The sequence below is a fragment of the Mesorhizobium sp. L103C105A0 genome (assembly GCF_000502215.1).
Classification (GTDB): domain Bacteria; phylum Pseudomonadota; class Alphaproteobacteria; order Rhizobiales; family Rhizobiaceae; genus Mesorhizobium.
In genome coordinates this window covers 283,497-372,296 of record NZ_AYXF01000005.1, presented here as the reverse complement: position 1 = coordinate 372,296, position 88,800 = coordinate 283,497, and the positions used below count along the sequence as shown (strand labels likewise).

At 64.6% G+C, this 88,800-nt stretch carries 80 protein-coding genes and 1 pseudogene (1 of these 81 cut by a window edge); 40 read left to right on the top strand and 41 right to left on the bottom strand.

The window, feature by feature from the left end; genetic code table 11:
• On the bottom strand, positions 1-1,007 hold a 1,007-nt coding region (locus X727_RS147380; protein ID WP_155923584.1), incomplete at its 3' end, for a transposase.
• 388 nt (positions 1,008-1,395) lie between these two features.
• Here X727_RS147380 and X727_RS147385 point away from each other — a divergent pair.
• Entirely contained in the window at positions 1,396-1,749 is a 354-nt protein-coding gene (locus X727_RS147385) for a cupin domain-containing protein (protein ID WP_023834521.1), read from the top strand.
• Positions 1,750-2,512: 763 nt separating this feature from the next.
• On the opposite strand, the gene X727_RS147390 is transcribed toward X727_RS147385, so the two are convergent.
• The 3 genes from X727_RS147390 to X727_RS147400 all read right to left on the bottom strand — a co-directional run bounded on the left by X727_RS147390 (position 2,513) and on the right by X727_RS147400 (position 6,360).
• Positions 2,513-3,340, bottom strand: a complete 828-nt coding sequence (locus X727_RS147390) for a metal ABC transporter permease (RefSeq protein WP_023685454.1) — start codon at positions 3,338-3,340, stop codon at positions 2,513-2,515.
• Positions 3,324-4,118 carry an ABC transporter ATP-binding protein gene (locus tag X727_RS147395; RefSeq protein WP_023685455.1) on the bottom strand — a complete coding sequence of 265 codons (795 nt, stop codon included), beginning with the start codon at positions 4,116-4,118 and terminating at the stop codon, positions 3,324-3,326. The genes X727_RS147390 and X727_RS147395 overlap by 17 nt, the downstream gene beginning before the upstream one ends.
• A 1,180-nt stretch (positions 4,119-5,298) precedes the next feature.
• Positions 5,299-6,360, bottom strand: coding sequence for a maleylacetate reductase (locus X727_RS147400; RefSeq protein WP_023834520.1), 1,062 nt, complete (start codon positions 6,358-6,360; stop codon positions 5,299-5,301).
• A 309-nt stretch (positions 6,361-6,669) separates the two neighbouring features.
• Here X727_RS147400 and X727_RS147405 point away from each other — a divergent pair, with 309 nt between their 5' ends.
• The 6 genes from X727_RS147405 to X727_RS147430 all read left to right on the top strand — a co-directional run bounded on the left by X727_RS147405 (position 6,670) and on the right by X727_RS147430 (position 13,542).
• Positions 6,670-7,554 (top strand): AraC family transcriptional regulator, encoded by an 885-nt coding sequence (locus tag X727_RS147405; protein WP_023672497.1) that lies wholly within the window; start codon positions 6,670-6,672, stop codon positions 7,552-7,554.
• Positions 7,555-7,782: 228 nt separating this feature from the next.
• The gene (locus X727_RS147410) at positions 7,783-8,847 is read left to right on the top strand and encodes a sugar ABC transporter substrate-binding protein (RefSeq protein ID WP_023672498.1); all 1,065 of its coding nucleotides are present in this window, start codon (positions 7,783-7,785) and stop codon (positions 8,845-8,847) included.
• A 152-nt stretch (positions 8,848-8,999) separates the two neighbouring features.
• Positions 9,000-9,824, top strand: coding sequence for an ATP-binding cassette domain-containing protein (locus X727_RS147415; RefSeq protein ID WP_023715131.1), 825 nt, complete (start codon positions 9,000-9,002; stop codon positions 9,822-9,824).
• On the top strand, positions 9,821-11,080 hold the full coding sequence (locus tag X727_RS147420; protein WP_023672500.1) for an ABC transporter permease: 1,260 nt from the start codon (positions 9,821-9,823) through the stop codon (positions 11,078-11,080). The genes X727_RS147415 and X727_RS147420 overlap by 4 nt, the downstream gene beginning before the upstream one ends.
• Positions 11,081-11,108: 28 nt before the next feature.
• Positions 11,109-11,837 (top strand): SDR family oxidoreductase, encoded by a 729-nt coding sequence (locus tag X727_RS147425; protein WP_023735452.1) that lies wholly within the window; start codon positions 11,109-11,111, stop codon positions 11,835-11,837.
• A gap of 97 nt (positions 11,838-11,934) precedes the next feature.
• Positions 11,935-13,542, top strand: coding sequence for an FGGY-family carbohydrate kinase (locus X727_RS147430; protein ID WP_023735451.1), 1,608 nt, complete (start codon positions 11,935-11,937; stop codon positions 13,540-13,542).
• Between the two features lie 10 nt (positions 13,543-13,552).
• Here X727_RS147430 and X727_RS147435 read toward each other — a convergent pair whose 3' ends face one another.
• Genes X727_RS147435 through X727_RS147460 form a run of 6 tightly spaced genes read right to left on the bottom strand, consistent with a single transcriptional unit; the run spans position 13,553 to position 19,403 of the window.
• Entirely contained in the window at positions 13,553-14,482 is a 930-nt protein-coding gene (locus X727_RS147435) for a phosphatidate cytidylyltransferase (RefSeq protein ID WP_031201228.1), read from the bottom strand.
• Between the two features lie 39 nt (positions 14,483-14,521).
• Positions 14,522-15,190: a lysophospholipid acyltransferase family protein gene (locus tag X727_RS147440; protein WP_023672504.1), complete on the bottom strand. Its 669-nt coding sequence runs from the start codon at positions 15,188-15,190 to the stop codon at positions 14,522-14,524.
• 3 nt (positions 15,191-15,193) lie between these two features.
• Positions 15,194-15,628 carry a hypothetical protein gene (locus tag X727_RS147445; protein WP_023834519.1) on the bottom strand — a complete coding sequence of 145 codons (435 nt, stop codon included), beginning with the start codon at positions 15,626-15,628 and terminating at the stop codon, positions 15,194-15,196.
• 10 nt (positions 15,629-15,638) lie between these two features.
• Positions 15,639-16,949: a phosphatase PAP2/dual specificity phosphatase family protein gene (locus tag X727_RS147450; RefSeq protein ID WP_245274178.1), complete on the bottom strand. Its 1,311-nt coding sequence runs from the start codon at positions 16,947-16,949 to the stop codon at positions 15,639-15,641.
• A gap of 28 nt (positions 16,950-16,977) precedes the next feature.
• Complete coding sequence (locus tag X727_RS147455) at positions 16,978-18,762, bottom strand: bifunctional alpha/beta hydrolase/class I SAM-dependent methyltransferase (RefSeq protein ID WP_023834517.1); 1,785 nt, start codon at positions 18,760-18,762, stop codon at positions 16,978-16,980.
• A gap of 38 nt (positions 18,763-18,800) precedes the next feature.
• Complete coding sequence (locus tag X727_RS147460; RefSeq protein ID WP_023688982.1) at positions 18,801-19,403, bottom strand: CDP-alcohol phosphatidyltransferase family protein; 603 nt, start codon at positions 19,401-19,403, stop codon at positions 18,801-18,803.
• Between the two features lie 238 nt (positions 19,404-19,641).
• Between X727_RS147460 and X727_RS147465 the strand changes: the two genes are divergently transcribed.
• From X727_RS147465 to X727_RS147475, 3 genes are read left to right on the top strand one after another with little or no spacing between them, the layout of a single operon-like run.
• A complete protein-coding gene (locus X727_RS147465) occupies positions 19,642-20,643 on the top strand; it encodes a sugar phosphate isomerase/epimerase family protein (protein WP_023672509.1) in 1,002 nt (333 codons plus the stop codon).
• Positions 20,640-21,515: a MurR/RpiR family transcriptional regulator gene (locus X727_RS147470; protein WP_023672510.1), complete on the top strand. Its 876-nt coding sequence runs from the start codon at positions 20,640-20,642 to the stop codon at positions 21,513-21,515. Before X727_RS147465 ends, X727_RS147470 begins: the two co-directional genes overlap by 4 nt.
• Positions 21,512-22,402, top strand: a complete 891-nt coding sequence (locus X727_RS147475) for a ribokinase (RefSeq protein WP_023834516.1) — start codon at positions 21,512-21,514, stop codon at positions 22,400-22,402. The genes X727_RS147470 and X727_RS147475 overlap by 4 nt, the downstream gene beginning before the upstream one ends.
• A gap of 140 nt (positions 22,403-22,542) precedes the next feature.
• Here the strand turns inward: X727_RS147475 and X727_RS147480 are convergent, their stop codons facing one another.
• Positions 22,543-23,043 carry a hypothetical protein gene (locus X727_RS147480; protein WP_023713519.1) on the bottom strand — a complete coding sequence of 167 codons (501 nt, stop codon included), beginning with the start codon at positions 23,041-23,043 and terminating at the stop codon, positions 22,543-22,545.
• Between the two features lie 95 nt (positions 23,044-23,138).
• Positions 23,139-24,086 carry a LysR family transcriptional regulator gene (locus X727_RS147485; protein WP_023743889.1) on the bottom strand — a complete coding sequence of 316 codons (948 nt, stop codon included), beginning with the start codon at positions 24,084-24,086 and terminating at the stop codon, positions 23,139-23,141.
• Positions 24,087-24,192: 106 nt separating this feature from the next.
• Here X727_RS147485 and X727_RS147490 point away from each other — a divergent pair, with 106 nt between their 5' ends.
• On the top strand, positions 24,193-25,203 hold the full coding sequence (locus tag X727_RS147490; RefSeq protein ID WP_023834515.1) for an NAD(P)-dependent alcohol dehydrogenase: 1,011 nt from the start codon (positions 24,193-24,195) through the stop codon (positions 25,201-25,203).
• Positions 25,204-25,390: 187 nt separating this feature from the next.
• Here the strand turns inward: X727_RS147490 and X727_RS147495 are convergent, their stop codons facing one another.
• Genes X727_RS147495 through X727_RS147505 form a run of 3 tightly spaced genes read right to left on the bottom strand, consistent with a single transcriptional unit; the run spans position 25,391 to position 29,162 of the window.
• Entirely contained in the window at positions 25,391-27,691 is a 2,301-nt protein-coding gene (locus X727_RS147495) for a xanthine dehydrogenase family protein molybdopterin-binding subunit (RefSeq protein WP_023834514.1), read from the bottom strand.
• Positions 27,688-28,671: a xanthine dehydrogenase family protein subunit M gene (locus X727_RS147500; protein ID WP_023834513.1), complete on the bottom strand. Its 984-nt coding sequence runs from the start codon at positions 28,669-28,671 to the stop codon at positions 27,688-27,690. The genes X727_RS147495 and X727_RS147500 overlap by 4 nt, the downstream gene beginning before the upstream one ends.
• Positions 28,668-29,162 carry a (2Fe-2S)-binding protein gene (locus tag X727_RS147505; protein WP_023705138.1) on the bottom strand — a complete coding sequence of 165 codons (495 nt, stop codon included), beginning with the start codon at positions 29,160-29,162 and terminating at the stop codon, positions 28,668-28,670. The genes X727_RS147500 and X727_RS147505 overlap by 4 nt, the downstream gene beginning before the upstream one ends.
• 459 nt (positions 29,163-29,621) lie before the next feature.
• On the opposite strand from X727_RS147505, the gene X727_RS147510 reads away from it, so the two are divergent.
• On the top strand, positions 29,622-30,239 hold the full coding sequence (locus X727_RS147510; RefSeq protein ID WP_023709407.1) for a TetR/AcrR family transcriptional regulator: 618 nt from the start codon (positions 29,622-29,624) through the stop codon (positions 30,237-30,239).
• 9 nt (positions 30,240-30,248) lie between these two features.
• Here the strand turns inward: X727_RS147510 and X727_RS1000000166615 are convergent, their stop codons facing one another.
• Positions 30,249-32,345 carry an alpha/beta fold hydrolase gene (locus tag X727_RS1000000166615; protein ID WP_023705137.1) on the bottom strand — a complete coding sequence of 699 codons (2,097 nt, stop codon included), beginning with the start codon at positions 32,343-32,345 and terminating at the stop codon, positions 30,249-30,251.
• Positions 32,346-32,479: 134 nt separating this feature from the next.
• Here X727_RS1000000166615 and X727_RS147520 point away from each other — a divergent pair, with 134 nt between their 5' ends.
• The gene (locus X727_RS147520) at positions 32,480-32,842 is read left to right on the top strand and encodes a hypothetical protein (protein WP_023834512.1); all 363 of its coding nucleotides are present in this window, start codon (positions 32,480-32,482) and stop codon (positions 32,840-32,842) included.
• A gap of 24 nt (positions 32,843-32,866) precedes the next feature.
• On the opposite strand, the gene X727_RS147525 is transcribed toward X727_RS147520, so the two are convergent.
• The 3 genes from X727_RS147525 to X727_RS147535 form a co-directional block, all read right to left on the bottom strand.
• Positions 32,867-33,175: a hypothetical protein gene (locus X727_RS147525; RefSeq protein WP_023685481.1), complete on the bottom strand. Its 309-nt coding sequence runs from the start codon at positions 33,173-33,175 to the stop codon at positions 32,867-32,869.
• Positions 33,176-33,189: 14 nt separating this feature from the next.
• Complete coding sequence (locus X727_RS147530) at positions 33,190-35,739, bottom strand: caspase family protein (RefSeq protein WP_023685482.1); 2,550 nt, start codon at positions 35,737-35,739, stop codon at positions 33,190-33,192.
• 244 nt (positions 35,740-35,983) lie between these two features.
• Entirely contained in the window at positions 35,984-37,219 is a 1,236-nt protein-coding gene (locus tag X727_RS147535) for an ROK family protein (RefSeq protein ID WP_023685483.1), read from the bottom strand.
• A gap of 166 nt (positions 37,220-37,385) precedes the next feature.
• Between X727_RS147535 and X727_RS147540 the strand changes: the two genes are divergently transcribed.
• The 3 genes from X727_RS147540 to X727_RS1000000165645 all read left to right on the top strand — a co-directional run bounded on the left by X727_RS147540 (position 37,386) and on the right by X727_RS1000000165645 (position 41,280).
• Positions 37,386-38,042, top strand: coding sequence for an SGNH/GDSL hydrolase family protein (locus tag X727_RS147540; RefSeq protein WP_023715137.1), 657 nt, complete (start codon positions 37,386-37,388; stop codon positions 38,040-38,042).
• A gap of 158 nt (positions 38,043-38,200) precedes the next feature.
• Positions 38,201-39,346 (top strand): sugar ABC transporter substrate-binding protein, encoded by a 1,146-nt coding sequence (locus tag X727_RS147545; protein WP_032886623.1) that lies wholly within the window; start codon positions 38,201-38,203, stop codon positions 39,344-39,346.
• Positions 39,347-39,417: 71 nt separating this feature from the next.
• Positions 39,418-41,280 (top strand): ATP-binding cassette domain-containing protein, encoded by a 1,863-nt coding sequence (locus tag X727_RS1000000165645; RefSeq protein WP_081726142.1) that lies wholly within the window; start codon positions 39,418-39,420, stop codon positions 41,278-41,280.
• A gap of 18 nt (positions 41,281-41,298) precedes the next feature.
• Here the strand turns inward: X727_RS1000000165645 and X727_RS147550 are convergent, their stop codons facing one another.
• The 3 genes from X727_RS147550 to X727_RS147560 form a co-directional block, all read right to left on the bottom strand.
• Positions 41,299-42,303 carry an NAD(P)-dependent alcohol dehydrogenase gene (locus X727_RS147550; RefSeq protein ID WP_023672529.1) on the bottom strand — a complete coding sequence of 335 codons (1,005 nt, stop codon included), beginning with the start codon at positions 42,301-42,303 and terminating at the stop codon, positions 41,299-41,301.
• Positions 42,304-42,351: 48 nt separating this feature from the next.
• A complete protein-coding gene (locus X727_RS147555; RefSeq protein ID WP_023672530.1) occupies positions 42,352-42,624 on the bottom strand; it encodes a hypothetical protein in 273 nt (90 codons plus the stop codon).
• An 86-nt stretch (positions 42,625-42,710) separates the two neighbouring features.
• A complete protein-coding gene (locus X727_RS147560) occupies positions 42,711-43,463 on the bottom strand; it encodes a thioredoxin family protein (RefSeq protein WP_023685489.1) in 753 nt (250 codons plus the stop codon).
• A 390-nt stretch (positions 43,464-43,853) separates the two neighbouring features.
• Between X727_RS147560 and X727_RS147565 the strand changes: the two genes are divergently transcribed.
• Entirely contained in the window at positions 43,854-45,074 is a 1,221-nt protein-coding gene (locus X727_RS147565) for a hypothetical protein (protein ID WP_023834511.1), read from the top strand.
• A gap of 29 nt (positions 45,075-45,103) precedes the next feature.
• On the top strand, positions 45,104-45,736 hold the full coding sequence (locus tag X727_RS147570) for a PQQ-binding-like beta-propeller repeat protein (RefSeq protein WP_023834510.1): 633 nt from the start codon (positions 45,104-45,106) through the stop codon (positions 45,734-45,736).
• Between the two features lie 52 nt (positions 45,737-45,788).
• Here X727_RS147570 and X727_RS147575 read toward each other — a convergent pair whose 3' ends face one another.
• On the bottom strand, positions 45,789-46,094 hold the full coding sequence (locus X727_RS147575) for a hypothetical protein (RefSeq protein ID WP_023689804.1): 306 nt from the start codon (positions 46,092-46,094) through the stop codon (positions 45,789-45,791).
• An 85-nt stretch (positions 46,095-46,179) separates the two neighbouring features.
• A pseudogene (locus X727_RS1000000169055) lies at positions 46,180-46,272 on the bottom strand (oxidoreductase); the annotation flags it as partial.
• A 106-nt stretch (positions 46,273-46,378) separates the two neighbouring features.
• Here X727_RS1000000169055 and X727_RS147580 point away from each other — a divergent pair.
• The gene (locus X727_RS147580) at positions 46,379-46,723 is read left to right on the top strand and encodes a PQ-loop domain-containing transporter (RefSeq protein WP_023685493.1); all 345 of its coding nucleotides are present in this window, start codon (positions 46,379-46,381) and stop codon (positions 46,721-46,723) included.
• A gap of 37 nt (positions 46,724-46,760) precedes the next feature.
• Here the strand turns inward: X727_RS147580 and X727_RS147585 are convergent, their stop codons facing one another.
• Entirely contained in the window at positions 46,761-47,492 is a 732-nt protein-coding gene (locus X727_RS147585) for a DUF2270 domain-containing protein (RefSeq protein ID WP_023673885.1), read from the bottom strand.
• Positions 47,493-47,731: 239 nt separating this feature from the next.
• Here X727_RS147585 and X727_RS147590 point away from each other — a divergent pair, with 239 nt between their 5' ends.
• Positions 47,732-50,026: a cation:proton antiporter gene (locus X727_RS147590; protein ID WP_023834509.1), complete on the top strand. Its 2,295-nt coding sequence runs from the start codon at positions 47,732-47,734 to the stop codon at positions 50,024-50,026.
• Positions 50,027-50,056: 30 nt separating this feature from the next.
• On the opposite strand, the gene X727_RS147595 is transcribed toward X727_RS147590, so the two are convergent.
• Positions 50,057-51,265, bottom strand: a complete 1,209-nt coding sequence (locus X727_RS147595) for an MFS transporter (RefSeq protein ID WP_023735437.1) — start codon at positions 51,263-51,265, stop codon at positions 50,057-50,059.
• Between the two features lie 247 nt (positions 51,266-51,512).
• On the opposite strand from X727_RS147595, the gene X727_RS147600 reads away from it, so the two are divergent.
• The gene (locus tag X727_RS147600; RefSeq protein WP_155922514.1) at positions 51,513-51,941 is read left to right on the top strand and encodes a VOC family protein; all 429 of its coding nucleotides are present in this window, start codon (positions 51,513-51,515) and stop codon (positions 51,939-51,941) included.
• Between the two features lie 95 nt (positions 51,942-52,036).
• Here the strand turns inward: X727_RS147600 and X727_RS147605 are convergent, their stop codons facing one another.
• Positions 52,037-52,624 carry a dihydrofolate reductase family protein gene (locus X727_RS147605; protein ID WP_023834508.1) on the bottom strand — a complete coding sequence of 196 codons (588 nt, stop codon included), beginning with the start codon at positions 52,622-52,624 and terminating at the stop codon, positions 52,037-52,039.
• Positions 52,625-52,756: 132 nt separating this feature from the next.
• Here X727_RS147605 and X727_RS147610 point away from each other — a divergent pair, with 132 nt between their 5' ends.
• Positions 52,757-53,173: a helix-turn-helix domain-containing protein gene (locus X727_RS147610; RefSeq protein WP_023727056.1), complete on the top strand. Its 417-nt coding sequence runs from the start codon at positions 52,757-52,759 to the stop codon at positions 53,171-53,173.
• Between the two features lie 108 nt (positions 53,174-53,281).
• A complete protein-coding gene (locus tag X727_RS147615) occupies positions 53,282-54,385 on the top strand; it encodes an NAD(P)/FAD-dependent oxidoreductase (RefSeq protein ID WP_023673466.1) in 1,104 nt (367 codons plus the stop codon).
• Positions 54,386-54,443: 58 nt separating this feature from the next.
• Here the strand turns inward: X727_RS147615 and gcvA are convergent, their stop codons facing one another.
• Complete coding sequence (gene gcvA, locus X727_RS147620; protein ID WP_023743899.1) at positions 54,444-55,343, bottom strand: transcriptional regulator GcvA; 900 nt, start codon at positions 55,341-55,343, stop codon at positions 54,444-54,446.
• A 117-nt stretch (positions 55,344-55,460) separates the two neighbouring features.
• Between gcvA and X727_RS147625 the strand changes: the two genes are divergently transcribed.
• Positions 55,461-56,165 carry an SDR family oxidoreductase gene (locus X727_RS147625; RefSeq protein ID WP_023715144.1) on the top strand — a complete coding sequence of 235 codons (705 nt, stop codon included), beginning with the start codon at positions 55,461-55,463 and terminating at the stop codon, positions 56,163-56,165.
• A 31-nt stretch (positions 56,166-56,196) separates the two neighbouring features.
• Here X727_RS147625 and X727_RS147630 read toward each other — a convergent pair whose 3' ends face one another.
• The 7 genes from X727_RS147630 to X727_RS147660 form a co-directional block, all read right to left on the bottom strand.
• Positions 56,197-57,099 (bottom strand): carbohydrate ABC transporter permease, encoded by a 903-nt coding sequence (locus tag X727_RS147630; protein ID WP_023673469.1) that lies wholly within the window; start codon positions 57,097-57,099, stop codon positions 56,197-56,199.
• A 1-nt stretch (position 57,100) separates the two neighbouring features.
• Positions 57,101-58,039: a sugar ABC transporter permease gene (locus X727_RS147635; protein WP_023693797.1), complete on the bottom strand. Its 939-nt coding sequence runs from the start codon at positions 58,037-58,039 to the stop codon at positions 57,101-57,103.
• 102 nt (positions 58,040-58,141) lie between these two features.
• The gene (locus X727_RS147640) at positions 58,142-59,467 is read right to left on the bottom strand and encodes an ABC transporter substrate-binding protein (protein WP_023693796.1); all 1,326 of its coding nucleotides are present in this window, start codon (positions 59,465-59,467) and stop codon (positions 58,142-58,144) included.
• Between the two features lie 39 nt (positions 59,468-59,506).
• Complete coding sequence (ugpC, locus tag X727_RS147645; RefSeq protein WP_023689809.1) at positions 59,507-60,592, bottom strand: sn-glycerol-3-phosphate ABC transporter ATP-binding protein UgpC; 1,086 nt, start codon at positions 60,590-60,592, stop codon at positions 59,507-59,509.
• Between the two features lie 195 nt (positions 60,593-60,787).
• A complete protein-coding gene (locus X727_RS147650) occupies positions 60,788-61,366 on the bottom strand; it encodes a DUF922 domain-containing protein (RefSeq protein ID WP_348524529.1) in 579 nt (192 codons plus the stop codon).
• A 65-nt stretch (positions 61,367-61,431) separates the two neighbouring features.
• On the bottom strand, positions 61,432-62,709 hold the full coding sequence (locus X727_RS147655) for a D-tagatose-bisphosphate aldolase, class II, non-catalytic subunit (RefSeq protein WP_023834507.1): 1,278 nt from the start codon (positions 62,707-62,709) through the stop codon (positions 61,432-61,434).
• Positions 62,706-63,692, bottom strand: a complete 987-nt coding sequence (locus X727_RS147660; RefSeq protein WP_023834506.1) for a sugar kinase — start codon at positions 63,690-63,692, stop codon at positions 62,706-62,708. Before X727_RS147660 ends, X727_RS147655 begins: the two co-directional genes overlap by 4 nt.
• Before the next feature lie 210 nt (positions 63,693-63,902).
• On the opposite strand from X727_RS147660, the gene X727_RS147665 reads away from it, so the two are divergent.
• Both X727_RS147665 and X727_RS147670 read left to right on the top strand, forming a co-directional pair.
• The gene (locus X727_RS147665) at positions 63,903-64,532 is read left to right on the top strand and encodes a glutathione S-transferase family protein (RefSeq protein WP_023834505.1); all 630 of its coding nucleotides are present in this window, start codon (positions 63,903-63,905) and stop codon (positions 64,530-64,532) included.
• 149 nt (positions 64,533-64,681) lie between these two features.
• Positions 64,682-64,915, top strand: coding sequence for a hypothetical protein (locus tag X727_RS147670; protein ID WP_081726147.1), 234 nt, complete (start codon positions 64,682-64,684; stop codon positions 64,913-64,915).
• A gap of 67 nt (positions 64,916-64,982) precedes the next feature.
• Here X727_RS147670 and X727_RS147675 read toward each other — a convergent pair whose 3' ends face one another.
• From X727_RS147675 to X727_RS1000000167990, 6 genes are all read right to left on the bottom strand, one after another.
• A complete protein-coding gene (locus X727_RS147675; RefSeq protein WP_023685888.1) occupies positions 64,983-65,480 on the bottom strand; it encodes an N-acetyltransferase in 498 nt (165 codons plus the stop codon).
• A gap of 11 nt (positions 65,481-65,491) precedes the next feature.
• Positions 65,492-66,508: an ABC transporter permease gene (locus X727_RS147680; RefSeq protein ID WP_023693787.1), complete on the bottom strand. Its 1,017-nt coding sequence runs from the start codon at positions 66,506-66,508 to the stop codon at positions 65,492-65,494.
• Positions 66,505-68,076 carry a sugar ABC transporter ATP-binding protein gene (locus tag X727_RS147685; protein ID WP_031204360.1) on the bottom strand — a complete coding sequence of 524 codons (1,572 nt, stop codon included), beginning with the start codon at positions 68,074-68,076 and terminating at the stop codon, positions 66,505-66,507. Before X727_RS147685 ends, X727_RS147680 begins: the two co-directional genes overlap by 4 nt.
• A 448-nt stretch (positions 68,077-68,524) precedes the next feature.
• Positions 68,525-69,472: a substrate-binding domain-containing protein gene (locus X727_RS147690; RefSeq protein ID WP_023834503.1), complete on the bottom strand. Its 948-nt coding sequence runs from the start codon at positions 69,470-69,472 to the stop codon at positions 68,525-68,527.
• Between the two features lie 406 nt (positions 69,473-69,878).
• Entirely contained in the window at positions 69,879-70,886 is a 1,008-nt protein-coding gene (locus tag X727_RS147695) for an aldo/keto reductase (protein ID WP_023699153.1), read from the bottom strand.
• Positions 70,883-71,239: a hypothetical protein gene (locus tag X727_RS1000000167990; RefSeq protein WP_155923583.1), complete on the bottom strand. Its 357-nt coding sequence runs from the start codon at positions 71,237-71,239 to the stop codon at positions 70,883-70,885. The genes X727_RS147695 and X727_RS1000000167990 overlap by 4 nt, the downstream gene beginning before the upstream one ends.
• Before the next feature lie 45 nt (positions 71,240-71,284).
• Between X727_RS1000000167990 and X727_RS147700 the strand changes: the two genes are divergently transcribed.
• The 14 genes from X727_RS147700 to X727_RS147765 form a co-directional block, all read left to right on the top strand.
• Entirely contained in the window at positions 71,285-71,509 is a 225-nt protein-coding gene (locus X727_RS147700; RefSeq protein ID WP_023673483.1) for a hypothetical protein, read from the top strand.
• Positions 71,510-71,626: 117 nt separating this feature from the next.
• Positions 71,627-74,113, top strand: coding sequence for a DNA ligase D (ligD, locus tag X727_RS147705; protein ID WP_023673484.1), 2,487 nt, complete (start codon positions 71,627-71,629; stop codon positions 74,111-74,113).
• A 273-nt stretch (positions 74,114-74,386) separates the two neighbouring features.
• The gene (locus X727_RS147710; protein WP_023673485.1) at positions 74,387-75,292 is read left to right on the top strand and encodes a Ku protein; all 906 of its coding nucleotides are present in this window, start codon (positions 74,387-74,389) and stop codon (positions 75,290-75,292) included.
• The gene (locus tag X727_RS147715) at positions 75,289-76,416 is read left to right on the top strand and encodes a tetratricopeptide repeat protein (protein ID WP_023834502.1); all 1,128 of its coding nucleotides are present in this window, start codon (positions 75,289-75,291) and stop codon (positions 76,414-76,416) included. The genes X727_RS147710 and X727_RS147715 overlap by 4 nt, the downstream gene beginning before the upstream one ends.
• 206 nt (positions 76,417-76,622) lie before the next feature.
• Positions 76,623-77,267, top strand: coding sequence for an alpha/beta family hydrolase (locus X727_RS147720; RefSeq protein WP_023834501.1), 645 nt, complete (start codon positions 76,623-76,625; stop codon positions 77,265-77,267).
• Positions 77,268-77,274: 7 nt separating this feature from the next.
• The gene (locus X727_RS147725; protein ID WP_023727066.1) at positions 77,275-78,045 is read left to right on the top strand and encodes an exodeoxyribonuclease III; all 771 of its coding nucleotides are present in this window, start codon (positions 77,275-77,277) and stop codon (positions 78,043-78,045) included.
• A 106-nt stretch (positions 78,046-78,151) separates the two neighbouring features.
• On the top strand, positions 78,152-79,723 hold the full coding sequence (locus X727_RS1000000169625; protein ID WP_023834500.1) for a WD40 repeat domain-containing protein: 1,572 nt from the start codon (positions 78,152-78,154) through the stop codon (positions 79,721-79,723).
• 80 nt (positions 79,724-79,803) lie between these two features.
• A complete protein-coding gene (locus tag X727_RS147735) occupies positions 79,804-81,834 on the top strand; it encodes an SEL1-like repeat protein (RefSeq protein ID WP_155923582.1) in 2,031 nt (676 codons plus the stop codon).
• A gap of 99 nt (positions 81,835-81,933) precedes the next feature.
• Positions 81,934-83,943, top strand: a complete 2,010-nt coding sequence (locus X727_RS147740; protein ID WP_023834498.1) for an amidase — start codon at positions 81,934-81,936, stop codon at positions 83,941-83,943.
• 79 nt (positions 83,944-84,022) lie between these two features.
• Positions 84,023-84,559, top strand: a complete 537-nt coding sequence (locus tag X727_RS147745) for a cysteine hydrolase family protein (RefSeq protein WP_023747809.1) — start codon at positions 84,023-84,025, stop codon at positions 84,557-84,559.
• 31 nt (positions 84,560-84,590) lie between these two features.
• Positions 84,591-85,055 carry a GFA family protein gene (locus X727_RS147750; RefSeq protein ID WP_023834497.1) on the top strand — a complete coding sequence of 155 codons (465 nt, stop codon included), beginning with the start codon at positions 84,591-84,593 and terminating at the stop codon, positions 85,053-85,055.
• A gap of 267 nt (positions 85,056-85,322) precedes the next feature.
• A complete protein-coding gene (locus X727_RS147755) occupies positions 85,323-86,336 on the top strand; it encodes a LacI family DNA-binding transcriptional regulator (RefSeq protein WP_023834496.1) in 1,014 nt (337 codons plus the stop codon).
• Positions 86,333-87,850, top strand: coding sequence for a sugar ABC transporter ATP-binding protein (locus tag X727_RS147760; protein WP_023693773.1), 1,518 nt, complete (start codon positions 86,333-86,335; stop codon positions 87,848-87,850). The genes X727_RS147755 and X727_RS147760 overlap by 4 nt, the downstream gene beginning before the upstream one ends.
• Positions 87,850-88,800 carry the 5' portion of an ABC transporter permease gene (locus tag X727_RS147765; protein ID WP_023671400.1) on the top strand. It continues 102 nt past the right edge of the window, so only the first 951 of its 1,053 coding nucleotides appear in the window; its start codon is at positions 87,850-87,852; the stop codon falls past the right edge of the window. Before X727_RS147760 ends, X727_RS147765 begins: the two co-directional genes overlap by 1 nt.

Genomic DNA, 88,800 nt, shown 5'->3' with positions numbered 1-88,800 from the left:
CGCTTGAAGGCGAGTTCGATGCGCCAGCGCATGCGGTAGAGCTTGAGGACCGTATCGGCGGGAAACTCCTCCCGGTCAAGCGAGGTCACAAGCAGGACGAAGCCGGCCGCAATCAGCGTCTGCGGTTGAACCTTGTTGCCCTTGGCCCTGGCTTCCTTGTTGATTTTGCGCCGCGCTTCTTGTGCCGCGGCCTCGGATTTGCGCAAGGCGATCAGGCGCATCTTCACAGGCTCGCCCTTCTTGAGTGCCAGCCGGGCAGGCGTTTCGCAGACTTCCTCCCGGCAGTTCTCCAGGTGGCTGATGAGATCGAACGCCTCGCCGTTGGCGTCGAGCCATCGCGCGTTTTTCCACGACGCGCGCACAACAACATCGCCGCCTTGCGCCATCACCTTGGCGATCCGCTCGGCCTGCAGATAGGCGCGGTCACCGATACGGATCTCGCCCGGCACCACCGGCACGCGGTCGATCAACTCGGCCTCGCTCTGATCGGTGATCTCGATGAAGTCGAACTGCTCGCGCTCAAGCTCGAAGGCGCAGTGCATGCGCCAAAGACCATTGTTCTTCTTCTCATACGCACCGGCCTTGGCAACCGCTGTCGCATCGAGGATGCGGATCAGCCGGCCTTTGGCCAAACCTGCATCCTCGCGCTTCAAAAGGTGCCCAATCAACTGCTGCAGCCATGGTCCTGCATTGCGCAGCCGGCCGAGCAACGCCACGTCCGAAATGTCGGCTANGTGCATGCGCCAAAGACCATTGTTCTTCTTCTCATACGCACCGGCCTTGGCAACCGCTGTCGCATCGAGGATGCGAACCAGTCGGCCTTTGGCCAAACCTGCATCCTCGCGCTTCAAAAGGTGCCCAATCAACTGCTGCAGCCATGGTCCTGCATTGCGCAGCCGGCCGAGCAACGCCACGTCCGAAATGTCGGCTATCCCGCTCGCCGCCGCCCAGGCCACGACGCCCCGCAGGCCAACCTTGCCAAGGCAGTAAGCCAGTGTCAGGCGCAACAGGTCGCTCGCCGACCTGACGCCGCGCGGGCGCAGGAACGCCTTCGTCTCGCGGGCNCAAGCGATTCGTGTGTCATCGCAGTGTAGAATCACACCCGATTCCGCAGGGCAATACCTATCTTAGCGCCTATGCCCTTGAGGGGGAGATGGCCGGCAGGCCAGAGGGGGTCGGTTCGACCGGACTCGGCCCAATCCTGCAAGTGAAGGCAGGCGCTCCACGCGCGGCGACCCCCTCTGTCGCCTTCGGCGACATCTCCCCCTCGATGGGGGAGATTAGGTCCCCGCCTCCTTCGCCAAATCTCCGACATCCGGGGTCGGCCCTTGCGTTGCCCCCGTCACACGCATCGGCTATCCAACCGGCAGCCATGCAATTCAAACGGAGCCTCCCATGACCAACACCACCATTTTCAAATTCGGCGCTGTCGAGCATGCCGAGGGCGGCGACTTACCGGGCTGGATCGTTGTCGCGGGCCGGCCGACCATGCAGACCGCCGTGCAGCACACCACCGCCGACGGCAAGGTGCTGTCGGGCACCTGGCGGGCCTCGCCCGGCACTTATCACGCCACCTACACCGACTATGAGTTCGTGCACATGATCGCCGGCCGCATCATCATCACGCCCGATGGCGGCACGCCTGTCGAGGTCGGTGCGGGCGATGCGTTCGTGGTCGAAGCCGATTTCAAGGGCACCTGGCAGATCCTCGAGCCGGTAACCAAGCACTTCGTCGTCAAGCTTGCTTGATCGACGTAGTCAAGCTTGCTTGATCGACGTCGCCAGGGTCGCCTGATCGGCTCGTCGTCAGGCTTGCTTGATCGCGTCGTCAGGAGTGCCTGATCGGTGCCGATACACGTCGGCCGGCGCGGTTCATCGCCAGCGTCCCCCTCGCCCAGCAGGGGGAGGGGGACGTAGCGAAGCGAATATCGGTTAAGAGGGCGTCACCTCGTTCGCTTCGAACCGATGCGGATCGAAAAGCTGAGACGATGGCGTTCTGCGGAGCCTGGTCGAGATAACGCAGGCCAGGACTGCTGCCGGGTCGCCGGCGCGTCAGCCAAGAGCGAGCGGCGCACTTCGAGAGTGCATGCCGCCCGTCCGGCGCCGGGCCGTCAATGCTGTTGTTACGAAACCCCCCAGCCCCGTCTCAACCGCCACGGCCATGGCGTGACCCATGGCTTGCTATACGCATGCAGCACCGCGGTCTGTCAACGCCGCCCGCGATGGCCGCGGGGGGTCGCCTTTGCACCTCCCGGCCAGCTTCCAACCGGCCGCGCGGACGCCATTCGCCGCTACAAAATGCGCTTGAAATGGCGGTTTTCCGGGTGTTCCGGCCGCTCCGGAGCGGCCCTTTGGCGCGACAGAGGTCGCGATCTAGGCGATTGGATGAATTTGTCTTTCGCGGCTGAAACGTTTCAGGAGCCGATTTGTAAACCTGACTTTTTTTGGGTGTATTTCCCTCACGTCAGTTTTGCACTCCAGCCGGCCCGATCGACCCGCCGGAGGGCAAGCCTCAGGGGCCGGCGTCGGCGCTCTGAGTCTCTCGGACCGACGGGCGCCGGACCATGCCGCTGACGACATAGGCCGCCGCGCCCAGCGCCGTGATCCAGAAGCTCGTCGGCCAGTCGGTCAGGAAGGCGAGCGTCAGGCTGATCCAGGCGATGATCACGGCAAGCGCGATGGACGTCAGCACGCCGGCTCCGACGCCGCTGGTAAGCCTGAGCGCGGTGGCTGCAGGCGCCACCATCAGCGCGAAGACGAGCAGCACGCCGACGATCTGCACCGCCTCGGACGTGGCGACGGCGACCAGCACCATGAACAGGGTCGAGACAAGAGTGAGCGGCACGCCGCGCGCTTCGGCGAGTTCCGGCTGCAGGCTGGCGAACAGCAGCGGCCGCGCGATCAGCAAAAGCGCGACAAGGATCGCCACCGCCAGCACCGCAAGCACGATAACGGTGCGCAGGCTGATGCCCAGCACATTGCCGAACAGCACGTTGGTCGCCTGCGAGGCGAAGGCGGTGTAGAAATGCAGAAACAGCAAGCCCAAGCCGAGCGACAGCGTCAAAACGATGCCGATGGCGACGTCGCGATGCGCGCGTTCGCCGAGCAGGCCGATGCCGATGCCGGCGGCGACGGTAAACACGGTGAGGCCGAGAAACGGCGACAGCCCGATCAGGCCGGCGCCGGTGGCGCCGGGAAAGCCGACATGGGAGAGCGCATGACCGGCGAAGGTCTGGCCCCGGAGCACGAGGAAATAGCCGACCGCGCCCGAAACGATGCCGACGATGGTGCAGGCATAGAAGGCGTTGCGCATGAATTCATAGTCAAAGATCGTGGACATGCGCCCCGCTCTCCAGTTCGACATCGTCGGCCATGACGAAGATGCGGCCGGCAACCCGCACCACATTGATATGCGTGCCATAGAGTTTCGACAGCACCGGACCGCTGATGACCTCGTCGACGGAACCGATCGCCGCCTTGCGGTTGCCGAGATAGAGCACGCGGTCGACGGCGCGCAGCAGCGGGTTGATCTCGTGCGAGCAGAACAGCACGGCAATGCCGAGCCGCTCGCCGATCTGATGCACCAGGTCGATGATCGCGCGCTGATGGCCTGCATCGAGGCTGATCAGCGGCTCGTCGAGCAGCAGCAGTTGCGGATTGCCGATCAAGGATTGCGCGATCAGGATGCGCTGGCGCTCGCCTCCGGAAAGCTCGCCCAGCGGCCGCCGCGCAAGGTCGCCGGCGCCCACCTCTTCAAGAGCCTTCCACGCCGCCTCCTTCTCGGCAGCCGATGCGACGGGCCAGCCCCAGCGATGCCCGCCGGCGGCACTCAGCACGAAGTCGAGGCCGCTGACGCCGACATCGCCAAGCGCGCGCCGCGCCTGCGGCATATAGCCGATGTCGGCGTTGCCGCGCGTCGGCGATTTGCCAAGCACCGAAATGGCGCCGCCGGCCGGTTTGATCAGGCCGAGAATGGCGCGCAGCATCGTCGTCTTGCCGGCGCCATTGGCGCCGAGCAGGCCGACAAAGGCGCCTTGCGGTAGAGAAAAGGAGACGTCGGATAAAACCCGGCGTCCCCCATAGGTCAGCGTGACCTTGTCGAATTCGATTGCGTTCATTTAGTCACATTCATTCGCAGTCACATTCATTGTGTGCGGGCGGCGAGCGCCTTCTGGACCGCGTCGATCTGGCCGCCGAACCAGGTCTGGATCGTCTGGCCCGCCGGTTCCGTCTCGGTGACGCCGATGACCGTGACCTTGTTCTGCCTGGCGATGTCGAGCAGCCTTGTCGTTGCCTCGTCGGTCACCTGCGAATTGTAGAACAGGATCTTGGCCGAGCCGTCCTTCAGGCTGTTTTCGAACGCCGCCACCTGCGTGGCGCTCGGCTCCGCATCGTTCATAGATCGGAAGAGCACACGTCTGAACTCCNGCCGAAGACCGGCTCGGTAGCCGTCACCTCGGTGCCGGCATAGGTGTTCTTGACGTCGGTGATTTCCTTGTCAATGGCCTCGAGCGAGGTCTGGAATGCCTTCAGGTTCGTCTCATAATACACGGCATTGGCCGGATCGCGCTTGGCAAGGTCGGCGCTCAGCGCCTTGGCGATGGCCGGCAGCGTCGCCGGGTCGTACCACAGATGCGGGTTGTCGCCCGACTTCTTGCCGATCAGGTCGGCGGCGACGATGGTCGTGCGATCCTTGGCTGTCGAGGCCGACAGCAGCTTGTCCATCCACGGATCGTAGTCGGCGCCGTTATAGATGACGATCTTGGCGTCGGCGATGGTGCGCGCCGTCGACGGGCTGGTCTCGAACAGATGCGGATCGTCATCGGGATTGGCCAGGATGCTGGTGACGGTGACGTTGCTGCCGCCGATCTGGCGGGCAAGGTCGCCATAGAAATTCTCGGCCGCCACGATGGTCAGCTTGTCTTCGGCGCGGGCAGCCGTGCCGGTCAAAAGCGGCACCGCGACGAGCAGCGCGGCGAGAAAGGGAATGCGACGCATCCGTGGTCTCCTTGCAGTCTGAAATGTATGTCGCCGGAGAGGCGGGCTGTGTAACTGTATAACAGTAACAATATAACGTTTGCGTCGAAAATACGGCTGATGTCAATGGGCTTTTCGAGCCGCGCAGTTTTTCACGCGCACAAACCGTGAGCGGCCTGCGCCGATCAGGCGGAGCCACTCATGCGTGTCGGCTATATGCGAAAGGGCAGGCGATCGCCGGCACCGCGAGGCCGCCGCGAGCACACCGTCGTGGCGGTATCCTGATGAATTCGCGGCGGGTAAGTTCCTTGCTTGTTGCCGTCAGTTTTGCGGACGCCTTCCCTCCCACGCGTCCTGCAACAGGGCGCGGATTGCGGCGCGGTCGAAAGGCCGCGGATTCCAGTATGGGTTCCTGGTCGCGATCTCAGCGGCGCGGTCGAGATCGGCCTGCATGAGGCCGAGTTCTTTCAATGTAAGGGGCGCGCCGACCGCCTTGGCGAAATCGTGGAGACCGCCGCCCGCGCTGCCGCCAAACAAGTCGGCGACCGGCTTCAACAAGTCGGGCACCGCGACGGCGTTGAAGCCGATCGTGTGCGGCAACATCACCGCATGCGTCTCGGCATGCGGCATGTCGAAAGAGCCGCCGAGCGTATGACAGATCTTGTGATGCAGCGCCATGCCGACGGCGCCGAGCACCGTACCGCACAGCCAGGCGCCGTAAAGCGCATCGCCGCGTGCATCGATGTTTCCAGGCTCCTTGGTCAACACCGGCAGCGCCGCCGTCATGGCGTGCAATCCTTCTTTCGCCATCAGGGTGGAAATCGGATTGCGATCCTGCGCGTAAAGCGCTTCGGCCGCGTGCGCCATGGCGTTGAGTCCTGACGCGACGCTCATCGCTATCGGCAGGCCGACGGTCAGCTCTGGATCGTAGATCACCACTTCCGGCAGGATCCTTGCGTCACGCATTGTGGTTTTTTCGCCGTTCTCGGTCTGACCGAGGATCGGCGTCACCTCCGAGCCGGCATAGGTGGTCGGGATGACGATCTGCGGCAGGTCGGTGCGCCAGGCGATCGCCTTGCCGAGACCGGTGGTCGAGCCGCCGCCAAGCGCGACAACGCAGTCAGCCTTGACCTCGGTTGCCTTGGCCATTGCCGTTTGGGTTACCTCGACCGGCGTGTGCATGGCGGCGCCCGAAAAGGTGCCGGCCGCCAGCGCGCCGAGGGACTTGGCAAGCGCCTCGCCGTCGGCAGCCCGATGCGGCGTCGACAGCACCAGCGCGCGATTGCAGCCGAGTTTTTCGATCCAGGTGCCCACCTCGGACGACGCGCCATTGCCGAAGACAATATGCGCAGGGCTGCCGGAGTAGGTGAACGTCCTTGTCATGCCGATCCGCTCCCTTTGCATATTGTCACTGTGACGGAGCCGAAATCGAGCGACCAGCTCTCGCCGCCGGCGACATCGTTTGCGTCGTCACCGTCTCGCAAGCGGGGCCTGATCTCTCCCGCGTACTCGCATACGTATCGCCTTGACCACAAAAACGTCAAAAAAGTATCAGTGAGGTGGACACACCGTGGTGGCGGCTGCATGAATTGCCGCCTAAGCTTCGATCACTGCAGAGAGCGGCAAACGCGGCCTGCGGGAGATGGCACTGCAACTGGTCGCATGACCGGACCGGCGCCGGGAGGAACTGACATGAATCCGGACTTGGAAGTCGTCCAGATCAGACGCGGCGAGTCGTTCAAGGCCTGGGCCCACGGCTACCCCTTCCACACGGTGCGCTGGCACTTCCACCCCGAATACGAAATCCATCACGTCGTCGCCACCACGGGCCATTATTTCGTCGGTGACTTCATCGGCGAGTTCGAGCCCGGCAATCTCGTGCTCACCGGCCCGAACCTGCCGCACAACTGGGTCAGCGACGTGCCGGCAGGCGCCAGCGTGCCGCTGCGCGGCCGCGTCGTGCAGTTCTCGCAAGAGTTCATTGCCGACGCCACCGCCGCGTTGCCGGAACTTGCCGGTTGTGAAAACATTCTCGAGCTCAGCCGCCGCGGCGCGCTGTTCTCCACCGCTACCGCCAAGCTCGCCGCACCTGTGCTGGCCGAACTGGTCGAGGCGCAAGGCGTTCGCCGCATCGCTTTGTTCATGGAGCTCATCGACATTCTGAGCCGCGCCGCCGATGTGCGGACGCTGACCAGCGCCAGCTATCTGCCGGATCCCTCAGGCTTCATGTCGGCCGGCGTCAACAAGGCGCTTGCCTATATCAACGCCAACCTGACCGAGCCGTTCAGCGAAAGCGATCTGGCGGCGATCGCCGGCCGCAGCCCGAGCGCGTTTTCGCGCAGCTTCCGCCGCCATACCGGCATGGCGCTGGTGCAGTATGTCAACCGGCTGCGCATCAACCTTGCCTGCCAGTTGCTGATGAGCGAGGCCGACATGCCGATCACCGAGATCTGCTATGCCGCCGGCTACAACAACATCTCGAATTTCAACCGCCAGTTCCTGACCCAGAAAGGCATGTCGCCTTCGCGCTTCAGGGCCCTGCTGGCGGAAAACATCAGCGCGGAGATTGCCGCCTAACAGGGAGGACCGGGAGGAGCCTAGACGTTTACTGAGGTAAGAACGCGGGGTGCGTTGGAGGCGCCCCGTGCTGGAGATCGCTTGTCCCGAAATCCAGGGATATCAAGGGGATGCGCAGCACGGATCAAGTGCTCCGTTGTTCCTCGCAACAGCCGACTGCAGTCAAGGCCCGGCGCCATGTGGTGTCCAGGGCTTCATGAAACCATTCCTTGAAACGGAGCTATCAAAATGACCAGATTTGCCTGGAAATCGACGGGAGCCATTGCGCTCACTCTGTCTCTTCTTGGCGGCACCGCTGCCTTTGCCGCCCCGGTTACCGACGCCACGGTCGCCTTCTTGATGCCCGACCAGGCCTCGACGCGCTACGAGCAGCACGACTATCCCGGCTTCGTCGCCGAGATGAAAAAACTCTGCCCCGGCTGCAAGGTGATCTACCAGAACGCCGATGCCGACGCCTCGCGCCAGCAGCAGCAGTTCAACTCGGTAATCTCGCAGGGCGCCAAGGCGATCGTGCTTGACCCTGTCGACTCGACCGCCGCCGCCTCGCTGGTCAAGCTGGCGCAGAGCCAGGGCGTCAAGGTCATCGCCTATGATCGCCCGATCCCGACTGCACCTGCCGACTTCTACGTCTCGTTCAACAATGAAGGCATCGGCAAGGCCATTGCCGACTCGCTCGTCGAACACCTCAAGGCGCTGAAGGTCGACCCGGCCAGCGGCGGCCTGCTGCAGATCAACGGATCGCCGACCGACGCGGCCGCAGGGCTGATCAAGAAGGGCATCCATTCCAGCCTCGACAACAGCGGCTACAAGATCCTTGCCGAATACGACACGCCGGAATGGGCGCCGCCGAAGGCGCAGCAATGGGCAAGCGGCCAGATCACCCGCTTCTCCACGCAGATCGTCGGCGTCGTTGCGGCCAATGACGGCACCGGTGGTGGCGCCATCGCCGCTTTCAAGGCCGCCGGTGTCGATCCGGTGCCGCCGGTGACCGGCAACGACGCGACGATCGCCGCACTGCAGCTGATCATCGCCGGCGATCAGTACAACACCATCTCCAAGCCGAGCGAGATCGTTGCGGCGGCTGCCGCCAACGTCGCCGTCCAGCTTCTGTCGGGCGAGACGCCGAAGGCCGAAATGACCCTCTACGACACTCCTTCGCAGCTGTTCACGCCGGCGGTGGTGACGCAGGAAAACCTAAAGGCCGAGATCATCGACAAGAAGATCAACACCGCCGAAGAGCTTTGCGTCGACCGCTACGCCGAAGGTTGCAAGAAGCTCGGCATTACAAAGTGACAATGCAGGTCGCCCAAAAGTGCGCAGCGGTTTTGGGATAACGACATGCATAAAAGGATGACCTAGAATCCTGATCCTGCTTTCCGGCCGCCCTTGCGGTGGCCGGAAGTTCGCAGTCACTCTTGACCGCCCATCCGGAAAGGTTTGCCACCATGTCTGACATCTCTGACGGACCGGTTTCGGCAGGCGAGCTGGTGCTCAGCCTGCGCGGCATCTCGAAGAATTTCGGCGCCGTTTCGGCGCTCACCGATATCGATCTCGATGTCCATGCCGGCGAGGTGGTGGCGCTGGTCGGCGACAATGGCGCCGGCAAGTCGACGCTGGTCAAGATTCTGGCCGGCGTCCACCAGCCGAGCTCGGGCACCATCAATTTCCGCGGCAGGCAAGTGACGATGCCCGACCCGAGCGCCGCGCTGACGCTCGGCATCGCCACCGTCTTCCAGGATCTCGCACTGTGCGAAAACCTCGACGTCGTCGCCAACATCTTTCTCGGCAAGGAGATCAACCCGCTGCGGCTGGACGAGGTGGCGATGGAAATTCGCGCCTGGACGCTGCTCAACGAATTGTCGGCGCGTATTCCAAGCGTCCGCGAGGCGGTCGCCTCGCTGTCCGGCGGCCAGCGCCAGACCGTGGCGATCGCCCGCTCGCTGCTGCTCGACCCCAAGGTCATCCTGCTCGACGAGCCGACCGCCGCTCTTGGCGTCGCCCAGACGGCGGAAGTGCTGAACCTCATCGACCGGGTGCGCGAGCGTGGGCTCGGCGTGCTGATGATTAGTCACAATATGGAGGACGTGCGCGCCGTCGCCGACCGCATAGTCGTGCTCAGGCTCGGCCGCAACAACGGCGTCTTCGAACCCGACGCCTCGAACCAGGAACTGGTCAGCGCCATCACCGGCGCCGCCAACAATGCAGTGTCGCGCCGCGCCGAACGGCGCAAGGCCGCCGAACAAGCGAACAATCAGGAGCAGCGGCCATGAGCGCGGAGCCCAAGCAGGACACCTCCTCGTCGACGGCCCTCGACCGCAGCGACGTGCGCGTCAAGCACCAGGCCGGCGTTGGTGGCGCCATCAGCGCCTTCTTCGACCGCGTCCGCTCCGGCGACCTCGGCTCGTTGCCGGTCATCGTCGGCCTGGTCATCATCTGGAGCGTGTTCACCGCCCTCAATCCGGTCTTCGTCTCGTCGAGCAATCTGGTCAATCTCCTGTTCGACTGCTCGACCGTCGGCGTCATCGCGCTCGGCATCGTCTGTGTGCTGATGGTCGGTGAGATCGACCTGTCGGTCGGCTCGATCAGCGGCTTTGCCTCGGCCATGGTAGGCACGCTGTGGGTCAACCAGGGCTGGCCGGTGGCGCTCGCCATCCTCGCCGCAATTGCCGTCGGCGGTTTCATCGGCGCGCTCTATGCCTTGCTGTTCAACCGGCTCGGCATGCCAAGCTTCGTCTCGACGCTCGCCGGCCTGCTCGCCGTGCTCGGCCTGCAGCTGTATATTCTGGGCTCCACCGGCTCGATCAATCTGCCCTATGGCTCGAACCTGGTGAATTTCGGCCAGTTGCTGGTCATGCCGGACTGGCTGTCCTATGCACTGGCGGCATTGCCCGGCATCGTCATGCTGATCAGCGGCCTGCGCACCGTCAGCCGCCGCCGGGCCGTCAATTTGTCGGCGCCGTCTGTCGGCGGCCTCATCGTGCGCGTCGCCGCCCTGACCATCCTGCTCGAACTGATCGTCGGCTATCTCAACCAGGCGCGCGGCATACCGTGGATGTTCGGCCTGTTCGTCGGCCTGGTGGTGGCGATGAACTATGCGCTGACCCGCACCCAATGGGGCCGCTCGATGACCGCCGTCGGCGGCAACCGCGAAGCGGCGCGCCGCGCCGGCATCAAGGTGCGCTCGATCTACCTCAGCGCCTTCGTCATGTGCTCGATGTTCGCCGCCCTTGGCGGCGTGCTGTCGGCGGCGCGGCTGGCCTCTGCCAGCCAGCAGGCCGGCACCGGCGACGTCAACCTCAACGCCATTGCGGCGGCGGTCATAGGCGGCACCAGCCTGTTTGGCGGCCGTGGCAGCGCCTATTCCGCGCTGCTCGGGATCATCGTCATCCAGTCGATCGCCAGCGGGCTGACCTTGCTCGATCTGTCATCGTCGCTTCGCTACATGATCACCGGCGCCGTTCTGGCAATTGCGGTCATCGTCGACTCCCTGGCACGCCGCTCGCGGGTTTCCCACGGCCGCGCCTGAACGCAACCGCAATCGATACGAGGATAGAATGGCTCAGGATTTGAGTGGAAAGGTCGCGGCGATCACCGGCGCCGCGTCGGGCATAGGCCTGGAATGCGCGAGAGCGCTGATTGCCGCCGGCGTTCGCGTTGTGCTCGTCGACCGCGCCGCCGACGCGCTGAAAAGCGTCTGCACCGAACTCGGTCCCAACGCGATCCCGCTGGTGATCGATCTGATGGAGCCGGCCAGCGTCGCGACGATGATGCCGCAAATCCTGGACAAGGCCGGCCAGCTCGATATCTTCCACGCCAATGCCGGCGCCTATGTCGGAGGCCCGGTGCTCGAAGGCGACCCCGATGTGTGGGACCGCATGCTGAACCTCAACATCAACGCGGTGTTCCGTTCCATACACGCCGTGCTTCCGCATATGGTCGAACGAAAGACCGGCGACATCATCGTGACGTCCTCGATCGCCGGACTGGTGCCGGTGGTCTGGGAGCCGATCTACACCGCCTCCAAGCATGCCGTGCAGGCCTTCGTCCACACGGTGCGCCGGCAGGTCGCCCCGCACGGCCTGCGCCTCGGCGCGGTGCAGCCGGGGCCGGTGGTGACAGCGCTGATCAGCGACTGGCCGAAGGACAAGCTTGAGGATGAACTGGCCAAGGGCGGCCTGATTCAACCGGTCGAGGTCGCCGAAGCCGTGCTGTTCATGCTGACTAGGCCGAGAAATGTCACTATCCGGGATCTGGTGATCCTGCCGCAGAGCAATGATTTGTGAGGCAGTAGGCATTAGGCAGTAGGGAATGGGGAGAGGCTCTTGCAACTGGCCGTTCACTGCTGACCATCTCGCCTACTGCCTAACTTCTGAGGTTCCCATGTCCCACTTCCTCGGCATCGATGTCGGCACTGGCAGTGCCAGGGCGGGGGTATTCGACAGCAAGGGCACCATGCTTGCCTCGGCGAAGCGCGACATCGCTCTGTTCATCGAGCCCGGCGAAATCGCCGAACAGTCGAGCGAGGACATCTGGCGTGCGGTTTGCGCCAGCGTGCGCGAGGCGGTGACCAAGTCGGGGCTCGCTGGGCGCGACATTGCTGGCATCGGCTTCGACGCCACCTGTTCGCTGGTCGTGGTCGGCAAGGACGGCGCGCCGTTGCAGGTCGGCAGTTCCGGCGACAGTCAGCGCAACATCATCGTCTGGATGGATCACCGCGCGCTCGACCAGGCGCAGCGCATCAATGCCGGCAAGCACGCCGTGCTCGACTATGTCGGCGGCACCATCTCGCCGGAAATGGAAACGCCGAAGCTGCTGTGGCTGCGCGAGAACCTGCCCGCCACCTTCGATGCGGCCGAGCATTTCTTCGACCTGACGGACTATCTGACCTGGCGCTCAACCGGCAGCCTGGCGCGCTCGATCTGCACGCTGACCTGCAAATGGACCTATCTCGGTCATGAGCGGCGCTGGGACGATGCCTATTTCCGTGCCATCGGCCTCGGCGCGCTCGCCGATGAAGGCTTTGCCCGCATCGGCACCGAAATCGTCGAAGGCGGCACGGCACTTGCCCAAGGCCTGACTGAGGCCGCCGCGGCCGATCTCGGCCTGCTGCCGGGAACGCCGGTTGCGGCCGGCCTGATCGATGCCCATGCCGGCGGCGTCGGCACGGTTGGCGGGCAGGGCTCGGTCGGCACCTTGCAGTCGCGCATGGCCTATGTGTTCGGCACTTCGGCCTGCACCATGGCCAGCACCAGCGAGCCGGCCTTCGTGCCCGGCGTCTGGGGCCCGTATTTTTCCTCGATGGTGCCGGGGCTTTGGCTCAATGAAGGCGGGCAATCGGCGGCGGGTGCTGCAATCGACCACCTCGTCGCTTTCCATCCGGCCACGGCTGAGGCATCCGCAAAAGCCAAGGCGGAAGGTCTCGGCCTGACCGCTTGGCTTGGTCAGCAGGCGGCGAAGCAGTCCGCCGACCTGTCCGCCGTAGCGCACCTGGCCGATGGACTGCATGTCGTGCCGGAATTCCTCGGCAACCGCTCGCCCTTCGCCGATCCCGAGTCCAAGGCCTTGATCGCCGGGCTTGGCATGGACACGTCCCTCGACAGTCTGGTCGCGCTCTATGTCGCCGGCCTGCTGGGCATCGGCTACGGCGTGCGCCAGATCCTTGCGGCGATGGCCAACAAAGGCATTGCCATCGACACCATCGTCGTCAGCGGCGGTGCCGCGCAAAGCGCGCTGGTACGTCAGCTTTTGGCCGACACCACAGGCCTGACCGTCGCCGGTTCGACCTCGCCCGAACCGGTGCTGCTCGGCTCGTCCATATTGGCGGCGGTGGCGGCGCAAAAATATCCCGATGTGATCGCGGCGATGACCGGCATGTCGCGCATCGGCGACATCTATCGCCCGGCCGGTGGCGACCTCGTGCCCTGGCACGACAAGCGCTTCGCCGCCTTCGAATTGCTGCAGCAGGCAGGCCGCGCCATCCGCGATTGAACGGCTTAGCTCACGTCCAGAAATAGCGGACGATGTGGAAGAACACCGGTGCGGCGAAGACCAGGCTGTCGGCGCGGTCCATCATGCCGCCGTGACCCTCGATCAGGTGACCCCAGTCCTTGACGCCCTGGTCGCGCTTGATCGCCGACGCCACCAGCCCGCCGAGGAACCCCATCAGGCAGGCGATGAAGGCGACGCCTGCCGCCGCGAGCGGCGAGAACGGCGTCAGGAACGACAGCAGCGCGCCGAGCAGGCTCGATGACACCAGCCCGCCGATCAGCCCTTCCCAAGTCTTTGATGGCGAAACGGACGGCGACAAAAAATGCCGGCCGAACAGCTTGCCGAAAATGTATTGCAGCACGTCGCTGCCTTGCACGGTGATGATCAGGAAGGCGATGAGCAGGAGGTTGCGGCCCTCGAAACCGGGCACGTTGAGCGTCAGCAGCGCCGGCACATGGCTGACGCAGTAGACCGAGATCATGACCGCCCATTGCTGCGCGGACACGCGCTCGAGGAAGCGCTCGGTGTCGCCGTTGAGCGCGGTGATCGCCGGCATCAAGAGGAAGCAGTAGACGGGGATGAAGATGGTGAACAGCCCGTACCAGGCGGTCCACACCAGCCAGTACTGGAAGGGAATGATGATGCCGAACATGCCGAGCAGCACCCAGTGGTCGCTGCGCCGGCTGTGCGTCAGCGTCACGAACTCGCGCAGCGCGGCAAACGAGATCAGCGCAAACAGGATGGTCATGCCGGTGCGGCCGAAGAAGAAGGCGACGGTGATCGCCAGCACCATCACCCACCAGGCGTTGATGCGCTGGTTCAAGTTGACGAGCGTCGAGGGCAGCGGCTTCGGCGCCCGCCATGAGAGGATACCGGCAACGATGCTCGCCATGGTGAGCACGCAGATCAGGCCGGCCAGCAGGATGACGGTTTCATGCATTGGCGGCAGTGTCATACGAAGTCTCTTTGCCTGGTCATGCTAGTGGTCCCGATCGGGACGCGGGTTGAGCGACAGCAGCGTCTGGCGCGCGCGCTCGAGGAAGGTGCGGCGTTCTTCGCCGGGCGCGATCGCCACCGGCGGACCAAAGACGACGCGGCACAGAAGCGGCACCGGCAGGAACTGGCCCTTGGGCAGCACGCGCGACATGTTCTCGATCCAGCACGGGATGAGTTCGACATCGGGCCGCGCCATCGACAGATTGTAGAGGCCGGAGCGGAACGGCAGCAGATCCGCCTCCGTCGTGTTGCGAGTGCCTTCGGGAAACAGGATCAGCGAGTGGCCGTCGTCGAGCACCGACAGCATGATCGAGATCGGGTGTTGCGTTTCGTCGGTCCACTGCCGGTGGATGAGCACGGACGACAGCATGTCCTGCGCGATGAAGCGGCGCAGCCGCGACTTGCCCCAATATTCGGCCGCCGCGATCGCATGGGTGCGGGCGCGCACCTTCTCGCTCAGACAGGCCGACAGCAGGATGAAATCGCCATGGCTGGCATGATTGGCGAAGTAGATGCGCTGCCGCTCCGACGGCTGGCTGCCGTTCCAGATTGGCCTGACGCCGGTTACCACCCAGGCCGCCGCCGACAGGCCGACCGAGGTCACCGTCTGCAGCAAGGTGAAGGTGTTGGCGCGCAGGTGAAGTTTTGTCATGGCTCAAACAAATGCTGCGAAAAGGGATGCCGCAGCAAACATGGCGAGCGCCATGCGCTGCCTTGTCAGCAGGCGGCGCGTGCCTGCCATGCGACGGTCGAGCGAGCGGCCGCCGGCAGCGGTGGGCTTCAGGCGCATGCGCGTCAGCACGTCGTCGACCGCAGCACCGCCGGCGGCCTCGCTGGCGTGGCTTGCCATCAGCCGGAACAGCAGCGCATCGAACAAAAGCAAGGCCGAAAGAGCCAGCGTGGCCACGGCGCTCGCCGCCGCGACCAGCCAGGCCGCCGCGGACAGCGCTGTCGTCTGCGGTCCGGCCACCAGGCCGATGACCGGCGCTGCCATCACAGCCGCGACCACCAGCAGGATCGGCCACACCGCCTGCACCATCAGCCCGGCGGCGAATATTTCGGCCTTCTCGGGAAAATTCTCGCCACTCATGCCGGCCAACTCATGTCGGTTCTTCCAGCCCCGGTTCTTCCAGCCCGATCTGAAGATGCACGGGCCGGCCCAATGCGGCGAGTTTCCTGCGCGCCTGCGCGGCAGTGTGCGAGCGTCCGGTCACAACCAGCCAGTCGGCGACGACGGCTGCACTGCGCTGGAAGCCGAGCGCGCAGCAGACCAGCACGGTGCCGCGCCGGCGCGCCAGCTCGATCGCCGCCACCGCTCGCTCCAGCCTGTCGTGAGGCGGCGCCACGAGGTCGAGCATCGCGTAGCTGATCCAGCGGCAGGTCACGCCGCGCGGCCGTTCCATCTCGCCGGCAAGGTCGATCACTGTGCCGAAGCGGTTGGCCTCGTCGGCACTCGGAAACCGGCCGAGGAAAACACCGTCGGTGATCTCCGCTTGCGGCGCCAGTTGGCGGGTCCATACCCACACATTGATCCGGGCGCCAAGCCGGTAGGGCAGGAGCAGGATACGGTTGGCCAGTGAGACGCTACCATCGGCTGCCTTCTGGAACACTTTGGCCCCGGCCCCAGCATAGGCGAAGGCGACGATGGCCAGCGCCAATGCCGGCCACAACAGGATGAGAAAATCGGCGGAGACCAACGCGCCCTCGGCAGCGCCGGCCAGGGCAAGGGCCGCCCCCAGCCCGTAATAACCCGCCAGCCGCCGCGCCCTTGGGTCGGCGGTCAACCGAAAACCCCAGAATGGCAGCTCGCCCTTGGACGGAAACAGCCACAGCGCAAACAGGCCGAGCAGGGCGCCGGTCGGAATGTCGATGAAATGATGCTGCCAGGTCGTCAGCACCGAGGCGCCGATGAGAAAACACCAGACGTGCCAGAGGGGGCGGAGAATGCCGCCGAGACGGTGACGTGCCAGAACGTGACGCCAATGGTCCCAAATGATCACCAGCAGCGCGATGTGCAGGGACGGCGCTTGGTTGAACGGCTTGTCGAAACCACCGAGCACCGCAAACAGGAAACCCGGCAGGCCGGTGGTTGCCGGCCGCACGAAGGTCGCCGTCAGCGGGAACGCGATGAAGCAGGCGACGGCAATGATCTGCGCCGAGAGATAGCGGCCGGCGAGCCGGTCGACACCGCGCCTGGTCGTGTTGAGCAGCAACGATAGGCCGTAGAACAGATTGATCGACCAATAGGGCACGATCGTCCAGGCGACGAACGGGACGGCGTGCTCCCAAGCGTAGACGATGCTGCCGACATGGTCGCGCCGCGATGCCAGCCAGTTGGCAAAGCCATAGGTCGAATAGAAGAATGGCGCCAGCAGCGCCAACCAAAGGGCGGCCCTCAGCACGATACCCAAATTGTGTTCCCGAGCCGGGGCCATGGTCTCAGACGCGCCGAGCGACCGAAACAGTGAAGATGCCCCATTGGTCGATGCGCTGGTCGATCTTCTCGAAACCGGCAGCCGTCACCAACTGGTCCATCTCGCCCTGCGTGCGCCGCCGCATCACCCAGGCCTGTCCGCCGCGATGCGAGGTCAGGCTGCGCGCGATCATCTCCAGCTGCGGATGCCATGGCTGATTGGTGTAGACGAGCAGGCTGCCGGACTGCATGGCGCTCGCCAGCCCGCCGAGCGAGCGGGAAATCATCGTATTGTCGGCGAACAATTCGTAAAGTCCGGAGACGATGGCGAGGTCCGGCGCCGGCTTTTGCCCGGCCAGCATGTCGGCATCGAAGGCGTCGGCCTGATGAAAGGTGACGCTGGTCGGCAGCTGCCGCTCGGCTATCAGCTTCGAACCCAGTCCGACATTGAGCTCGGAATAATCCTGCAGCCGCACGCTTGCTGGTGGTTCAGTGCATTTGGCGACGGCATCGAGCACATAGCGGCCGTGGCCGGCGGCGATGTCGAGCATGTGGACGGGACGGCCAGCTGCCTTCAGGCTGGCGGCGGCGTTGCCGATCAGCTCTTCCAGATGCAGCTTGCGCTGGCGGATGCCGCGCCAGCCGATGGCGTCGAGGAAGGTGCGGTCGATCATGCGGCCGATGAAGCCGCTGCCGCGCGCGTCGTTCTCGTAGACATAGTCGAGCGTCGAGCCGGAATCGAAGCCGGTGGCAATGCCGGTCTTCATGCCCGAAGACAGCCAGGCGCCCACGCGGATCGAGGCGCGGCTCATCGCCCAGTAGATACCCTTGGGCGACAACAGCGTCAGCGGCGAGGCGAGCCTCTCGGCCTCGTCGCGGGTGTAGCCGGCGCGGTCGGCCTGAAGCAAGTCGATGGTTTTCTCCCGCGTGGCAAATTGCTTTTCGAGGAACGGCCGGATCAAGTCCAGCGCCTGCTTGCGATCGCGCTCGCCCAGCGTGTCGTGGAAGAAGCCGGGCAGCACATGCCGCTCCTTGGCGCTGCTGCCGAGATTGACGAAGAACTCGTGCTGCGGTCCATGCCGCACCACCCAATCGCTGCCGGAGATCAAGAGCTGCGTCGGCACGGTGATGGCGCGCGCGTCCGAGACGATGCGGGCAGCGTGGTCGTAAAGCTCGACCAGGATGTTGGAGGCGATCGGTCGCGTGATCAGCGGATCGGCGTCGAAGGAAGCGATGCGCTCGGCATCATGCGTCAGGAACTTCGCCTTGACGTAGGAATTGACGAAGAAGCGGCCCTTGAGCTTCTGCCACAGCGCAATGCCCTCTTTGGCGAAGGGCACGTAGAGCTTGACCGAAAAGGCCGGTGAAGCCACCACCAGCGCGCGGATGTCGGGCGCATAGTCATGCACCCAGGCAGCAGCCAGCACGGCGCCGAACGACTGCGCGATCAGCGCGATGTCGCGCTGGCCAAAACCATCCCGGCCGATCTCACGCACCAGGCAGTCGATGTCACGAACCAGGGCGGCAAAGGATGGCGCATAGCCGCGCTCGCCGGCCGAGCGGCCATTGCCGCGCACGTCCCAGGCGTAGAAGGCATGGTCGGGCATGGCGAGTTCGTCGACCAGATGCGCCATGCGGCCGCCATGCTCGTGGCCGCGATGGAACAGAAGGATCGCACCCTTTGGCGTCGACCCGGCGGCCGGCCAGTAGCGGTAGAAGATCTCGGTGCCGTCATGGCTCTTGAACGTGCGCTCCAGCGCGATGCGCTCGAGGCTTGCCGGTGCTCCGGCTGCAATGGTCTGGTGGATCATGGTTTCCCTCTGGCGGTCGGGCGCCTGACGCTTTGGCATCATGCGCCGCCCGCTCTAAGGCCGCCGCGTATCCGGTTGATGGCGGTTACGACTGACAGTGTAGCCATGACCGGAAACACAAAGGGCACAATCGCTTGGAACCACAGGCCGCAGGCGATGAGGAAGGCGATGACGCCGAGCGCCAGGGCCCGGTCGCTCTTGCCGAACGGCCCGGCATAGTTGCGCCCGCTGCCTGCGGCAACGCCAAGCACGCCGGCGAACTCGACCAGCATGGCGGTAATAGCGAAGGCGACGACACCCCAGGCCGGGAACAAGGTGGCAAAGGCCAGGATCAGCGCTAGGTCCGAGACGACGTCGCAGAGTTCGTTGAGATACATGCCGAGTTTTGATGCTTGTCCATGTTCCCTGGCCAGCATCCCGTCAATGGCGTTGAGCGCCATGCGCACAAACAGCACCACCGGCATCAACAGGAACACCAGGGGACGGAAGGCAAAGGCAGTGACCACCAGGCCTGTGGCGATGGACAGTGCTGCGGCGAGAAGCGTGATCTGGTTGGCGGTGACGCCGGCATCGGCCAGCCGGTCGGCCAACGGCCGCAGCCTGGCCTGAAAGGCCGGTTTCAGTTGATAAAGCGTTGGCATGTGCGATCCCCCAACCGCGGCTCATGACAGTGTCGGCCAGATTGGTCAATCGGCAGGCAGGGCGCAAGGGCTCGCACCAGCATCCGCACCGTTGCGGGACTCGAAACTCCCGGCATGGATGCAGAGGCGCAGCCGAAGATCTCGGCCAAGCAGGATGTTGCGCGCTACAAACCGCCTCGCAAATGATAACTTTACAAATACTCGTATTTATGTGAAGTAAATCACTGAAAGGTCGATCATGACAAACAGTCGCTTCGCCACCCGCCTGAATTCCTTCGCCTCGCGGCCGCAAGCCGAATGGCCTGATCTCACCGGCAAGCCGTCCATGCTGCAGATGGCCACTCGCGCGGCCAAGGTCGACGGGTTGACCGATCTTGATCTTAATTTCCCCGATCATGTCAGTGAAAAGCCGGCTGAAATCGCCCGAAAGCTCGGCGATTTCGGGCTTTCCATCAATGGCTTTGCCATGCGTTACTACTCCAATCCGGCCTTCAAGCTCGGCGCCTTCACCAATCCGGACCCGGCGGTGCGCCGCGAAGCCATCGACTTGACCAAGGCCGGTATCGATGCGGTGCGCGCGGCCGGCGCCAGTCTGATGACGCTGTGGCTGGGCCAGGATGGCTTCGACTATGCATTTCAAACTGACTATGCGACGCTCTGGCAGCACGAAATCGAGGGGATTCGTGAAGTTGCCGCGCATGATCCCGGCTGCCAGATCAGCCTGGAGTACAAGCCTAACGAACCGCGCTCCTACTCGCTGATGCCGGATGCGGCGACCACCTTGCTGGCGATCCGCGAGGTCGGCCTACCCAATCTCGGCGTCACGCTCGATTTCGCCCATGTGCTCTATGCCGACGAACAGCCGGCCTTCGCCGCGGCGCTGATCGCTCGCCACAGCAAGCTGCTCGGCGTCCATCTCAACGATGGCTATGCCAAGCGCGACGACGGCCTGATGGTCGGCGCGGTGCACACGCTGCAGACCATCGAACTGCTGTGCCAGATCCGTCGCGACGGCTACGCCGGCGCCATCTACTTCGACACTTTCCCCGACATGACCGGGCTCGATCCGGTGCGCGAATGCGAAGTCAACATCGCCACCGTCAAGCGCCTGCTGCGCGTTGTCGACCGGCTGGAGAAGGATAACCGCCTGTCCGCCGCGATGGCCAGCCAGGACGCCGTGACGTCGCAGGCTATCGTCCAAGAAGCCATGCTCGGGCCGGAGACGAGGGGACGTGGATGACGTTGAGCAATCTCGATCTGAAAGCCGTGGGGCCGCGCATCCGCATGATGATGCCGCATCTCACCCCGCTTGAGGCCAAGGTGGTGGAAACCGTCTTCGGCCGGCGCGGTTTCGACGAGACCATTCCGCTCAAGCAGATCGCCGAGGAGGCCGGCGTGTCGGAGGCGATGGTGGTCAAGATCGCCAAGAAACTCGGCTTCTCCGGCTACCGCGACTTCCGCACCGCCGTCTATGAATACAGCCGCCTCCCGACCGCCGAGATGCACCAGGAACTGTCGGTCGACGACAGCTCGGCCGAGATCGTGCAGAAAGTGTTCCGCACCTCGATCCAGGCGCTGGAGGAGACGCTCGCGATCCTCGACATGGACGATTTCGACCGTGCCGCCGATCTGCTCTACCGCGCCAGGAACCGCGATTTCTATGGCGTCGGCGGCTCCGCCCAGATCGCCCGCGATGTCTCGCACAAATTCCTGCGCATCGGCATCCGCGCATCGGTCTATGACGACTCGCACATGATGCTGATGTCGGCCTCGCTGCTCGGCGCCGACGACATCGCCGTCGGCTTCTCGCATTCCGGCAACACGTCGGCCGTCATCGACGCCATCCATCTTGCCCGCAAGAGCGGCGCCCGCACGCTGGCCATCACCAACTACGACAACTCGCCGCTGGCGCAGATTGCCGACATCGTGCTGTGCTCGACGGCGCAAGGCTCGCCGCTGATGGGCGAGAACGCGGCGGCGCGTATCGCCCAGCTCAACATCCTCGACGCTTTGTTCGTGGCGGTGGCGCAGCGCGACTATCAGGCGGCGGAGCGCAATCTCGGCCGCACCATGTCGGCGGTCACCTCGAAACGAAAAGACCGCGGCACATGACGGTTCCGCTGGTCACCGTCTTCGGCAGCCTGCATTACGACATCATGGTGGACGCGCCCGACCGTCCGCGTAAGGGCGAGACGGTGACCGGCCGTGCCTGGCAGCCGAAATGCGGCGGCAAGGGCGGCAACCAGGCGGTCTCGGCGGCACGCGCCGGCGTGCGCGCGGCGATGATCGGCGCCGTCGGCGACGACGATTTCGGCACGGCGCTGCTGGCCAATCTAGATCGCGCCGGCGTCGATCGCCGCTTCGTGCGCGTGGCGGCAGGCGCAGGCTCCGGCATGAGCGTGGCGATCTTCGACAGCGATGGCGACTATGGTGCGGTGATCGTCTCCGGCAGCAATCTCACGCTGGACGATGATGACGTCGTGGCAGCAAGGGAGGTGGTGGTACAGACGGCAGTGCTGTTGCTGCAAAACGAAGTGCCCGACGCCGCAAACATCGCTGCCGCGCGCGCGGTGAAGGCATCCGGCGGCCGCGTCGTGCTCAACGCCGCACCGGCGCGAACACTGTCGGCCGAATTGACCGCGCTGATAGACATCGTCATCGTCAACGCCATCGAAGCGGAATTTTTGGCCGGCATTCCGGTCGTCGATACGCTCGCCGGCGCAACCGAAGCCGCGCGGCGGCTGATCGATGCCTACCCCTCGGCGATCGTCACCGCCGGCGGCGAAGGTGTCGCCTATTGCGACCGGACCGGCGCGGCCTTCGCACTGGCGGCCGTCCCGGTCAAGGTCGTCAGCACCCATGGCGCCGGCGACGAATTCGTCGGCGCCTTCGCGGCAGGCCTCGCCCGTGGCCATCCGATGGAAGCGGCGATCGCCACGGCCAATGCCGCCGCCGCCTCGCTGGTGGCGACACCGGAGGGAAAGCGCAGCTCGCGTTGAAAACTCAGGCCGCATATTGCCGCCTCCAAACCCGTGCCCCCGTCGATGAGCGAAACGGCAAACCGGGCGCGGCGAGAACCTGCTTGGCTTTGCCCTGATGGAGGCGCGGGACCAAGCTGCGTGGTCGAAAGTAGGGAGCTTCAGTCCGCTTCGCCGGCCGAACTTTTGCCGCACTGCGCCAGCACCTTACCGATCGCAGCGCTCGAGCCCGTCAGCGGAAAGCTGTTCTCGCCATATTTGTCGGCCGTAACCGTGACGTCGCCCTTGCCGCGCAACAGGCCGAGCAGTGGATCGTCTTTGCTCAGCTCAGCCGTGAAGTAATTATACATGGCCTCGAGGTCGAGCTTTTTGGTCACGCTCTTGTCACCGCCCTTGAAGGTGAAGGAAGCGCTGATGCCGGGTTCCAGCTGCTGGCCGGCCGCACCCAGATCGTAGCTCAGCACCGGCTTGTCGAAACAGACGAGCATCAGATGCGCATCGGCCTTCGGTCCGCCGCACACCGAAGCCGTCAGCACGCTGCCGCCTTCGTCTTCTTCCATCTTGGCGCTCCAGTTGCAGGATGCGGCAAAAGCCGGCTGCGCGGCTTGCAGCGCGGCCAGAACGGAACCTGCCATCATGAACTTCGCCAATGCACTTTGCATGATCACCTCCCAAGCTTCCTTCAACGAGATCATACAGGACAAAAGGCCTGGTGATAGCGGCATATGCCGTCTTAGCCCCCGGCGCGCCCCATTGATCAAGCCTTTGAGACCGGCCTCGACGTCCAGGGCGGCTCCGGCGCGAAGCGCTTGCCGATCCACTCGGCGAAGGCGCGTGTCTTGGCGGCTTGTCCCTTGGCCGAGGGCATGACGACATAGACCGCGCCTTCGTCGGCCAGCGTCCAGTCCGCCAGCACCGGCACCAGCCGTCCGTCGGCGAGTTCGCGTCCGACCAGCCAGTCGGTGCTCATCATCAGGCCGAGGCCCTGCACCGCGGCTTCGACCAGCACCTCGGCATCGTCGCACACCATCGGCCCCGAGACGTCGACGTTGACGCGGCGTCCCGAACTGTCGGTCATCTCCCAGGTTGGAAAGGTCTGGAAGCCGGAGAAGCCGAGGCAGGCGTGTTCTGTGAGCGCTTCCGGCGCTTCCGGCGTGCCCCGGCGGGCGAGGTAGGAGGGAGCAGCGCACAGCAACCGCCGCCGTGTCGCGATCTTGCGCGCCACCAGGCGCGAGTCCTCCAGCGCGCCGAGACGGACGGCGACATCGAAGTTCTCTGCAACGAGATCGACTAACCGGTTGGAGAACTCGGCCTCGATGCTGACATCCGGGAACGTCGCTAGAAATTGCGGCAGCAGCGGCCCGATCCACATACGGCCAAAGGTTCCCGGCAGCGCCAGCCGCAGCAAGCCGCGCGGCGTCCCGCTGGCATGCGCGGAAGCAGCAGCCTCGGCTTCGTCTACCGAGGCCAGGATGGCGCGGACGCGTATCAGGAACTCCGCTCCCGCCTCCGTCAACGATACGCTTCGGGTGGTCCGGTGCAGCAGCCGCACGCCGAGCCGCTGCTCCAGCGATTGCAGGCGGCGTGACAGAACCGTCGAGTCGCGCCCGACGCGCAACGCTGCCTTGGTGAAGGAGCGCGCTTCGGTGATGGCCGCAAAGGCGGCCATTTCGGCAAGGCTGGCGGGGTCGTGTGATTGCTGCATAAAGCACAGGACTCAAATGTAAAAATTCCGGATTATCTGCTTGTAGCGCAGCAGATAGCTTCACTCAATCCTGACGATTGACCCCTTAAACAGGAATGCGTGAGCCATGAAAGCCATCGAACTGACCGCCGCCAAGCTGGACGCCTTTCGCGCCACCACCATTGCCACGCCTGAACCGCAGCGCGGCGAAGTGCTGATCCGCCAGCGCGCCGCGAGCCTGAATTTCGTCGATGTGGCGGTGGCCAGCGGCAATTATCGCGTGCCCGGCTTTCCGCTCATTCCCGTCGCCGACGGCGCCGGCGAGATCGTCGCGCTGGGGGAGGGCGTTACGGATTTCGCCGTCGGCGATCGCGTCGTTGCCCATGCCAAGCCGCGCTGGATCGGCGGTCCGCCCCGGCCTAACGAGATGACGCAGATGCGCGGAATTTCGCTGCCGGGGTCGCTCGCCGAATATGTCGCGCTGCCGGCCAACTCGCTCGTGCTGGTACCGGCTCGTCTCTCTTTCGAGGCGGCGTCGACCCTGCCGATCGCCGCGACCACCGCCTGGAACGCCGTCCGCGCCGCCGATGTCGGGCCGGGCTCGGTCGTCGTGCTGCTCGGCACCGGCGGCGTCTCCATCTTCACCCTTCAGCTGGCGAAAGCCGCTGGCGCCACCGTCATCATCACTTCTTCGTCGGACGAGAAGCTGGAGCGGGCGAAGGCACTCGGCGCCGATCATCTCATCAACTACCGCGCGACGCCCGACTGGGACGGCAAGGTGCTGGAACTGACCGGCGGCCTCGGCGCCGACCTCGTCGTCGAGACCGCCGGCACCGCCACCTTCGCCCGCGCCGTCAACGCCACCGCGCCTGGCGGCACGCTGTTCACCATCGGTTTCGTCACCGGCGCCGAGGCCACGGTCGACCTGCTGCCGATCATCATCAAGGCGCTGAAGGTGGTCGGCAACAACACCGGGTCGGTATCTGACCTTCGCGCCGCCGTCCGCGCCATCGCCGCCGCCCGCATCGACCCGGTCGTCGACAAGGTGTTCAGCCAGGAGCAGGCGGCCGAAGCCTACGCGCACATGTCGGCAGGCGGGCAGCATTTCGGCAAGCTTGCGTTCAAGCTCGACTGGTAACCGAGGCGCGCGAGCTGCCAATCTCCCCCCTTGAGGGGGAGATGCCCGGCAGGGCAGAGGGGGTCGGTCCGACCGGGCTCGACCTACGGCGGCGGAAGGAGGTTGGCGCTCTACGAGAGGCGACCCCCTCTGTCGCCTTCGGCGACATCTCCCCCTCGTCAAGGGGGGAGATTACGCACGCCGCTTCCTAGATCAACTTCTCCAGCGTGATCGGGAGGTCGCGTATCCTTTTTCCAGTTGCGTGGAACACCGCATTGGCGATCGCCGGCGCTACGCCGACGATGGCCAGTTCGCCGACACCCTTGCCGCCGAGCACCGAAGAGTGCAGGTCGGGAATGCCGACCGAGATGACCTCGATATCGGGGATGTCGGCATTGGTCGGCACCAGATAGTCGCCGAGATTGTTGTTGACGATGCGGCCATGCCTGCGGTCGACAATGCCTTCTTCAAGCAGCGCCTGGCCGATGCCCATGATGATGCCGCCCTTCCACTGGCTTTCGGCCAGCTTGGGGTTGTAGAGCCGGCCCGAATCCAGCGCCGATACCACGCGCGACACGCGCACCGTGCCGAAATCCTCGTCGACGCGCACCTCGATGAAATGCGCGCACCAGGAGTGGCGCGAATAGTCGCCCTCGGTGTGCGGCAATGCCGCCGCGATGGTGGTGTAGTTCTTGTAGCGATCGGCGGCCGTCGAGTTCGCCGGCATGGTGTCGCCTGTGGCCTCGATGCGGTCGCGGCCGACGCTGGCCAGCAGGTCGGCGATCGAGACATCGGGACCATCGCCGCGCGGCGACCTGATGCGGCCGTTGGCGACGACCAGCGTGTTGGCCTGCAGCGCGTGGAAGGGCGAGCGTGAATCGCTGATCGCCAGACCAACCAGCTGGTCGAGTGCCGATGTCGCTGCCTTGTAGACCGCGCCCGTCATCACGCCGGCCAGCCGCGACCCGCCGGCCACGCCGGCGCGGGGATACCGGGAATCACCGAGCTTCACCACGACATGGTCGGCCGCCACGCCTACCGTTTCGGCCGCTGTCTGCGCCAGGATCGTGTAGGTGCCCTGGCCCATGTCGATCGAGGAGCTTTCGACCTCGACCGAGCCGTTGGCAAGGATACGCACGATGGCCTCGCCGTAAGCGCGCCGTACCGGATAGGTGCCGGCGGCGACGCCCCAGCCGATCAGCTGGTTGCCGTCGCGCATCGAACGCGGTTTGGGCGTGCGCTGGGCCCAGCCGAAGCGTTCGGCGCCAGCCGCGAAAGCCTCGCGCAACTGCCGCGTCGACCAAGCCTTTTTTGCGTGCGGATCCTGCTCGGCGTAATTCCTCAGCCGGATCTCCAGCGGATCGATGCCGACCTCGTAGGCGAGCTCGTCAATGGCGCTTTCGATGCCGAAGGCGCTAGGGTTTTCGCCCGGCGCGCGCATGGCGCCAGGCACCACCGAATTCACCCGCACGACATTCTGCTTCGAGGAGAAGTTGGGCGTCGCATACATGATCGAGGTGACCACGCCCAAAGGCTCGACCCACATGCCGTCGATCGACGTTTCATTGACGCCGCGATGCACGATCGACTGGATTTTTCCGTCACGGTCGGCGCCGATCGTCACCGTCTGGCGGGTCGCGGCGCGGCCGCCATAGCCGGTAAAAGTCTGCGGCCGAGTCATGACCACCCTCACGGGCCGTCCCAGCATCTTGGCTGCGGCAGCCGCTACCGCGCCGTGGCCGAGCGCCAGCGCCTTGGAGCCGAAGCCGCCACCGATATAGGGCGAGACCAGCCGTACATTTTCGAACGGCACGCCGAACCATTCGGCATAGGTGCGGGCCATACCGTCGAGCCACTGGCTCGGTTCCCACACGGTCAGCCGGTCGCCCTCCCAGCGGGCGATGAGGCCATGCGGCTCCATCGGCGCCTGGTATTCGCGCGGCGTGTTATAGGCGCCGCAGACGCGCACCGGGGCAGCGGCGAAAGCGGCCTGCGCATCGCCCCATTCCTTGGTCATGGCGGCGATCGGAATGCCGTCGCCCGCCTTGGCGTCGCTGAGGTCGACGATGGCCGGCGTCTCGTCATAGCTGACCTTGACCAGGGCTGCGGCCGCAACGGCCTGCTCGAAGGTCTCCGCGATGACCGCGGCGACATGCTGGCCCGAAAAGGTGATATCGCGCGCCAGCGGGCAGTAGGGCTTGTCCGGCGGCGGTGTGCCGAACCAGTCCGATGCAGTCTTCAGCGGCATGATGGTGTCCGGCGTCAGCACCTTGAGCACACCAGGTGCCGCCTCGGCGGCTGACGTGTCGATCGAGCGCACCTTGCCTGATGCGATCGTGCTTTCGACCAGGACGCCGTAGGTTAGCCCGTCGAGCTGCTGCTCGACGGCATATTTTGCCGCACCGGTAATCTTGGCCGGGCCGTCGACGCGCGACAGCCGCCCGCCAACCTGATCGGCAGTGCCGTCCGAAGCGTCGCCGTGCCGTGTCCTCGGGTCGTGAATGGTCATGACATGGCTCCCGTCTTGAGGATGGCGCGGGCAACGACGCGCGGCGCCAGTTCGATCTTGTAGTGGTTGGCGCCGTGGTCGATCGCCCCTTCCATGGCGAGCAAGCTGGCTGCCCGCACCCTGTCTTCGCTGAGCACCTTGCCCTTCAACGCCGCTTCCACGGCGTGCGCCCGCCACGGCTTCGTCGCGACGCCGCCCAGCGCGACGCGCAGGTCGCGAATGGTGCGGCCATCGGCTTCGAAGTCGATGCCGACCGCGGCGCTTGCAGCGGCGAACTCATAGGACTGCCGGTCGCGAACCTTGAGATAGGTCGACTGCCGGGCGGCGACTGAAGCCGGGATGCTGATGGCCGTGATCATCTCGCCCGGTTGCATGGCATGTTCCCTGTCGGGCGTGGCGCCGGGCAGGAGAAAGAAGTCGTCGACGGCAACCTGGCGTTCGCCAAGGTGAACCACGGCGTCGAAGGCGACCAGCGCGGTGGCGAGGTCACCGGGATACATGGCGATGCAGGCGTCGCTGGTGCCGAGCACGGCATGGCCGCGGGTGACGCCGCCGATCGCCGAGCAGCCGCTGCCGGCCGAGCGCTTGTTGCAGGCGGAAAAATTCGCGGGATCGCGGAAATAGGGGCAGCGCGTGCGCTGCATCAGATTGCCGCCGATGGTCGCCATGTTGCGCAGTTGCGCGGAAGCCGCCTGCCACAGCGCTTCGGAGACCGCGGGAAAGCGGCTCTTGATCTCGGCATGGTCGGCGACGTGGCTCATCTTGGCCAGCGCGCCGATCATGGCACTGTCAGCGTCGACCTTGATGGCGTCGAGTCCTTTGAGATGGGTGATGTCGACCAGGCTGTCGGGTTCGGCCACGCCGCATTTGGCGAGATCGACCAGCGTCGTGCCACCGGCAAGCAGCATGGCCCCAGGCAGGGCGGCAGCTTGGCGTGCGGCGTCGATGCTATGGGCGCGAACGTAGGAAAAATCCCTCATGACGCGACCTCCAGTGCCGCCTGGCGCACGGCGGCAACGATGTGCGGATAGGCTCCGCAGCGGCACAGATTGCCGGCCATGTATTCGCGGATCTCGTCATCCGAGCCGGCATGGCCCTCGCGGATGCAGGCCACCGCCGACATGATCTGTCCGGGCGTGCAGTAGCCGCACTGGAAAGCATCCTGGTCGAGGAAAGCAGCCTGAACCGCGTTGAGCGTGCCGTCATCGCCGGCCAATCCTTCGATGGTGGTGATCTCGCGGCCTTCGGCTTGTGCTGCAAGCGTCAGGCAGGACAGCACGCGCTGTCCCTCGACATGCACCGTGCAGGCGCCGCACTGGCCCTGGTCGCAACCCTTCTTGGTGCCGGTCAGGTCGAGGCGATCACGCAATGCATCGAGCAGCGTGACGCGCGGCTCGACCTGCAGTTCGTGACTGTGTCCGTTGATGGTGAGACGGATTGGGATAGTGGTGGATTTGGTTTGGTCGGTCATGAGGCGTCTGGCTCCAGTTGCTTGACGCTAGGGGATTGAAATGGGCTCGAGTGGGAGAGGACAAGGGAAGAGGCGACGGTGCGCCTAATCTCCCCCCTTGTGGGGGAGATGCCCGGCAGGGCAGAGGGGGCGCGAAGGAATGCGACGTTCCCGATTTACATGCGTCGACACGAATCTTGTCCGAGGAGGCGCTAGTCAGGCCTTGATAGGCTGGCGGGACAGCGCCCCCCTCTGTCCTGCCGGACATCTCCCCCACGAGGGGGAAGATTGGCAGCTCTGCCGCCCCGACTCTCCAGCCGGCAGGGGATGCTTCAGTCTTCACAATCTCAACACGTGACATATCGGCTCCCCTGATTATATGATAAGACTGCTCCACTAAAACGGAGGCGCCTCCGTTTATCTAGTTGGGGGCTTACCCCTTTGGGTTCAAGCCCCCATATATCAACAGTGGAGAAAAAATTGACCGAGCAGTCGCAAGCAATTGCCGACGAGAAGCGCGAAGCCGCAGCGCCAAGGCCGCTGCGCGCCGATGCGCAGCGCAACCGCGACCGGCTGGTCGAGGTTGCGGCAGCGGCCTTTGCCGAGCACGGTGTCGATGCCTCGCTGGAGGAGATCGCGCGCCAGGCCGGCGTCGGCATCGGCACGCTCTACCGGCATTTCCCAACCCGCGAGCATCTGGTCGAAGTGGTCTACCGGCGTGAAGTCGAGGCGCTCTGTGCGGCGGCCGATGACCTCGCCAGCCACCATTCGGCCGACATGGCGCTGGAACAGTGGATGCAGCGCTTCGTCGACTACATCGCCACCAAGCGCGGCCTGGCGGCCAGCCTGCGCATCCTGTTCAACACGAATTCCGCCGTGTTCTCCGACATGTCGGGCCGGGTGTCGCTGGCCTTGCGGCAACTGGTCGAGGCGGCGGTGGCCGAAGGCTCGATCCGCAGCGACGTCGATGCCTCCGATGTGCTGCACGCACTCGGCGGCATCTACTCGGCCCCCGACACCAAGGACTGGCGCGACCGCTCGCGCCGGCTGGTCAAGCTGCTGATGGACGGGCTGCGGTTCGGGGCAGGGAAGAGGTGACCTAGCGGCTCAAGCCGAACCATCGACCGCATAGAACGGAAACGCGCCGGGCAGCCCGCTTGCCGCCATTTCGCCACGCTTCTCGAACCGCAGGCCGGAGCCGACCACGAGATCGCGCACCGTCCTTGATGCGATGATTTCGCCCGGCCGCGCATGGTCAAGCAGACGCGATGACAGTTCGATCGCCGCGCCTGAAAATTGATGGCCCCGCTGCTCGCACTCGCCGATATGCACCGCCGAGCGGACCTCGACACCGGATTGCCGCAAGCGATCGCGGATGGCGATCGCGCACTGGATCGACCGCGTTGGCCGCTGGAACACCGCGAGCACCTTGCCGTCCGATCGCCTGATCTCTCTGCCTTCGGCCGCGAGGAGTTCGCCACGGAGCGCTTCGGCGTGCCGCTCGGCCGGGTCGATGCCGAAAGGCGAGCCCGTCATATCGAGGGACAGCACCGACACAAGCAGCCGTTCGCCTGGGGCCGCCGGCAAGGCGCCGGTGACGAAAGCCTGGATCTCGTCGACGATCCGATCGGAATTCTCGCCCCAGATGACGTGGTCGCGGCCGGCGAACTCAATGTATCGGGCGCCCTCGATGTGCGTCGCCAGGTAACGTCCTTCTTCCCGCTTCACCCAGCCGTCGCCAGTCGTCTGCATGATCAGTGTCGGAACATGGACAGCAGGCAGAATGTCGCGAACATCGATTTCGGCTCCCCAGCGCCACAGGGCGATCGCGTCGGCGGGCGAGGCAGAATTCCTGAGATAGGCGGCGAACCATTCTGTCTCGAACGTGTCGCTCATCAGACTGGGCGCCGCGTTGCTCATATCCGCCGCCGCTCCCCATTCTTTCTCGACGATCGCCAGATCCTCTTCCACCTGCTCGCTTGTCTTCGCCCACGGATAGTCTTGTGACCACCTGCCGCGGGCGTAGGCCCCATTGAGCACGAGTGCCGCTGTGCGCTCGGGATAGGTCGCCGCGAACAGCATGCACATCGGGCCGCCCTCGGAGCTGCCGAAAAGCACCGTGCGCTTTGAGCCAACCGCATCCAGCACTGCCCGCACATCTTCCATCCGCTCTTCCAGGGTCGGCAGACCGACATTGCGGTCCGAGAGCCCGGTGCCGCGCTTGTCCATGCGGATTAGGCGCGAGAAAGTGCCGAGCCGCCGGTGCACATGCGAAAGCCGCGGCGAGCCCCAGGCGTGGTCGAGGTTGGAGACCCATCCCGGCACATGGATCAGGTCGACCGGACCGTCGCCGGTCACCTGATACGCGATGTTGATCCCGGCCGATTTGACATAGTGGGTCGGGGGGGCTGCGAGTTCGTGGCTGAAGCCGGTAGCGTCATCCGCATCAGTCGTGGGTGGCCGTGCCGGCGCCATTGTGCGGCGTGTGCGCAGCGTCTCGAACAATTGCCGCGTCTCCGGCTCCGGCTGCAGCTTGAGATCGCGTAGAAGCGCGGTGCGGCAGTGCTCATATTGCTTCAGCGCGAGATTGGTCCTGCCTTGCGCCGCATAGGCGCGCATCAGGGCACGGTGGACATCCTCCCTCAACGGGTCCATGGCCAGCAGGCGCGCCGCCGCGCGCACGCATGCGGCAGGATCGTTCGTCGCTGCATAATGCGCGACGAGCCTGTCGAGCGCCGCGACGGCCAGTGCCCGCAGCCGCTCGCGTTCGATCCTCAGCCAGTCCTCGAATGGCTCCTCCTTCAGGCCGAAGCCGTCGAGCAGGTCGCCGCGGTAGACATTGAGCGCCAGTTCGAGGTCTTCGGGTGCCGGGCTGGCGACCAGCGCCTCGAACCGCGCGACGTCGAAATCAAGGCCGTCGAGATGCAGAGCGACGCTGTTGCCATCGGTGAGGAAGCGGCCGCCGCCGCACGTCTGCATGGCCTTCCTGACAGACGATACCGCTTGCCGCAGGCTCATTCGCGCCTGCGCCTCGCTGTTGATGCCCCAGAGCAGGGTCGCCAGCTTCTCGCGCGACTGCGAATGCCCCGACTGCAGCGCGAGATAGGCGACCATCGCACGCGCCTTGCGGCTGATGGCTGGAACCGTGGCCCCGACGCCGGCAAAGTCGAAACCACCCAGCAGGTGAAGATAAGGTCCGGTCATCGGATCCGCCACGGTCACAGCGCGACGACGATCCGCTCAAGCTCACTCCATTTCAACACTTATTCCGCCGCCGAGGCGCTTTTCACGATTCCATCACGCAGGTTCCCACGCGTTGCTCACGGCGCTTGAGGAGATTGTTCGCACTGGATCTCTTTTCGCAGGAGGATACCGTGCATCACCCTGGCCCGACCGAGTGGCCCATCTGGCATGACGACCCCGGGCGCGACCGGCAGGAGCTTGGCGCACCATCGCGTCACGATATTGCGCTGGCCCTTTATCTCGAAACACAACAGGCCCATCGGGCATTGGCGGCTCGCAGACTCGATCCGGCGGCGGTCGTGGCCTCTGCACTGGCAGCGTTCGTCCGCTGCCTTTTCCGTGCAGCGCTGCGCCGAATTGTCCGCTGGCCAACCGATGCCGCGACAGGGATGGACGATTTCGGCTTGACGTTGTCCAAGGCTCATGCGGATCTTAGCAAGACCCTTTGGGGCCGCTGAGTGCAGCGCCCTTGGTCGACGATCTCATCCCCAACCGCCGCCGCCGCCGCCAGCCCCACCGCCGCCTCCGCTGCCGCCGAGAGAAGGAATCACGGGCGGCTTTTGCGGGATCTCCTCGGCCGGCTTCACCACTTTGCCGGTGGTCGCCTTCTTGTATCTGACCACCTTTGGCTGAGGTGCTACGCGAACCACCTTGCGATGTTTCACCGGCGGTGCCGGCTCAAACATCGGCGACACCGAGGTGCAGCCCATGAGCCCGGCCAGAACGCCGGATAGAATTATCCCGATGAATGCCTGCCCGATGAATGTCTGCTTGAATGCCTTGCCCACCATGGCCTCCTTATTGTTCAGAACAAATCCCGACGCGGATTGGCTTCTTCCCAGACCCCCCGGGCCGCATTGACCAGTTGCGTGTCCAGCGAACCGGACGCGGGAATCTTCGACTTGAGCTCTCGACGCAGGGCGTCCAAAGCTGCCGTTTTCGGCTTGGTGCCGAACTGCGCCAGGCCCTTTTTGGCGTCCGGCAGCTCCTTGCGCAGATCGAGCGCGACGGCGAATGCCAGGAAGCGCACCGCGACAGCCTGATCGGCCTTGTCGCCTTTCGCCATTTCAAGCGCCGCGCGATCATAGGCGCTCGACGGATCGCCGCGCGTGGTCGCCAGTTCGAACAGCCTTTGCGCTTCCGCCGGGTCCTGGCGCACACCGGCGCCGTCCCTGTACATGCGGGCGAGGCTGCCCGGAGCGTAGGGCTGGCCAAGATCGGTGGCCTGCTGGAACAACGCCTGCGCCGTCTTCGGATCCTTGTCGATGCCCTGGCCGGCCAGGTAATTGCGGCCGAGCAGGTTCATCGAATACATGTCCTGGCGCTGCACCCCCGCTTGCAGGAAGGCGACGGCGCGGGCCGGATCGGCAGGCACGCCGTTGCGGCCCTCGGTGAAGATGGCGGCAAGATCGTTCATGGCATAGGTGTGCCCCATGGCCGCCGCCTTGAGCAGCAGGTCGAGGCCCTTGGCCGTATCGCGGTTGACGCCATAGCCATTGAACAGCGCGCGTCCCCACGAGGTCATGCCGTAAGGATCGCCCTTGTCTGCGGCAGCCTTGTAGAGAGCGTTGGCCTGGGTGCGGTCTATGGTCGTTCCGGTTCCGGTTGCGTTGAGATAGCCGAGTTCGAAGACGGCGCGCACATGGCCTTTCTTGGCGGCGTCCTCGATGGCTGTCCTGGCCTCTCTAACCTGGCCTGCCGCAAGCAGGGCGCGGCCGAGCTCGTAGTGGAAGCGGGCGACGTCTGGATAGGTTTTCACGGCCGCCTCGCAGGCTGCCACCGCACCGGCGCCGATCTCGTTCGGCAGCAGGCCGGGCACCACCCCTTGCAGGTCGAGAGGCTCGCCGGCGGCGGTATCGCAGGCATCGACCGTCGGCGACAGCTTCATTGTCGCGGGCTTAGCCGAGCTGCTGTCGGCCCGGATTTCGAAGCCGACCTCGACCGGCGCGCCGGCGCCGATCTGCGGCTCGTAACGGAGATGGTCGACTTCACCGGCCAGAAGGCTGGATTGCGGCGACAAGGTTCGATCAGGCAATGACAGCGTTCCCGTTGCCGGATACCCCGAGACCTTCAGGCTGACCGCCGGATCGTCGGTGGGGAAATCCAGATTGAGCGCGACCGGGCCGACGCCGACGGGAATATCAAGCTTGCGGTTCTCGATTGCTTCGGCGGCGCCGGTGATGTGGATGCCGCGCTCCAGCACCTGCTGTTTCTGCTCGGCCTCGAGCGAAGCCATGATCTGCTGGCCGGCAGCGCCTTCGCCGCTCTTGACGCGGAATACGAGTATGCCCTGGCTCCCGCCGCCCCAAATGTCATGCGTGGCGTAGGCCAGCATATCCACCTCGTCCTGCGTGGCGGCTCCTTTGGGGATATCCATCTGCAGGCGCGGCAGGTCCTTGCCGGCAATCGGTTCGCCCACCGCGACGTCTTTGCCGTCCAGCACCAGACGGCCCATTGCCGGCGGCCGTTCGATGCTGATGCTGATGGCGCCGCCATCGACATCGACCGGCTCCGGCAGGCCGAGAGCGACAGGCCCGACCCCCGACAGCACCACCTTCTCCAGCACTGGCGGCAGCGAAGGCCGATTGTTGCGGCGCACCAGCACCACGTCGTCGATCAGCGAGGAATTTTCCCATGGCACCTGCATGCCGTTGGTGGCCTGCACGACATCGCGGCGCACCGCCGACATGACCGTTCGGATCTCCTGGTTCGGCGCCAGCGCGCGCCGCGAAAACGCCGATGAAAACGGGCTCAGGTCGCCGCTGCCGTCATAGGCGACCGCACCTGGTTCGGTGGCGAAGGCAATCAGCGTGTTGAGCGAGCTTCGCACCTGCGCCAGCCCATTATTGCCGGCGGTGACAAGCTGGTCGCGCAGCCAGTAATTGTTGCGCGGGAAGGGGTTGTTGCGGCAGGCATCGAGGATGATCACCTGGATCTTCGACTTCGAGCGCAGCTGCTCCAGCACGTCGTTGAGCTTGATGGCCTGGACCTCGATGTCGGCCGCCTTCTTCAACGAGGCGTCGACGGGTATCAGGAAATTCTCGCCGCCGATCTGAAAGCCGTGCCCGGAATAGTAGACGACGGCGAGATCGGCGCCGTCGGCGGCGGCAAGATAGTCCCGGAACTGGCCTTCGAACTGCTGCTTGGTGAGGTTCTCGGCGACGAAAACCTCGAAGCCGGCCAGCCGGAACGTGGCCGATACGTCCTGGGCATCCTTGGCCGGGTTCTTCAGCGCCGGGATGTCGCGATAATCGGAATTGCCGATGATGAGCGCGACCCTTCGATCGGCGCAGGCCTCAAAGCTTGTGAGGCCGGCAAGGATGAAGGCCGCGATGAATCCGCAAAGTCGGAGCATGACAAAACTCCTGGTCGCGGCCTGACGCCGACGAGAACACCGCTTGCGGCATCAAGGTCCGTTGAGAGTATGCAACCTGCCACAGCATAAAGTGAAAGGCCCGTCACCGCCAGACCATGGCAGGCGATTTCTTTCGGCGTCGACCGACCGCAGAGTGCAAGTAGCACGCGCTTCACGAGCAGGTATGTGACAAGTCTCACAGTTCGCTGTTTTGGGGGAATGCCTGGTGCCGGCGGCTGCGCGCCTATTCCTTGAAGAGCAATTCCTTGTCGTTCGAATATTTCACCAGCAGCGGAATGCTGGCGCCGCCGATAACGGGGCCGAGATGGCCAAACGTCCCCTCGATGACAGAGAACGGCTCGGGACGATCGACAAGGATACGTGCCAGTTTTCTGCGCATGGCCTTGGCGATCTCCTTGCGCACGCCATTGGGTATGGCGCCATCGATCACCACATTGTCGATGTCGAGCAAGGCAACGGCACTGCGGGCGGCATAGGCAAGCCCGTCCGAAACCTCATCGATCCACGCGGTGACCGGCTCTCCAAGGTCGCCCCAATCGTCGGGCGACGACCAGATGCGGCCGGCGTCCTTCTCCCCATTGTCCTGGTCGTTGAGCTTGCCGGCCAGCGAATGCAGCGAAGCGACGCGCAGCAGAGGCGTCATCCGGTCGCCCCTGCGCCCCGGCGCGGGCACCGGCATGTCGCCTAGCGCCCCGGCCAGCTTGTTGCGGCCGGGGAACAAGTGATGATCGAGCACCAGGCCGCCGCCGATGAAGTGCCCGACATAGGCATAGAGAAAGTCGGCGCGCGATCCGCCGGCGCCAAACATCAGTTCGGCCGCGGCCGACACCGTGGCGTCGTTGTAGAGGAACACCGGCCAGTCGAACGCCCGGTCCAGTTCGGCGCGAATGTCGATTTCCCTCCAGGCATCCAGCCTGCTCGCCGGCACCGCGCCCTCTTCGCTCAGGTTCCACTGATGGAATGGCGAGGCGATGCCAAGACCCGCGATGCGGTCTTGCTCTATCGATCTGTGCTTGCGGCACATGCGCGCGATGGCGCCCTTGGCGAATTTCATCACCTCGACGGGCGTCGGATAGTCGAACAGTGTGCGTTCGAACGACATCACGTCGCCGACGAAATTGACCAGGGCGACATCGGCGCTGCGATGGTCGACCTTGAGGCCGAAGGCGTACGCGGCTTTCGGGTTCAACGCATAGGGAACCGAGGGTTGCCCCAGCCGTCCGCGCAAAGGCTCCAGGCGCAGCAGCAGCTTGTTGTCGGCGGCGCGGTTGACGATGGTGGTGATGGTTTGCGCGGCCAGCCCGGTCAGCCGCGTCAAATCGGTCTTAGCCAGCTGCCCGTGCCGGCGGATGAGCGAGACGATCAGGCGTTCGTTGTAGATGCGGCTCTCGGCCTGCGTGGTTCCGCCGCTGCGGCCCTCGGCGATCTTTTCGAGACTGAAGAAGCTGGTTCCGGTCACGCTTTCCCCTGCGCAAGGAGTTTGGCCGCAAGGCGAGCCGATCAAAGCGCTGACGTAGCAATGCGGGCCTGGCAAGGCAACATTTAAATCCACCCGATGGAAAAATGTAGTTGACGCCGGCCGGCCCGCTGTCGTTCAAAGTATGCAGGCCTGGAGGAGCAATGCCGTGACGCAGACCCGGACCATCATGTGCTTTGGCGATTCCAATACCTATGGCGCCATTCCCACCCTGGCCCGGGTCGGACGGCACCGCTTCACGCCCGACCGGCGCTGGCCGGGCATCATGCGCCGCCAGCTCGGCAGCGGATGGGATGTGATCGAAGAAGGGCAGGGCGGGCGCACCACCGTGCACGACGATCCGATCGAAGGTCTCCACAAGAACGGGCTCAAATCGCTCCCGGTGTGCCTGGAAACGCATATGCCGCTCGACCTCGTCATCCTTATGCTCGGCACCAACGATCTCAAGCATAGGTTCTCGGTAACGCCGAATGATGTCGCTGATTCTATTGAGATCTTGGCCAGAATTGTGCTGCGCAGCGAAGCTGGCCCCGCAGGCGTGGCGCCCGCGGTCCTGATTGTTGCGCCGCCGCCGATGCTGGAGGTCGACTGGTTCGGCCAGATGTTCCTGGGCGGCGCTTCAAAGTCGATGCACTTTGCCGGCTTGTTCCGTGATGCCGCCCGGCGCGCCGGCGCCGCGTTCTTCAACGCCGGCGATGTCGTCGAGTCGAGCGCGGTAGACGGCATTCACCTCGACAGCGACGCGCATCGCGTGCTCGGCACGGAATTGGCCAAAGTCGTCCAGTCGCTGATCGGCAAGGCGTGATCGCGTGGGCGAGTCACCCGACTATCTCTGATTAATTAATTCCACTGGAAAAAGTTTTGACTTGCGAGCGGGAAGGTGGGTATCTGGGGAGACTGGGAAGAGTAGCGACCGCGAGGCTTGCGATGCGCGGCAACAATCAACGACAGGGAGGAAGTGAAATGCGATCTGACAGGAACATGATGCTGGCGACGCTGCTCGGCGTTGCCGGTGTGCTCGCGGGCGGTACCATTCTGGCAGGCGCGCAGGACGGCCCGGCCGGGCTCACCAAGCCGGCGGTATTTGCGCCGTTCGATCCGAAGGCGCCGGCCTGCAGCCCACCGCCCGGCCTGAACAAGGTGCTGGCCTTCGCGCAGGATAACGAGCGTGAATTCATGCAGGGCGTCGACCGCGGCCTGGCCGCCGCCGCCAAGGATCGCGGGCTGGGATATCGCCGCGCGCTTGCCAACAATGACGCCGCCAAGGGGGTCGAGCAGGTGCAATTGTTTCTCGCCTCCAAGATCGGCGGTCTGGTGGCGGCGCCTGTGGACCCGGCCTCCATGAGCCGCAGCCTGCAGGAGCTTATCTGGTCGGGCGCCTATGTCGGCACCATCGTGCCGCCGCCAGCCACGTCGCTGCTCAATGCGCCGCAATACGAGACCGGCAAGGTGCTGGCCGAAGCGGCCGCAGCCTACATAAAGGACAAGCTCGGCGGCAAGGCCAATGTCGTCATCCTGTCCCATGACAGCATGGAATTCCTGGCGCCGCGCTTTGCCGCCATGCGCGACATCTTCAAGGCCATGCCTGATGTCACCATCGTCGCCGACATCTCACCCAATCCCGTCAACAAGGAAGGCGGCTTTGCCACGATGAGCACCATTCTCCAGGCCCATCCCGACGTCGATGTCGTGCTCGGCGCCGACACGGTCGTGCTCGGCGCGCTGGCTGCCCTGGAAGCGGCGGGCAAGGCGCGGCCGGACCAGTTCCTTGGCGGCATCGACGGCGAACCGGAGGCAGTCGCCGCGATCAAGAAAGGCGGCGGTCCCTACAAGGCAAGCATCAGCCTGGCGTCGCCAGTCTTCGCTTATGCCATGGGCCAGCACGCGGCCGACTGGCTGGAGGGCAAGAGCATCCCGCAGGCGATGGATATCCTGCCCGTGGCGCTGACCAGCGACTACATGGCCCAGTACGAGGCCGATGTCGCCGACCCGGCCGCGGTCTACAAGGACCCGAAGCGCCGCGATATCTATCTCAGGATGTACGGCAACATCTGCTACGATACGCGCGACCAGTATGTGAATTTCCCCTGGTCATCCGAGGCAAAGTAGCGCCTGTTTTTCCCGCGCGATACGGGCGGTTCAGCCTGACCTGAAACCGCCCGCTTCAGTGAGAGGCAAGCATGAGCACAGACAGCCTTCGAACGGGGACGACACCGCTGCAAACGGGCCGGTTTTCATCCTTGCTGCCGGGCGTCAAGGCGCCGGGCGAAGCGTCTGGCCGCATCGGGCTGGCGCTGGTCGCGCTGGGCTTGATCATCGCCTTCTCGCTGTTGAACAAATCGTTCTTCAGCCTCGACAATTTCGTCGTCATCGGCGTCAACTCGACCTCGATCCTGATCGCCGTGCTCGGCACCTCCGCGCTGCTGATCGCCGGCTATGTCGACCTCTCCATCGGCAGCATGGTCGCCTTGATCGGCATCATCACTGCCAAGGTTGCGGTGGCGACGCAGAGCGCGCCGCTGGCAATCTGCGTCGGCCTGGGTCTCGGCCTTTTGCTCGGTCTGCTCAACGGTCTGCTGGTGCGCAGGCTGAGCATCTCGCCGTTGATCGTCACGCTGGCGATGCTGGCGCTCTATGGCGGCCTTGCCTTCGTCGTCTCCAGCACCGCGGTCTATGGTTTTCCCGAGGCTCTGCTCGAATTGGGGCGGGGCAAGATCTTCGGCATCCAGTACACCGTGATCATCGCCGCATCTGTCTTTGTCATCGGAGCCTTTATCTTGACCAGCACGGTCACCGGCTTGAGGCTCTACGCCATAGGCGGCGACCCGCGCGCAGCCGAACTCTGCGGCATTCCGGTGGGGCGCACGGTGGTTGGCCTCTACGCCGCCAATGGCTTGCTGATCGGCCTGGTCTCGGTTCTGATCGCCGGTCGTCTCGGCAGCATCACGCCGACCATCGGCGTTCGCTTCGAGCTCGACGTGCTCACCGCCGCGATCCTTGGCGGCGTCGCTTTTTCCGGCGGCTCCGGCCGGCCGCTCGGCATCGCCATCGGCGTTGCCACCATCGGCATCCTCAATGCAGGACTGATCTTCGTCGGCCTGCAATCATGGTGGCAATCCATTTCGGTGGGAAGCATGCTGTTGCTGGCGTTGGTGGCCGACCAGGCTGCGATCGGTTTTCGCGGCCGGCGCGCTCGGGCCGCCGCGACCAACTTCACGGTGGCGGACAATGGTGCCGTCGCCTCGGCCGGCCCTGCCGTGACGGAGGGCAATGGAGAGGCCCCGCAAGGTCCGGCATTCTCGATTGCCGGCGCCCGCAAATCCTACGGCGCGCTGACGGCATTGGAAGAGGCGAGTTTCACGGTCGGCAAAGGCGAGATCGTCTGTCTGCTCGGCGACAATGGCGCCGGCAAGTCGACGCTGGTGAAGATTATTTCGGGCGCCATCCAGCCCGATGCCGGCGCGATGACCCTCGAGGGCCAGCCGATTTCCTTCAGGAGCCCGCAGGATGCACGCGGCGCCGGCCTGGAGACCGTCTATCAGGATTTGGCGCTCTGCCCGAACCTCAGCGTCGCCCACAATATGATCCTCGGGCGTGAGGAAACGCGGCGTTGGCTCGGTGTCTTCCCGGTTCGCGACGACCGAAAGGCCGCCGAGCAGTGTCGTGCCCGGCTTGCCGCGCTGGGCGTCACGCTTCGCGACGAAAACGTTCTGGTGCGCTCGCTGTCGGGCGGCCAGCGGCAGTCCATCGCCATTGCCCGCGCGCTTGCCGATCACGTCAAGCTGATCTGCCTCGACGAGCCTACCGCCGCGCTCGGCGTCAAGCAGACCGCGCAGGTCGTCAAGCTGATCCGTTCGATCGCCGCCAGCGGCACCGGCGTCATCCTGGTCACGCACGACCTGTCGACGGTCAGGGCGCTGGCCGACAGGATCGTCGTGCTCAGCCTCGGCAGGGTGGCTTACGACGGCTCGGCCAAACAGCTGACCGCCGATCAGCTCTGGGGCCTGATGGCAAGCGGGACGCTGGCGCCGGCCGCTGGGTAGGAATGCCGATCGCAGGATCTAAAGCTCGAGGCAGACCTTGCCGAAATGCCTTTGCGCTTCGTAGTGCCTGAAGGCGGCGGCGATATCCTGCAGTGGAAAGCTGCTGTCGATGACAGGCTTCAGGCGGTTGACCTCTATCGCACGGATCATGTCCTGCTGGTCGGCTTTGCTGCCGATGGAAATTCCGCTGATGCGGATCTGGTTTGAAAACAGCGCCGGGATTGAAACTTCTGCTGCAAAGCCGGTCAGGACGCCGATGAGTGCGATATGCCCGCCTGTCCGGCAGGCCGCTATCGACTGCGCCAGCGTCGCCGGTCCGCCGACCTCGATCACATGATCGACGCCGCGTCCGTCCGTCAGTTCCCTGGCCCTGCCGCCCCACTGCGGCACCGCCTTGTAGTTGATGACGCTGTCGGCCCCGAGTCGTCTGAGCTTCTCCAGCTTCCCTTCATCGGACGAGGTGGCGATGACCCTTGCGCCGGCGGCCTTGGCAAATTGCAGCGCAAACAATGACACGCTGCCGGTGCCAAGGATCAGCACCGTGTCGCCGGGCTTTACCTTGCCGCATGTCACCAGCCCGCGCCAGGCGGTGACGCCCGTGCAGGTCAGCGTTGCCGCCTCGAGATGCGTATAGCCCGCCGGCGCCCTGGTGAATGCGTGCGCCGGCATGCACACATACTCGCTGGCGAAGCCGTCGAAACTGTCTCCGGGAATGTCGCGGCTTGTATCGGATCTCATGTCGCCGGCCAGCCACCAGGGGTAGAAAACACTGACGACGCTGTCGCCCGGCTTGAACGTGTCGACGCCGTCACCGATCGCGATCACCTCGCCGGCGCCATCCGACAGCGGCACGCGGCCTTCGGCGAGCGGCACCTTGCCTTGTACGGCGAAATCGTCGCGCATGTTCAGCGCGCAGGCGCGAATCCTGACCAGCATTTCTCCCGGCCCAGGCCGGGGCTGATCCACCTCGACCAGGTCGAGCTTGTCCAACCCGCCCGGCGCTCTCAGCCTGACCAGCTTCATAGTCTCTCTCCGACGTAAAGAGCGTTAGCATGGCGGCGGCGGTCCAGCCTATCGCCGGACCGGCCGGCCGGAAATCACGCGCAGCCAAGGCGCCAGATGGACGGCGCTCATCAAGAGATACATCAGCGGCATGCCGGTGAGCGGGGAGGCATCGGCCCCCAGGCACGACATGACGCCGTCGCCAGCGTGAATGCAGGTAAGCAGCGCCATCACGGCGAAAACAGGGGCCGCGGCGAGGCACAGCCAGTCGGCGGTGCGGAGAGAAACTGCATCGGAGCGTTTAGGGACCTCACTGTCGGTCCCTGTGCCGATATCGCTCATGGTCGTAATCCCTTGATGATCAATGCCCGGGTTTCCTGTCCCGTGAGGGACAGGAAACCAAGCTGGATGGGCGCCGCTCCAGGTCCTTACTTGCCGTCCTTGTTGCGGAACGCGGCTTCGCCGGCCGCCGACACTTCCTCCCACGTCTTGTCGGGTGCGGCGTCGTAATTGTCGTGCCAGTTCCACCAGCTGTAGAGCTCGGTCTGCGGATAGCCTTCGGGCGAATCCTCCCAGATTTCCTGGCGGCCGAGCGGCGTTGCGTCGAGGTAGCTCCAGACCGTGCCCATCTGCTCGTCGCCGCGGTTGTTGATGAAGTAGGTGCGATACACTTTCTTGCCGTCCTGGATGAACACGTTGTGGCCGTGCCATTCGTCGACGCCGAAATCCTTGTCGAAACTGTCGGTGATTGTGTACCAGGGCATCTCCCAACCCATCCGCTGCTTCAAGCTGGCAATGTCGGCCTGCGGCGCGCGGGAGGCATAGGCAAGCGTGGTGTTGCGGGCGTTGAGATGGGCGAGATGGCCGACCTGGTCGGCGCCGAGCGAACAGCCGCGGCAGGCATGTTCGGGCCAGCCGTGGACGCCGGGTTCGTAGAAGGCGCGGTAGACGATCAACTGGCGCCGGCCCTCGAACAAATCGAGCAGGCTCGCTTTGCCGTTGGGACCTTCAAACACATAGGGCTTGTCTACTTCCATCCATGGCATGCGCCGGCGCTCGGCCGACAGCGCGTCCCTGGCGCGCATCGTTGCCTTTTCCTTCACCAGCATCTTTTCGCGCTCGGCTTCCCATTCCTGCCTTGAAACGACCGGTGGGGTCTTCATTGCCACGTGCTTGGTCATTGCTTGTTTCCTTTGCCAGTTGTTGAGCCGTTGTGGCTTGTCGTTGCCTGTTGATCGTGAGGCAGGCTAGGGCCGCGAGGCGGCGAGGGCGGAGTTACAAATGTGACGGCATTTGCAGGCGGGCCACCGCAGCAGGGGTGGCGAGGCCGCACGGTGGGCTCGAAGTCCTCGGAAGCAGGCATGGTCGGTTTTTCCTTATTGAGAAGCTTAACACGACTGTCTGAGATGCTCAGGCTAGCGAATGCGAATATTGCCGTCAACGCAGGCCTGGGCGTCTTCAACCAGTCCAGATGGCTAGGTCGCCGTCCGCGGCTTGCTGCTTGGCGGTGGTGACTTAAGTTAGGGCCGATTAAGGGGAGCGGTGGGAGTTACAAATGTGACGGGATTTGCATGGACTCGCTGATCACCGCGGCAGGGCTGGCGCTGGCGGCGGGCAATCCGCTGGCGGCACTCGACCGCGTCGCCTTGCGCGAGGATGCCCCGGCGCTGGCGTTGCGCGGCATTGCCATGGCGCAGCTCGGCGATTTCCATCGCGCCAAAGTACTGTTGCGTAGGGCCGGCCGTGCCTTCGGTCCAAAGGAGGCGGTGGCGCGCGCCAGGTGCGTTGTCGCCGAAGCCGAGATCGCACTTGTTTCGCGTGATCTCGGCTGGCCGTCCAAGGCGCTCGACGCGGCGCGGTCGACATTGGAAAAGCATGGCGACCGGCTGAACGCGGCGCATGCCGGGCATCTCAAAGTGCGCCGCCTGCTGCTGATCGGCCGCCTCGACGAGGCTGAAGACGTGCTGGCTGGGCTCGATCCGTCGCCGCTTCCGCCGGCCTCACGCGCCGCGCATGAACTCGCGGTTGCCGGCATCGCCATGCGGCGCCTGAAGACGAAGGCCGCGCGCGCAGCCCTTGAGTGGGCGCGCCATGCCGCCCGCCGGGCCGGCATTCCGGGTCTCATGGCGGAGGTCGACAGCGCCTTCCTGGCGCTGGAGACGCCGGCGGCGCGGCTGATCGCAGGCGGCGAGGAGCATCCGCTGTTGCTCGAAGAGGTCGAAGCGCTGCAGGCGTCGCGCGCGCTGGTCGTCGATACGTTCCGCTATATCGTGCACAAGCAGGAAACAACGATCTCGCTGGCAACGAGGCCGGTGCTGTTTGCGCTGGCGCGCGCGCTTGCCGAAGCCTGGCCGGCGGATGTGCCGAGGGCGACGCTGATTGCCCGCGCCTTTGGCGGCCGGCATGCCGATGAATCGCATCGCGCCAGGCTGCGGGTCGAGATCGGCCGGCTGCGCGCCGAATTGCGGCCGCTGGCGGGCATAGGCGCGACCAGCCAGGGCTTTGCGCTAAAGCCGCGCGAAGCAGGCTCCGTGGCGGTGCTGGCGCGGCCGATCGAGGAGCGGCACGCCGCGGTGCTGGCCTTCCTGGCTGATGGTGAATCCTGGGCCAGCTCGGCGTTGGCGCTGGCGCTGGGCGCCGGACAGCGCAGCGTACAGCGGGCGCTCGAGCAGTTGGCCGAGACCGGCAAAGTGCAGTCCTTCGGCCACGGCCGGGCGCGGCGCTGGATGACGCCACCGGTCGCTGGTTTCACGACCACCTTGTTACTCCCGTCGCCGCTGCCGAACGGCTAGGAAAGGTGACCATGATCGAGGACCAGGACATGAAACATTCAGCAGCGGAAATCCTGCGCGAATACGGGCCCTTTCCTGATGTCGACACCGTGCACGGCGTGAGCTTCGACGGACAGAATGTCTGGTTTGCGACGGGCGAGCGGCTGACCGCCTTCGATCCGGCAAGCGGTGAGACGCTGCGCTCGATCGATGTCGCCGCCCATGCCGGCACCGCCTATGACGGCCGACATCTGTTTCAGCTCGCCGGGGACCGCATCCAGAAGATCGACCCGGATACCGGCAAGGTGCTCTCCATCATCCCGGCGCCCGGCGCAGGCCGCGATTCCGGCATGACCTGGGCCGAGGGCACGCTCTGGGTGGGGCAAAACCGGGAGCGCAAGATCCACCAGATCGATCCCGAGACCGGGAAAATCCTGCGGACCATCGACTCAAACCGCTTCGTCACCGGAGTGACCTGGGTCGATGGCGAGCTCTGGCACGGCACCTGGGAAGGCGACCAGAGCGATGTCCGGCGCGTCGATCCGCAAAGCGGAAAGGTGCTGGAACGGCTCGACATGCCGGCAGGGGTGGGCGTTTCCGGGCTCGAATCCGACGGCGGCGACCGCTTCTTCTGCGGCAGCGGCCCCGGCGGCATGGTGCGATCAGTGCGTCGGCCGAAGTAAGGCCGTCAAATATTGGGCCGGCAGCATATTTCCTACGGTCATCCCGCCGAGATCATATCCCGGAGCCGTCGAGCAGCGGGACGTCTTCGCCTTGCCACGGACTTGGCATTGAAGCCCGGCTCAGATTGGCCGTCGGCAGCGGCATCCAGCATTTTAACTCCGGTTCGGGGTATTCGATCACCCGTCCTGGCGACGAATCGGAAGAGCGCCAGCCCTCCGTGCCGAACTGGTCGGCGCGCGACCAGTAAGCGAGGTCGACCTCGGCCGGCCCCTGTTCCGATGGCCTGACCGTGACCAGGATGCGGCTGCCGTCCTTGGGCGCGCTCGCCATGTGCCGCCAGCGATCGGGTTCGTCCATTCTCATGTCCTCCTGCACGTTGCAGGGATAGTCGCCGCGCTCTTGGCAGCGGTCAACCCGAACTTTGCCCAAGCACGAGATCTGTTTAGTACTCCCGCGCCGTCGGCCGAAACAGGATCTGGTTCATGTCGACCTCGTCGGGCTGGCTCACGGCGAACGCCCACATGGCGAAAGAATCCGGGTGCCGGGCCGCAACAGGAAAATCAAAGCCGGCATGTGAACGGGCTCACATGCCGCCACTGCAAGGAACGCTATGGGACGTCCGGCCATGACAGGGGTTTCGGATGACACTTGCAGATCTGTCTTTTTATCTCTTCACTATTTTCAATGGCTTGCGCGTGGTGTCCTACCTGCCGCAGATCGTGCGGGTGGCCCGGGACAGGCACGGGGCGTCGGCGATTTCCTACGCGACCTGGCTGTTGTGGACAGGCGCCAACGCCACGACGGGACTCTACGCCCACATCAATCTGAACGATCCCGCTCTGGCGGCGATCAACTGGCTGAACGCCGTATGCTGCGTGCTGGTCATCGCGCTCACCGCCTACAAGCGCCATCGCGCACGGCTTCCGGTTGAGGAAGCCGCAAGCCGGTCGGAAGCGACCGCTCTGTTGGTCGACAATGTCTGCTGAAGATCACCGCGGCAGATTGCGCTTTTCGAGGCCGCTCTCAGACATGCACGGTGCCATGCGAAAGCTCGCCCTCGTCGCTTGAGATGAGGAAAGCGGCTGCGAGCAGGCCGACATAGAACAGCCCGACCATGCACACGACATAGATGCCTGGAACCGGGCCGAGCTGCGCCACGCGCGCGGCGTCGAGAAATGACGCGCCCAAGCCTATCGGCGACCCTTCGCGCTGCAGACTGGGCGTCGTGATCTTCAGCACCCACGCCAGCATCAGGATCGTGTACATGAAAATGTAGTTGCGGCGCAGCCGGCGCACCAACGCCGCGCGTTGCGAGATCAGGAAGCGCGGCGAACGCAGGCCTTCGCCGACGATGGCCAGCCAGTTGGAGGCGTAGTCGGGCTGCGGCGAGAAGATCTGCGCGAAATAATAGCGCTCGAACTGGCGCACCCTGGCCCGGTAGACATCGAAGAAACGATAGCGCCGCGCCTCGATCCATAGCAGCAGCGTGGTCAGCAGCATGGCAAAGAGCAGCACCCCGTGATGGGCGCTGGGCGTCGAGAGTGAGACTGAGAGCATGGCGGCGACGACAGTAATCGCCCAGTTGCTGGTACGGTCCAGCCGGTCGCGCCAGCCGGCCATGCGGGCGATTTCGGCGCGGTGGAAATGCGACATGGTGGCCACGAATTCCGATGAGGTGAGCTTCAGCGCGAACGCATCAGAGGCCCGCGGCGCTGCAGCCGCTTCGTCGGTTTTCACGGTCTTGACCTGGGACATCCCTTGCCACTCGCCTCCCAACGCCATGGCCGGCCGAAACGACGCCGGTCATCCCCATCCGCGCAACGCGCAATCGGTTGAAAATGTTCCGTCGCCGGCCCGGGTCTCGGCGGTTTATCCGCAGTCAGATAGGCCCGTTATGCGATTCAGGTAAGGAGGAACCTGCGGCGCGCTAAGGGAGCGTGGCGTGCAACCGATCTCGCCCTCAAAACGTTATACCGGGCACAATGAGGGGGTGCATGTCCTTCGTGGTCAACCGGCGCCGGTCGGTCGCGCTTGCCGCGGCAGCTTTCGCATTCATGCCGGCCGCATCGTTGGCAGCCGAAAAGACCGGCATGTCCAGCGAGGGCATTTTCGTTCTCGAAATCCTCCTTCTGCTTCTCGTCGGCCGCGGCATCGGCGAGTTGCTGGAGCGTCTCGGCCAGCCGGCGGTGATGGGTCAGCTCATCGGCGGCATCCTGCTCGGGCCATCGCTGCTCGGCTGGCTATTGCCGGAAGCAGAACGCGTGATCTTTTCAGGCGACGCCACCCAAAAGAGCATGATCAGCGCCATCGCCCAGCTCGGCGTGTTGATGCTTCTGTTGCTCACCGGGATGGAGACGGATCTGCGGCTGGTGCGCAGGGTCGGCCATGCGTGCTTTTCCATCTCCGCCGCGGGCGTCGCCGTGCCTTTCGCGCTCGGCTTCACCGCCGCGCAGTTCATGCCGGCCTCGCTGCTGGCCGACGGAACCGAGCGCATTGTCGCCGGTCTCTTCCTCGGCACGGCGCTGTCGATCTCCTCGGTCAAGATCGTCGCCATGGTGGTGCGCGAGATGAACTTCATGCGCCGCGATCTCGGTCAGATCATCGTCTCGTCGGCCATCATCGAGGACACGATCGGCTGGGTGATCATCGCCATCACCATCGGCATCGCCACCAAGGGGCGCATCGAGCTCGGCAGCCTTGCCTTCACCATTGTCGGCGTCGCCGCCTTCATGGGGTTTTCCTTCACGATTGGCCGCCGCATCGTCTTCGACGCCATCCGCTGGACCAACGATACGTTCCGCAGCGAATACGCCGTCGTCACCGTCATTCTCGCCATCATGGGCGCAATGGCGCTGATCACCGATCTGATCGGCGTCCACACCGTGCTCGGCGCCTTCGTCGCCGGCATACTGGTTGGGGAATCGCCGATCCTGTCGCGTCATATCGAAGGGCAATTGCGCGGCGTCATCATGGCGCTGTTCATGCCGGTTTTCTTCGGCGTCGCCGGCCTTTCGGCGGATCTCACAGTGCTTGTCGACCACGAGCTTGCGCTACTCACGGCCGCTTTGGTGCTGATCGCCAGCTTCGGCAAATTCGCCGGCGCCTTCATCGGCGCCGAGCTTGCCGGCATGAGCCGCAAGGAAGGCATCGCCGTCGGTTGCGGCATGAACGCGCGCGGCTCGACCGAAGTCATCGTCGCCTCTATTGGCCTGTCGATCGGCGTTCTGTCGCACAATCTTTTCACCATGATCGTGACCATGGCCGTCATCACCACGCTCGCCATGCCGCCGACCTTGCGTTGGGCACTCGGCCGCTTGCCGATGGGCGAGAACGAGAAGAAGCGTCTGGAGCGCGAGGAGATCGACCAACGCGGCTTCATCGCCAATCTGGAACGACTGCTGGTGGTGACCGATGAGGGCGTTGTCGGCCGCTTTGCTGCTTACCTCGCAGGAGTCGTGGGCGCCGGCAGGCCGACGACGGTGCTGCATGCCCGAGGCGAGGGGGAGGAGGCCGAGCCCGGCACGGATGCGAAGCTCGAGCCGATCGAAAAGGGTGCCGAGGACAGCCGCGAGGCCGCCAGGAGTTCGGACGAGGAGCTGGCCCGCGCGGCGCCTGTCACGCGGCGCCACGAGGCCGAGCTTTCGGCCGAAACGGTTGCCAAGGAGGCGCGCAAAGGCTATGGGCTGCTGCTGATCGGGCTCGGCCGCGCGGTCACGTCGAAAGGTGGGTTTGCCCGCCGCATCAACGAGATCGCCGGCGCCTTCGAGGGCCCGCTATGCCTGGTGCTGAAGGCGACCGGCGCCGGCCGCCAGATGCCAAGGCTAGGACCTGAAGGCGGGAAGATTCTGGTTCCGGTCAACGGCACCGCGATCGCCCGCCGGGGTGCCGAAATGGCGCTGGCGATTGCAGCGGTCACGGGTGCGCGGGTCAAGATACTTTATGTCGCGCGCGTCGGCCGCGACGAACCGCGCGACACTGTCTCGCATCGCCGCAGGGAGGCGGTGCTGAAGGATACCGTCGCACTAGCCGACCGCTATGGCGTCGAGATCGAGACGGCCATCCGCAGCCGGGCCGCCGCCGCCGATGCCATTGCCCGCCAGGCCGGCAGGGGGGCGGCGCTGATCGTCATGGGCGTGGCGCGGCGCCCTGGCGAGGAACTCTTCTTCGGCGAGACGACCACCGGCGTGCTGCAGCGCTGCCAATGCCCGGTGGTGCTGATCTCGGACGCCAGGCTCAGCCGCGACGACGAGGGCAGAGAAGAGCTGCGCTCGGGAACGGGGACAGGGTGATGAGTATTTCCCCTCGAGGGGAAATTTCGCTCATGCCGCCTGCAGCCTCTCTCGGCCGGGCTGCGGCGGGAAGGCGATGGCGATGCCGGCAGCACCGAGGCCGATCAGCGCCGAGCCGATGAACAGCCAGGAATAGCTGGCATAGGCGTCGAAGATCATGCCGCCGGCGAGCGGGCCGAACGACATGCCGAGGCTGGACAACAGGGTCGCGGCGCCAAGTATCGTGCCGATGATGCGTGGCCCGAAATAGTCGCGCGCCAGAACCGCATAGAGCGGCATGACGCCGCCATATGTGGCGCCGAAGATGATCGCCAGGAGATAGAACTGCTCGAGATTGCCGACGGCGAGATAGGCGGCGATCACCACCGCCTGGATGGCGAGGCCCACGATCAGCACCGGCTTGGCGCCCAGCCTGTCGCCGAGCACGCCGTAGAGCACGCGCCCGCCAAGGCCGGCAAGGCCCTCGACGCTGTAGATCGACACGGCTGCCATCGGCGCCACGCCGCACGACATGGCATAGCTCACCATGTGGAAGATCGGCCCCGAATGCGCCGCGCAACAGGCGAAGAAGGTCATGCCCAGCACCAGGAATTGCGGCGAGCGCAACGCCTGGCCGACTGACATGCCGGGGGCCGCGGCAGGTGCGGGCGCGCTGCCATCCGCTGCCGCGACCGCCGCCGACGGCTGGAGCACCAGGAAGACGGCCGGCAGCAACAGCACCCAAGCCATGATCCCGATGTCGAACATGGCGGTACGCCAGTCATAGGCCGTGATCAGCCAGCGTGCGAAGGGCGAAATGGTCATCGGCGCCACGCCCATGCCGGCCGAGACCAGCGACACGGCCAGGCTGCGATGGGTCTCGAACCAGGCGGTGGTCAGCGCGATCATCGGCGCGAAGAAGGCGCTGGCCGCCAGCCCGACGATGACGCCATAGCTCAGCTGGAAGACCAGCAGCGATTGGGCTCGGCTTGCCACCACCAGCGACAGACCGAGCAGCACCGCGCCGGCAAAAACCACCGGGCGGGCGCCGACACGGTCATAGATGGCGCCCCAGGCGAAACCGCCTGCGCCCATCACCAAGAAATTCAGCGTCATGGCGCTGGAAATGCCGGTTCGCGACCAGTTGGTGTCGAGCGCCATCGGCTCGAGAAAGATCGCCAGCGAAAACATCGCGCCGAGCGCCACACAGGTCATCAGCGCGCCGCACGCGACGATCACCCAACGGTAGGAACTGTTCATGCTCTTCTCCCGAGATCGGTTTCGATGCGGCGCCACTCGCTCCAGCTCCGTTGCGCCGCTTGCGTCCGAAGGACGTTGGCGGGATTTCGAATCCGACAATCCGGTTGCATTTTTTATCCGGTCTGCGCGGAAGTCCATCCGGATATGACAAAAGCAGGGGCGTAAGGCTGCCAAGCGCGCCGACAAGATAGACTGCCGAATTGACGAGCCGCTCCGCGGCACTAGCTTTGTGGTCTCGCGACGGGAGATATCGCTCATGGAACTGCATCGCGGCCGCCTCATCGACCACGTCCAGCTGGTGGTCAGGGACCTCAAGGCGAGCCGGCGCTTCTATGAAGCCGTCTTCAAGGTGCTCGGCATTCCGATCGGCGGCGAGGCCGAGGACTATTTCTGGGCCGACGAGCTGTTCATCTCAAGCCTCGACAGCCGGGCGGCGAGGGGACAGCTGACCGGGCGCCATCATCTGGCCTTCCAGGCCAGGGACAAGGCCATGGTCGATGCGTTCTACAAGGCTGGCCTCGATGCCGGCGGGGCCGACAATGGCGCGCCGGGTGAGCGGCCCTACCACCCCGGCTACTACGCCGCCTTCCTGCTCGACCCCGACGGCAACAACATCGAGGCGGTGTTTCACGGGCCGGCAAAGCGAAGTGCCGCTTCGGTCGAGATCAATTTCTAGCGCAGGTTCACGAGGAGCGGGTTGCGGTGATCCGTCCGGAGTTCTCGCAAAAACAAAGAGTTGAAGCGGTCCACGGATTCAATCTCTGAACTGCTTCACATTGCCGGCGCGTAGCGGTTCACCACCATTCCGCAGGCATAGGCTTTAGAGCCGAGCAGGCGCAATTTCAGGAAGCCGCCACAGTCGAAAATCCGCTCGCCGTCGCCCAGCGCGGCCGGATTGATGAACAGCTGGAACTCATCGACCAGTCCCGCTGCAATCAGCGCCGAGGCAAAGCCGGCGCCGCCGAATACCGCCATGTCGCCTTCACCTTCAGCTTTCAGCGCCTTGACCTCGCGCGGCAGGTCGCCGCTGGCAAGCGTCGTGCGCTCCCACCGCGATGCCGCGAGCTTGTCGCTCAGCACCACCTTGCGCGCCTCGACGATGCGCTGCGCAAAGGCGTAGAAGGGATCGCGCGGATAGTTTTTTGCCGCATTGCCCCAATGGGTTAGATAGCCTTCTTCGGCCATCTTGCGGCTGAGCAGAATGGTATCGATGCCGGCGAACACCGCGTTGAAATCCTGCTTCAAGTCGTCGTCCCACGGGCAGTTGGCGCCCCATTCCCAGAGCTGCCAGTGCTCATCGCCGGCCGCGCCGACAAAACCGTCGACCGATATCTGCATCTGCAGGATTAGTTTTCTCATCGTCGTTCTCCTGAGCTCTGGTGTCACCAGCGCCAGGTCAGGCGGCGTTGGTTATTGCTTTACTTTCGGAACCATTGACATGAGTGAAAAATGATGTCAATAGTAAAGTGATTTAAAAATGGAAGCATTTAAATGTCGACCAGGGAAAGATCCGGCTGCCCCATCAGCCTGTCGCTCGAATTGCTCGGTGACCGCTGGACGCTGCTGATCATCCGCGACATGATTTTCGCGGGAAAAAGGCACTTCCGGGAGTTTCTGCTATCAGGCGAAGGCATCTCGTCGCGCACCCTGGCCGAGCGGCTGCAGACCTTGCAGGATGAGGGCATTGTCACCAGAAGCGACGACCCCACGCACAAGCTCAAGGCGATCTACAAGCTGACGGAGGCGGGCATCGACCTGTTGCCGGTGCTGGCGACGCTCGGCGCCTGGGGCAGCAAGTACCGCAACGCCGATGACGAGCTGGCAAGGATCGCCGACGAACTGGCGGGGGGCGGCGAGGCGGGCCTGGAGCAGATAAAGAAGAAGCTGCGCGCCGAGCATATCGGCTAGGGAGCAACGCCAGCCCTCCCTTCGCGGCCGGGATGCTGCGCAACGGGTGACTTGTCCCGCCTGCGCCTCTGCGCATAACCTCTGCCAACCCGGCGGGAGGAGAATCGCTTGGACACCACTGTCGTTATTGTCGGCGCCGGGCCTGCCGGCCTTGCGGTCGGTGCCTGCCTGAAGCGGGCAGGAGTGGATTTCATCCTGCTCGAAAGATCGCAGGAGATCGCGCCCGCCTGGCGGCGGCACTATCGGCGACTGCATCTGCATACGGTCAAGTCGTTCTCGTCGCTGCCGTTCCTGCCCTTTCCCAAAAACTATCCGCGCTACGTGCCGCGCGAACTGGTGGTCCGTTACCTCGACGACTATGCGGAAAAATTCGATCTGCGCCCGCGCTTCGGCATAACGGTGAAAGCCATTCGCCGTACCGACAGCGGTTTTCTGGTCGAGACAGGTTCGGACAACCTGAAGGCGCGCCATGTCGTCATCGCCAGCGGTAACAATGCCGAGCCGATCGTCCCCCGGCTCCCTGCCATCGAGGCTTTCAAGGGCGAGGTGCTGCACAGCGCCGACTATACGCAAGCGGCGCCCTTTGCCGGCCGCTCGGTGCTGATCGTCGGCATGGGCAACACCGGCGCCGAGATCGCGCTCGACTTGGCGGAAAGTGGCGCGCGTCCGACCATTTCGGTGCGCAAGGGCGTCCACATCGTGCCGCGCCAGCTGTTTGGCGTGCCGATCCAGATGGTCGGCATCGCCAGCCGGCCAATGCCGCAGGCGCTGAACGAGTGGATGTTTCCGATCATCCTCGATTTCGCGCTGGGCAAGCTCGAGAGATACGGCATCGTCAGGCCGAAGCAGGGCATCCTGCAACAGATCGACGAAGTCGGCCGCATCCCGGTCATCGACGTCGGCACGGTCGACGCCATCACCAAAGGCGCCATCAAGATCGCACCCGACATAGCGGGCTTCACCGAGCGCGGCGCTGCGTTCACCGACGGCAGGCTGGAAAATTTCGACGCCGTCATCCTCGCCACCGGCTATCGCCCGGGCTACGAAAAGTTTCTGCCCGTGGAATTGCAGCCGGAGCGCAGTGGCGTCAACGCCCGCGCCTCGCAACTCGGCCTCTACCTCGTCGGCTTCTACAATCCGGTCACCGGTCTGCTCAGGGAAATTGGACGCGAGGCGAAGGCAGTGGCGGCCGACATTGCTCGGCGAGGCTGAAAGGGGCGGCGTCGGCCAAGCTGCGGATCTCCCGCCTTGCGGGGAGATCGGCTATCTATCACAGCCGCGCCGCATCGCCCTCATCCAGCAGCCATTGCCGCACGGCTTGCGTCGGTTCTGGGTGCCGTTGCTTGCGCGGCATCACGACATAGAAATCGTGCGTCCCACGCATCTCCGCGTTGATCGGCTGCACCAGCCGGCCGGCGGCAATGTCGGCAGCGACGAGGAAACGGCTGGCCAGTGCGATGCCTTGGCCGGCAATGGCGGCGTCGATGGCTAGGCCTGTCTGGTTGAAGCGCATGCGTTTGGCCCCGGTGGCCATCCTCAGGCCGAGCGCTCTCTCCATGAATTCCGGCCACAGATTGTGCGCGTCGTGCAACAGGACATGATGCTGGATATCGGCCGTCGCGATCTCGTTCGCCTCGGTAGGCAGCAGGGCAGGGCTGCAGATGGCGACGATCTGCTGTGGGAACAACAGGTCGACCATCAGGCCGGCGCCGAAGGGCGGGCGGCCTTGCCTGACCGCAATGTCGACGCCGTCGGCCTGAAAACTCGACAGGTTTTCGCTGGCCAGGATTCGCAGATCGACGAGCGGGTTGTGCGCGACGAACTCCGGCAGTTTCGGGATCAGCCATTTGGTGGCAAAGCTCGGCGTGACGCTGATCGTCAGCCGCGCCGGTTCGGGCCGCAGCAGCAAGGTGGCCTCCGAGATCAGCTCGAAGGCGCGGCGGATGTTGGGCATATAGGCGCGGCCCTCATCGGTCAGCGCCAGGCCGCGCGGCAGCCGGTCGAAGAGTTTTGTGCCGAGATCGGCCTCCAGCCCGCGTATATGCTGCGCCACCGCCCCTTGCGTCACGTTCAGCTCCTGCGCGGCGATGCGGAAGTTGAGATGACGCGCGGCGGCTTCGAAGGCACGCAGCGCATTCAACGGCGGCAGGCTCAGGAAGGCTTCGGGCATGCAGGAGTTTTTCTACAGCTTGATTTCAGGCTTTCTGGTTCGAACCAGATGGCAAGACCGGCTATATCATCCTTTGAAGTCGCGAGACACACGCCGCAAAACCCCAAGGAGAGAAAAATGAGTGTAGAAAAAGTGGCAGTCGTCGTCGCGGGTGGCAGCGGTATGGGCGCGGCGGCGGCCAAGCGGCTGGCGGCGGACGGGTTCAAGGTCGCGATCCTGTCGTCCTCCGGTAAGGGCGAGGCTCTGGCCAAGGAGATTGGCGGCCTCGGCGTCACCGGCTCCAACCAGTCGAATGACGATCTGCAGCGGCTCGCCGACCTGACGCTCGAGCGCTTCGGCCGCATCGACGTGCTGGTCAACAGCGGCGGCCACGGGCCACGCGCGCCGATCCTCGAAATCACCGACGAGCAGTGGCACACCGGTCTCGACGTCTATCTGATGAACGTCATCCGGCCGGTGCGCATCGTGGCGCCGCAGATGGTCAAGCAGAAGGCCGGCGCCATCATCAACATCTCGACCGCCTGGGTGGTCGAGCCGAGCCCGATGTTCCCGACATCCGCCGTGTTCCGCGCCGGTCTTGCCGCCTACACCAAGATCTTCGCCAACACCTACGCCGCCGACAATGTGCGCATGAACAATGTGCTGCCCGGCTGGATCGACAGCCTGCCGGCCACCGAGGAGCGCCGCGACAGCGTGCCGATGCAGCGCTACGGCACCTCGGAGGAAATTGCCGCGACCATCGCCTTCCTCGCTTCCGAAGGTGCGGGCTACATTACCGGCCAGAACATCCGCGTCGACGGCGGCATCATCGGCGCGATCTGACCGCGCCGGTCGCCTCGCGTGAGCCGGCGCGTCACTCCTTCACCGCGCCGGTCATCGACGAGACATAGTGCTCGACGAAGAACGAATAGAGCACCACCACCGGCAGCGAGCCGATTAGCGCTCCCGCCATCAGCGCCCCCCATTCGTAGACGTCGGAGCGCACCAACTCGGTCAGCACACCCACCGGCACGGTCTTGTTTTCCGAGGACTGGATGAATGTCAGCGCATAGATGAACTCGTTCCATGACAGGGTGAAGGCGAATATGCCGGCGGAGATCAGGCCGGGCACCGACAGCGGCAGCACGATCTTGGTGAGGATCTGCCACCGGCTCGCTCCGTCTATCAGCGCGCATTCTTCCAGTTCGAACGGGATGGAGCGGAAGTAACCCATCAACAGCCACGTGCAGAACGGCACCAGGAAGGTCGGATAGGTAAGGATGAGCGCGAAGGGCGTGTCGTAGAGCCCGAGGTTGAACACCATCACCGACAGCGGAATGAACAGGATCGAGGGCGGCACCAGATAGGCGAGGAAGATGCCGAGGCCGACCTGCCGCGCCCCGGAGAAGCGCAACCGCTCGATCGCATAGGCGGCGAACACCGACGCCAGCAGCGACAGGAACGTGGCGGCGGTCGAGATGATGATCGTGTTGAGCAGCCAGCCCGGATAGGAGGTCTCGAACAGGAGATAGCGGATGTGCTCCAATGTCGGATGCACCACCCAGAACGGATTGAACTGCGCATAGTCGGTCATCTCGAGATTGGGCTTAACCGCCGTGATCGTCATCCAGTAAAACGGAAACAACAGCACGAAGACGAACACCAGCAGCGGCAGATAGACCGTCACCACGCGGCGCGGCAGGCTCTGCAGGTAGCCCATGCCGCCTTCGTCGATATCCCCACGTTTCGCCTTCCTTGTCGCGGCCGTCTTGACCATGTCAGTCTCCGCCGCCTTGTTGCCATTTGCGGCGTTGCAGGCCGAAATAGCTGAACAGGATCGCCGCCAGCAGGAACGGGATCATGGCCACCGCGATGGCCGCGCCCTCGCCAAGCTGGCCGCCGGAAATGCCGCGCTGGAAAGACAATGTCGCCATCAGATGCGTGGCATTCACCGGTCCGCCCCGGGTCAGCACGTAGATCAGCTGGAAATCGGTGAAGGTGAAAAGCACCGAGAAGGTCATGGTGATGGCGATGATCGGCGTCAGCAGCGGCAGAGTCACATAACGAAACAACTGCCAGCGACTGGCGCCGTCGAGCGTGGCCGCCTCGTAGAGCGACTGCGGAATGGTCTGCAGGCCGGCGAGCAGCGTGATGGCGACGAAAGGAATGCCGCGCCAGACGTTGGCGGCGATAACCGAAGCGCGCGCATTCTCCGGATCGCCGAGGAAATTGATGCGGTGGTCGATCAGGCCCATTTGCTGCAGCGCCCAGGACAGGATGGAGAACTGCGAATCGTAGATCCACCAGAAGGCGATGGCTGACAGTACGGTGGGCACCACCCAAGGCAGCAGGACTATCGCGCGGAAGAACGATTTGAACGGCAGGTTTTCATTGAGAATGAGCGCCAGCCACAGGCCGAGCACGAACTTCAGGATCGAGGCGCTGACCGTGTAGAGCAAGGTGTTGAAGACGGACAGCCAGAAGACGGCGTCACTCCACAGATACTGATAGTTCTCGGTGCCAATGAAGATGCCGGGGCGGCCGATACGGGCATCGGTGAAGCCGAGCCAGACGCCCAGCCCGAGCGGATAGGTCAGGAAGACCAGCAGCAGCGCCGCCGCCGGCAGCATGAAGCCGAAGCCCAGCGCGTTGCGGCTTTCGGAGATCCGCGAAAGCATCGACGGACGCGGCTGGGCGGCAACGGACGGCACGGCCATGAAGGGCTCCTCATCGGGGAATCAGGTCACGGCGTCAACGGCCGCCATGGGATTGTGCGACGGGCCGGGCAGCGCACTAGACGCTGCCCGGCGGTGCCGTGATCAAACGCGGTAGTAGCGGTTGGCGCGCTTCTCCGCCTCCTCCATCGCCTCCTGCGGCGTCGCCTGGCCGGTCACCGCCTTGGCGAACATGTCGACCAGGACATAGTCGGCCATGGTCGCCGCCGAGGCATAGCCGAGCGGCCCGGCATAGCCGTTGGGGCGCAGCGTCGCCGAGGCCTTGGCATAGGCGGCATTGTTCGGGTCGGCCGTCCACACTGGATTGTTGTCGAAGGCCTTCAGCGTCTGGCAGCAATAGCCCGCCGAGGAGGTGATCCAGTCGGTCATCTGCGGATCCTCGAACATGAACTGCAGATAGGCCTTGGCCGCATTGGGGTAGGGCGTGTAGTTGAAGATGACGGCGGTGGTCACCTGGAACAGTTCGACCGATTTCCCGACGGGACCGATCGGCAGGTTGGTGGTGCGGATGTCCTTGGCGATCTCAGCCAGCTTCGGATCGTTGTCCTTGTTGATCTTGGCCGTATTGTAGGCGGAAATGCCGTTGGCGATGACGCCGAGTTCGCCGGCCAGGAAGGCGCGGTTGTTATTGACGTCGAGCCAGCTTTCGGTCCCGGGAATGAAGGTCTTGTAGAGTTCCTGCGCGTATCCGATCGCCTTTAGCGTCTCGGGGCTGTTGATCGCCACCTTGCCGCTCTCGTCGACCATCTGGCCGCCATGGCTCCACAGCAGCCAGTGCGCGTAATTGTTGCCGTCGCCGACGCCGTGGCCGTGCGTGAAGCCGGCCGGATGTCCCTTCGCCTGCAACGCCTTGCAAAGCTCGAGGAAGCCTGCCGTGTCCTTCGGAAATTCGGAGAAGCCGGCCTCCTTCACCCAGCTTTCGCGATAGACGATGGCATTGCCGATCGTGGCCAGCGGCAGGCCGACGAACTTGCCGTCCCGCGTCGCATATTGCTTTGGTCCGTCGTGCCAGCCGCCATATTTCGAGCCCAGATACTCGCCGAGCTCGGTCACGTCGTGCAGCTTGTCTGGATATTGATGCGGGTCGTCGAACCAGACGAACATGAGGTCCGGGCCGGAACCGACATTGGCGGCGACCGCTGCCTTGGGGCGAATGTCCTCCCAGCTTTCCTTGTCGACACGAACCTCGACACCTGTCGCCTCGGTGAAGCGCTTGGTGTTGGCCAGCCATTGATCCTCATCGCCCTTGACGAAGGGCGACCAGCGCAGCAGCCGCAGCTTTGCGCCTTCCTCGGGCTTGTATTTCAAGCCCTCCTGGGCAAAAGCCGGCGAGCCGACGAACCGGCTTCCCAGAGCTCCCGCCGCGGCACCTGCGGTCGTGCGGATTACATCGCGTCTCGTGAATTTCATGGTCGTCTCCTCCGGTTTATCTTCCTTGCTATGCGGTCCTTACCATCCGTTACGCGTTTCAAATCGTGTTCCAGTCTTGCCGTCAAAGAGATGAATCAGGCCAGGCGCGGCAGAGAGCCGTATGGATTCGCCCGGTGTGAAGGCATGGCGTTCGCGGAAATTGGCGACGATCTCGTCGCCGCCGGCGGTGCGGCCGATGATCTGCACTTCCGACCCGGTCGGCTCGACCACCGCGACGGTGACTGGAATGCCTTGGTCTGACGATAGCCGCAAATGCTCGGGCCGTATTCCCAGCACCACCGGATGACCGTTGCCAACGGCCGGCGCGCCGGCCAGCGGCACGGAAATTCCCCCGGCGCCGCGAAAGGACGGAGACCCGTCGGTGACGATCTCGCCCTTGATCAGGTTCATGGCGGGCGAGCCGATGAAACTGGCGACGAAGAGATTGTTGGGCCTGTCGTAGAGCTCCAGCGGCGGTCCGATCTGTTCGACGATGCCGTCATGCATGACGACGATCTTGTCGGCCATGGTCATGGCCTCGATCTGGTCGTGGGTGACATAGACTGTCGTCGTCTTGAGCCGCTGGTGCAGTTCCTTGATCTCGGCGCGCATCTGCACCCTGAGCTTGGCGTCGAGATTGGAGAGCGGTTCGTCGAACAGGAAAACCTGTGGATCGCGCACGATCGCCCGGCCCATGGCGACGCGCTGGCGCTGGCCGCCGGAAAGTTGGCGCGGATATCGCGTCAGCAATGGCACCAGCCCGAGGATTTCGGCGGCGCGCTGAATGCTGGTAGCGCAATCGGCCTTCGAAACACCTTTGAGCATGAGCGAGAACGCCATGTTCTCGGCGACCGTCATGTGCGGGTAGAGCGCGTAGTTCTGGAACACCATGGCAACGTCGCGCTCTTTCGGGGCAACGTTGTTGACGACCCGATCCCCGATGGCGATCTCGCCCCGAGAAATCTTTTCCAGGCCGGCGATCATCCTGAGAAGGGTCGATTTTCCGCAACCCGACGGGCCGACCAGCGTGACGAATTCGCCGTCATCGATATCCACACTGACGCCATGCAGGACCTCGACGGTCCCGAACGATTTGTAAACGTCGCCGATCGCGACAGACGCCATCGATCTCCTCCCGAATGCTTCTTGCGACGCCCCGAAGGAAACCGCTCCTCTCCCGCCTCGCGACCGTCTCCCATTCCCCGAACAGGTCGCGCGACAATCAGACGGTAGCGCTACCAAGCCTGCCTGTAAAGCGGCCATGCGGCCGGTACTCTTGTCGTTCGGAACACTCGGCGCTATGACCGGCACACCGGCAAACTACCTCCCATTCACAAAAGCCAGCACCAGCTTCTGCAGGTTTCCGCCGGGGCCGAATTCGACTCGGTCGAAGTCGCGGCTCGCCTGCCGCTGTGCCAGCGAGATCTGGGCGAGTTGCCTCGTCAACTCGGTTCTGATCTTGCTGCAGCCGGGGTCATCAGTAACGGTCAGGCCGACGCTCACCGCCTCGATCTTGCGCACCATCTCGGCGATGGCTGCGCCATGCACTCTCTCGTGGGCGGCGAGCCCGGCGATGAACACCGTCCAGTTCTTCTGGACGGAAGCCGGCAACGGTTCGGCCGGCTTCGGCAAGGTGTAGGTGATGATCAGTTTCGGCCGCGCCGACACCAGCTCGCAGGCGTCGCCTTTCGGCCTGTAGTCCCTGGTCCAGGTCAGCTTGAAATTGGTGTGCGCGATGACCCGGCCCTTGCCGAGCAAGGGGCCGGCTTCGCCGATCGCGGCATAGAGTTCCGGGCCGGTCCGCCCTGCGATGGCGTAGGTCTCGACCTTTTCGACCGGCTTCCAGTCGGCGCGTGCCGGCGACGCCAGCAGAGAGGCCGCGAACAGGAGAAAGAACATGGCTGGTTTCATGGAAACGTCAGAGACACTGGGCTGAGGCAAAGATCAACCCGGCGCAAATGCACTCAGGTCCCACGGCAGGCCGCGTCATAGTCGGCCAGCACCTGATCGACAGCTTCGAGAAGGATAGCCTCGGGATTGCCCGCCGACCCGAGTTCGGCCGGCAGCGCCGGCAGGAATTGCCGCATCAGCGTTTCGGGAATGGCGACCCCGTCCAGCGCCTTGCGCAGGCGCTCGACGGCCGCGACAGCGGTGGGGTTGCTCCAATAATAGCGGATGCGGTCGCTGTAGCTGTAATGCCGCTGCACATAGAGCTCTGCTTCGTTGCCGTGATAGTGGCTGTGCCAATGGCCGGGTGCTGCCAGCATCGCGCCTTCCATGGTCCGGGCGAGCGACCGGTCGCCATAGTCCCTGGCCATTTCGGATGCTATCAGGTCGAGCCCGTAAAGCGCCTCGCGCAAGGCGAAGGTCAGGCCGGGGCCGACCTTGAGGATGGGAAAGCCGTTTGCGACCAGCGCGGTCAAAGCCGCACGGCTCTGGTAGTCGGTCGAATGCGCCTCGTAGACGAGCGACGGCTGCTCATCGAGCAAGCCGGTCAGGCCCTTGGATTTCTCGGGCGCGTAGGCGACGACGTTCTGGCTGCCGAATTCCACGCCCGGCTGCACCACCACGGCCATGACGCGGCCGAACGCCTCGGTCAGGCCTTCGCGGGCAAAGATCTCCCGGTGAACCTCGATCGTGCGCCTCGCCGCCGCCGCCGCCGTCGGCTTCAACTCGCTGATCGCATGGTCGACGCCGCCGGGGGCGGGAACTTCGGTGCCGATGATGTAGACCGGCAAGGTGCTGCCTGCGGCGTGCGCGCCCGTTTCGGCCGCCTTTGCCAGCCGCGCCGCCCGGGTGGCGATGGTCTCGTCGTCAAGCGCCGCCGGCTCGCCGGCGCAGCCCATCGATGCGTCGAGATGGATCTTGGTGAAGCCGGCCGCGATATAGGCGCCGACCATGGCCTCGGCCTTGTCCATCGCCTGCGCCGCCGGCTCTGCGCGCCACGGGTTCGGTCCCAGATGATCGCCGCCGAAGATGATGCGCGAGGCTTCCAGCCCCTCGCGGCAGGCGATCTCCAGCACGAAGGCGACGAACAGCGCCGGGGTCATTCCGGTATAGCCGCCGAACTGGTTGACCTGATTGCAGGTTGCCTCAATCAGCAGGTTTTTCTCCCTGTCGGCAACGGCGCGCCTGATCGCCGTCTGGATCACCAGCGGATGCGCGGAGCAGATCGAGGTGATGCCGTAGGGCGAGCCGTTTTTGCGCGCGCTGGCGAGGCCTGCAAGCGGGTTGGCGCTCATGTCCGTCTCGCTGTTCCCTTGATGAATTGGTCAAGCGCATCGAAGCCGGCGGTGCCTTCCATCGGGCCGCGCCGGGTGACGTTGCGGGCGCCGGCGGCATTGGCATAAAGCAGCGCCTTGCCGGGCTCCATCCCCTGGCGGCGGCAGGTCAGGTAGGTGGCGCCGAAACAATCGCCGGCGCCCGTCGGGTCGACTTCCTCGACCTGAAAACCGGCGCAGTCGGTCCTGGCGCCCTCGGCGCCGAACCAGGAAGAGCCGTCAGCACCGCGCTTCAGCACGATCTCGCCGACGCCCCTGGCAAACAGCGCCGCCACCGCCTGATGCTCGTCATCGACGCCCGCCGTAGCGAGCAATTCGTCGCCGGACGGCAGCAGCAGGTCGGCATCGTCGATGAGTGCGGAAAACAGTGCGCCGTCGGAGCCGTCGATCAGCTCCTTGCGCACATTCGGGTCGAATGAGGTCGAGCCGCCGCGGGCACGAACCGCCTGCACTGCGTAGCTGACGATCTCCTTCAGCCCTGCCACCGACAGCGTCGATCCCATGATATGCAGATGGCCGGCCCTGTCCGCCAGCAGGCGCGCAGCAGTGGTCAGGTGGATCTGCCCGGCGGCGGATTCGGCGATGTTGTAGACGAAGTCCCTGATACCATCGGGCCGGTAGCGCACGAAGGCGCATCCCGTCGGGAAGCGGTCGCTGATATCGACGGCTGAGACGTCGACGCCGTCGAGCTCCAGCCTGTCCAGGTTGAGCGTGCCGAAATCGTCGCGGCCGACGCAGCCGATAATGCCGGCGCCGCCTCCCAGCCGGGCGACCTGATCGATGAAGATCGCCGGCGCACCGCTGGGGAATGGCCCGACAAGCGACTGCGGCTCGAGGAAGCCGAAACCCAGTTCCGTCGCCATGATCTCGACCAGGATTTCGCCGGCGACAATCGTTGGCCCCACGCCCTCGGCGGCGATCTCGCTTCGGCGCGAAAGGCTCATGCTTGCGATTCCTCTCACACGCAAACTGATTGCTTGCCCGCGCAGTTATCCGACGCAAATGTTTATCGGGTAAATCGCACATACAGCGAAGTCAATAAAACTCTACATGCGTATAGTTTATCTGTTTCCGCGCGTACACATTGCAGGATTCGGGTGGCTGGGATCGTGGCACCGTGCAAAACAGGCGTCGACCGCAGCGAAAGGACAGCCATGCTCACGCTTCATGATTATTTGCCGTCGCAAAACGTTTGGAAGGCGAGGGTCGTGCTCGGCCTGCTCAACATTCCCTATGAAAGCCGCCTGGTGTCGATTTTCGAGGGCGAGAGCCACACCGACGCCTTCCTGAAGCTCAACCCGGCCGGCGCCGTTCCTGTGCTCGAACTCGAGGATGGCCGTGCGATCGCCGAATCGAATGCGATCCTCATTTATCTCGCCGAAGGCACGCCCTTGCTGCCGGCGGATCGCTATGTCAGCGCGAAAATTATGCAATGGCTGTTCTTCGAACAGTACCATGTCGAGCCGGTCATCGGCTCCCTGCGCTTCTGGACGCTGGCCGGAAGGCTGGAGCGCAACCAGGCGATGGTTCCGGCCAAGCGCGAAGCCGGCGCCCGCACGCTGGCAGCGCTGGAGCGCAGCCTGAACGACACGCCGTTCCTTGTCGGCGACACGCTCACCATCGCCGACATTGCTGTCTATGCCTACGGCCACCGTGCCGAAGATTGCGGCTTTGCGCTGGCGGCTTATCCGGCGGTCCTCGCCTGGACGGACCGGGTGCGCGACGCCATCGGTCCCGGCTATCCCGTGCATCTCTACAGCATCGATCCGCACTCGGCTGCTTGACGGCAAAAGGCGCGCGCGTTCACCTTGCTTAGTCGAAAAGAAGACCCAGATTCTGCTTTGTCGGCGGTTTTTACTCGCAATCCGTTGGCTGGATGGCCGGGTCTCGGCGTCATCTCGACGACCGGCCGGCACTTAGCATGGAGGTGACCATGACACGCAACGACATCATTTCGGTGTTGGGGCCGGTAGACGAGGCGGTCATAGCCGACATCGCGCTGACCGGCGCCACCCTTGAAGAACTGCGCGAGGCGTTCGCCTGGCTCAGTGCCGACGAGGCGCTGGTCAACGAGGGTCGCCCCTTGCCGGGAACGAAGGTGGCGCGGCTGATCGAAATCCTCGATATGCCGGACGACGAGGACGGCCACCAGGCGGTGGCGCAGTAGGCCGTAGGCGTAGGGTATCGGTCTGCGCCACCTTATTCCCCTATTCCCTACGGCCTATTCCATTCCCTTACGCCCTCGACAGCAGCCGGCGCATGATCAGCGAGGCGTGGCCGCCAACGCCGTGCGCGGCCGTGTGGCGCTCGACCACTTCGAAACCGTGCTTGCGATAGAAGGCGATCGCCCGGTCGTTGCCCTCGATCACTTCCAGCGCAATGCTGGGGATGCCGGCATGCGCGACAAGCACCGCGTGCAGCAGGTCGGTGGCGAGCCCGCTGCCGAACTCTGTCTTGTCGATGTGCAGCCGGTCGAGCAGGACATCGCCACGATCGTCCATCGCCGCCATCGCGTAGCCGGCGATCGAACCGTCCGGCCGTTCGGCCACGAACGACATCTTGTTGTCGTCCGCAAGTTCCTCGGCCAGCCGCTCGGGCGCATGCTTGTCGTCGGAGAGCCGCGCAGTGGTCTCTGGCCCCATTATTGCCGAATAGGTGCGCCGCCAGGATTCCCCCAACAGCCGCGACACCGCCGCTATATCTTTCTCGGTCATCGCCCTGATCTGAACCATGGCCTAAATCCTCACCGCCTCACCCGCGACTTCAGCCAACGATCGAAGGCCACGGCCAGGATCAGGATCAGGCCAATGACGATGCTTTGCGTGTAGGACGAGACATTGTTGAACTGCAGCCCGTTCTGCAGCACGCCGATCAGTGCAGCGCCCACCACCGTGCCGCCGACCGAGCCGATGCCACCGAATAGCGAGGTGCCGCCGATGACGACGGCGGAAATCACCGTAAGTTCGTAACCGATCCCGGCCACGGCTTCGGAGGAGTTGAGCCGTGCTGACAAAACGAAGGCCGCCAGCCCGGCGAAGAAGCCGACGATGACATAGACCGAGATCAGAATGCGGTCGACGCGCAGGCCCGACAGGCGTGCGGCCTCGGCATTGCCGCCGACGGCATAGACGGCGCGGCCATAGCGCGTATAGCGCAGCACGATGTGGCACAGGATGGCCGCCGCCGCGAAGATGATCGCCGGCACCGGCACCGGTCCGATGAGCCCGGTGCCGAACCAGCGCATCGAGGCGTCGAAACCGGAGATCGGTCCGCCATTGGAGATGGTCAGCGTCAGGCCGCGAAACACGGTGAGCCCACCCAGCGTGACGACGAAGGGCGGCACTTTCAGCCGGGTGATGGCAAAGCCCTGGACGCCGCCGGCCAGCGCCCCGACGGTGACGGCGGCAAGCAAGGCGGCGAACCAGCCATAGCCTTGCGTGCCCGTGGTCGACAGCGACAGCGTGTTGGCGGTGCCGCCCTTGGCCACCACCGCGGCCACCATGCCGCAGAAGGCGAGCAGTGAGCCGACCGACAGGTCGATGCCGGCAGTGAGGATGACGAAGGTCATGCCGAGCGCGATCAGCCCGGTGATCGAGATCTGCCTCAAAATGTTGAACAGGTTGATTGGATCGATGAAGCTCGGCTTCAGCACGGTGAAGATGACGATCAACACCGCCAGGAACATCAGCGGCCCAAAACTCATCAGAAGCCGCGCGATGTTGATGCCGCTGCGCTGGGTCTGTTCGGTGGTGCTGGTCATTGCGTTGCGTCCTGCTTGCGGTCGAGCGCCATCAGTTCCATCAGTTTTTCCTCGGTCGCTTCGATGCCCGGCATTTCGCCAGTGATACGGCCGCGCCGCATCGTAACGATGCGATCCGACACTGCCAGCACCTCCGGCAGCTCCGACGAGATCATCATGATGGCGATGCCGCGCGCAGCCAACTGGACCAGGATCTGGTGCACTTCGGCCTTGGCGCCGACATCGACGCCGCGCGTCGGCTCGTCGACGATCAGTACTTTCGGGTCGCGCGCCAGCCAGCGGGCCAGGATCACCTTTTGCTGATTGCCGCCGGACAGGCCCTCGATCGCCTGCTCGGGAGAGGCCATGCGGATCGACAGTGCCTTGCGATAGCCGGCCAGCGCCTCGCGCTCGCGCCGTTCGGCCATGAAGCCGGCGCCATTGCTGTAGCGGCCGAGCGAGGCGATGGAGAAATTGTTGAGAATGCCAAGTTCTGCAAAAATCGCCTGGTGCTTGCGGTCTTCCGGCACCAGCCCGATGCCGAGTTTGATGGCGTCGGCGGGGGAGGCCGGGGCGATCGGCTTGCCGTCCAGCGTGATATTACCCGCCGCGATGCGGTCGGCGCCGAAAATGGCGCGGGCAAGCTCGGTGCGGCCGGAACCGACGAGACCGGCAACGCCGAGGATTTCGCCGGCCTTCACATCGAGGTCGACGCCTTCGAGCACGATGGCGTGCGGCGCCAGCGGATCGCGCACCGTTCGCAAGCCTCGCACCGAGAGCCGGACCTCGCCGGCGACGTCGCGCTGCGTCGGCCGCGCGTAGAGTTCGGAGGCGGCGCGGCCGACCATCTTCTCGATGATCTTCGGAATCTGGATGGGCCGGCCGTCGCGGTCGAGATGACCGGCCAGCCTGCCGTCCCGCAGCACGGTCATGCGGTCGCAAATGGCGGACGCTTCTTCCAGCCGGTGGGTGACGAACATGATGGCGACACCGTCCTTGCGCAGCCTGTCCATGATCGACATCAGTTTCTGCACCTCGGTCTCGGTCAGCGCCGAGGTCGGCTCGTCCATGATGATCAGGCGGCTTTCCAGCGACAGAGCGCGGGCGATTTCGACCAGCTGCTGTTCGGCTACCGACAGCGAGGACACCGGCGTCGCCGGATCGATGTCGAGACCGACGCGGGCGATGATCGCGCGCGAGGCGTCCTCCATCCTGCGCCAGCTGACCAGCCCGAGCGGCCCGAGCGGCGCGCGGCCGATGAAAATGTTTTCCGCAACCGTCAGCGTCGGGATCAGGCTCAGTTCCTGATAGATGGTGACGATGCCATGCCGCTTCGCATCCTGCGGACTGGACGGCGCGTAGTCGGCGCCGTCGAAGACGATGCGGCCGCTTGACGGCGGCATCACGCCGGACAGGATTTTCAACAGCGTCGACTTGCCGGCGCCGTTCTCGCCGAGCAGGCCAAGGATCTCACTGGGCCGCACCTCGAGCGAAACGTCGATGAGCGCGGTGACGCCGGAAAAATGCTTGGTCACGCCTTCGACGGAAAGGAGCGGGGGCGATGATGCGGTGGGCTCAACGGCGGACAAGCATTGCTCCCGGATTGCGATAGGCAGGGGGACAGAGGGGGGCGCGACAGAGCGCGACCTCCACCCGTCATGGGCCTTACTCTCACTTCGTCTCGTTCAACCTCNAGCGGGGGCGATGATGCGGTGGGCTCAACGGCGGACAAGCATTGCTCCCGGATTGCGATAGGCAGGGGGACAGAGCCCCCCTCTGTCCTGCCGGACATCTCCCCCACACGGGGGGAGATCAGCAGTTTTGCCGGCAGCACTTTTTCTACAGCGTTGGCGATTGGCGAAAACAGACGTGACGGCCAATCTCCCCCCAAGTGGGGGAGATGTCCGGCAGGACAGAGGGGGGCGCGACAGAGCGCGACCTCCACCCGTCATGGGCCTTACTCTCACTTCGTCTCGTTCAACCNGGACAGAGGGGGGCGCGACAGAGCGCGACCTCCACCCGTCATGGGCCTTACTCTCACTTCGTCTCGTTCAACCTCTCCGCCTTGTCGAGATTGTCCTTGCCGATGACGATCGGCGTCAACAGCACCAGCTTCTCCTTCGGCTCGGTCTTGTCCCTGGCGAAGGCGACCGCGATCTGCACCGCCGTGCGCGACTGTTCGCCGGGGAACTGTTCGACAGTGCCGGCGAGCTTGCCGTCGCGCACGGCGACCAGCGCTTCCGGCAGCGCGTCGAAGCCGTAGATCTTGACGTCGGTGAAGTTGCGCGCGGCACAGGCTTCGAGCGCGCCGAGCGCCATGTCGTCATTGGCGCAGATGATGGCGTCCGGCTTGCCGTTGGCGGCAAGCCCGGCCTCGGTCACCGACAGCGCTTCGGCGCGGGCGAAGTTGGCGGTCTGCTCGAAGATGATCTGGTACTTGTCCTTGAGCGGATCGAGCACATTGTGGACGCCTTTGTTGCGGTCGATCGCGGGCCCGGCACCCGGCTGGCCCTGCAAATGGAACAGCTTGGCGCCGTTGGGGAACGCCGCCACCATGGCCTGCGCCTCGGCCTCGCCGCCCTTGACATTGTCGGCGCCGACATGGGCCAGAATGCCCTCGACGCCGTCGACGCGGCGGTCGATCGTCACCACCGGAACCCCGGCCTTGACCGCTTCCTCGATCGCCGGCGCCAGCGCGTTGACGTCAAGCGGCGAAATCACGATGGCGTTGACCTTCTGCACAAGTGCGGCCTCGATGTCGGCGGTCTGCTTCGGCGCCGAGTTCTGGCCGTCGCTCTCGGTCAGATTGACGCCTTGCGCTTGCGCCTCCGCCTTGATCTCGTTCAGCATGTGCACAAAGAATGGGAAGCCGAGATTGGGCACCGAACCCAATATGGTCAGTTTGTCGGCGGCAAAGGCCATGGGCACAGCCAGCGCCATGGCGCCGGTCGCCACGGTCGACAACAGGAATTCGCGTCTGTTCATCAGATATCCTCCCACATGGATGCAGGAGCCCGAAACCGTTAGCGGCTCGGGATTTTCCTGCGTCGATTCAAAAATGGAGTGTCCTGTGAGCGCCCGAACGGACGCGACGGCGCTCCAGCCGGTCCACCGCAACGTCTCCTCCGCTCGGCGCCGACCCAGGGATGCTAGCCAAGGAAAATCGATTACGCAAGGTGAGGCGAGGGGCTGAAACTGCTAATCTCCCCCCTTGTGGGGGAGATGTCCGGCAGGACAGAGGGGGGCGCTGTCCCGCCGACATTGGCCAATTTCACTTACATCTTTGAGCTAACCTCTACGCAGAATACTTGATGCGGGCGATCCTTCGCGCCCCCCTCTGCCTTGCCAGGCATCTCCCCCACGAGGGGGGAGATTGGCAGCTTAGACGCCTCTACCGATCGATCGTCGTCATCACCCGCTCATTGTAGCGCGGCCCTGAGACCTTGCCCGGCGCAAGGGCTGCGTCGAGCGCAGCTATCTCGGCCGCGTCGAGCGCGATCGCGGCCGCAGCAACATTTTCTTCGAGATACTTGCGCCGCTTTGTCCCCGGGATCGGCACGATGTCAATGCCGAAACCGTCGCCCTTGCCGAGCACCCAGGCCAGCGCGATCTGTGCGGGCTTTGCCCCTTTGGCCGCGGCCACCTCCTGCACCGCAGCCGCAGCCGCGACATTAGCGTCGTAGTTGGCGCCCTGGTAGCGGGGGTCGCCGCGGCGGAAATCGCCTTCCGGATAATCCTCGGCGCGCTTGACGTCGCCGGCGAGGAAACCGCGGCCGAGCGGCGCGAACGGCACCAGGCCGATGCCGAGCTTTTTGAGCAGCGGGATGATCTCCGGCTCCAGATTGCGCTCCCAAAGCGAATACTCGCTCTGCAGCGCCGAGACAGGGTGCACGGCATGCGCACGGCCGATATTCGCCGCGCCCGCTTCCGACAGGCCGAAGAAGCGCACTTTGCCATCGGCAACCAGCCGGCCGACCGTGCCGGCGACGTCTTCCATCGGCACCGCCGGATCGACGCGATGCTGGTAGTAAAGGTCGATATGGTCGGTGCCGAGCCGCTTCAGCGAGCCCTCCAGCGCCTCGCGGATATGGTCGGGCCGGCTGTCACGCTCCGTGCCGACCTGTCTGCCGTTTTCGATGCGGAAGCCGAATTTGGTGGCAAGGGTCACCTCATCGCGCCGGCCCTTCAGCGCCCGCCCGAGCAGTTCTTCATTAGCATAGGCGCCGTAGACTTCCGCCGTGTCGAGGAAGGTACAGCCGAGTTCGATGGCGCGGTGCAGGGTGGCGATCGATTCCGCCTCGTCGGCAGGGCCGTAGGACTGGCTCATGCCCATGCAGCCGAGGCCGATCACCGAGACCTGCAGCCCCTGGCTGCCGAGTTTGCGGGTGCTGAGGGTCATTGCCGTTCTCCTTGGGGCTGAGGAAAACTATAGCGGCCGCTCCTCCAGTTTCCATAGCTGTTCGGCGGAAGAACAGCGCTTCCCCTGACAAAACCCAGCCGCAAGCGCCTTTGCCGGCGGCCATTGGGGCCATGGGGATACCAATGAAGAAGATCTACGAGAAGCCGACGCTGAACCGGCGTCAGCAGCTCTCGCGCGTCACCGCGCTCATAATTCCTTCGGACCACTAACCGAATATTGTCGTCGCCATTGCAAAGCCCACTGTCGAGGCGCAGCGGTTTTTTGCTGCCGTCGGATCGTAGCGCTGCCAGAAGCAGGCGGTCAAAATTGACAGAGCGGCCGATCTCCAGCATCCTTATGCCGCCGCCATGTCTTGCGGTCTTGTGTATGAGTGAGCCATGGCCAGTTCCGTCACCAGCCAGAATTCCAAGCGCGCCGCGGTGCGCAAGGCGCTCGACCGCCACAAGGTCTACGTCACCGCGCAAAGCTTTTCCGGCGGCGTCTACTCGGCCCGCGTGCTGGTCGACGGCGAGGCCTACTGGGTCGACGAGTTCCGGCTGAGCCAGCTCCAACAAGGGCTGTCCCCGGCCGAGCTAGACCTGACGCCCGCCTCAGACGATTGAGCGTGATCTCCACATTCTTCGCACCACGCTGGGAAATCTGAAATGTTGGCGGGACAGCACTGTGCAGGAACGCGGCGCAGGGAAGGTTCGTCCGCCGCCGCCGCTCCCGCCTGACCCATGCCAACCCCGCCAAAACTCAAGGCCTACCGCGCCAAGCGCGAATTTACGAAGACGCCGGAACCGGCGGGCGGGCTCATTTCAGGCGACGGCAACCGCTTCGTCGTCCACAAGCATCACGCCACCGCCGACCATTACGATTTGCGCCTGCAGGTCGGCGGCGTGCTGAAAAGCTGGGCGGTGCCGCGCGGGCCCTCGCTCAACCCGGCCGACAAGCGGCTTGCAGTCGAGACCGAGGACCATCCGCTCGAATATATCGACTTCGAGGGCGTCATTCCCGAAGGCGAATATGGCGGCGGGCCGATGATCGTCTGGGACACCGGCACCTGGGCGCCGATGGACGATGTCGACAAGAGCCTGCGCACCGGCGCCTTCAAGTTCCGGCTGGCCGGCGACAAGTTGAATGGCGGCTGGATGCTGACCCGTCTGAAGCCCAAGCCCAGCGAAGACAGCGAGAAGAAAAACTGGCTGCTGTTCAAGGAGCGCGATCTCGCCGCCGATACCGGCCTCGACATCCTGGAAGCGCGGCCGGAAAGCGTGAAGTCCGGCAAGCGGATCGAGGAGCTGGTGGCGCCGCCGAAGAAGCCGGCCCGCCTGCCGCCCAAGCCCGGCGCGCTGAAACCCGGCGCGCTGCCCGGTGCGGCCAGGGGCGATCCGCCGTCGCGCATCGAGCCGCAGCTCGCCACGCAGGTGCCGAAGCCACCGGGTGGGCCAGTGGAAGACACAGGTGAACTCTGGCTGCACGAAATAAAATTCGACGGCTACCGCACCATGGCGCATATCGCCGATGGCGAGGTCAGGCTGATCACCCGCGGCGGCATCGACTGGACGAAGCGTTACGGCGACCTGCCGCAGGCATTCGCCCGGCTGCCCCTCAGCCAGGCGATCATCGACGGCGAGATCATGGTGCTGGACGAGAAGGGCATCTCGCGTTTCGCGCTGCTCCAGGATGCGCTGTCGGCGGGTGCGGGCAGCAAGCTCCATTTCTATGCCTTCGACCTGCTGCATCTCGACGGCTGGGACCTCCGCAAGGCGCCGCTCGCAAAGCGCAAGGCCCTGCTCGCCGAACTGCTAGCCGGACAGGGCGCCAACTCCGCCATCCAGCTGAGCGACCATGTCGAAGGCGACGGACAGGGGCTGTACGATCAGGCCTCGATCCTTGGGCTGGAAGGCGTCGTCTCCAAGCGCGCCAACGCCATCTACCAGAGCGGCCGCACGAAGAGCTGGACCAAGGTCAAGGCGCTGGAGACCGGCGATTTCATCATCGCCGGCTACACCGTTTCCGACGCGGCCGAAGGACTGGCGGCACTCGGCATGGCTGAATTCGCGGATGGCGAACTGCACTATCGCGGCAAGGTTGGCACCGGCTTCGATGCCGCTACGGCGGGCGACTTGCTGGCCCGGCTGCAGCCGCTGCGCGACGGCGCGACAGCACCCGAGGGTGTGCCGCGCGAGATCATGCGCGAGATGAAATGGGTGCGGCCGATGCTGTCGGCCCGCATCCACTACGCCAACCGAACGGCGGACAATTCGCTGCGCCACGGTGTGTTTCGGGGCTTGCGCGATGTCGGCCTGTCGACGCCGGTGTCGCCGAAGCGCAAGCGGCTGATCGCCGAAGCTGATCTCGCAACCATCTGGGTGACCAATCCGGAGCGGCGGCTGTTCGGCAAGACCGGACCGACCAAACTCGACATCGCCGTCTATTACGCGCTGGTCGGCGATTTCATGCTGCCGCACATTATGGGCCGCCCGGTGTCTCTGGTGCGCTGCCCGACGGGCCTGCCGAAGGACTGTTTCTTCCAGCGCCACGCCTTCACCGGCATGCCGCCGTCGGTGGTCACTTTTGACGCCACCAACTCCGAAGGTGAAACCAAATCCTATCTGTCGGTCGAGGGAGCAAAAGGCTATCTGGCACTCGCGCAGTTCGGCGTCGTTGAGTTCCACACCTGGGGCACGCATCGCTTGAGCCTCGACAAGCCCGACCAGATCGTTTTCGATCTCGATCCGGGTGAGGGCATCGCCTGGCGCGAGGTGGTCGAGGCCGCCGTCCACATCAAGGGCGAATTGGAGCGGTTCGGCCTGGTGCCGTTCGCCAAGACATCCGGCGGCAGCGGCATCCACATAACCGTGCCGGTGACGCAAAAGCAGAACTGGAAGAAGCTGCACCAGGCGACCAGCGCCATCTCCACGCACCTGGCGGCCACCGCGCCCGACACTTTCACCACCACAATGGGCAAGGAAAACCGCAAGCGCCGCATCTTCATCGACTATCACCGCAACGCGCGCGGCCACACCTCCGCGGCGCCTTATTCGCTGCGCGCCCGCACCAACCTGCCGGCGTCGACGCCGGTGAGCTGGAGCGACCTTGAGACGATCGATGCGCCGCAGGATCTGAACTATTCCTCGCTGCCGGGGTTGTTGGCGACCTCGGGCGACCCCTGGGCGGACATGGAGGATTTCGCGAGGGATTTGCCGGCCTTCAAATAAGGTTTTTCTCCCCATTTCATGGGAGCGAGGAACCCAAGTCCATCGACGCTTCGGACAATTTGAATTATTCTCGGCCTTGGACCTTCAGGGCGACTGGAAGATTTCGCTAGGGATTTGCCTGTATCGTGCGCGGTCGGTGTAGGATTTCCGCAGCACCATTCGTCCTTTGGACGAAGCGCTGCAGTAAGCATGATCCCGAAAAGTGGGAACCGGTTTTCGGATAAGATCATGCTCAGTCTGAAATGTCAGTGCGTGGCCGCGTAGGAGAGTATCATGGCGCCCAGGGCAAGTTGGAAAGGTTACCTCAAGCTCAGCCTCGTCAGCTGTCCGGTCCGGCTCTATCCGGCAACGACGACCAGCGAGCGCATATCGTTCAACCAATTGCACAAGAAGACCCACAACCGCATCAACATGAAGCCGGTCGACCCTGAACTCGGCCTCGTCGAGCGCGCGGACTTGGTCAAGGGTTACGAATACGAGGACAAGCAGTACATCATCATCGATGAGGCCGACCTCGAAGCAGTGCGCATCGAATCCAATCACACGATGAACATCGAGGCCTTCGTCGACGAAGACGAGGTCGACGTCATTTATCAGGATTCGCCGTACTACATGGCGCCGGATGGCGCCATGGCGGAGGAAACCTTCGCCGTGCTGCGCGAGGCAATGCGCAAATCCGGCAAGCTGGCCATTGCCCGCCTTGTCCTGTCCAGCCGCGAGCGCGTGGTGACGATTGGCGCGCGCGAGAACGGCATGTTCGTGTGTACGTTGAGGAACCCGAACGAAGTGCGCGGCACGGCTGAATATTTCGGCAACATCCCGGCTGGCAAGCCGGATCCCGAAATGCTGCAATTGGCCGAAGCGCTGATCAAGCAGAAGGAAACCACCTTCGATCCGAAGAATTATGAGGACCGCTACGAGATCGCGCTGATGACGATGATCCGCGAGAAACTGAAGGGCCATAAGCCGATCATTGCGGCGGCGCCCGAGCGTGGCAATGTCATCAACCTCATGGACGCGTTGAAGGCGAGCCTGTCGCAATCAGCCAAGCCGCCGGCCAAGTCGAAGAGCAAGGCCGACGACGCTGAAAAACCTGCCGCCAAGGGTAAGGCGGGTGCGGCCAAGGAAAACCCGTTGAAGGCCAATCTGCTCAAGGCCGTCGGCAAGAGCAAGGGGTGACGGCGCCGACCGGTATAATCCCGGGCGCCGTCTTCGGCGCCATCGGCGCGCTGGCGGCATTTCCGCTGCGGCTCGCGGCCCGTGAGGTGGAGCGTCAGCACGGCCAGTTGCGGCGCGGCGTCACCAGGCGCACCAGCCATGTTGTGTTCGGCCGAACGCTGATCGCCAAGGCCGGCACGGCGAAGGGCGGCGATGCCGAGATCGAGCGCCGGGTTGCAGCCGAGGGCTCCGCTGGCCGAACACTCCTTAGCGAAAATGGCTTCCTGCGCCTGCTTGGTCTGATGAAGACGCCGGAGGCGTCTTCGCTGTCCAGGCAGTCTCTCGTCGACCAGTCCAGACTGTCCGGTGCCGACCTCGACCTGCTCAGCCTGTTTGACGCCTTCGAGCACGATTGTGAACCCTACTCGTTCCGCGATCTGATCCTTGCCCGCAAATATGCCGGGCTGGTCGCCGGCGGTGCATCCTGGGGCGCGATCGCGCGCTCCGTGCATCGCTCCGGTCCGGTCGCTTCGCTCACCGCCAAATCGCTCAATGTCGGCTCGCAGCATGGCCGGCCCGATCAGATCTATCTCGAGGATGGCCAGAGCGAACTCGACGGCCAGCTGCTGTTCGATCTCGGCAGCGCAAGCGCAGCCGGCGACGACACGCTGGAAGAATTGTTCGCCGAGGCTGAAAGCGCGGAAGAGGAGGGCCGGCACGACGATGCCGCGGCGCTCTACCAACGCTGCCTCAGCATCGATCCGAGCGACGCCATCGCCGCGTTCAACCGCGCCAATTGCTTGCGTGGCGCCGGTCGCGTGGCCGACGCGGCGCATGACTATGCAAGAGCGATCAAGCTCGATCCGGCGTTCGTCGAGGCCTGGTTCAACCTCGCCGGGCTGATGAGCGACGAAGGCAAGATCGCCTCGGCGCGCCGGCATCTGGTCAAGGCCATCGCGCTCGACAAGAGCTACGCCGATCCGGTGTTCAACCTTGCCCGGCTGGAGTTCGACGCCGGCAATCTGACCGAAGCCCGCCGCCACTGGGTGCGCTATCTCGAACTCGATGCTGACAGCGAATGGGCGCGCACTGCGCAAAAGGGGATACAGTTCGTCGATCTGCAGCTGGCGCGGACGGCGGGGTGAGATGTTGGCGCGCGAGCACCCCCCTCTGGCCTGCCGGCCATCTCCCCCTCAAGGGGGGAGATTGGGTGTCGCCATCGCTTTCGCCAATCGCTATCGTCGCGAGGTCCGTGAGGCGCTGAAACTGCCAATCTCCCCCCTTGAGGGGGAGATGTCCGGCAGGACAGAGGGGGGGCGAAGGAACTCGGCCTTTACCGGCAGCGCACCCCATGACCACCTTCCTCTTCGACGGCTTTGACACAGCCCCCCTCACCATCCTGCTGGCCCACGGCGCCGGCGCGTCGATGGATTCCCCCTCGATGACCGACACCGCCAAGGCGCTCGCCACAGCCGGCTTCCAGGTTGCGCGCTTCGAATTCCACTATATGGCGGCGCGACGCTATGGCCAGCGCAAGCCGCCGCCGCGCGCCGAGACGGTCAACCCGGAATACATCAAGGCCATCGCCGATCTGAGGGCGAGGGGCGTCGCTGGTCCGCTCATCATCGGCGGCAAGTCGATGGGCGGGCGCGTCGCCTCGATGGTCGCCGACGAGATGTTCGCCAAGGGCGAGATTTCGGGCCTCGTCTGCCTCGGCTATCCCTTTCATCCGCCGGCCAAGCCCGAGCAACTCAGGACAAAACATCTCGCCGACCTCAAGACGCCGACGCTGATCTTCCAGGGCACCCGCGACGAGTTCGGCACGAAAGAAGAGGTCGCGACCTACGGCCTTTCCAAAGCCATCGAGGTGATCTGGCTGGAGGATGGCGACCACGACCTGAAGCCGCGCAAGAGCGTGTCGGGGTTTTCGACCGCCGATCATTTGAAGACGCTGGCCGGGACGGTGAAGGCGTGGACAGGGCGGATCGTTTCCTGATCGCCAAATGAAAATCGCCACCTTCAATATCAACAACGTCAACAGCCGGCTGCAAAACCTGCTGGCGTGGCTGGCGGCAGCCAAGCCCGATGTCGTCTGCCTGCAGGAGCTGAAGGCGCGCGACCTGCAGTTTCCGCGCACGGCACTGGCCGACGCCGGCTATGGCGCGGTGTGGAAGGGCGAGCCGACCTGGAACGGCGTAGCCATACTGGCGCGAGGAGCCGAGCCGGTGCTGACCCGTGACGAACTGCCCGGCGATACCGCCGACAAGCAGAGCCGCTACATCGAGGCGGCGGTGTCGGGCGTCGTCATCGCCTGTCTCTACGCGCCCAACGGTAACCCGCAGCCGGGGCCGAAATTCCAGTACAAGCTGGCGTGGCACGCGCGGCTGGAGGCGCATGCCGCAGAACTGTTCGACACCGGCCTGCCGGTGGCGCTGGTCGGCGACTACAACATCGTGCCCGAGCCGCGCGACATCTACGCCACCCGCTCCTATGACGACAACGCGCTGGTGCAGCCGGAAAGCCGGGCGTCGTTCCAGCGTCTGCTCGAGCAGGGCTGGACCGATGCGCTCCGCAAGAAGCATCCGAAGGAAACGCTCTACACATTCTGGGATTATCGCCGCAACCGCTGGCCGCGCGATGCCGGGCTGCGGCTCGACCACATCTTGCTGTCGAAGAAACTGGCGCGCCGCCTCACCGCTGCCGGCATCGACCGCGATGTCAGAGGTGAGGACGGCGCCAGCGACCACGCGCCGGTATGGGTCGAATTGAAGTGAATTTGGCCGCGTGATCGCGCCCACTTTCGTGGGCGCAGTTTTGCGCTATTTGTTTCGCTGCGGCGGCCGCATGATGAGCAAGGTGCGGCACCGGAGGGGGAGTCCGATGGACAGGTTGGCCGAAAGGCTGTTTGCGCTTCCGCTGCTGGCGGCCGCTTTGGCTTGTCTGGTGCGGGCGTATCTGCTGCTCGGCGACAGAGATTTCAGCTGGAGCGGGATCGACCACATGCTGCACGGCCCAGCCACGCTGCGACCGGTGGTGTTCCTGACCGTCGGCGGGCTTTGCCTGCTTGGCGCCCTGTTGTTCTGGGCCGGACTGCTGCCGGGTCGGCGAAGCCAGCCTGCTGGAACGCCGCTTTTTGGCCGCGACGCTGAGATGGAATCCAAGGGTCGCCCGGGCTGGCGGCGCGCCTTCCTCATGTTGCCGGTGCTCGCCGTGTTGGCGCTGCTGGCCGACCACTTCCCTTGGGCGCGTGACGCCGGCCCGGGCGCTGAGGTCGTCGCCCCGAGAGAGCCCAAAGCCGAGCCGAAGGGCCAGGATATCGCCGGCGTCCCACCGGACCTGGCGACGCCGGCGGTTCCACCGAGTTCGCCGCCGCTCGCCACGCCTCCCGAGCCAACCCCGCCTGAGCAGGCTGCCAAACCGCCGGAACCGGCGCAGCCTACGCCTCCAACTGCTCCCCCTCGGCCGCCACAAGTCGCACTCGCTCCGGCGACACCGCCACCGCAAACCGTCGCGCCGTTGCCGCCGCCTCCGCCGGCGCTGCCGACCGAGCCCGACGGCCATCGCGACGCCGTCGTCTGGCTCGCCGTCTCGGCCGATGGCCGCGACATCATGAGCGCCAGCACCGACCATATGATCAAGCTCTGGGACATCGCCGGCAAGCGGCTGATCCGCAACCTTGGTGAACACAAGGACATGGCGCGCACGGCGCTGTTCATGCCCGACGGCGCAACCGCGCTGACCGCCGGCGACGATGGCGAGATCGTGCTGCGAAAGCTTGCCGACGGCGCGGTGCTGCATGTCTTCTCGTCGGGCGCGAATGGCGGCGTGCGCAAGCTGGCGATCAGCCCGGACGGCAAGCGCGCCGTCAGTGGCCACGACACCGGCAACGTCATCGTCTGGGATCTCGTCAACAAATCGGTGCTGCATGTGATGACCGGACATGACTGGCCGATCAGCACGGTCGCAATCTCGCCCGACGGCACGCGCGCGCTCAGCGGCTCCATCGACGGCACGCTGAAATTCTGGGACGTCGAAAGCGGCAAGCAATTGCGAAGCTGGCACGGCCACGAGCAGGGCACTTACGGCGCTGTCTTCACCGCCGACGGCCATCATGTCGTCACCGGCAGCGGCGACTACACGATCAAGCTCTGGGACCTCGACACGTTTAGGGAATTGCGCCGCTTCGAGGGTCACGAAGGCACCGTCTATACGCTGGCGCTGTCGGCCGACGGCAAGCGCTTGGCCTCCGGCTCGCTCGACGGCACGGCGCGGCTGTGGGATGTCGGCACCGGCTGCCAGACCGCCATGTTCGACAGCCGCACCGGCCCGATCTACGCCGTTGCCTTCGCCACCGACGGCACGCTGCTCACCGGCGGCGACGATCGCACCATCAGGGATTGGCCGGCGGCTGGCGGCGATGGCGAGATCCTCTTTGCCGGCGCGGCGCAGTAGCGACATCAAATGCTTTGGATATTCCAGAACAGCCTGGCTTGCGCTATGAATTACTGGTGGCTGCAAATGGATTGGGGACCGTGAGCAACAACGACTGGGCGCCCAAAGTGGATACACCTGTCTACAGCCCGCCCACGTCGCGTCGCCGAGGGGTCCTTACCGTCGTTCTGGTGTTGCTGGCGGCTTTTGTGCTGCTCGGGCCTGGCCGAAATTACTATGTGCAGTGGTCAGCGGCACAAAAGGGTGCAGCGGCTCTCCAGGCAAAGGATTATGCCGAGGTATTCCGTCAAATGAAGATCATGGCGGACGCTGGCAATGTTGACGCAAAAGGCCAGCTTGGTGCGCTGTACTGGCGCGGGGAGGGCGTGGCTCAGAACGACAGCCAGGCGGTGTATTGGTGGAAGAAATCCGCCGATGGCGGCAATGCGGAAGCCATAGCAGCACTGGGTCAGGCCTACCTTATGGGCAGGGGCGTTGAAAAGGACAGTCGGCTTGCCGAGAGTTTCTCACGAAAGGCCGCCGATAAAGACAACATGAATGGGCAGTACCAGCTCGGCGTGTTGTACTGGCAGGGCCAAGGGGTCGCGCAAAGTTATGAGCAGGCGCTCTATTGGTGGCGCAAGGCGGCCGATCAGGGGAGCGGGGAGGCTGAATATTCTCTCGGCCAAGTCTATTTAAATGGCCAAGGGGTCGAAAGAAACGATCAACTGGCGTTGAAGTTTTCCAGGCAATCAGCCGACAAGGGCAATGCGAACGCTCAGTACGCCCTCGGCGTCCTGTATGCGCAGGGTCGGGGTGTTGCGCAAAGCTTCGAGCAGGCTGCCTCATGGTGGCGCAAGGCGGCTGACCAAGGAAGCCTGGAGGCCGCTTTCTGTCTCGGACGCGCCTACTATCTTAACCAAGGCGTCAAGAAGGATGATAAGGCCGCCATAGTGTGGGTGAAAAAGGCAGCCGATCTGGGTGAGCCGAATGCCCAGGCTTTGCTGGGCACTTTGTACTCGCGGGGCCACGGCGTTGAGCAGGATGACCGCCTTGCGTTCGGGTGGTGGATGAAGGCCGCAACCACCGGTCTGACAGAAGCGCAATACGCGGTGGCGGCCGCTTATGGCCAGGGAAAAGGTACCCCTAGGGACGACGGCCAGGCGTTTGCGTGGATGAGCAAAGCCGCCAATCAGGGCTTTGTGTTCGCCCAGTCGAATCTGGGCGGATATTATTCGATGGGCCAAGGCGTCGAGAAGAGCGCCGAGCAGGCGGTCTATTGGTGGCGCAAGGCCGCGGAAGCGGGGAATGCCGAAGCCGGTGCCAATCTGGCCCGGGCGTATTCGCTCGGCGAAGGCGTGGGACGGGACGATGCGTTGGCCGCGACTTGGGCGCAAAAGGCGTCCGACGGGCGAAACGCCGACGCTCAATATATGCTTGGTATCCTCTACAGCCAGGGCCGCGGCGTTGCGCAAGACAATGATCTGGCCTTCCGATGGTGGATGAAGGCTGCTGTCCAAGGCCATGTGGTAGCGCAGTATAATGTCGGGGTCGTGTATCGGGACGGGCAGGGCGTCGGGAAGGATGAAAGGCAGGCATTCGAGTGGCTGAGCAAGGCTGCCGACAAGGACAATGACCTTGCGCAGTTCGCTCTCGGTGGACTGTATTGGGATGGTCTAGGAGTAACGAAGGACCCCGTTCAGGCGGCAAGGCTCTGGCGCAAAGCCGCCGACCAGCGCAATGCATTCGCGCAGAAAGCGCTCGGCACAGCCTATTCCGAGGGTGCTGGCGTTGCGCAAAGCAGTGCGGATGCGGCGGGCTGGTGGCTCAAGGCGGCGCGGCAGGGAAATGTCGATGCCCAGCTCGCCTTAGCGTATGCCTCGGCCAACGGCGTGGGCATTGCCAGAGACGACAAGGCTGCCGAGTCCTGGTGGCTGGAAGCCGCAAAGGCCGGCAGCGTCGATGCCGAGTTCAGTCTGGGCTCGCTCTACTACCGCGGCGTCGATGGGAAACCAAACTACAAGGAAGCCGCCAAATGGTTCTTCAAGGCGGCAGGCCACGGCAGTTCCGGAGCCAAGACCTATCTCGACCTGATGAAGGAAAACGGCCAGCTCGACAGCAAGATGCTGTGAGCCGAGTGCATAAGCGTCGCCGTCACGCCTTTCGTTTGCGGCGTGACACTCGCATCGCACGATGCGAAGACTCATTTGCCGCTGCATCTCGAGAACCCCATGCCCAACCTCCAGCCCGTCGAAGCCTCGATCGCCGACCTGCGCCGCGCGCTGGAGGCCGGCACCGTCACCAGCGTCGAGCTGGTCGGCGCGTATTTCAGGCGCATCGCGCACTACGACCGCCATGGCATTGCGCTCAATGCCGTGCCGGTGCTTAACCCGGCAATGTTCGAGGAGGCGGCGGCGTCCGACCTGCGGCGGCGCAATGGCGCCACCCTCGGGCCGCTCGACGGCATCCCCTACACCGCCAAGGACAGCTATAAGGTGAAGGGCCTGACGGTGGCCGCCGGCTCGCCCGCCTTCGAGCATCTCGTCGCCAACGAGGACGCTTTCACCATTGCCAGGCTGAGGGCCGGTGGTGCTGTGCTGATCGGGCTGACCAACATGCCGCCTATGGCCAATGGCGGCATGCAGCGTGGCGTCTATGGCCGCGCCGAGAGCCCCTACAATGCAGATTACCTGACCGCCGCCTTCGCTTCCGGCTCGTCCAACGGTTCCGGCACCGCGACCGCTGCGAGCTTTGCCGCTTTCGGGCTGGGCGAGGAGACATGGTCTTCCGGCCGCGCGCCGGCGTCCAACAATGCACTTGTCGCCTACACGCCGTCGCGCGGCGTCATTTCGGTCAGGGGCAACTGGCCGCTGGTGCCGACCATGGATGTGGTGGTGCCGCACACGCGCGGCATCGCCGACATGCTGGAGCTGCTCGACGTGATCGTCGCCGACGATACCGAGACGCGCGGCGATTTCTGGCGCGCGCAGCCCTGGGTGTCGATCGCGAAAAGCGCTGATCTCAGGCCGCCAAGCTACACTACACTCGCCTTGGAGTGCTCGTTGAAAGGCAAACGCCTCGGCGTGCCGAAAATGTATATCGGCCGCGACGGCGGCGCGCTCAAACCCATCGAGACCCGCGCCTCGGTGCTCGACCTCTGGCGGCAGGCAGCGCGTGACTTGGAAAAGCTCGGCGCGGAGGTGGTCGAGGTCGATTTCCCCGTCGTCTCGAACTATGAGCGCGACCGTCCGGGCACAAAAACCATGGTCGAACGCGGGCTGGTGCCGGAAGCATTCGCCGAGCGCGAAATCTGGGATCTCTGCATCTGGGGCTGGGACGATTTCCTGCGCGCAAATGCCGACCCGGCCATCCCCGACCTGGCCACGGTCGACGGGCCAAAAATCTTCCCGCGGCCGCCGGGCGCGCTGCCGGACCGCTATGGCGACGACGGTTTCGATCTGGCGGACTATGTCACACGCGCCAAACAGGGCGTGACGCCATTGCTGGATATTCCAAGGCTGGCGGAAGGTCTGAAGGGATTGGAGGCGACGCGGCGCATCGACTTCGAGGACTGGCTGGACGAGCACAGGCTCGACGCCGTCGTGCTGCCGGCGGTCGCCGATGTCGGCCCGGCCGATGCCGACGTCAACCAGACCTCTGCAGAAATCGCCTGGCGCAACGGCACCTGGGTCGCCAATGGCAATCTGGTGTGGCGTCATCTCGGCATTCCGACCGTCACCGTGCCTATGGGAACGATGGCCGATATCGGCATGCCGGTCGGGCTGACCTTTGCGGGCAAGGCCTATGATGATGCGGAGTTGCTGCGGCTAGCCGGCGATTACGAGCGCGCCACCCAACGCCGCACCAGCCCGCCGCGCACGCCGGAATTGCCGGACGATGCGTTTGCGGGGCGGCCTGGTGGATTGCGGGCCAGCGATGCGCCGGCGCCGAGGCTTACGCTTGTTGCCGAGACGACGCGGCGAGGAGACCAGGCCGAGATCGCCGTGACGGTTGAACTCGATGCGGAGACCGCTGGCGTCAAGGTTCACGTCAATGGCGAACCGGTCGCTCTGCGGCGCAGCGGCACAAGCTTTCACGGTCGCATCCTGGTGCCCGCCGGCGAGCACGAAAGAATGCACAGTGTGTGGCGAGGCGCTTACGGCTCGATCGTTACGGCCGTCATCCGGCTGGAGGATGGACGCACGGCTGGTGCTTACGTGGTCGCGGGTGGAATCGGGTGAGGTACATGTAATCTCCCCAAGGGGGAGATCAGCAGCTTCGCCGTCTTGACCCTCCCATCGCCCGCGTTATCTTCGCGCCATGCCAAACCTCGCTCCCCTCATCGTCATCGACCTCCAGACCAACATGTTCGACGGCCGCGTCGAGCCGCCGATCCACGATGCGCCTGGCATAGCCGAGCGTACCTGCTCGCTGATCGACTGGGCGCGGCGCGAGGGGCGCAAGGTTGCTTTCGTCAGGCATGACGGGCCGGCCGGCGATCCGCTGGCGCCCGGCGAGCCGGGTTGGCCGGTATGGCCGGAACTCGGCCAGGCCAAGGACGAGCCGACATTCTCCAAGACCGTCCGCAACGCCTTCTCGAATGCCGAGCTTGGCGCCTGGGTGGCCGGGCAAGGGGTCGGCGAAGTCGTGCTTGCCGGAGCGCAAACCGATTTCTGCATCGCCGGCACCGTTGAGGGCGCCCTGGCCGAAGGCTTCGGCGTCACTGTCGTTTCCGATGCGCACTCGACGCTGGACACTGAAGGCGAAACCGCGACCGAGATCATCGCCCGGTACAATGCGGACTTCACCGATGCCGGCGTCACGCTGGTGACGACGAAGGCGCTGACCGGCGACTGAAGCACCGCGCTTCGAAGAGTGGGAGACTGCCGTGCCAACCCTGAAATTGCCGGCCGAAGGCGGATGCCGCTGCGGACGTGTGCGGCTAAAGATTTCCGCAAAACCGCTTTTGACCATGGCTTGCCATTGCATCGGCTGCCAGCGCATGTCGGCCAGCGCCTATTCACTGAGCGCCGCCATTCCCTCGGACGGCTTCGAAATCATGCAAGGCGAGCCGGTGATCGGCGGGCTGCACGGCGCCTCGCGTCATTACTTCTGCCCTTATTGCATGAGCTGGATGTTCACGCGCCCCGAAGGGCTCGACTGGTTCGTCAATCTGCGCCCCACCATGCTTGACGAGCCCGGCTGGTTCACGCCGTTCATCGAGACATGGACCAGCGAGAAACTGCCCTGGGCGACGACGCCGGCGGTGCATAGTTACGAGGCGCTGCCGGCCTTCGAGGCGTATGAGGGGCTGGTGGCCGAGTTTGCTGAAACTGCGAATCTCCCCCCTTGAGGGGGAGATGGCCAGCAGGCCAGAGGGGGTCGGTGCGACTGGGCTCGACGTCCTTGCTGCAGATGGAAGGTTGGCGCCTCACGCGCGGCGACCCCCTCTGTCGCCTTCGGCGACATCCTCCCCCTCGAGGGGGGAGATAAGCCCCGCTAAAAATTTGCATCGAATCGATTGCGCAAACGTTTCGATCGCCCTAAGCTCCCTTAAAATCCGCCATCAGAGCGGACGGGAAACGCAAAAGGGAGGAGCGCTTGCAGGCGCTGATATGTCTTGCCGACAATGGCTGAAGTGGCGCGGCGCGCCGGCGTGTCGGTGTCGACCGTCTCGCATGTCGTCAACAACACGCGCTTCGTTTCGCTGGAAAAGGCGAGGCTGATCAACGACGCCATTGCCGCCATGGGCTACCAGCCCAACGAGCTGGCGCGCTCGCTGAAGGCCTCGACCACCAACAGCGTCGGCCTGGCGATCTCGGCGATCTCCAACCCTTATTTCACCGACATCATCTGCGCGGTCGAGGCCGAATGCGCGCGGCTCGGGCTGATGGTCTTCCTGTCGGACACCCAGGAAGATCCCGACCGCGAGCTGCAGGTGGTGCGCGCTTTCCATCAGCGCCGCGTCGACGGCGTCATCCTGGCGCCGTCGGGCTCGCCGCAGCGCGCCATCGACTATCTCGCCGACAAGAAGATGCCATGCGTTCTGATCGACCGTTTCGCCGACGAGCGCTTCGACCAGATCGGCGTCGAGAACGAAACGTCGATGCGCGCGCTGATCGACCATGTCGCCTCCTTCGGCCACAAGCGCATCGGCTATATCGCCGGACAGCCCGGCCTGACGACGACGCGCGAGCGCATCGAGGCGTTCCAGGCTTCGCTCGCCGCCAATGGACTTGAGTGCGTGCCGCGCTATCTCTCGGCCGAGAATGTCGACACGGCGGCGGCGACCGCATCCACCCACGCCATCCTGTCGCTGCCGTCGCCACCAACCGCATTGGTCACCGGCAACAACATGACGACGATCGGAGCCGTCCGCGCCATCCGCGAAAAGGGCCTCACCATTCCGGGCGATCTGTCGCTGGCCGGCTTCGACGATTTCGAATGGGCCGATTGTTTCGAACCGCGCCTGACGCTGGTTGCCCAGCCCTGCACCGAGATAGGCAGGCAGGCGGCAGCCCTGCTCAGCGCCCGCATCGCGGCGACCGGTTCAGAGCCACGTTCGGTGCGGCTGCAGGCGACGCTGCGGGCGCGCGCCTCCTGCGGGAGGCCGACCCACACGAGGCTAACATGACCGCGCCGCTGCTGGTGATGACCGGCGCCGTCAAACGCTTCGGCGGTGTGCAGGCGCTGCGTGGCGTCGACTTCGATCTCAAGGCCGGCGAAATCCATGCGCTGCTCGGCGAAAACGGCGCCGGCAAGTCGACGCTGATGAACCTTTTGTCGGGCGTCTACACGCCGGACGAAGGCACCATCGAGATCGACGGCAAACCCGTGCGTTTCAACAACCCGCGTGAGGCGCAAGCGGCCGGCATCGCCACCATCTTCCAGGAGCTCGACCTGGTGCCGTCGCTGGATGTCGCGGCCAACCTGTTCCTCGGCCGCGAACTGATGCGTCCGGGCGGCTTCCTCGACGTGCCGGCAATGCGCCGCGAGGCCAAGAAGCGGCTGGAGGCGATCGAGATCGCCATCGATCCGGCTGCCATGGTGGCCGATCTGTCGATCGGCCAGCGCCAGGTGGTCGCGATCGTCAAGGCGCTGTCTTACGCCTCGCGCGTGCTGATCATGGACGAGCCGACGGCCGCACTCACCGTCGGCGAAGTCGAGCGGCTGTTCGACATCATGCGCAAGCTCGCCGCCACCGGCGTCGGCATCGTCTACATCTCGCACCGGCTGGAGGAAGTGCCAGGCATTGCCGACCGCGTGACTGTGATGCGCGACGGCCGTGTTGCCGGCATCACCGAGCCGCACGCGCCGCAGGCCGAGCTGGTCAGGCTGCTGGTCGGACGGCCCTTGGACGAGCTCTATCCCCAACGCGCCAAAGCGGCGGGCAAGCCGCTGCTCAGCCTGAGGAACGCCAGCTTCAAACTCGCCCGCGACAGCGCCGGCTGGCAGGCGCCGCAAGGCGTTTCGCTCGATGTCCATGAAGGCGAGATCGTCGGTCTTGCCGGCATCATGGGGGCCGGGCGCACCGAGCTCTTGTCCGCGCTCTACGGCACCGGCCTGTCCGGCCGCTGGGAGGGCGAGGTCGCCATATCAGGCCGCCCGGTAAAATTGGATTCGATCAGCGCTGCCCGCCACGCCGGCATCGCCTTCGTCACCGACGATCGCAGGGGCTCGGGCCTGATGCTGCGCATGGCGGTCGGCCTCAATCTAGTGATGTCGGTCATATCCAGGATCTCGCCGAACTGGCTGGTCTCGCCGCGCCGCCAGGCCGAGGCCGTGAAGGAATCCTTCGGTCAGTTCGATATCCGCCCGAAGAACCCCGATATCGCCGTCGGCGCGCTGTCTGGCGGCAACCAGCAGAAGGTGGTGCTGGCCAAGGAGATCCTCGGCAATCCGCGCCTGTTGCTTCTCGACGAGCCGACACGCGGCGTCGATGTCGGCGCCAAGGGCGAGATCTACCAGCGGCTCAGGGCACTCGCCGCGCAAGGGCTCGGCATTCTGGTGGCGTCCAGCGAGATGCCGGAGCTGATCGGTCTGTGCGACCGCATCGTGGTGCTGCGCCAGGGGCGCAATGTGGCGGAATTCATGGGCGGCGTCGACGAGCACACGGTGCTGGCCGCGGCTAACGGCAGGGAGGCCTGATGTCTCAGGACAACAATCCAGTGGCAGCGAGCCCGGTGACGGCGGCGCCTCAAAAGCATCGCGACCCGCTGGCGCTCATCGTGCGCTTCCAGAGCCTGATCGGCCTCGTGCTGGTGGCGATCGGCGGCATCATCTTCTCGCCGCGCCGCCATGGCGAGATCCTGTTCCTCAACCCCGACAACATCGCCAACATCGTGCGCGCCGTGTCGGAGACCGGCATCATCGCCATCGGCATGACCTTCGTCATCATCACCGCCGGCATCGACCTCTCGGTCGGCGCGGTGCTTGGCCTGTCCAGCGTCGTCACCGCATCGATGATGATCTCCGGCGGCTTCGGCCTGATCCCCACCATCCTCGCCGTGCTCGCTTTGGGCATCGTCTTCGGCGCCATCCAGGGCACCATCTCGACGCGCTTCCGGCTGGAGCCGTTCATCGTCACGCTGGCTGGCCTGCAGGCCGCGCGCGGGCTGGCGCTGGTCGTCTCCGGCAACCAGTACATCAACATTTCCTACGGCGAAGGGCCGGGCTTGGCGCCGCCGGTGTTCGCCGTGCTGGGCGAGCGGCTGTTCAACAACACCGTGCCGGTGGCAACGCTTGTGTTCGTCGTCTTTGCCGCGATCGCCACCATCGTGCTCAACACCACGCGCTTCGGCCGCTATGTTTTTGCCGTCGGCGGCAATGAGCGCGCCGCGCGCATATCCGGCGTGCCGGTCTCGATGGTGAAGATATCGGTCTATGCCATCACCGGCTTTGCCGCTGCACTCGCAGGCATCGTCCATGCCGGCCAGTTCAATTTCGGCAGCGCCAATGACGGCATGGGCTATGAGCTGACGGCCATCGCCGCCGTGGTCATCGGCGGTACCAGCCTGTTCGGCGGCGCCGGCTCGATGGTCGGCACCGTCGCCGGAACCATCATGCTTGGCGCGCTCGCCAACATCCTGCAGCTCAAC

What these genes read in the sequence shown, in the direction of transcription:
- X727_RS147385 (WP_023834521.1), top strand. Translation starts at nt 1,396, where the DNA reads ATGACCAACACCACCATTTTCAAATTCGGCGCTGTCGAGCATGCCGAG.
- X727_RS147390 (WP_023685454.1), bottom strand. Translation starts at nt 3,340, where the DNA reads ATGTCCACGATCTTTGACTATGAATTCATGCGCAACGCCTTCTATGCC.
- X727_RS147395 (WP_023685455.1), bottom strand. Translation starts at nt 4,118, where the DNA reads ATGAACGCAATCGAATTCGACAAGGTCACGCTGACCTATGGGGGACGC.
- X727_RS147400 (WP_023834520.1), bottom strand. Translation starts at nt 6,360, where the DNA reads ATGACAAGGACGTTCACCTACTCCGGCAGCCCTGCGCATATTGTCTTC.
- X727_RS147405 (WP_023672497.1), top strand. Translation starts at nt 6,670, where the DNA reads ATGAATCCGGACTTGGAAGTCGTCCAGATCAGACGCGGCGAGTCGTTC.
- X727_RS147410 (WP_023672498.1), top strand. Translation starts at nt 7,783, where the DNA reads ATGACCAGATTTGCCTGGAAATCGACGGGAGCCATTGCGCTCACTCTG.
- X727_RS147415 (WP_023715131.1), top strand. Translation starts at nt 9,000, where the DNA reads ATGTCTGACATCTCTGACGGACCGGTTTCGGCAGGCGAGCTGGTGCTC.
- X727_RS147420 (WP_023672500.1), top strand. Translation starts at nt 9,821, where the DNA reads ATGAGCGCGGAGCCCAAGCAGGACACCTCCTCGTCGACGGCCCTCGAC.
- X727_RS147425 (WP_023735452.1), top strand. Translation starts at nt 11,109, where the DNA reads ATGGCTCAGGATTTGAGTGGAAAGGTCGCGGCGATCACCGGCGCCGCG.
- X727_RS147430 (WP_023735451.1), top strand. Translation starts at nt 11,935, where the DNA reads ATGTCCCACTTCCTCGGCATCGATGTCGGCACTGGCAGTGCCAGGGCG.
- X727_RS147435 (WP_031201228.1), bottom strand. Translation starts at nt 14,482, where the DNA reads ATGCATGAAACCGTCATCCTGCTGGCCGGCCTGATCTGCGTGCTCACC.
- X727_RS147440 (WP_023672504.1), bottom strand. Translation starts at nt 15,190, where the DNA reads ATGACAAAACTTCACCTGCGCGCCAACACCTTCACCTTGCTGCAGACG.
- X727_RS147445 (WP_023834519.1), bottom strand. Translation starts at nt 15,628, where the DNA reads ATGAGTGGCGAGAATTTTCCCGAGAAGGCCGAAATATTCGCCGCCGGG.
- X727_RS147455 (WP_023834517.1), bottom strand. Translation starts at nt 18,762, where the DNA reads ATGATCCACCAGACCATTGCAGCCGGAGCACCGGCAAGCCTCGAGCGC.
- X727_RS147460 (WP_023688982.1), bottom strand. Translation starts at nt 19,403, where the DNA reads ATGCCAACGCTTTATCAACTGAAACCGGCCTTTCAGGCCAGGCTGCGG.
- X727_RS147465 (WP_023672509.1), top strand. Translation starts at nt 19,642, where the DNA reads ATGACAAACAGTCGCTTCGCCACCCGCCTGAATTCCTTCGCCTCGCGG.
- X727_RS147470 (WP_023672510.1), top strand. Translation starts at nt 20,640, where the DNA reads ATGACGTTGAGCAATCTCGATCTGAAAGCCGTGGGGCCGCGCATCCGC.
- X727_RS147475 (WP_023834516.1), top strand. Translation starts at nt 21,512, where the DNA reads ATGACGGTTCCGCTGGTCACCGTCTTCGGCAGCCTGCATTACGACATC.
- X727_RS147480 (WP_023713519.1), bottom strand. Translation starts at nt 23,043, where the DNA reads ATGCAAAGTGCATTGGCGAAGTTCATGATGGCAGGTTCCGTTCTGGCC.
- X727_RS147485 (WP_023743889.1), bottom strand. Translation starts at nt 24,086, where the DNA reads ATGCAGCAATCACACGACCCCGCCAGCCTTGCCGAAATGGCCGCCTTT.
- X727_RS147490 (WP_023834515.1), top strand. Translation starts at nt 24,193, where the DNA reads ATGAAAGCCATCGAACTGACCGCCGCCAAGCTGGACGCCTTTCGCGCC.
- X727_RS147495 (WP_023834514.1), bottom strand. Translation starts at nt 27,691, where the DNA reads ATGACCATTCACGACCCGAGGACACGGCACGGCGACGCTTCGGACGGC.
- X727_RS147500 (WP_023834513.1), bottom strand. Translation starts at nt 28,671, where the DNA reads ATGAGGGATTTTTCCTACGTTCGCGCCCATAGCATCGACGCCGCACGC.
- X727_RS147505 (WP_023705138.1), bottom strand. Translation starts at nt 29,162, where the DNA reads ATGACCGACCAAACCAAATCCACCACTATCCCAATCCGTCTCACCATC.
- X727_RS1000000166615 (WP_023705137.1), bottom strand. Translation starts at nt 32,345, where the DNA reads ATGACCGGACCTTATCTTCACCTGCTGGGTGGTTTCGACTTTGCCGGC.
- X727_RS147525 (WP_023685481.1), bottom strand. Translation starts at nt 33,175, where the DNA reads ATGGTGGGCAAGGCATTCAAGCAGACATTCATCGGGCAGGCATTCATC.
- X727_RS147530 (WP_023685482.1), bottom strand. Translation starts at nt 35,739, where the DNA reads ATGCTCCGACTTTGCGGATTCATCGCGGCCTTCATCCTTGCCGGCCTC.
- X727_RS147545 (WP_032886623.1), top strand. Translation starts at nt 38,201, where the DNA reads ATGCGATCTGACAGGAACATGATGCTGGCGACGCTGCTCGGCGTTGCC.
- X727_RS1000000165645 (WP_081726142.1), top strand. Translation starts at nt 39,418, where the DNA reads ATGAGCACAGACAGCCTTCGAACGGGGACGACACCGCTGCAAACGGGC.
- X727_RS147550 (WP_023672529.1), bottom strand. Translation starts at nt 42,303, where the DNA reads ATGAAGCTGGTCAGGCTGAGAGCGCCGGGCGGGTTGGACAAGCTCGAC.
- X727_RS147555 (WP_023672530.1), bottom strand. Translation starts at nt 42,624, where the DNA reads ATGAGCGATATCGGCACAGGGACCGACAGTGAGGTCCCTAAACGCTCC.
- X727_RS147560 (WP_023685489.1), bottom strand. Translation starts at nt 43,463, where the DNA reads ATGACCAAGCACGTGGCAATGAAGACCCCACCGGTCGTTTCAAGGCAG.
- X727_RS147565 (WP_023834511.1), top strand. Translation starts at nt 43,854, where the DNA reads ATGGACTCGCTGATCACCGCGGCAGGGCTGGCGCTGGCGGCGGGCAAT.
- X727_RS147570 (WP_023834510.1), top strand. Translation starts at nt 45,104, where the DNA reads ATGAAACATTCAGCAGCGGAAATCCTGCGCGAATACGGGCCCTTTCCT.
- X727_RS147575 (WP_023689804.1), bottom strand. Translation starts at nt 46,094, where the DNA reads ATGGACGAACCCGATCGCTGGCGGCACATGGCGAGCGCGCCCAAGGAC.
- X727_RS147580 (WP_023685493.1), top strand. Translation starts at nt 46,379, where the DNA reads ATGACACTTGCAGATCTGTCTTTTTATCTCTTCACTATTTTCAATGGC.
- X727_RS147585 (WP_023673885.1), bottom strand. Translation starts at nt 47,492, where the DNA reads ATGTCCCAGGTCAAGACCGTGAAAACCGACGAAGCGGCTGCAGCGCCG.
- X727_RS147590 (WP_023834509.1), top strand. Translation starts at nt 47,732, where the DNA reads ATGTCCTTCGTGGTCAACCGGCGCCGGTCGGTCGCGCTTGCCGCGGCA.
- X727_RS147595 (WP_023735437.1), bottom strand. Translation starts at nt 51,265, where the DNA reads ATGAACAGTTCCTACCGTTGGGTGATCGTCGCGTGCGGCGCGCTGATG.
- X727_RS147605 (WP_023834508.1), bottom strand. Translation starts at nt 52,624, where the DNA reads ATGAGAAAACTAATCCTGCAGATGCAGATATCGGTCGACGGTTTTGTC.
- X727_RS147610 (WP_023727056.1), top strand. Translation starts at nt 52,757, where the DNA reads ATGTCGACCAGGGAAAGATCCGGCTGCCCCATCAGCCTGTCGCTCGAA.
- gcvA (WP_023743899.1), bottom strand. Translation starts at nt 55,343, where the DNA reads ATGCCCGAAGCCTTCCTGAGCCTGCCGCCGTTGAATGCGCTGCGTGCC.
- X727_RS147625 (WP_023715144.1), top strand. Translation starts at nt 55,461, where the DNA reads ATGAGTGTAGAAAAAGTGGCAGTCGTCGTCGCGGGTGGCAGCGGTATG.
- X727_RS147630 (WP_023673469.1), bottom strand. Translation starts at nt 57,099, where the DNA reads ATGGTCAAGACGGCCGCGACAAGGAAGGCGAAACGTGGGGATATCGAC.
- X727_RS147635 (WP_023693797.1), bottom strand. Translation starts at nt 58,039, where the DNA reads ATGGCCGTGCCGTCCGTTGCCGCCCAGCCGCGTCCGTCGATGCTTTCG.
- X727_RS147640 (WP_023693796.1), bottom strand. Translation starts at nt 59,467, where the DNA reads ATGAAATTCACGAGACGCGATGTAATCCGCACGACCGCAGGTGCCGCG.
- ugpC (WP_023689809.1), bottom strand. Translation starts at nt 60,592, where the DNA reads ATGGCGTCTGTCGCGATCGGCGACGTTTACAAATCGTTCGGGACCGTC.
- X727_RS147650 (WP_348524529.1), bottom strand. Translation starts at nt 61,366, where the DNA reads ATGTTCTTTCTCCTGTTCGCGGCCTCTCTGCTGGCGTCGCCGGCACGC.
- X727_RS147655 (WP_023834507.1), bottom strand. Translation starts at nt 62,709, where the DNA reads ATGAGCGCCAACCCGCTTGCAGGCCTCGCCAGCGCGCGCAAAAACGGC.
- X727_RS147660 (WP_023834506.1), bottom strand. Translation starts at nt 63,692, where the DNA reads ATGAGCCTTTCGCGCCGAAGCGAGATCGCCGCCGAGGGCGTGGGGCCA.
- X727_RS147665 (WP_023834505.1), top strand. Translation starts at nt 63,903, where the DNA reads ATGCTCACGCTTCATGATTATTTGCCGTCGCAAAACGTTTGGAAGGCG.
- X727_RS147670 (WP_081726147.1), top strand. Translation starts at nt 64,682, where the DNA reads ATGACACGCAACGACATCATTTCGGTGTTGGGGCCGGTAGACGAGGCG.
- X727_RS147675 (WP_023685888.1), bottom strand. Translation starts at nt 65,480, where the DNA reads ATGGTTCAGATCAGGGCGATGACCGAGAAAGATATAGCGGCGGTGTCG.
- X727_RS147680 (WP_023693787.1), bottom strand. Translation starts at nt 66,508, where the DNA reads ATGACCAGCACCACCGAACAGACCCAGCGCAGCGGCATCAACATCGCG.
- X727_RS147690 (WP_023834503.1), bottom strand. Translation starts at nt 69,472, where the DNA reads ATGAACAGACGCGAATTCCTGTTGTCGACCGTGGCGACCGGCGCCATG.
- X727_RS147695 (WP_023699153.1), bottom strand. Translation starts at nt 70,886, where the DNA reads ATGACCCTCAGCACCCGCAAACTCGGCAGCCAGGGGCTGCAGGTCTCG.
- X727_RS1000000167990 (WP_155923583.1), bottom strand. Translation starts at nt 71,239, where the DNA reads ATGCTGGAGATCGGCCGCTCTGTCAATTTTGACCGCCTGCTTCTGGCA.
- X727_RS147700 (WP_023673483.1), top strand. Translation starts at nt 71,285, where the DNA reads ATGGCCAGTTCCGTCACCAGCCAGAATTCCAAGCGCGCCGCGGTGCGC.
- ligD (WP_023673484.1), top strand. Translation starts at nt 71,627, where the DNA reads ATGCCAACCCCGCCAAAACTCAAGGCCTACCGCGCCAAGCGCGAATTT.
- X727_RS147710 (WP_023673485.1), top strand. Translation starts at nt 74,387, where the DNA reads ATGGCGCCCAGGGCAAGTTGGAAAGGTTACCTCAAGCTCAGCCTCGTC.
- X727_RS147720 (WP_023834501.1), top strand. Translation starts at nt 76,623, where the DNA reads ATGACCACCTTCCTCTTCGACGGCTTTGACACAGCCCCCCTCACCATC.
- X727_RS147725 (WP_023727066.1), top strand. Translation starts at nt 77,275, where the DNA reads ATGAAAATCGCCACCTTCAATATCAACAACGTCAACAGCCGGCTGCAA.
- X727_RS1000000169625 (WP_023834500.1), top strand. Translation starts at nt 78,152, where the DNA reads ATGGACAGGTTGGCCGAAAGGCTGTTTGCGCTTCCGCTGCTGGCGGCC.
- X727_RS147740 (WP_023834498.1), top strand. Translation starts at nt 81,934, where the DNA reads ATGCCCAACCTCCAGCCCGTCGAAGCCTCGATCGCCGACCTGCGCCGC.
- X727_RS147745 (WP_023747809.1), top strand. Translation starts at nt 84,023, where the DNA reads ATGCCAAACCTCGCTCCCCTCATCGTCATCGACCTCCAGACCAACATG.
- X727_RS147760 (WP_023693773.1), top strand. Translation starts at nt 86,333, where the DNA reads ATGACCGCGCCGCTGCTGGTGATGACCGGCGCCGTCAAACGCTTCGGC.